The organism is Enterobacter sichuanensis, assembly GCF_009036245.1.
GTDB classification, from domain to species: domain Bacteria; phylum Pseudomonadota; class Gammaproteobacteria; order Enterobacterales; family Enterobacteriaceae; genus Enterobacter; species Enterobacter sichuanensis.
Window position 1 is genome coordinate 2,399,220 of record NZ_CP027986.1, and the last position, 115,343, is coordinate 2,514,562.

106 protein-coding genes and 4 pseudogenes (2 of these 110 cut by a window edge) are annotated in these 115,343 nt (G+C 55.1%); 38 read left to right on the forward strand and 72 right to left on the reverse strand.

The genetic code is table 11. The features are described 5' to 3' along the window. Positions 1-620, reverse strand: the 5' portion of a protein-coding gene (locus C1N69_RS11570; protein WP_095440613.1) for a LysR substrate-binding domain-containing protein. It extends 325 nt beyond the left edge of the window; 620 of the gene's 945 nt are visible here — the first part of the coding sequence; the start codon lies at positions 618-620; its stop codon lies off the left edge, out of view. A gap of 170 nt (positions 621-790) precedes the next feature. On the opposite strand from C1N69_RS11570, the gene C1N69_RS11575 reads away from it, so the two are divergent. The 7 genes from C1N69_RS11575 to C1N69_RS11605 are packed head-to-tail and all read left to right on the forward strand — an operon-like array spanning position 791 to position 7,241. Next, on the forward strand, positions 791-1,741 hold the full coding sequence (locus C1N69_RS11575; RefSeq protein ID WP_155031226.1) for a branched-chain amino acid ABC transporter permease: 951 nt from the start codon (positions 791-793) through the stop codon (positions 1,739-1,741). Between the two features lie 8 nt (positions 1,742-1,749). Then, positions 1,750-2,856, forward strand: coding sequence for a branched-chain amino acid ABC transporter permease (locus C1N69_RS11580; protein WP_059386950.1), 1,107 nt, complete (start codon positions 1,750-1,752; stop codon positions 2,854-2,856). Further along, positions 2,853-3,620, forward strand: coding sequence for an ABC transporter ATP-binding protein (locus C1N69_RS11585; protein ID WP_047958670.1), 768 nt, complete (start codon positions 2,853-2,855; stop codon positions 3,618-3,620). The genes C1N69_RS11580 and C1N69_RS11585 overlap by 4 nt, the downstream gene beginning before the upstream one ends. Then, complete coding sequence (locus C1N69_RS11590) at positions 3,613-4,332, forward strand: ABC transporter ATP-binding protein (protein WP_155031227.1); 720 nt, start codon at positions 3,613-3,615, stop codon at positions 4,330-4,332. The genes C1N69_RS11585 and C1N69_RS11590 overlap by 8 nt, the downstream gene beginning before the upstream one ends. Before the next feature lie 28 nt (positions 4,333-4,360). Beyond that, complete coding sequence (locus tag C1N69_RS11595) at positions 4,361-5,518, forward strand: branched-chain amino acid ABC transporter substrate-binding protein (protein ID WP_155031228.1); 1,158 nt, start codon at positions 4,361-4,363, stop codon at positions 5,516-5,518. A gap of 17 nt (positions 5,519-5,535) precedes the next feature. Then, positions 5,536-6,018 carry an L-2-amino-thiazoline-4-carboxylic acid hydrolase gene (locus tag C1N69_RS11600; RefSeq protein ID WP_059386947.1) on the forward strand — a complete coding sequence of 161 codons (483 nt, stop codon included), beginning with the start codon at positions 5,536-5,538 and terminating at the stop codon, positions 6,016-6,018. Further along, a complete protein-coding gene (locus tag C1N69_RS11605; protein WP_155031229.1) occupies positions 6,015-7,241 on the forward strand; it encodes a Zn-dependent hydrolase in 1,227 nt (408 codons plus the stop codon). Before C1N69_RS11600 ends, C1N69_RS11605 begins: the two co-directional genes overlap by 4 nt. 69 nt (positions 7,242-7,310) lie before the next feature. Here the strand turns inward: C1N69_RS11605 and C1N69_RS11610 are convergent, their stop codons facing one another. Next, on the reverse strand, positions 7,311-8,798 hold the full coding sequence (locus tag C1N69_RS11610; protein WP_155031230.1) for an MFS transporter: 1,488 nt from the start codon (positions 8,796-8,798) through the stop codon (positions 7,311-7,313). Positions 8,799-8,914: 116 nt separating this feature from the next. On the opposite strand from C1N69_RS11610, the gene C1N69_RS11615 reads away from it, so the two are divergent. Next, positions 8,915-9,490 (forward strand): TetR family transcriptional regulator, encoded by a 576-nt coding sequence (locus C1N69_RS11615; protein ID WP_155031231.1) that lies wholly within the window; start codon positions 8,915-8,917, stop codon positions 9,488-9,490. A gap of 136 nt (positions 9,491-9,626) precedes the next feature. On the opposite strand, the gene C1N69_RS11620 is transcribed toward C1N69_RS11615, so the two are convergent. The 13 genes from C1N69_RS11620 to C1N69_RS11680 form a co-directional block, all read right to left on the reverse strand. Beyond that, on the reverse strand, positions 9,627-10,076 hold the full coding sequence (locus C1N69_RS11620; protein ID WP_104557752.1) for a hypothetical protein: 450 nt from the start codon (positions 10,074-10,076) through the stop codon (positions 9,627-9,629). A 70-nt stretch (positions 10,077-10,146) separates the two neighbouring features. Further along, positions 10,147-11,586, reverse strand: coding sequence for an anion permease (locus tag C1N69_RS11625; RefSeq protein ID WP_025758891.1), 1,440 nt, complete (start codon positions 11,584-11,586; stop codon positions 10,147-10,149). 97 nt (positions 11,587-11,683) lie between these two features. Next, the gene (acnB, locus tag C1N69_RS11630; protein WP_155031232.1) at positions 11,684-14,278 is read right to left on the reverse strand and encodes a bifunctional aconitate hydratase 2/2-methylisocitrate dehydratase; all 2,595 of its coding nucleotides are present in this window, start codon (positions 14,276-14,278) and stop codon (positions 11,684-11,686) included. A gap of 17 nt (positions 14,279-14,295) precedes the next feature. Continuing rightward, on the reverse strand, positions 14,296-14,844 hold the full coding sequence (locus C1N69_RS11635; RefSeq protein WP_155031233.1) for an RBBP9/YdeN family alpha/beta hydrolase: 549 nt from the start codon (positions 14,842-14,844) through the stop codon (positions 14,296-14,298). 17 nt (positions 14,845-14,861) lie between these two features. Beyond that, on the reverse strand, positions 14,862-15,737 hold the full coding sequence (citG, locus tag C1N69_RS11640) for a triphosphoribosyl-dephospho-CoA synthase CitG (protein WP_155031234.1): 876 nt from the start codon (positions 15,735-15,737) through the stop codon (positions 14,862-14,864). Further along, positions 15,712-16,251: a citrate lyase holo-[acyl-carrier protein] synthase gene (citX, locus tag C1N69_RS11645; RefSeq protein ID WP_155031235.1), complete on the reverse strand. Its 540-nt coding sequence runs from the start codon at positions 16,249-16,251 to the stop codon at positions 15,712-15,714. Before citX ends, citG begins: the two co-directional genes overlap by 26 nt. A 5-nt stretch (positions 16,252-16,256) precedes the next feature. Further along, positions 16,257-17,777, reverse strand: coding sequence for a citrate lyase subunit alpha (gene citF, locus C1N69_RS11650; protein ID WP_155031236.1), 1,521 nt, complete (start codon positions 17,775-17,777; stop codon positions 16,257-16,259). A gap of 31 nt (positions 17,778-17,808) precedes the next feature. Continuing rightward, entirely contained in the window at positions 17,809-18,684 is an 876-nt protein-coding gene (gene citE / locus C1N69_RS11655; RefSeq protein WP_059386937.1) for a citrate (pro-3S)-lyase subunit beta, read from the reverse strand. Then, entirely contained in the window at positions 18,684-18,974 is a 291-nt protein-coding gene (citD, locus tag C1N69_RS11660; RefSeq protein WP_047958684.1) for a citrate lyase acyl carrier protein, read from the reverse strand. The genes citE and citD overlap by 1 nt, the downstream gene beginning before the upstream one ends. A 24-nt stretch (positions 18,975-18,998) precedes the next feature. Next, entirely contained in the window at positions 18,999-20,066 is a 1,068-nt protein-coding gene (gene citC / locus C1N69_RS11665; RefSeq protein WP_155031237.1) for a [citrate (pro-3S)-lyase] ligase, read from the reverse strand. 18 nt (positions 20,067-20,084) lie between these two features. Next, entirely contained in the window at positions 20,085-20,948 is an 864-nt protein-coding gene (locus C1N69_RS11670; RefSeq protein WP_104557741.1) for a fumarylacetoacetate hydrolase family protein, read from the reverse strand. A 71-nt stretch (positions 20,949-21,019) separates the two neighbouring features. Continuing rightward, complete coding sequence (locus tag C1N69_RS11675) at positions 21,020-22,264, reverse strand: MFS transporter (protein ID WP_155031238.1); 1,245 nt, start codon at positions 22,262-22,264, stop codon at positions 21,020-21,022. 68 nt (positions 22,265-22,332) lie between these two features. Continuing rightward, positions 22,333-23,421: a 4-oxalomesaconate tautomerase gene (locus tag C1N69_RS11680; protein ID WP_155031239.1), complete on the reverse strand. Its 1,089-nt coding sequence runs from the start codon at positions 23,419-23,421 to the stop codon at positions 22,333-22,335. A 154-nt stretch (positions 23,422-23,575) separates the two neighbouring features. Between C1N69_RS11680 and C1N69_RS11685 the strand changes: the two genes are divergently transcribed. The 3 genes from C1N69_RS11685 to C1N69_RS11695 all read left to right on the forward strand — a co-directional run bounded on the left by C1N69_RS11685 (position 23,576) and on the right by C1N69_RS11695 (position 26,344). After that, positions 23,576-24,505: a LysR family transcriptional regulator gene (locus tag C1N69_RS11685; RefSeq protein WP_059386932.1), complete on the forward strand. Its 930-nt coding sequence runs from the start codon at positions 23,576-23,578 to the stop codon at positions 24,503-24,505. Positions 24,506-24,579: 74 nt separating this feature from the next. Continuing rightward, on the forward strand, positions 24,580-25,329 hold the full coding sequence (locus C1N69_RS11690; RefSeq protein WP_155031240.1) for a cysteine hydrolase family protein: 750 nt from the start codon (positions 24,580-24,582) through the stop codon (positions 25,327-25,329). 61 nt (positions 25,330-25,390) lie between these two features. Further along, on the forward strand, positions 25,391-26,344 hold the full coding sequence (locus C1N69_RS11695) for a GlxA family transcriptional regulator (protein WP_155031241.1): 954 nt from the start codon (positions 25,391-25,393) through the stop codon (positions 26,342-26,344). Between the two features lie 9 nt (positions 26,345-26,353). On the opposite strand, the gene nhoA is transcribed toward C1N69_RS11695, so the two are convergent. Then, entirely contained in the window at positions 26,354-27,190 is an 837-nt protein-coding gene (gene nhoA / locus C1N69_RS11700; RefSeq protein ID WP_126800089.1) for an N-hydroxyarylamine O-acetyltransferase, read from the reverse strand. 108 nt (positions 27,191-27,298) lie between these two features. Between nhoA and C1N69_RS11705 the strand changes: the two genes are divergently transcribed. After that, positions 27,299-27,871, forward strand: coding sequence for a flavin reductase family protein (locus tag C1N69_RS11705; RefSeq protein WP_095440595.1), 573 nt, complete (start codon positions 27,299-27,301; stop codon positions 27,869-27,871). Positions 27,872-28,131: 260 nt separating this feature from the next. After that, the gene (locus C1N69_RS11710) at positions 28,132-28,557 is read left to right on the forward strand and encodes a DUF3828 domain-containing protein (RefSeq protein ID WP_059386926.1); all 426 of its coding nucleotides are present in this window, start codon (positions 28,132-28,134) and stop codon (positions 28,555-28,557) included. 68 nt (positions 28,558-28,625) lie between these two features. Here C1N69_RS11710 and fusA read toward each other — a convergent pair whose 3' ends face one another. Further along, positions 28,626-30,728: an elongation factor G gene (gene fusA, locus C1N69_RS11715; protein WP_155031242.1), complete on the reverse strand. Its 2,103-nt coding sequence runs from the start codon at positions 30,726-30,728 to the stop codon at positions 28,626-28,628. Between the two features lie 160 nt (positions 30,729-30,888). On the opposite strand from fusA, the gene C1N69_RS11720 reads away from it, so the two are divergent. Further along, positions 30,889-31,188 carry an ArsR/SmtB family transcription factor gene (locus C1N69_RS11720; protein ID WP_025760192.1) on the forward strand — a complete coding sequence of 100 codons (300 nt, stop codon included), beginning with the start codon at positions 30,889-30,891 and terminating at the stop codon, positions 31,186-31,188. Positions 31,189-31,229: 41 nt separating this feature from the next. Here C1N69_RS11720 and C1N69_RS11725 read toward each other — a convergent pair whose 3' ends face one another. Beyond that, positions 31,230-31,466, reverse strand: coding sequence for a tautomerase family protein (locus C1N69_RS11725; RefSeq protein WP_025760193.1), 237 nt, complete (start codon positions 31,464-31,466; stop codon positions 31,230-31,232). Between the two features lie 61 nt (positions 31,467-31,527). Between C1N69_RS11725 and C1N69_RS11730 the strand changes: the two genes are divergently transcribed. After that, entirely contained in the window at positions 31,528-31,989 is a 462-nt protein-coding gene (locus tag C1N69_RS11730) for a winged helix-turn-helix transcriptional regulator (RefSeq protein WP_155031243.1), read from the forward strand. A 34-nt stretch (positions 31,990-32,023) separates the two neighbouring features. Here C1N69_RS11730 and C1N69_RS11735 read toward each other — a convergent pair whose 3' ends face one another. Continuing rightward, on the reverse strand, positions 32,024-33,349 hold the full coding sequence (locus C1N69_RS11735) for a 2-hydroxycarboxylate transporter family protein (RefSeq protein WP_045285029.1): 1,326 nt from the start codon (positions 33,347-33,349) through the stop codon (positions 32,024-32,026). A 416-nt stretch (positions 33,350-33,765) separates the two neighbouring features. Between C1N69_RS11735 and C1N69_RS11740 the strand changes: the two genes are divergently transcribed. Then, positions 33,766-35,451 carry an NAD-dependent malic enzyme gene (locus C1N69_RS11740; protein WP_155031244.1) on the forward strand — a complete coding sequence of 562 codons (1,686 nt, stop codon included), beginning with the start codon at positions 33,766-33,768 and terminating at the stop codon, positions 35,449-35,451. A 44-nt stretch (positions 35,452-35,495) separates the two neighbouring features. Here the strand turns inward: C1N69_RS11740 and C1N69_RS11745 are convergent, their stop codons facing one another. The 11 genes and pseudogenes from C1N69_RS11745 to C1N69_RS11800 form a co-directional block, all read right to left on the reverse strand. Further along, positions 35,496-36,497, reverse strand: coding sequence for a Kdo(2)-lipid IV(A) acyltransferase (locus tag C1N69_RS11745; RefSeq protein WP_155031245.1), 1,002 nt, complete (start codon positions 36,495-36,497; stop codon positions 35,496-35,498). A gap of 178 nt (positions 36,498-36,675) precedes the next feature. Further along, entirely contained in the window at positions 36,676-36,906 is a 231-nt protein-coding gene (gene pptA / locus C1N69_RS11750; RefSeq protein ID WP_025760198.1) for a tautomerase PptA, read from the reverse strand. A 37-nt stretch (positions 36,907-36,943) separates the two neighbouring features. Next, the gene (locus C1N69_RS11755) at positions 36,944-37,561 is read right to left on the reverse strand and encodes a glutathione S-transferase family protein (protein WP_025760199.1); all 618 of its coding nucleotides are present in this window, start codon (positions 37,559-37,561) and stop codon (positions 36,944-36,946) included. 41 nt (positions 37,562-37,602) lie between these two features. Continuing rightward, positions 37,603-38,490, reverse strand: a complete 888-nt coding sequence (locus C1N69_RS11760; RefSeq protein WP_155031246.1) for an ABC transporter substrate-binding protein — start codon at positions 38,488-38,490, stop codon at positions 37,603-37,605. Between the two features lie 9 nt (positions 38,491-38,499). Next, the gene (locus tag C1N69_RS11765) at positions 38,500-39,273 is read right to left on the reverse strand and encodes an amino acid ABC transporter ATP-binding protein (protein WP_045285033.1); all 774 of its coding nucleotides are present in this window, start codon (positions 39,271-39,273) and stop codon (positions 38,500-38,502) included. After that, positions 39,257-40,183, reverse strand: coding sequence for an amino acid ABC transporter permease (locus C1N69_RS11770; RefSeq protein WP_155031247.1), 927 nt, complete (start codon positions 40,181-40,183; stop codon positions 39,257-39,259). The genes C1N69_RS11765 and C1N69_RS11770 overlap by 17 nt, the downstream gene beginning before the upstream one ends. A gap of 9 nt (positions 40,184-40,192) precedes the next feature. After that, positions 40,193-40,702: a GNAT family N-acetyltransferase gene (locus tag C1N69_RS11775; RefSeq protein WP_045285035.1), complete on the reverse strand. Its 510-nt coding sequence runs from the start codon at positions 40,700-40,702 to the stop codon at positions 40,193-40,195. A gap of 9 nt (positions 40,703-40,711) precedes the next feature. After that, positions 40,712-42,974 (reverse strand): annotated as a pseudogene (locus tag C1N69_RS22925) (NtaA/DmoA family FMN-dependent monooxygenase). A gap of 16 nt (positions 42,975-42,990) precedes the next feature. Further along, positions 42,991-44,112 carry an amidohydrolase gene (locus C1N69_RS11790; RefSeq protein WP_155031249.1) on the reverse strand — a complete coding sequence of 374 codons (1,122 nt, stop codon included), beginning with the start codon at positions 44,110-44,112 and terminating at the stop codon, positions 42,991-42,993. Next, positions 44,109-45,110, reverse strand: coding sequence for an MsnO8 family LLM class oxidoreductase (locus C1N69_RS11795; protein ID WP_155031250.1), 1,002 nt, complete (start codon positions 45,108-45,110; stop codon positions 44,109-44,111). Before C1N69_RS11795 ends, C1N69_RS11790 begins: the two co-directional genes overlap by 4 nt. 110 nt (positions 45,111-45,220) lie before the next feature. After that, the gene (locus C1N69_RS11800) at positions 45,221-45,760 is read right to left on the reverse strand and encodes an AAA family ATPase (protein WP_155031251.1); all 540 of its coding nucleotides are present in this window, start codon (positions 45,758-45,760) and stop codon (positions 45,221-45,223) included. Between the two features lie 463 nt (positions 45,761-46,223). Between C1N69_RS11800 and ansP the strand changes: the two genes are divergently transcribed. Continuing rightward, on the forward strand, positions 46,224-47,720 hold the full coding sequence (gene ansP, locus C1N69_RS11805) for an L-asparagine permease (protein ID WP_008501774.1): 1,497 nt from the start codon (positions 46,224-46,226) through the stop codon (positions 47,718-47,720). Positions 47,721-47,766: 46 nt separating this feature from the next. Here ansP and yncE read toward each other — a convergent pair whose 3' ends face one another. Continuing rightward, positions 47,767-48,828, reverse strand: coding sequence for a 7-bladed beta-propeller protein YncE (yncE, locus tag C1N69_RS11810; RefSeq protein ID WP_155031252.1), 1,062 nt, complete (start codon positions 48,826-48,828; stop codon positions 47,767-47,769). 241 nt (positions 48,829-49,069) lie between these two features. On the opposite strand from yncE, the gene pqqU reads away from it, so the two are divergent. Then, positions 49,070-51,184 (forward strand): TonB-dependent receptor PqqU, encoded by a 2,115-nt coding sequence (pqqU, locus tag C1N69_RS11815; protein WP_025759141.1) that lies wholly within the window; start codon positions 49,070-49,072, stop codon positions 51,182-51,184. A 119-nt stretch (positions 51,185-51,303) separates the two neighbouring features. Here the strand turns inward: pqqU and C1N69_RS11820 are convergent, their stop codons facing one another. From C1N69_RS11820 to C1N69_RS11830, 3 genes are all read right to left on the reverse strand, one after another. Beyond that, positions 51,304-51,972, reverse strand: coding sequence for a GntR family transcriptional regulator (locus tag C1N69_RS11820; RefSeq protein ID WP_104557376.1), 669 nt, complete (start codon positions 51,970-51,972; stop codon positions 51,304-51,306). 254 nt (positions 51,973-52,226) lie between these two features. After that, entirely contained in the window at positions 52,227-53,267 is a 1,041-nt protein-coding gene (locus C1N69_RS11825; RefSeq protein ID WP_104557375.1) for an NADP-dependent oxidoreductase, read from the reverse strand. A 65-nt stretch (positions 53,268-53,332) separates the two neighbouring features. Continuing rightward, positions 53,333-53,908 (reverse strand): helix-turn-helix domain-containing protein, encoded by a 576-nt coding sequence (locus tag C1N69_RS11830; RefSeq protein ID WP_025759136.1) that lies wholly within the window; start codon positions 53,906-53,908, stop codon positions 53,333-53,335. 148 nt (positions 53,909-54,056) lie between these two features. Between C1N69_RS11830 and C1N69_RS11835 the strand changes: the two genes are divergently transcribed. Together C1N69_RS11835 and C1N69_RS11840 are read left to right on the forward strand one after the other, a co-directional pair. Beyond that, entirely contained in the window at positions 54,057-54,575 is a 519-nt protein-coding gene (locus tag C1N69_RS11835; protein ID WP_025759134.1) for a GNAT family N-acetyltransferase, read from the forward strand. Next, positions 54,572-55,021, forward strand: a complete 450-nt coding sequence (locus C1N69_RS11840; RefSeq protein ID WP_047365031.1) for a DMT family transporter — start codon at positions 54,572-54,574, stop codon at positions 55,019-55,021. The genes C1N69_RS11835 and C1N69_RS11840 overlap by 4 nt, the downstream gene beginning before the upstream one ends. Before the next feature lie 3 nt (positions 55,022-55,024). On the opposite strand, the gene C1N69_RS11845 is transcribed toward C1N69_RS11840, so the two are convergent. Both C1N69_RS11845 and C1N69_RS11850 read right to left on the reverse strand, forming a co-directional pair. Beyond that, positions 55,025-55,258, reverse strand: a complete 234-nt coding sequence (locus tag C1N69_RS11845) for a YdcY family protein (protein ID WP_155031253.1) — start codon at positions 55,256-55,258, stop codon at positions 55,025-55,027. A 101-nt stretch (positions 55,259-55,359) separates the two neighbouring features. Continuing rightward, entirely contained in the window at positions 55,360-56,958 is a 1,599-nt protein-coding gene (locus C1N69_RS11850; protein ID WP_155031254.1) for an ABC transporter substrate-binding protein, read from the reverse strand. Between the two features lie 283 nt (positions 56,959-57,241). Between C1N69_RS11850 and C1N69_RS11855 the strand changes: the two genes are divergently transcribed. From C1N69_RS11855 to C1N69_RS11865, 3 genes are read left to right on the forward strand one after another with little or no spacing between them, the layout of a single operon-like run. Further along, positions 57,242-58,576: an SrfA family protein gene (locus C1N69_RS11855; RefSeq protein WP_155031255.1), complete on the forward strand. Its 1,335-nt coding sequence runs from the start codon at positions 57,242-57,244 to the stop codon at positions 58,574-58,576. 4 nt (positions 58,577-58,580) lie between these two features. Further along, positions 58,581-61,562 (forward strand): virulence factor SrfB, encoded by a 2,982-nt coding sequence (locus tag C1N69_RS11860; RefSeq protein WP_155031256.1) that lies wholly within the window; start codon positions 58,581-58,583, stop codon positions 61,560-61,562. Further along, positions 61,559-63,736 (forward strand): virulence factor SrfC family protein, encoded by a 2,178-nt coding sequence (locus C1N69_RS11865; RefSeq protein ID WP_155031257.1) that lies wholly within the window; start codon positions 61,559-61,561, stop codon positions 63,734-63,736. Before C1N69_RS11860 ends, C1N69_RS11865 begins: the two co-directional genes overlap by 4 nt. Positions 63,737-63,832: 96 nt before the next feature. Here C1N69_RS11865 and C1N69_RS11870 read toward each other — a convergent pair whose 3' ends face one another. The 9 genes from C1N69_RS11870 to ymcF form a co-directional block, all read right to left on the reverse strand. Continuing rightward, positions 63,833-64,588, reverse strand: coding sequence for an alpha/beta fold hydrolase (locus C1N69_RS11870; RefSeq protein ID WP_155031258.1), 756 nt, complete (start codon positions 64,586-64,588; stop codon positions 63,833-63,835). Positions 64,589-64,674: 86 nt separating this feature from the next. After that, positions 64,675-64,848 carry a GhoT/OrtT family toxin gene (locus C1N69_RS11875; RefSeq protein ID WP_013096478.1) on the reverse strand — a complete coding sequence of 58 codons (174 nt, stop codon included), beginning with the start codon at positions 64,846-64,848 and terminating at the stop codon, positions 64,675-64,677. A gap of 182 nt (positions 64,849-65,030) precedes the next feature. Further along, positions 65,031-66,455, reverse strand: a complete 1,425-nt coding sequence (patD, locus tag C1N69_RS11880) for an aminobutyraldehyde dehydrogenase (protein WP_155031259.1) — start codon at positions 66,453-66,455, stop codon at positions 65,031-65,033. A 24-nt stretch (positions 66,456-66,479) separates the two neighbouring features. Continuing rightward, complete coding sequence (locus tag C1N69_RS11885; protein ID WP_045285051.1) at positions 66,480-67,286, reverse strand: ABC transporter permease; 807 nt, start codon at positions 67,284-67,286, stop codon at positions 66,480-66,482. After that, positions 67,276-68,214: an ABC transporter permease gene (locus tag C1N69_RS11890; protein WP_402514957.1), complete on the reverse strand. Its 939-nt coding sequence runs from the start codon at positions 68,212-68,214 to the stop codon at positions 67,276-67,278. Before C1N69_RS11890 ends, C1N69_RS11885 begins: the two co-directional genes overlap by 11 nt. A gap of 7 nt (positions 68,215-68,221) precedes the next feature. Continuing rightward, entirely contained in the window at positions 68,222-69,235 is a 1,014-nt protein-coding gene (locus C1N69_RS11895; protein ID WP_059386902.1) for an ABC transporter ATP-binding protein, read from the reverse strand. 17 nt (positions 69,236-69,252) lie between these two features. Continuing rightward, complete coding sequence (gene ydcS, locus C1N69_RS11900; RefSeq protein WP_155031261.1) at positions 69,253-70,398, reverse strand: putative ABC transporter substrate-binding protein YdcS; 1,146 nt, start codon at positions 70,396-70,398, stop codon at positions 69,253-69,255. Between the two features lie 272 nt (positions 70,399-70,670). After that, complete coding sequence (locus tag C1N69_RS11905; protein WP_155031262.1) at positions 70,671-72,080, reverse strand: aminotransferase-like domain-containing protein; 1,410 nt, start codon at positions 72,078-72,080, stop codon at positions 70,671-70,673. Between the two features lie 82 nt (positions 72,081-72,162). Further along, positions 72,163-72,351, reverse strand: coding sequence for a cold shock small protein YmcF (gene ymcF, locus C1N69_RS11910; RefSeq protein ID WP_032672600.1), 189 nt, complete (start codon positions 72,349-72,351; stop codon positions 72,163-72,165). A gap of 542 nt (positions 72,352-72,893) precedes the next feature. Between ymcF and C1N69_RS11915 the strand changes: the two genes are divergently transcribed. The 5 genes from C1N69_RS11915 (at position 72,894) to hslJ (ending at position 76,550) form a co-directional block, all read left to right on the forward strand. Continuing rightward, positions 72,894-73,295 (forward strand): hypothetical protein, encoded by a 402-nt coding sequence (locus C1N69_RS11915; RefSeq protein WP_155031263.1) that lies wholly within the window; start codon positions 72,894-72,896, stop codon positions 73,293-73,295. 151 nt (positions 73,296-73,446) lie between these two features. Beyond that, complete coding sequence (locus C1N69_RS11920) at positions 73,447-74,847, forward strand: cytochrome ubiquinol oxidase subunit I (RefSeq protein ID WP_094917086.1); 1,401 nt, start codon at positions 73,447-73,449, stop codon at positions 74,845-74,847. Then, the gene (gene cydB, locus C1N69_RS11925) at positions 74,847-75,857 is read left to right on the forward strand and encodes a cytochrome d ubiquinol oxidase subunit II (protein ID WP_155031264.1); all 1,011 of its coding nucleotides are present in this window, start codon (positions 74,847-74,849) and stop codon (positions 75,855-75,857) included. Before C1N69_RS11920 ends, cydB begins: the two co-directional genes overlap by 1 nt. Beyond that, positions 75,857-75,985 (forward strand): DUF2474 domain-containing protein, encoded by a 129-nt coding sequence (locus tag C1N69_RS11930; protein ID WP_008501283.1) that lies wholly within the window; start codon positions 75,857-75,859, stop codon positions 75,983-75,985. Before cydB ends, C1N69_RS11930 begins: the two co-directional genes overlap by 1 nt. 127 nt (positions 75,986-76,112) lie before the next feature. After that, positions 76,113-76,550, forward strand: a complete 438-nt coding sequence (gene hslJ, locus C1N69_RS11935; RefSeq protein ID WP_155031265.1) for a heat shock protein HslJ — start codon at positions 76,113-76,115, stop codon at positions 76,548-76,550. Here hslJ and C1N69_RS11940 read toward each other — a convergent pair whose 3' ends face one another. Continuing rightward, positions 76,551-76,817 carry a putative hemolysin gene (locus C1N69_RS11940; protein WP_025759109.1) on the reverse strand — a complete coding sequence of 89 codons (267 nt, stop codon included), beginning with the start codon at positions 76,815-76,817 and terminating at the stop codon, positions 76,551-76,553. Positions 76,818-77,088: 271 nt separating this feature from the next. Here C1N69_RS11940 and nifJ point away from each other — a divergent pair, with 271 nt between their 5' ends. Together nifJ and ompC are read left to right on the forward strand one after the other, a co-directional pair. Next, on the forward strand, positions 77,089-80,613 hold the full coding sequence (gene nifJ, locus C1N69_RS11945; RefSeq protein WP_155031266.1) for a pyruvate:ferredoxin (flavodoxin) oxidoreductase: 3,525 nt from the start codon (positions 77,089-77,091) through the stop codon (positions 80,611-80,613). Positions 80,614-81,001: 388 nt separating this feature from the next. Continuing rightward, positions 81,002-82,111 (forward strand): porin OmpC, encoded by a 1,110-nt coding sequence (gene ompC, locus C1N69_RS11950; RefSeq protein ID WP_025759106.1) that lies wholly within the window; start codon positions 81,002-81,004, stop codon positions 82,109-82,111. Between the two features lie 336 nt (positions 82,112-82,447). Here ompC and C1N69_RS22930 read toward each other — a convergent pair whose 3' ends face one another. The 7 genes from C1N69_RS22930 to C1N69_RS11980 form a co-directional block, all read right to left on the reverse strand. Further along, entirely contained in the window at positions 82,448-82,525 is a 78-nt protein-coding gene (locus C1N69_RS22930) for a hypothetical protein (protein ID WP_223239581.1), read from the reverse strand. Positions 82,526-82,593: 68 nt separating this feature from the next. Further along, complete coding sequence (locus tag C1N69_RS11955; RefSeq protein ID WP_045285061.1) at positions 82,594-83,016, reverse strand: GFA family protein; 423 nt, start codon at positions 83,014-83,016, stop codon at positions 82,594-82,596. Between the two features lie 3 nt (positions 83,017-83,019). Next, on the reverse strand, positions 83,020-83,217 hold the full coding sequence (locus C1N69_RS11960) for a hypothetical protein (protein ID WP_025759104.1): 198 nt from the start codon (positions 83,215-83,217) through the stop codon (positions 83,020-83,022). A 40-nt stretch (positions 83,218-83,257) separates the two neighbouring features. Next, positions 83,258-83,707: a hypothetical protein gene (locus tag C1N69_RS11965; protein ID WP_025759102.1), complete on the reverse strand. Its 450-nt coding sequence runs from the start codon at positions 83,705-83,707 to the stop codon at positions 83,258-83,260. A 99-nt stretch (positions 83,708-83,806) separates the two neighbouring features. Next, entirely contained in the window at positions 83,807-84,175 is a 369-nt protein-coding gene (locus C1N69_RS11970) for a DUF1294 domain-containing protein (protein WP_047958719.1), read from the reverse strand. A gap of 474 nt (positions 84,176-84,649) precedes the next feature. Continuing rightward, positions 84,650-86,173, reverse strand: coding sequence for an EAL domain-containing protein (locus C1N69_RS11975; RefSeq protein ID WP_155031267.1), 1,524 nt, complete (start codon positions 86,171-86,173; stop codon positions 84,650-84,652). A gap of 148 nt (positions 86,174-86,321) precedes the next feature. Next, complete coding sequence (locus C1N69_RS11980; protein WP_095451214.1) at positions 86,322-87,329, reverse strand: AraC family transcriptional regulator; 1,008 nt, start codon at positions 87,327-87,329, stop codon at positions 86,322-86,324. Between the two features lie 281 nt (positions 87,330-87,610). On the opposite strand from C1N69_RS11980, the gene C1N69_RS11985 reads away from it, so the two are divergent. From C1N69_RS11985 to ttcA, 4 genes and pseudogenes are all read left to right on the forward strand, one after another. Further along, complete coding sequence (locus C1N69_RS11985) at positions 87,611-89,212, forward strand: aldehyde dehydrogenase family protein (RefSeq protein ID WP_095451213.1); 1,602 nt, start codon at positions 87,611-87,613, stop codon at positions 89,210-89,212. Positions 89,213-89,367: 155 nt separating this feature from the next. Then, complete coding sequence (ycaC, locus tag C1N69_RS11990) at positions 89,368-89,991, forward strand: isochorismate family cysteine hydrolase YcaC (protein WP_095451212.1); 624 nt, start codon at positions 89,368-89,370, stop codon at positions 89,989-89,991. 156 nt (positions 89,992-90,147) lie between these two features. Next, positions 90,148-90,231: pseudogene (locus C1N69_RS22935) on the forward strand (hypothetical protein); the annotation flags it as partial. 35 nt (positions 90,232-90,266) lie between these two features. Then, on the forward strand, positions 90,267-91,202 hold the full coding sequence (gene ttcA / locus C1N69_RS11995) for a tRNA 2-thiocytidine(32) synthetase TtcA (protein ID WP_094917068.1): 936 nt from the start codon (positions 90,267-90,269) through the stop codon (positions 91,200-91,202). 42 nt (positions 91,203-91,244) lie between these two features. Here ttcA and dbpA read toward each other — a convergent pair whose 3' ends face one another. From dbpA to C1N69_RS12015, 4 genes are all read right to left on the reverse strand, one after another. After that, complete coding sequence (gene dbpA, locus C1N69_RS12000; protein WP_095451211.1) at positions 91,245-92,618, reverse strand: ATP-dependent RNA helicase DbpA; 1,374 nt, start codon at positions 92,616-92,618, stop codon at positions 91,245-91,247. Positions 92,619-92,645: 27 nt separating this feature from the next. Beyond that, the gene (ynaL, locus tag C1N69_RS23075) at positions 92,646-92,828 is read right to left on the reverse strand and encodes a proline-rich small protein YnaL (RefSeq protein ID WP_071994076.1); all 183 of its coding nucleotides are present in this window, start codon (positions 92,826-92,828) and stop codon (positions 92,646-92,648) included. A gap of 273 nt (positions 92,829-93,101) precedes the next feature. Beyond that, on the reverse strand, positions 93,102-94,085 hold the full coding sequence (gene zntB / locus C1N69_RS12010; protein ID WP_025759495.1) for a zinc transporter ZntB: 984 nt from the start codon (positions 94,083-94,085) through the stop codon (positions 93,102-93,104). A gap of 145 nt (positions 94,086-94,230) precedes the next feature. After that, positions 94,231-95,373, reverse strand: a complete 1,143-nt coding sequence (locus tag C1N69_RS12015; protein ID WP_155031268.1) for a methyl-accepting chemotaxis protein — start codon at positions 95,371-95,373, stop codon at positions 94,231-94,233. Between the two features lie 457 nt (positions 95,374-95,830). Between C1N69_RS12015 and C1N69_RS12020 the strand changes: the two genes are divergently transcribed. The 4 genes from C1N69_RS12020 to C1N69_RS12035 all read left to right on the forward strand — a co-directional run bounded on the left by C1N69_RS12020 (position 95,831) and on the right by C1N69_RS12035 (position 100,284). Next, on the forward strand, positions 95,831-97,960 hold the full coding sequence (locus C1N69_RS12020; protein ID WP_155031269.1) for a putative bifunctional diguanylate cyclase/phosphodiesterase: 2,130 nt from the start codon (positions 95,831-95,833) through the stop codon (positions 97,958-97,960). A gap of 92 nt (positions 97,961-98,052) precedes the next feature. Next, on the forward strand, positions 98,053-99,285 hold the full coding sequence (locus C1N69_RS12025) for a sensor domain-containing diguanylate cyclase (protein WP_155031270.1): 1,233 nt from the start codon (positions 98,053-98,055) through the stop codon (positions 99,283-99,285). Positions 99,286-99,359: 74 nt separating this feature from the next. After that, positions 99,360-99,500, forward strand: coding sequence for an Ecr family regulatory small membrane protein (locus tag C1N69_RS12030; RefSeq protein WP_032672643.1), 141 nt, complete (start codon positions 99,360-99,362; stop codon positions 99,498-99,500). A gap of 217 nt (positions 99,501-99,717) precedes the next feature. Continuing rightward, the gene (locus C1N69_RS12035; protein WP_155031927.1) at positions 99,718-100,284 is read left to right on the forward strand and encodes a DJ-1/PfpI family protein; all 567 of its coding nucleotides are present in this window, start codon (positions 99,718-99,720) and stop codon (positions 100,282-100,284) included. Here C1N69_RS12035 and C1N69_RS12040 read toward each other — a convergent pair. The 15 genes and pseudogenes from C1N69_RS12040 to C1N69_RS22790 all read right to left on the reverse strand — a co-directional run. Continuing rightward, positions 100,262-101,578 (reverse strand): VasL domain-containing protein, encoded by a 1,317-nt coding sequence (locus tag C1N69_RS12040; RefSeq protein WP_095451208.1) that lies wholly within the window; start codon positions 101,576-101,578, stop codon positions 100,262-100,264. The two genes, C1N69_RS12035 and C1N69_RS12040, sit on opposite strands and share 23 nt — an antisense overlap. Before the next feature lie 44 nt (positions 101,579-101,622). Continuing rightward, complete coding sequence (locus C1N69_RS12045; protein ID WP_095451207.1) at positions 101,623-102,096, reverse strand: hypothetical protein; 474 nt, start codon at positions 102,094-102,096, stop codon at positions 101,623-101,625. Between the two features lie 21 nt (positions 102,097-102,117). Then, positions 102,118-102,570 (reverse strand): type VI secretion system baseplate subunit TssE, encoded by a 453-nt coding sequence (gene tssE, locus C1N69_RS12050; protein WP_155031271.1) that lies wholly within the window; start codon positions 102,568-102,570, stop codon positions 102,118-102,120. Further along, on the reverse strand, positions 102,563-103,099 hold the full coding sequence (gene tssJ, locus C1N69_RS12055; protein WP_176472217.1) for a type VI secretion system lipoprotein TssJ: 537 nt from the start codon (positions 103,097-103,099) through the stop codon (positions 102,563-102,565). Before tssJ ends, tssE begins: the two co-directional genes overlap by 8 nt. Beyond that, positions 103,080-104,183, reverse strand: a complete 1,104-nt coding sequence (gene tssG / locus C1N69_RS12060; protein WP_047958777.1) for a type VI secretion system baseplate subunit TssG — start codon at positions 104,181-104,183, stop codon at positions 103,080-103,082. The genes tssJ and tssG overlap by 20 nt, the downstream gene beginning before the upstream one ends. Next, positions 104,138-105,901 carry a type VI secretion system baseplate subunit TssF gene (tssF, locus tag C1N69_RS12065; RefSeq protein ID WP_047958778.1) on the reverse strand — a complete coding sequence of 588 codons (1,764 nt, stop codon included), beginning with the start codon at positions 105,899-105,901 and terminating at the stop codon, positions 104,138-104,140. The genes tssG and tssF overlap by 46 nt, the downstream gene beginning before the upstream one ends. 20 nt (positions 105,902-105,921) lie before the next feature. Further along, positions 105,922-107,505: a type VI secretion system protein TssA gene (tssA, locus tag C1N69_RS12070; RefSeq protein WP_047958779.1), complete on the reverse strand. Its 1,584-nt coding sequence runs from the start codon at positions 107,503-107,505 to the stop codon at positions 105,922-105,924. After that, a complete protein-coding gene (locus C1N69_RS12075; protein ID WP_155031272.1) occupies positions 107,505-110,915 on the reverse strand; it encodes an ImcF-related family protein in 3,411 nt (1,136 codons plus the stop codon). Before C1N69_RS12075 ends, tssA begins: the two co-directional genes overlap by 1 nt. Further along, positions 110,902-112,056, reverse strand: coding sequence for a hypothetical protein (locus C1N69_RS12080; RefSeq protein ID WP_155031273.1), 1,155 nt, complete (start codon positions 112,054-112,056; stop codon positions 110,902-110,904). The genes C1N69_RS12075 and C1N69_RS12080 overlap by 14 nt, the downstream gene beginning before the upstream one ends. A gap of 3 nt (positions 112,057-112,059) precedes the next feature. After that, entirely contained in the window at positions 112,060-112,326 is a 267-nt protein-coding gene (locus tag C1N69_RS12085) for a PAAR domain-containing protein (protein WP_095440520.1), read from the reverse strand. A 128-nt stretch (positions 112,327-112,454) separates the two neighbouring features. Continuing rightward, complete coding sequence (locus C1N69_RS12090; protein WP_155031274.1) at positions 112,455-112,985, reverse strand: hypothetical protein; 531 nt, start codon at positions 112,983-112,985, stop codon at positions 112,455-112,457. 243 nt (positions 112,986-113,228) lie between these two features. Continuing rightward, complete coding sequence (locus tag C1N69_RS12095; RefSeq protein ID WP_155031275.1) at positions 113,229-113,564, reverse strand: hypothetical protein; 336 nt, start codon at positions 113,562-113,564, stop codon at positions 113,229-113,231. Between the two features lie 157 nt (positions 113,565-113,721). After that, a pseudogene (locus tag C1N69_RS12100) lies at positions 113,722-114,551 on the reverse strand (formylglycine-generating enzyme family protein). A gap of 59 nt (positions 114,552-114,610) precedes the next feature. After that, on the reverse strand, positions 114,611-114,949 hold the full coding sequence (locus tag C1N69_RS22940; RefSeq protein WP_244956295.1) for a hypothetical protein: 339 nt from the start codon (positions 114,947-114,949) through the stop codon (positions 114,611-114,613). A 73-nt stretch (positions 114,950-115,022) separates the two neighbouring features. Next, a pseudogene (locus tag C1N69_RS22790) lies at positions 115,023-115,343 on the reverse strand (hypothetical protein) (its annotated part continues 709 nt past the right edge of the window); the annotation flags it as partial.

The window sequence follows — 115,343 nt, forward strand, 5'->3', positions numbered from 1 at the left end:
AGCAGTGGCATTTGCAGCAGCTGTTCAGGCGTGTCGATATGGCCGTGGATGCGCAAAAATGCGCGGCTGCACACCGGTACCATCTGTCCGGAAATCAGCTTTTCACTCTGATAACCCGCCCACTGACCGTTGCCAAAACGAATCGACATATCCGACGCATCGCTCAGATAGTTGCGATGGTTGGCATACACCACGTTAATTTCGGTTTGCGGATTGGCGCGCATAAAAGCGGGCAACCGCGGAATAAACCACCCCATACCAAAAAGCGGGATCAGGCTGATAGTGACCTGTCGCGTTTGCGCCTGCTCTGCCAGGTGCTCCGTCGCCTGACGCAACACGTTAAAGGCCGCCCGGATTGAACGGTAATATTCACGTCCGTGCTGACTTAACACCAGCCTGCGCCCCTGACGCTCCGTCAGCGGCATTTGCAGATACCCTTCGAGCACCCTGAGCTGATGGCTCACGGCTGATGGTGAGATCGCCAGCTCCTGCGCGGCCAGCGTGACGCTGCCCAGCCGGGCGATGGCTTCAAACGCGCGCACAGCCCGAAGCGGCGGGTCGTTCGCCAGACGACTTTCTGCATACGCCGGGAGAACGGTCAATTGTTCTGTTTTATTCATATGTTGATTTCTTTACGCTTTTCTGCCGAAAGTAGGGATTTACTATATTTTTACAAATCATATAGATAACGAAATACCGGTTTATCATAAGAAATAATATATGTGTATTTTACAATTTAATTCATTTATCGGAAGGTAGCCGCAGAAAGAGCACTTTGCGGGTACAGACGTTGGACACACTCATACAACAATTGATCAACGGTGTGATGCTGGGAAGCATTTACGCGCTGATCGCGCTGGGCTATACCATGGTGTATGGCATTTTGCGCATTATTAACTTTGCTCACGGCGATATTCTGATGGTCGGTGCGCTCACCACGCTCTCCGCCATTAACGCCCTGAATGCCACCTTCCCTCATATGCCGCTGCTGCTGCAGCTTGGCCTGGCTCTGGCGATTGCCATGGTCGTCTGCGCCCTGCTGGCCATGGCCGTGGAACGTTTTGCCTATCGCCGACTGCGCAACGCCCCGCGCCTGGCGCCGCTGATCTCCGGTATCGGCGTCTCGGTCCTGCTGCAAACCGTGGCAATGATTATCTGGACGCGCAACCCATTAATGTTCCCGCAGATCCTGCCCATGGCCCCCATTGCCGTTACCTCGGGAAGCGAACTGCATCCGCCTGCGATTGTGACCGTCACCGGCATTGTCACCGTGGCGCTGGCGCTTGCAGTGATGACCGGGCTGTGGCTGCTGGTGGAATACACTCGCCTGGGTCGTGGCATGCGCGCCGTGGCGGAAAACCCGCGCGTGGCCACGCTGATGGGGGTTAACCCAAACACCATTATCACCCTGACGTTTGCCATTGGTGGCGCGTTTGCCGCGCTGGCTGGCGTGATGATGGCCAGCAACTACGGCAACGCCAGTTTCTCGATGGGCTTTTTACCTGGAATCAAAGCCTTTACTGCCGCCGTACTGGGGGGCATTGGTAACATTCGTGGCGCCATGATTGGCGGGATCCTGCTCGGCATTATCGAAGCGCTGGGCGCGGGCTATCTGGGTGAGCTGACCCACGGCGTGTTTGGCAGCAATTACCAGGATGTCTTTGCGTTCATCGTGCTGATCCTGGTGCTGGTCTTCCGTCCGGCAGGCCTGCTGGGCGAGCGCGTGGCAAACAGAGCGTAAGGGGCACTATGACAACTCTTCAACTCCAGGCTCCGGCGACCTCGCGAAAGTTCTGGTCCGGCATGACGTTATTCTGCCTCGCGCTGCTGATTGCGCCCGTGGTGGCCACGCAGCTCGGCGGCAACTACTGGGTGCGCGTTATCGACTTCGCCCTGCTCTACATCATGCTGGCGCTGGGACTTAACATTGTGGTCGGCTACACCGGCCTGCTGGACATGGGCTTTATCGCCTTTTACGCGGTCGGGGCCTACCTCGCGGCGCTGATGGCGTCGCCACACTTGCTGGAGGTATTCCCGATCCTCGGCATCTGGTTCCCGGACGGGCTGCACACCTCTTACCTGCTCATTATTCCGCTGGCCGCACTGGTTGCGGCCGTCTGCGGCATTTTACTGGGTGCCCCCACGCTGAAGCTGCGTGGCGACTATCTGGCGATAGTGACCCTCGGCTTTGGGGAGATTATCCGCATCCTGATGCGTAACCTCGACCGTCCGGTGAACATCACTAACGGTGCAAAGGGCATTACCGGGGTGGACACGCTGAACCTGTTCGGCCTGAAGTTCAGCGGCGTATACCACTGGTTTGGCGTCAAGGTGCCCGCGCTTTGGCTGTGGTACTACCTGCTGATGCTGGTGATTGTGGCGATCATTTTCGTCTGCCTGCGTCTGCAGCATTCCCGTATCGGCCGCGCCTGGCACGCCATCCGTGAAGATGAGGATGTGGCCCGCGCGATGGGGATCAACGTGCGTAACTATAAGCTGCTGGCCTTTGCGATGGGCGCCTCTTTTGGCGGCGTGGCGGGCGCACTGTTCGGCGCGTTTCAGGGCTTTGTCTCCCCGGAGTCCTTCACGTTGCAGGAATCCATCGCCGTGCTGGCGATGGTGGTGCTGGGCGGTATGGGACACATTCCGGGGGTGATCCTCGGCGCGATACTGCTCACCGCCCTGCCGGAACTGCTGCGCAGCCAGGCGGCTCCGGTGCAGCAGGCGCTGTTCGGTACGGTGCTGATAGACCCGGAAGTATTGCGTCAGCTGTTCTACGGCCTGGCATTGGTGCTGGTGATGCTGGTGCGTCCTGCCGGCATCTGGCCGGTGCGCCACAAGGAGTTAAAGGCATGAGTCTGTTAACCGTTCGCAACATGTCAAAACGCTTCGGCGGGTTGACGGCCGTGGATGATGTTTCAATCACCGTGGACAAGGGCGAGATCTATGGTCTGATCGGCCCCAACGGGGCCGGGAAAACCACCTGCTTTAACCTGATCACCGGGCTGTATCCGGCGGACAGCGGTGAGTTTTCGATTGCCGGTAAGCCCTATTTCCCGAAGCACATTGAGAAAGTCACTGCCGCCGGAATTGCGCGCACCTTCCAGAACGTGCGCCTCTTTAACGATATGTCGGTGCTGGAAAACGTGATGGTGGGCCGCCACGTGCGCACCCGTAACGGTCTGTGGGCCGCCCTGAGCCGCCACAAGCGCGCCCGCGCGGAAGAGCGGCAGACCCGCGAGCAGGCGTGGCACTGGCTGGACTATACCGGCATTGCGCAGTTCGCCCACTATCGCGCCTGCGATCTGGCCTATGGTCACCAGCGCCGTCTTGAAATCGCCCGCGCGCTGGCAACGGATCCGCTTCTGCTGGCGTTGGATGAGCCCGCCGCCGGGATGAACGCGGCGGAAAAAGTGGCCCTCGGCGAGCTGCTCATCCGCATACGCGATGACGGCAAAACCCTTTTGATGATTGAGCATGACGTCAAGCTGGTGATGAATATCTGCGATCGTCTGACGGTGCTGGATTACGGCAAAACGCTTGCCTGCGGCACGCCGGAAAGCGTGCGCCGCGACCCTCTTGTGATCGCCGCCTGGCTTGGAGGTAGCGCCCATGTCTGAACTCCTGAAAGTCGAAGGTCTGGACGTGCATTACGGCGGTATTCAGGCCGTACGCGGCGTCTCCTTTACCCTGCACGAGGGTGAACAGGCTACGCTCATCGGCGCTAACGGCGCAGGGAAAAGTTCCACCGTGCGCGCCATTACCGGGCTGGAACACTTTGGCGGCAGCATTGAATTCAACGGTAAAGCGGTACGCAAACAGCGCCCTGACACCTTGCTGCGCGACGGGCTGGTGATGGTCCCGGAGGGCCGCGGGATCTTCTCCCGCATGACGGTTCTGGAAAATCTGCAGATGGGGGCCTGGTTCAGGCGTGACACTGTCACGATAAAGCAGGAGCTGGCGGCGATTTTCGAGCGTTTCCCCCGTCTTGGCGAACGACAGCACCAGCTCGCCGGGCTGCTTTCCGGCGGTGAACAACAGCTGCTGGCCCTGAACCGCGCCCTGCTCAGCCAGCCGCGCCTGCTGATCCTCGACGAACCGTCGATGGGCCTTGCTCCGAAGATGGTCGAGAATATTTTTGCCGTTATTGCCAGCCTGCGCGAGCGCGGGGTTGCCCTGCTGCTGATCGAACAAAACGCCCGCCTGGCGCTGGAAGTGACCGACAGCGCGTGGGTGATGGACAGCGGCAGCATCGTTCATCATGGCGAATCGAAAGCGCTGCTTGATGACGACCAGATTGCACAGATTTATCTGGGCGAAATGCCCGTTTAACAACACCAGCCAACACCAGGGAAATACAATGAAAACAGTAAAAATCAGTGCGCTAAGCGCCGCTATTCTGCTCGGTGGGTTCGCCTCAACGGCCACCAGAGCCACTGAGGGTGAAACCGTGGTTATCGGTCTGGCGGGCCCGCTCACCGGCCCGTCTGCCCGTATCGGTAAAGATCTGGAGAATGGCGCGCAGCTGGCAATCGATGACATCAACAAACAGCACCCGACCATCGGCGGCAAAGCGGTGACTTTCAGGCTGCAGTCCGAAGACGATCAGTCCGACCCGCGCACCGCGGTTGCCGTGGCGCAGCGTCTGGTGGACAGCGGCGTGGCGGGCGTGGTCGGCCACTGGAACACCGGTACCAGCATTCCGGCGGCACGCGTCTATCATGATGCCGGCATCGCACAGGTGGCACCGGTCGCGACCGGTCATGCCTATACACAACAGGGTTTTGATACCAGCTTCCGCGTGATGGGCCACGATGACGACGGCGGCCAGCTTGCCGGACAGTACGTGGTGAACACCCTGAAAGCCAAACGCATTGCGGTGATCGACGACCGTACCGCCTTTGGTCAGGGTCTGGCAGACCAGTTTATTAAATCGCTTGAAGCACAGGGCGTGAAGATTGTCGATCGTCAGTACGTGGATGACAAAACGGTCGATTTCAGCGCCGTACTGACTGCCATTCGCAGTAAAAATGCCGATCTGATCTTCTTCGGCGGTGTCGACAGCCAGGCCGCACCGCTGGCGCGCCGCATCAAACAGCTGGGCATGAAGGCCACGCTGATGGGCGCAGGCGGATTCGTCAGCCAGACGTTCCTGCAGCTGGCGCAAAAAGAGGGGGAAGGCGTGGTCGCCCTGGAGCCGGGTCTGCCCGTTGACCAGATGCCGGGTGGTAAAGCGTTCGAGCAGGCGTATCAGTCCCGCTACCACACCCATATCGAACTGCACGCCCCGTTCGCCTATGACGCTACCCGCGTGCTGGTGGCGGCGATGGAAAAAGCAAACTCCGTTGAGCCGTCCGCCTATCTGCCTGCCCTGCGCGCCATTAGCTACTCCGGTGTCACCGGTCAGATTGCGTTTGATAAAGAGGGCAACCTGAAATCGCCGTCGTTCACGGTCTACAAGGTTGTCGACGGCAAATGGCAGCCGCAGACCGTGCTGGGCGGCGCAAAAGCGAAGTAACGCAGCGAGGCAATGTGATGAGTGATAATAACGAGCTGGGCATTCTCGCCCGCCGCAAAATTGAAGCTGAAATTATTAAGCCAATTTATGAAATCCTGGTGCGCGAGATAGGGAAAACCCGCGCCCAGGCGGTGATTGGCGAGGCCATTGAGCAGGCGGCGATTGACGCGGGCAAAGCGTTTGCCAGCAAAGAGCCCAACGGCACGGATGTGAAGAGCTTTATCGCCCTGCAGTATCTGTGGGAAAAAGATAACGCCCTCGACGTGAAGGTGATCGACGCCGACGACCAGCAGTACAACTACAACGTGACCCGCTGCCGCTACGCGGAGATGTATCACGAGATGGGGCTGGGCGAAATCGGTCACCTGCTCTCCTGCGCACGCGATGAAAAATTCATCGTCGGCTATGCGCCGGACGTGAAGCTGACCCGTACCACCACCATCATGCAGGGCGGCGCATGCTGTGATTTCCGCTACCGCAGCACTAAGGACAAGCCATGATCCGCGTCAACGCCGAACGGCTCTGGTCAACGCTTGCGATGATGGCGCAGATCGGCGGGACGCCCGCCGGTGGCGTGACCCGTCTGGCGCTGAGCGAGGAAGATCGTATTGCGCGTAACCTGCTGCGCGACTGGGCGCTGGACGCCGGATTTACCTGCGACGTCGACCGCATGGGCAACATGTTTATCCGCCGTGCGGGGAAAAACCGCGAGCTTGCGCCGGTCATGACCGGATCGCACGTGGATACCCAGCCGCTCGGCGGCAACTACGACGGGGTTTACGGCGTGCTGGCCGGGCTGGAGCTGCTACGTACCCTCAATGATCATCGCGTTGAGACGGAGCGTGACATGGTGCTGGTGAACTGGACCAACGAAGAAGGTGCCCGCTTTGCGCCAGCCATGCTCGCCTCAGGCGTCTGGGCCGGCCAGCTTACCGAGGCATTTGCTTACGCCCGAATGGACAGCAAACGCGTGACCTTTCGCGAGGCGCTGGAAGAGATTGGCTATCGTGGAGACATACCGGCCTGCGCGTTTCCGGTTCACGCCTGCTATGAGCTGCATATCGAACAGGGCCCGATTCTGGAAGATGAAGGTCTGGATATCGGGCTCGTCCGCGCCGCCATGGGCCAGCGCTGGTTTACCCTGACGCTGGACGGATTTGCCGCCCACGCCGGAACGACGCCAATGCACAGCCGTCGTGACGCGCTGACCGCCTTCGCGGAGCTGGCGCTGAAGGTGGAAGAGATTGGCTATCGGCATGCGCCAGACGGACGCGCGACGATCGGTATGGCGCAGGTTACGCCGAACTCGCGAAACGTCGTGCCCTCTCGTGTGGTATGCAGCGTGGAGTTTCGCCATCCTTCGCAGGCGGCACTGGAAGCCATGGAAGCGGCGCTGCATAAAGTGGCTGAAAGCCTCACCCTGCGCGGCGTGACGGCTGCCGTTGAGCGCATTTTTGATTATGCGCCGATTGCGTTTGATGCCACATGCCTGGCGCGTACGGAGAAGGCGGTGGCCGAACTGGGCTATTCGTCGAAACCGATGGTCTCTGGCGCGGGGCATGACACCTGCTATGTCAGTAAAGTCGCGCCTGCCGGCATGATTTTCATCCCCTGTGTAAAGGGCATCAGCCATAACGAAGCAGAGAGGATCCTGCCGGAATGGTCAGAGAAAGGGGCAAACGTGCTGCTGCACAGCGTGCTGGCCGCCGCACAGGAAAAATAAGCCGGGTGCTTACCCGGCTTACGAAACCTCGCCCGCACGCCCGGTAAGCGCAGCGCCACCGGGTGTGTTTCAGGACTTCGGCACCTTCGCCAGGCTAAACCAGATCCCCACGGCCAGCAACAACAGCATACCTCCCGCACTGCCCAGCGCCACGCTGTGCGAGGTGATAAATGCGCTTTTTGCCGCCTCAATCACCGATTCTGCCAGAGGCGGCGTCAGCTCCTGCGCCACCTTCATCGCTTCACCAATAGACGACGCGGCTTTATCGACCAGAGAAGCGTGCAGCCCCTCCGGCAGCTCAATCGACGCCGAGAAGCTGCGGGTCAACAGCAGGCCAAAAATGGCGATCCCCAGCCCGGCCCCCAGCTCATAGGACATGGTTTCAATCGCCCCTGCGGCAGCGGCCTTCTCTTTCGGCGCGGCAGCCATAATGGCGGAGGTCGAGGCCAGCAGTGCGCTGGCGGCACTGAAGCCAAGCAGCACCATCAGCCCCCACGCCTGCCACTGCTGCGTGCTGAAGTCGAGCATCGACAGGCCGATAAAGCTGACGGCGCTGAGCCCCATACCGCCAGCCGCGACAATACGCAGCCCTAAACGTCCGACCAGGAAGCCTGCTATCGGTCCGCTGAATCCGCTGGCGACCATCACCGGCAGCATGAACATCCCCGCTTCAAACGGCGTGAAGCCGTGAACAAACTGCAGCTCCTGAGCCATCAATAGCTCAAACCCGACCAGGGCAATCATGGCGGTCATCGCCATCACGACGCCGCTCAGAATGATGCGGTGGCAGAACAGGCGCATGTCGATCATTGGCACGCGGGCGCGAAGCTGAATACGCACGAAGACAAACAGCAGCACCGAGCCAGCAACCAGCGCACTGACAACCAGCCACGGCGAGAGCACACCTTTAAGCGCGGTTTTGGCGCTGTAGACCAGCAGCAAAATCGCCACAATCAGCATGATTGCATGGCTAATATTGAGGGGTTGCTCCGGACGCCCCTGCTGACGGGGTACAAAACGCGCCGCCAGCGAAACCACCACCAGAACGATCGGGACGTTGATCAGGAATACCGATCCCCAGTAAAAATGCTCAAGCAGCATACCGCCGATCAGCGGACCGAACGCCGCACCACCGGACCCCACCGCCGCCCAGACGCCAAGCGCAATGTTACGATCACGCGTATCGACAAACAGCGTACGGATCCCGGCAAGCGTAGCCGGAATGATCATCGCCGCGCCGATGGCCAGCGAGGCGCGGGCCGCAATCAGCCACCCTGCCGACGGGGCAAACGCGGCCGCCAGGGACGACAGGCCAAACAGCGTACTGCCCATCATCAGCAGGCGTTTAAAACCAATCCGATCGCCCAGGGCACCCATCGGCAGCACCATTCCCGCCATCACCAGCGAGTAAATATCAATGATCCACAGCAATTCATTGCCGCTGGCGCCCAGCGTCATGCTCAATGTCGGCGCCGCCACATGCAGCACCGTCGCGTCGATCGCCACCGGGATATACACCAGCACGATAATCACTAACGCTAACCACTGACCAAACATAAATTTCCTTTTCATTGCAAATATGGACACATGTCCAGAATGCGATCCTACGGAAAGTTGAACGCGTGTCCAGCTTTTTGTTACACTCGTTTCGTTCCCATTGAGAGTGAGTCAACATGCGATATCTGAGCAAGGATGAACGGCGGGAAGCCATCTTACAGGCCGCCATGCGCGTGGCGCTGGCTGAAGGACTGACGGCCATGACGGTACGCCGCATTGCGGCTGAAGCCGGGGTCGCGACCGGACAGGTTCACCATCATTTTACCTCCGGTGGGGAGCTAAAATCGCTGGCCTTCGTTCGCCTGATCCGTGCGTTACTGGATGCCGACGTGGTGGGTGAAAACGCCAGCTGGCGGGAGCGGCTGCACGCTATGCTCGGCAGCGATGATGGCGGGTTTGAGCCCTATATTCGCCTGTGGCGGGAAGCGCAGCTCCTGGCCAGCCGCGACGCTGACATTAAAAGCGCCTATGTGATGACCATGGAGATGTGGCATCAGGAGACCGTGGCGATTATCCGCGCCGGGGCGGAGGCCAACGCGTTTACGCTTACCGATCGGCCGGAAAATATTGCCTGGAGGTTGATCGGGCTGGTGTGTGGTCTTGACGGGATGTATGTCCTGAATATGCCTGAGATGGATGACGCGGCGTTTAATCAGCATCTCGACAAGCTGATCTCCCTCGAATTGGGTTAATACGCCTGAAGGACGGGCTGGGCAACCTGGGCGCGTGATGCAGCTGATCGCCGTTGATTTTGTCGGGTGGCGGCTACGCCTTACCCGACCTACGTTCCTCCAGGCCCGGTAAGGCGTAGCCGCCACCGGGCTGAAATCAACTTATTGAACCTCCGGTTAGCAGAGAGAGAATAAATAACAGCAACAACACCGCGACGATCAGCCCGAACGCAAGCAGCACAGCATGAAAGGTAAGCGTTAGCCCTGAGAACAGAAGTGCCCCAGAGATACCCCAACGGCTCTCCTTGCACATTCCTCCGATGAACGAAAGCCCCAGTGCCACAACAGCGAGAATAATCCCGGCGTTAAGAAGAATGCTGTCAATATCAACCTTCGTTTTTTCGATTCGGGCAGCAGGACGCTCTCCCTTTAGCCCCGCAATTACCCCTTGTTTTACAGCCGACACTTTCTCAGCAACAATAACCTCAAGCGCTGGCGGCTTCGGAGAAAACGGTCCGAATGAAAACTGAACGATTGAGAGAATGAGTGCAATTCCCCCCAGAAACATTCCCAATGAACTGAATTTATTTCGTAATACGATTTCCATATCAACATGCCTTCGAGTAATGCCGCCGCGTGGACTGTAGGCCCGGTAAGGCGTAGCCGCCACCGGGCGATTAATACTGCAGCATACCGTGCTGCATCAGGAAACCCCACCACGGTATGCCGAGGAACATATGGACTAAAAACGTGCCCAGCGCCACGATTGTGCCGATTGTCCACCATGACTTAATGTCGTTATAGCCGGAGGCGAAGATAATTGGCCCTGCCGCGCCACCATAGTGGGTGATACAGCCACCATACGAGTTGGAAAACAGAATGGCAAGCGCCAGCAGTACGGGCGCCGTGCCGGTGACCAGACCCACGGTGGCGAAGACCGGCACCATGGCCGCCACGTAGGCCCCGCCGGAGGCGAAGAAATAGCGAACCAGTACGCTGAGAAACACGATAATCACGATGGTCATATTACCGGCGCTGAGGAAATCCAGATGCGCTGACAGGAAATCAGCCAGCCAGCGGAAAAAGCCCTCTTTGCTCAGGGTGGCGCTCAGACCAATGATGCCTCCGTACCACATCAGGGTATTCCAGCCACCTTTATTTTTCTGAACATCACTCCAGCCGATAATATTAAACAGCAGTGCCGCCCCCATCGCGATAATGGCGACAGCAGATTCATTCAGTCCAAGATGGCGAGAAAAGATCCAACCCAGTAACGCGGCGATAAAAATCACCACCAGCCCTTTCTCTTTGAGACTCATCGCCCCCAGGCTTTTCAGCCCATCAGTCGCAATCGCGACATTATCAATCTTTTTAATTTCCGGCGAGGCGACGCGGTAACAAATATAGGGAATAATACACAGCATCAATAATCCCAGCGGGGCACCCGCCAGCATCCAGCCGATCCAGCTAATATGAATATGAAAAATGTCGGAAATAAGCTGTAGCGCTAATGCGTTCCCGGCAAAACCGGTTAAAAACATATAGCTGGTCGTTTTAGTCACCATATAGACATTGACCATTAAATAACGTCCGGCCTTGCGCGGTGACTCTTGTGGCGTTGACCCCAGCACGGTCGCGATACTGTTAATAATAGGGAAAACCACCCCACCTGCCCGCGCGGTATTTGAGGGGGTGGCGGGTGCCAGCACCAAATCCAGCAAGGCGGTTACATAGCCCAGCCTCAGCGTCGTGCTGCCAAATTTCAGGATAAACCAGTAGGCAAGGCGTTTACCCAGACCGGTGGTGACAAACGCCGCGCTAAGGGTAAAGGCGCTGAACACAAGCCAGGTGGTGCCTGAGGCGTATCCGCTAAGAACATCCATGGATTTCACGGGAGAATCGGGGAATTTGGTCACGGTAAAACAGGTTAATGCGACCGCGACCAGCATGATGACAGGTTCAGGATAGGGTTTAATCACCAGCCCTACGATTGCGGAAAGATAAATGCCTGCCAGGATCCACGCCTCTTTGGTTAATCCATCAGGCGGAGGAATAAATATTGATAATAATATAATAATGGCAAGTAAGATTGTTTTTAAAACATTGGATTTAAGCATATCTCACCCATGAGAAAAGGGTCCCTGAATAGCAGAGACCACTCCTGCGAGAGGTCTCCGCCGGCTAAATAATATTTATCAAACAAATAACAAAGAATTACACGGTAACAATCTGGATATTATCACCTTTTGTGGTTTGATATTCAGCCAGGGTGTCAAAACTGAGATAACGATAGATATTTTCATGGGCGTCATGAAGTTTATCGGTATAGCGAAAATACTCGTCAACGGTGGGCATTTTACCCAGGATGGCCGCAACAGTACTTAATTCAGCCGATGCCAGGAAAACTTTGGCATTTGTTCCCAGTCGATGCGGGAAATTTCGGGTGGACGTTGATACCACGTGACTCCCTTCGCGCACCCTCGCCTGGTTCCCCATACAGAGTGAACAGCCCGCGGGCTCAATGCGCGCGCCCGATTGAATAAACTGATTAAAATAGCCTTCACGAGAGAGTTGTTGGGCATCCATTTTTGTCGGCGGAGCGAGCCACAAACGCGCCTGACTTTCGCTGGCCCCGGCCATGATTGTCCCGGCCGCGCGGAAATGGCCGATATTGGTCATACAGGAGCCAATAAAGACCTCTTCTATCGGCGTGTTGGCCACCTCAGAAAGCAGGCGGGCATCATCCGGATCGTCCGGCGCGCAGACCACCGGTTCGGTGATCTCATTGAGGTCAATCTCAATGACGGCCGCGTATTCCGCATCTGGATCGGCGCAGAGCAGCGACGGGTTAGCCAGCCAGGCCTCAATCTCCGCGATACGACGTTCAAGCGTGGCGGCGTTTTCGTACCCCTGCTGAACCATCCAGCGCAGCAGAGCCGCATTGGAGCGCAGGTATTGCGTCACCTTCTCTTCCGCCAGGCGCATCACGCAGGCGGCAGCGGACCGTTCAGCCGACGCGTCGGCCAGTTCAAACGCCTGCTCTGCACTTAATGCTTCCAGCCCCTCGATTTCAAGGATTCGGCCCGAGAAAACATTGCGCTTATTCTTTTTCTCGACCGTCAGCAGCCCCTGTTTTCTGGCATACAGCGGAATAGCGTGAACAAGATCGCGCAGGGTGATGCCTTTTTGCATCTCACCTTTAAAGCGAACCAGCACCGATTCCGGCATATCCAGCGGCATAATGCCCGTTGCCGCGGCGAACGCCACCAGTCCGGAGCCGCCCGGGAAGGAGATCCCCAGCGGGAAACGGGTATGGGAATCAGCACCGGTGCCTACCGTATCCGGCAGCAGCATGCGGTTTAACCAGGAGTGGATAATGCCGTCACCCGGTTTGAGCGCCACCCCGTTACGGTGGGTGATAAACTGCGGCAGCGTTTCATGCAGCCGAACATCCACCGGCTTTGGATACGCAGAGGTGTGGCAAAAAGACTGCATCACCAGATCGGCTGAAAACGTCAGGCACGCCAGATCGGTCAGCTCATCACGCGTCATCCCGCCGGTGGTATCCTGTGAACCGACTGTCGAAATTTTTGGCTCGCAATACTGTCCGGGACGGATCCCCGCGACGCCGCAGGCTTTACCCACCATCTTCTGGGCCAGCGTAAAACCGGCGGTGGAAGGCGCAGGTGCCGCAGGCTGGCGGAAGACCTCAGAAGGCGCAAGCTTCAGCGATTCCCGCGCTTTCGCCGTCAGGCTGCGTCCGATAATCAACGGGATCCGCCCGCCGGCACGCACTTCATCCAGCAGCACCTCGGTTTTAAGCGTAAAGGTCGTCACCAGACGCTGGCTTTCGGTCTCACGAATTTCGCCTTTCCAGGGATAAAGATCGATCAGCATCCCGGTCGTCAGCGTGGAGACATCCATCTCTACCGGCAAGGCACCGGAATCTTCGAGCGTATTAAAGAAAATGGGGGCGATCTTGCCGCCAAACACAAACCCGCCGTTGCGTTTATTCGGCACGAAAGGAATATCGTTCCCGATGTGCCATAAGATGGAGTTGGTGGCGGATTTACGTGACGATCCGGTTCCCACAACGTCGCCAACATAGACCAGCGGCCAGCCAGCCGCTTTTAATTCTGCCAGCTGGCGCAACGGCCCGCGCGCGCCGGGTTCATCAGGCTCAACCCCTTCCCGGGCGTTACTGAGCATGGAGAGCGCATGCAGCGGAATATCCGGCCGTGACCATGCCTCCGGTGCCGGAGACAAATCGTCAGTATTGGTCTCACCGGGCACCTTAAATACCTTCAGGGTGATTTTTTCAGCCATCGCCGGGCGGCGGGTAAACCATTCGGCATTGGCCCACGCGTGAAGCACCGCTTTCGCATGGACGTTACCGGCCATCGCTTTGGCTTCAACCTGGCTGAATTTTTCGAAAATGAGGATGGTCGTAGAGAGCTGCTGTGCGGCCAGCGGCGCCAGGTCCGGATGGTCAAGCAGCGCAATCAGCGGCTGGACATTATAACCGCCCTGCATGGTACCCAGCAGCGTGGTGGCCGCTTCGGGAGAGAGACCGTTAACACGGTAGTCCTGCAACGCCACCTTAAATAAAAACTCGGCTTTTAACTTTGCCGCAGGATCGACACCCGGTGGGACGCAGTGGGTTAATAAATCGATTAATTGCGGGTGATGTGTCGGCGCATCGTGAAGTAAACGCTGGATCAGCGCCGCTGTCTGTTCCGCTGTTAACGGTTTCGCCGGAATGCCCACCTCCTGGCGGGCTTTCAGGTGCTGAGTGTAATCATCTAACATAGGTTCTCCTGTTAAAGCTAAAGTTGTTCACAAAATTCTGTTAGTCGTTCAAGTCCGTAAGGCCATTCACCGTGGCCAGATTCGGCATTAATATGTCCGGCCTCGCCGATATCGATTAACTGCCCCTTCCAACAGGCAGCCCAGAACTGCGCGCGGGAGAAGCGCATCAGGGGATCGTTTCTGCTGGCAAACATCAGGCAGGGAACCGGTAATGGCGCAGGCTGAATGGCCTCTTCAAGGCCGAAAAACGCGGGCTCTGCCGGTGCGACCATCACCACCCCGGCGACGTTTACCGGTCGCGTTTGCAGCAGCCGACACGACGCCAGCGCACCAAAGCTATGCCCGACGAGGATGGCGGGCAGCGGGCACTGCGCCAGCTCCCGGGTAATGGCGGAGATCCAGTTTTCAATATCGGGCTCGAACCAGTTTTTCTGCTGAATTCGCTTCCAGAAAGGAAAACGTCGCCCCCAGCAGCTTTGCCAGTGATGTTCATCGCTGTCTCTCAGACCCGGCACCAGAACCACGGTATAGACGCTACTGAGCTGCTGGAGGCGTTGTTCAATCATGACGTTTTCCTTTTCGATTATTCGGAGGGAAACTGTGACAATAACCATCCGACGGCGATAAGATCTGCGCTCCCACCCGGGCTTAAATTCAGGCGAATAAACTGAGCGTCCATGCGGGTTAAGGCGTGAACTAATCTCTCCGGCGTCAGATGTTTCACCGCTAAAAGTCGTCTGGAATAGCGTCTGGCATAATTCAGCCCTTCGGGTCCCCCCCGTGAAACAAGATTGGTATCCGGATTCGCCGCCATCAGCCCGAGCAACATCCTCAGTAACGCGTCGTCCTCAGAGGCTCCCTGGCGCAGTGCCATTTCAAAGTGAGGCAGCCCAGCGTGGCGGACGGTGGCAAAACCGCTTTCAGCTTCCCCTCGGGCGCCGGTTAAACCGTAGGCCAGGAACTGTTGCTCGCCCTTCGTTTTCGCAACGTCGCGATTTTTCAGCTCCAGTTCAACGATGCCAGCGCAAATCGCCCTGCTCTCATCGCACAGGCTGCGTTGCGTGAGGCTTTCCTGCCTTTGCGTCAGACGCCCCGCCGCGGCACAGAGCAGCCCCAGGGAGAAGATGCCGCCTTTATGGGTATTCACCCCGCCGGTGGCGTTGAACATCGCCTGCTCGCAGGCCAGACCGACCGGCCTTATTGCCCGCAGCGTTTGCGGCCCGGTAAGGCGGGCCGTCTCCCTGCCGACGTTAAAGAACGCGGTGAACCACGGGGCAATGGCCGCGATACTGGTCATAAACAGCGCGTAATTCATATCGCGATGCGCTCCGCTGTTTTCGCGATCCACCAGGCCCGGTTTTGGGGTTAAGCGAATTTCCCGGTACAGAGCCTCGATCGCCAGCGCCGCGACGCTCTGCTGGGGGGCTGGCGTATTACAGCAGGCAAGCGAAGTAGTCATCGGTTAACGCCTCAATTACGCGCATAAGCTCGGGCAGGGAATGGCGTCGCATACGCGAGCAGACATGAGCAGGTTCATGGCAGATAAAACATCTGCGCATCGGCTGCTGGATGGCGCTTCTTTTCAGCAGTCCCGTTTTCGGACACAACACGTCGATATCCCACAGGCGTCCCAGAGGATGGTTATCTTCGAGATGCGCGGTGACGTGCTTGATCATCCAGGCCGGGGCGGCCACCGACCAGAGCGCTTCCGGCCCGGTGACCGGCTGCAGAGTCTGCTGGCGACAGACCGTCCACTGATGCGTGCGGAATAGCTCACCGAGCGCCTCATTCGCAACGGCCATCACCCGTCGGGCCAGACCGGTATCCTTCACCGCTCCCGGCCAGACCAGCGTGACGGATACTACGGTATGATCCGACTGAAACAGCCACGCCTGCTGTCGGCGTGAACGCTGCTCTTTTGACGTCAGAACCTGTTCCAGCGAAACAGAGGTATTCGATGCGTTATCCGTCATGGGGATCACTCCTTCACCTGGTGAACCACATCAATTACGCTGCCGTCGCGGTAGCGCACCACGCCAACGATCCGGTCGGTAAACGCCACCGGCTTAGGCTCGCCCGAGATAAGCAACGCCTTCTGATACAGCGCCTCGATGTCGACGACGGGCAGCCCGGCGTGAATCAGGCGTTCGCGGACCTCCGGGCGCGCCGGGTTAACGGCAATACCGTGATCGGTAACCAGAACGTCAATACTCTCCCCAGGTGTTACCAGGGTGGTGACCTGCCGGACAACGGTTGGAATACGGCTGCGGATCAGCGGAGCAACCACAATGGTGAGATTGGCCGCCGCAGCGACGTCGCAATGCCCGCCTGACGCGCCGCGCATCACCCCGTCGGAACCGGTGAGGACATTGACGTTGAACTGTGTGTCCACCTCCAGCGCGCTGAGGATGACCACATCGACCCTGTCGCAGCAGGCGGCTTTGGCCGCCGGGTTGGCGTAGACGTTAGTGGAGATTTCAACATGGTTGGGATTGACTGCCATGGAGGCCGCCGCCGCACCGTCAAAGCTTTGCGTATCGAGGATCTTTTCAATTAAGCCCTTTTGATGCAGATCGACAATGCTGCCGGTGATCCCGCCGAGCGCGAACCGGGCGACAATATTGTGTTTGCGCATCCGGGCTTCCATAAACCGCGTACAGGCAGTGGATGCCGCACCTGAACCGGTCTGAATGGAAAAGCCGTTGCGGAAATAACCAGAGTGTTCGATAACGTCGGCAGCAGAACGGGCAATCATCAGTTCGCGTGGATTACTGGTCACCCTGGCGGCGCCGACGCTGATTTTGGCCGGATCGCCGACGCTCTCAATCTGCACCACATAGTCAACCCTATCCTGAACGATACTGGCCGGCAGATTAGGAAATGGCTTCAGGGTTTCGGTAAGCAGGACCACCTTTTTGGCATACTGCGCATCGACCATGGCGTAACCCAGCGAGCCGCACTGCGAGGTACCGCCGTTGCCGCTGGCATTGCCATATTCATCGCAGCAGGAGACCGCCAGAAAAGCGATATCAATGGTAATTTCGCCCTTCTGAATCAGATTCACCCGTCCGCCGTGGGAGTGGATCTGTACCGGTTCGTCCATCAGTCCGTGTGAAATCGCATCCGCGAGTTCACCACGCATCCCGGAAGTGTAGATTTTGCCAATCACACCATTGCGAATGTGCCCGATAAGCGGCGTATTGCATGACATTAACGAACTGGACGCGAGCGTGAGCCCTTTAAGACCGCGCTGAGCCAGCTTATCCATCACATAGTTGATCACCTTGTCGCCTTCGCGGAACGCGTGGTGGAAGGAGACGGTCATACCGTCATGCAGATCGCAACGGTCCAGCACCTCGTCCACGCTGGCAAAAAGTTTGCGCTGATATTTTTGCTGTGTATCAGAAAGATACGGCGTCGTCGCGTTAGCGCCGCTGAAGGCGACGTATTCACGACGCGTGCCGGGAATGTGGTGCAGGGTTTCAGTGAGATTTTTCATTATTCATCCTGTCGCTTGCGAAAAAAGGTGATTACTGACGAATGCCAGAGGCATTTTTGCGTTCGATAACAACACGGGCATGGTTGATAATCGGCGCGTCGATCATTTTGCCGTTCAGCGAGATCACCCCGAGTCCGTTGCGTTCGCCCTCTTCTGCGGCGGCAAGCACGCGCTGTGCGTAATCCACTTCTTCCTGGGTGGGAGCATAGGCGTTATGAAGAATTTCAATTTGTCGCGGGTTAATCAGCGATTTTCCGTTGAAGCCCATCCGGCGGATAAGATCCACTTCTTTCAGGAACCCGGCCTCGTCATTGACGTCGGCGTACACCACGTCGAACGCATCAATACCGGCTCCGCGCGCGGCATGTAATACCGCGCACCGTGCATAAAACAGCTCTGTCCCGTCGCCCCGCTCGGTTTGCATATCCATCACATAATCAAAAGCGGCCAGCGCAATACCCATTAAACGGTCGGACGATTTCGCAATGGCGACCGCGTTAATGACCCCCACGGCAGATTCAATCGCGGCCATTAATTTCGTGGAGCCAACAGGACGGCCGCAGGTTTCTTCAATGCGGACGATTTCACGTTCGAGCTGATAAATATCTTCCGGAGAGTCGGTTTTCGGCAGACGAATAACATCCACCCCCGCCCTGACGGCAGCTTCAAGATCCTTTAAACCGAAAGGAGTATTTAGCGGGTTAATTCGAACAACGGTTTCAATATCGTTGTACATCGGGTGTTGCAGGGCATGAAATACAAGAAGGCGCGCGCTGTCTTTTTCTTTCAGCGCCACGGCATCTTCCAGATCAAACATAATGGAGTCTGGTTTATAGATAAATGCCGTCGACAACATGGCAGCACTTGAACCGGGAATAAATAACATACTGCGGCGTAACTTTTTCATTATAACGTTTCCCATGCAATGTCTTCCCGGGCTGTCCCTCTGAGCAGTGCAGCCTGCACGCGGGCGCGGATCACGCAGTCCAGCGCGCCTTTATCATCAATAATGATCTGCCCCTGTTCGATGTTGAACGCAGAGAGCGTTTCATTCACCACTTCTGCAATTCGGTCGCCGAATTGCTTATAGACTTCGCTGTGGATGACCACGTCCAGCCCGCTCTCATCGGGGCTGACCTTAACCATGAGGTCGCTGGACTCCAGCGTTCCCGCCATCGCGGCTTGTACAATTTTCATATCCATTTTCCTGTGGTAATGCGCTTAAACCGCTGCCGTCAGCGGCTCGGATAAGCAACGCTGATGCTGCACTCCGTTATTCAGAAACGCGCGCGTGGTGGCTGGCACCATGCGGCTGGCGGCAGCGATGTTGTTTTCTTTTAATAAACGACGAACAGCTGAAGCCGAGACCGGCACATTAAAGCCATCCGTTTTTCTTTCTATTTCGTGGACGCAAATATGGGGCGCCTCGCTGGTTTCGTCTTCCAGCCAGCGATGCATTGCCCGGTTATATTCAGCGGTTAACGGACAGAACGGTTCGGTACCCACGAAACGATGATGAATATTCAACGCCGGGGCGATGTAATTTCTGAACAGCAGGAGGTCAATGGCCGCATAGACTTTATCAATGACCTGCTTGTCTTTCAGGAAATAGCCCGGGAAGGTGCCACGAGAAATAATATACGCAGACCCCGGATGCACCGTGACGTTAGGAATATGCAGCGAACCGTCCCTGACCATCGCGAAGCGTTCTTTAAATGAAAACGCGGAGACATCTTCCTGAACCACGAAAACATGCAAGTGGTCGCACCGGCTTGCTGCATGCTCGATCAGATATTGATGGCCCAGGGTGAACGGATTCGCGTTCATCACAATCGCGCCAACAGTATTTCCCGGCACGAGATGATGACGGCGAAGTTCGCTGCAATAACGATGAATCCCCACCGGCGTATTCTCCATTAATGCCGCACGCTTCCCGACCGTCACCAGCGGATAAAAGCCGCATCCGCGAAATGACTTCACGTTATCCGGACAGGTAAAGAGAAAGAGTTGATGTTCACCGTTCTGTGCCGCCTGCAGTTCGGCCTCATGGATTAACGTCAGGATTAACGACGTGCCCCGCCACCCGGCATCCACTGCGATGCACTTCAACGTGTTACCCGCAATGCCGGTGCAGGCGACAAGATGGCGCTGATAGCGGGCAACAATAAATTGCGCAATATCGTCATCAATACCTAAACCGTTGCGGGCCAGGAAAGCGGCAACCTCCTCTCTGGCCTGAGCGTTACCGGCGTTAATAACCTCAAACTCGGGTGTTCTGGCGCTGAACATCTTCTCTCTCCTGGGCGTTTAGACAGCGAGCTCTTCCGGCTGCGGTTGAGCTTCCACAATGGTGTTCATCAGGCGACCAAGGTTTTCGATCTCAACTTCAACGCGATCGCCATGGTGCATAAACAGCGGCGGATTACGCTTTTTGCCGACGCCGCCTGGCGAACCGGTAATAATGACGTCGCCAGCGCTGAGAGAGGTGAACGTACTGATGTAGGCGATAAGATCCGCCACTTTGTGGATCATGCTGCCGGTGGAGTCATTCTGAACCAGCATGCCGTTCAGCCAGGTATGAATGGTCAATGCATGTGGATCGGGGATCTCATCCGCCGTGGTCATGTAGGGGCCGAAGGCGCCGGTTTGCGTCCAGTTTTTACCGGCAGTGAACCAGGCGTGCTGCCAGTCGCGAACGGAACCATCCATATAGCAGCTGTATCCCGCGACATGACTGAGCGCGTTATTCACGTCAATCCGGCTGCCAGGTTTACCGATAATAACGGCCAGCTCGCCTTCATAATCGAATTCGCTGGAGAGAACCGGTTTTATCACCGGCTGCGCATGCCCGGTTTGTGAATCAGGAAAGCGAATAAACAGCGTGGGCGCATTATTGGTCTCGGCAAACTCTTTTCTTTTTTCAGCGTAATTCATACCAACGCAGAAAATCTTTCCAGGCTCTTCAATAACGGGTAAAAAGGTAATCTCTTCAGGCATCATATCCACAGGGCAATCGAGATATTGCCTGGCAACGTCAACCGCATCCCACTGAAGGAGATCTTTCAACGTCGCGTAGTGATGGCCGATTTTATTACCCAAATCGATAATGCCGGATGGTGTATAAATCCCGTAGCTTTTACGGCCCTGATGAATATAACTTGCTAATTTCATGATGATACCCGATTGATATACATATTCGTTCTGTGTTCACGCCCTGAGGCGTGAACACCTTGCCTGATGTTTTATTCTGCTGACTGCGCCGTTACCAGCACCGGTTTATTACCAGATGCCAGATACGTTGCCACCACAACGCCAACCCCGAGTAAGGCCAGAATAAATCCTGTCATTCCCAGCCAGTCCATTGAATGGAAAACAAAACCGTTGATAAAACCAATAACCGAACCGCCCATGTAGTAGAAGAATAAATAGAGCGCGACGGCCTGGCCTCTTGCATGGGTTGCATTTTTACTGACCCAGCTTAAGCCAATAGAGTGGCAGCCGAAGAAACAGCCGGTAAAAATGACCGCGCCCACAATAAAGGTGACAACATTCGACGTCAGCGTCAGCAGCATGCCAAAGGCCATGATCAGGAACAGCACGCGCAAGACTTTCATCGCGCCATATTTCGCGGATAAGCGACCGGCCTGCGGAGCCGTAAAGAAGCTCAGGGCAAAGCTAAAGGAGAGCAGACCTGCATTAGCCGGTGAAATATGGAACGGTTCCCCCTTCAGGAAGAAAGCCAGATAGTTATAAAGAGAGGTAAATGCGCCGAAGATAATAAAGCTGATGACAAACGCCAGCGCCAGATTTTTGTTTTTGAAATGCGATGCCGCCCCTTTCACCATTCGCATCACGTTCAGGTTCTGCGTAGGGGTAAAGTTTTTGGATTCAGGCAGCAGGAATTTCACCAGAATGGCAACCGCAATCAGGCTGACGGCAAAGCCGTAAAAGATGACATTAATGGAAACGTGATCGATAAGCTGGCTGGCAACAATACGGCCGGACATGCCGCCCATCGAGTTACCGAAGACAAAATACCCCGTGACGATCCCTGCCGCTACCGGTGCGACTTCCTCACTGATGTAGGCGGTTGCCGCTGCCGCGATACCGCTCAGCGCCAGACCAATCACCGCACGCAGCGCCACCAGCACCGCCCAGGACTCCACCAGCGGGCAGAGCAGCGTCAGGATCCCGCCCAGCAGAAGGGAGACAATAATTAACCGCTTCCTGCCATAGTGATCGGATAACGTTCCGGTAAACAGCAAGCCAATTGCCAGCAGCGCCGTTTCTGCTGACAGGATAATACTCACCTGACTGACTGGCACATTATATTCCACAGCCAGCGTCGGCAGCAGAGGTTGAATAAAAAACAGAGAAGCAAGTTCAGCAAGCCCGGATAATGCCAGCGCCAGAATTACGCGAATATGCGCGCTGGCTTTTACCGGCTCAGATGCTTTCTGGGTATTGTTAGCATGCGTTAACGCCATAATAACCTCAGTATTATAGTTAAGGTACAGAAATTCGTTGTGTAAGACAGATATTTTTTGGACTTTATTTAATCCACTTCAGAGAGCATTTTCTCAGGTACGCAAACAACGCCTTCAAATAATTTACGTGAAGTGCGAATAACCGCCGCACGGGTATTTTCGATATTGTTATCTTCCCTCAATAGTGACACCGATATTTTTCCACTTGGATGCTCGATATCAATAATATTGGTAAAGCGTTCCTTTGGTCGGTCGGCGATGATTTTCGCGGCGACGGAGCCTTCAATGAGCGTCGCGGTCGAAATACCAATTGATCCGGTAATCGCCAGTGATTTATGACAGGTGTGTGGCATGAAATAGCGCACCTGAAGCGTTCCGCCGTTACGCGCCTTGCTGAGCAGAACCGGTTTAGGGATCACTTTGTTGGACACGTCCCCTAAGCCCATCGCGGCGCCAGCCTGACGACGCAAATGTTCCAGTCGTTCTTTAAAGGCCTTATCAGCGTCCAACTCTGCGGGTGACTCCCCTCCTGTTTTTCCCAGGGCTGAGGCGTCAATCAATACCATGGGCATTGCCATATCGATACAGGTGACTTCAATTCCGTCGAATTCGTTTGTCACGCTGTCCGTTGGCAGTAATTTTCCTGTTTTAGAACCCGCAGAATTCAGGAACGTTAAGCCAATGGGCGCAGCGGTACCCGGCACACCGTCAATCTGGGTATCGCCTTCATACACGACCCGGAAATCTGGCGTTTGCACTTCCGCATCAACCAGAGTCCCGGTATTAAGATTACGGATCCGCACCGTCGTTACCGGGCTTTGCGCCTTCACCAGCCCTTTTTCTATCGCAAAGGGCCCCACGGCACAGAGCATATTGCCGCAGTTGGGTGTGGTATCGACGCGACGTTCGTTGACCATCACCTGCGCAAAGAGATAATCCACATCAGCGTCCGGGCTGTCGGAAGGACTGACGATGGCCACCTTACTGGTTTGCGGGCTTCCTCCGCCAATACCGTCAATTTCAAGTTCATGGCCCGCGCCCATCAGGCTGAGTAAAACCGCATCACGCGCGTCGGTTTCCGCTGGCAGGTCGCTGGCCAGAATGACGGGACCTTTTGATGTCCCGCCACGCATTAATACACATGGGATCTTTAGCATGTCTTTTTCTCATTTCACTTTTATCAGGAGCGCAATAAGGTTTTCACACTCCAGTTGATAACTCTAATGTCAAAAAAAGCGGGATTAATACGTTTTGCACATTAATAACCCTTGCGTTATCGTGGTTTAAGAAAAGCGAAAATGGGATGCAGACATGCAACATGAATTACAGGGAATACAAGCGTTTGTAAAAATTGCAGAAATCGGATGTTTTACAAAAGCGTCGCAATTTCTTCATATTTCACAACCGGCGTTAACACGAAGAATTCAAAAACTGGAAGAAAGTCTGGGTACCACGCTGTTTGAGCGTTCAACGCGCAGCGTCAAGCTCACGACGGTGGGAAGAGAATTTTTGCCTAAGGCAAAGAATTTAATCGATTTTTATGAAAGCTCAGTCCTGAGTATTAAAGAGATGGCGACACATCAGGCAGGGGTTATTACGGTTTCCTGTATCCCTACTGCCGCCTTCTATTTCCTGCCTTCAGTGATACGAGATTATAACAATGACTACCCAAACATCCGGATCCGCATCCTTGAGCACAGTGCCAGCGATTGTCTCGAAGCGGTTTTAAATGGCGACGCAGATTTCGGTATAAATATGATAAACATCACACATCCGAATATCGATTTTTCCCCGCTGGTGAACGAACCTTTTGTTCTGGCATGCCGCCGCGACAATGAACTGGCGAAAAAACCGCTGGTGACCTGGGACGATCTGGCAGGCATGAAGCTGATTGGGGTCAGGCGTTCCAGCGGGAACCGTTCGCTTATCGATCAGGCGTTCGAGAAAATGGCCTGGAAACCGAACTGGTTTTATGAAGTGCGTCATCTGTCAACGTCACTGGGGATGGTGGAAGCGGGTCTTGGCGTCTCTGTCGTTCCCAGCCTGGCGATGCCGACCGATGAACATCATATTCTGGTCAGCCGTCCGCTGATTGAACCCGTCATACGCCGCACCCTGGGGCTGGTACAGCGCCGGGAAACAACCCTGAGCCCGGCGGCGGAGAAGTTCCGGGAGATGGTTTTACATCTGTGGTCCGGTGAAAACCGCAGCCCCTGGATTGGCAAATTTACGCAGTTGTAACCGTCTCATATTGGCCCAAAAGTACCGGTATTGGTGTTCCAGGTGACTCCTGTCGTTGATGACTGTGCGAAATAATGGCTCCCGAACAGAACACAGAGGGAATTCACGTGAAGATATCCATTTTTCGTACGGCATTGCTGATTGGCATGATAATTACGTTTTCCACTTACGCTACCGAACAGGAGACACCCCGGATGAATAGCAAAACAATTCGCGCGATGACGGGCGCAACGGCAACGCAATCTTTATCTGCTTCTGACACTGCGTTAATCGTCGTGGATATTCAAAACGAATTTTACGCATCAAACGATTTTCGCGGTCAGATGGTTATCCCGGATGGCGAGAAAGTCCTTAAGAATAGCCAAAAACTGGTCAGCTATGCCCATCATATCGGGCTGCCGGTATACTTCGTGCGTCATCTGGGGCCGGTGGATAGCCCGCTGTTCGCCGAAGGGTCTGTCTATGCGCAATTCCATAAAGATCTGCAACCTTCTGAGCAAGACACTATTATCACCAAAACGACCCCCAGTTCTTTTGTTGGTACCGATCTGGATGCGCAATTAAAGAAAAAAAGGATTAAAACCGTGATTGTGATTGGTCTGATGACGCATATGTGCATTTCGTCTACTGCGCGTGACGCCGTACCGCTGGGTTACAGCGTGATTATTCCAGAAGATGCAACAGCAACACGCGATCTGGATGACGGTCAGGGTGGCGTGGTGGATCACAAAACACTGCAACGTGCGGCATTAGCCGGTGTTGCCGATGTATTCGCTGAGATAATGACCACTGAAGACGTTATAGCACTGCCAGTCACAAAATAAGACCGGACTTAAACCCTGTCGCCAGCCAGACTTCTATACTGGCTGGCACATGGAGACTGATATGACGTTGAAAATTGGTATTGTGGTATTTAATGGCATCATCCCTTTTCACCTGTCGGTGCCGTATGCCGTGTTTGAGAAAGCGCTGACGACGAAAGGTGAGCCACTTTGTCAGCTGGTTGTTTGCGCCACGACGCCTGGTGTGCTTAAAACCAATGCGGGTTTTTCTATCGTCGTTGAGCGCGGGCTGGATGCGTTGGCCGGAATGGATATGGTCATCGTCCCAAGCTGGGATGTCCCTGAGCATGTTCCTGAACCAGAACTTTTGCAGGCCTTGCAAAATGCCCATGCCGCAGGAGCACGTATTGTCGGTTTGTGTATGGGCGCGTTTGTTGTCGCGGCCGCCGGGCTATTGAAAAACCGGCCTGTGACAACGCACTGGCGATGGGCAGCTGACTTTCAGCGCCTTTACCCCTGTGCGCAAATGAATAATGACGTACTTTATATCGATGATGGTGACGTTGTCACTTCTGCAGGAACAGCGGCCAGTATCGACTGCTGTCTGCATCTGGTGCGTCAGGCATGGGGAGCAGAAGTGGCAAACAGCGTCGCGCGTTTGTTGGTTGTACCGCCCCATCGTCAGGGTGGACAGCGACAATATGTCGAATTACCGGTTCAGAATACGCGTCGCGGGGATAATTTCACCAACGCGCTGGCCTGGGCAACGGAGAACCTTGCGCTCGCCCTCACGCTGGACTGCGTGGCGGAAAAGGCCTGTATGAGCCGCCGCAGCTTTACCCGACGTATTCAGCAAACAACCGGGGAGAGTTTTTCGCGCTGGCTGCTGAACCAACGCATTAGCGTCGCGCAACGCTATCTCGAAAAAACTGACCAGCCGGTGGATGACATTGCCGAGCGCGTCGGGTTTCCCTCGACAACCTCTTTGCGTCGTCACTTTAACAATCGGCTGAATACGTCGCCTTCCCGCTATCGACGCGAATTTCGCGGCCGATAGCGGTCCAGGTTATTTCCCGTGCGTATCAAAACCCGCCATCACGGCCGTCAGCTCTGCCAGTGAAAAACCGTGTTTCGCATCATCAACGCCCAGCCCAAAGCGCGTCTGCATCAGTTGATACAGCGCCGCGGCATCGGGGAGATGGATCTGCTCCTCCACATGACCGTTCTGCCAGTGGGTAAAGTTGAAGTTGGTTAGCGTCAGCTTGCCGCCATCCGGCAGATGGCGACACATCAGCAGATGGTGACGGAAATGCGACTGCGGCCAGTGCGCCGACCAGAAATTCCCCATCACATAATCACTGAAATACTGCGTTGTCAGGTCAAAATGGTACATCGACTGCCAGTGGTCGTGATGGCGGAACTGCAGCACCCAGTCGTTGCCTTCGCTCAGCAGACGATACAGCCCGTGCGGCGTCTCCTGTTCTTCGTTAGCGAGCAGACGAATCGGCGCCGTCAGCGTCTGGCCGCCAAACCCAACGTCGGCAATCCAGCGCTCTCCGTTAAGCTCAACCAACAGCAGGCGGTGCGTACGCGGCGGCATTTGCGACGGATTAGCTAATACCACGCGCCCGAGCACGCTACGCACCGTAAACCCGACTTCACGCAAGACGCGCTCGAACAGGCCGTTTTGCTCAAAGCAGTATCCCCCACGTCGCCCTGTCACCAGTTTGTCGACCAGGCACCCATCGTCAAGCTGGATTTCGCGCGGCAGGACGACATCGATATTCTCAAAAGGGATCGCACAGTTGTGATGCAAATGCAGCGCGCGCAGGGTGTCGATATCCACAGAGGCCGGCTGCTTCCAGCCGATGCGAGCGTAATAGGCAGTCAGAAAGGGGGACATATATCAGTTTCCTTTGATAGTGATGCTGTGTTTATAAACTAATTCTACGCGTCCACTTTGATTTCCGTGCTTTTTCTGCATACTCATCTTTGTAGATGAGGAGATCCTATGAGTCACTTTCGCCCTGTTGAATTACGGCATGCCAGCCGTCTGCTGAACCACGGCCCCACCGTACTTATCACCAGTCGGGATGAAACCCTGGACAGACGCAACGTGATGGCCGCCGCTTGGTCCATGCCTGTGGAATTTGAACCGCCGCGCATCGCTATTGTGGTGGATAAAAGCACCTGGTCGCGCGAACTGATTGAACGCAGCGGGAAGTTTGGCATCGTCATTCCCGGCGTGGCTGCAGCCAACTGGACCTGGGCGGTGGGTAGCGTCAGTGGACGTGATGAAGACAAATTCAACTGTTACGGGATCCCGGTGGTAAACGGTCCCGCCCTCGGCCTGCCCGTCATAGAAGAAAAATGTCTGGCGTGGATGGAGTGTCGGTTATTACCCGTCACATCCGCAGCAGAAAAGTACGATACGTTGTTTGGCGAAGTGGTTTCAGCGGCAGCGGATGAGCGCGCGTTTGTCGAAGGACGCTGGCAGTTTGACGGTGATAAGCTGAATACACTGCATCATCTTGGGGCCGGAACGTTTGTGGCAAGTGGGAAGATGGTGAAGGCGCTGGATTGATTGCCTAAGTCATATCTTACTGAATTATAGTAAATTTCTATGGCATTTTATGTTTACTATTGCGTTGTAAAACGGAGGATATTTCTGGAGTTGATGCATTAGCACCCTCACATTAAGGAAATATCAATGACATGGAATAAAGATGGCGCAATCTCGTATGCCAAATCACACGCCCAACCGAAAAGCACGGGGTATTGTGCTCGCTACGTCACCGAAGCAATCAGAACCGGTGGAAAATACGCACTGTTCAGGCACGACTAATGAAAATACTCTACTTTTTTCTCTTTGCCCTGTCTCCGTTCGCGGTTGCTGGAAGTGTCTATGCCCCAGAGCAGGCAGCGCTCAAATTCAACCAATGGTATATCGCGCAGCTGAATCAGGACAAACCGCCGGTTCTCAATCCAGACATCATGCATGAATACGTTGCCTCAGGGACAATTGCTGCAATTAAGGAAATGTACTCAGGGGATAGTAACGAGAAAGACATGCCTGATGCGGATATGTTCATTAAAGCGCAGGATTGGGATGAGGACTGGAATCAGATAACCGTCCTGCATTCTGATTTTGATGCCGTTTGCACAAACGTTTATATCGCGTTTGGTAAGAAACAAGATCACGTTGTAGCAGATTGTCTCGTTCAGGAAAAAGGGAAATGGAAAGTTCGATCGGCCACGCTGATCAAGTAATTAACCGATAGCCCCCGGCTAGAGCAGTAAAAGCACATGGTAGCCCAAGGACTACCATGTGCAATTAATCAACTCTTCGCACGCCGCGCAATAATCTCATCCGCCACATTTCGCGGAGCTTCCGCAAAATGATGGAACTCCATCGTATACGTCGCGCGCCCCTGGGACATTGAGCGCAGTGTCGTGGCGTAACCAAACATCTCCGCCAGCGGTACATCCGCGCGAATGATCTGGCTTCCGTACTGCTCTTCCATGCCCTGAACCATGCCACGACGGGAAGAGAGATCGCCCATAATATTGCCAGCGTACTCTTCGGGTGTTTCTACCTCCACGTGCATGATCGGCTCAAGGATCACCGGATCCGCCCTGCGCGCCCCCTCTTTAAAGCCGAGGATGGCCGCCATGCGGAAGGCCATCTCCGAGGAGTCGACATCGTGATACGAACCAAACGTCAGCGTCGCTTTGACATCGACAACCGGATATCCGGCCAGCACACCGCTGTTCATGGCTTCACGCAGCCCTTTCTCAACGGACGGAATATACTCGCGAGGCACCACGCCGCCCTTGGTGGCATCTTCAAACGTAAAGCCACTGCCGGGCTCGGTCGGCTCCAGGCTCAGCACCACATGACCGTACTGCCCTTTCCCACCGGACTGACGGACAAATTTGCCTTCGATATCCTTCACCGCTTTACGCAAGGTTTCCCGGTAGGTGACCTGCGGACGACCGATGTTTGCCTCGACGCCAAACTCACGCTTCATGCGGTCGACGATAATCTCCAGGTGCAACTCTCCCATCCCGGAAATAATGGTCTGACCGGACTCTTCGTCAGTATGCAGGCGGAAAGAGGGATCTTCCGCTGCCAGACGCTGCAGGGCGATCCCCATTTTCTCCTGATCGCCTTTCGTTTTCGGCTCGATAGCCAGCGAGATAACCGGATCGGGGAACTCCATGCGTTCTAGGGTGATCACCGCATTCGGGTCTGTTAAGGTGTCACCCGTGGTGACATCTTTCAGCCCAACACAGGCCGCGATATCCCCGGCGCGCAGTTCGTCCACCTCATGGCGATCGTTGGCATGCATCAGCACGATACGCCCGATCCGCTCTTTCTTCCCTTTCACCGGGTTATACACCGCGTCGCCTTTGCGCAGCACGCCAGAGTACACGCGGATGAAGGTCAGCTGGCCGACGTACGGGTCACTCATCAGCTTAAACGCCAGTGCGGAGAATGGCTCATCATCGCTGGGATGACGCTCAGCATGTTGCCCTTTTTCATCTACACCATCGATAGCGGGCACGTCCAGCGGCGACGGCATCAGTTCAATCACCGCATCGAGCATGCGCTGCACGCCCTTGTTTTTAAACGCGCTGCCGCACAGCATCGGCTGGATTTCACCCGAGATGGTGCGAATACGCAGCCCTCTGATGATTTCCGCTTCGTCCAGATCGCCCGTTTCCAGGTATTTATCCATCAGTTCGTCGCTGGCTTCCGCCGCCGCCGAGACCATTTTTTCCCGCCACTCCCGGGCGGTATTCACTAAATCATCCGGCACGGGCGCGTAGGTGAACACCATCCCCTGCGTGGCATCGTCCCACAGAATGGTGCGCATCTTGATGAGATCCACCACCCCGGTGAAGTGCTCTTCCGCGCCTACCGGGATCACAATCGGTACCGGATTCGCCTTCAGGCGCTCCTGCATCATCCGCACGACGCGGAAGAAATCGGCACCCGGACGGTCCATTTTGTTGACGAAGGCCAGACGCGGTACGTGGTATTTATTCGCCTGACGCCAGACGGTTTCGGACTGGGGCTGAACGCCCCCGACGGAGTCATACACCATCACGGCGCCGTCGAGGACGCGCATGGAACGTTCAACCTCAATGGTGAAATCCACGTGCCCCGGGGTGTCGATAATGTTGATCCGGTGCGGTTCAAAGCCTCTGTCCATACCCGGCCAGAAGCAGCTGACGGCCGCGGAGGTAATAGTGATCCCGCGCTCTTGCTCCTGCGCCATCCAGTCGGTTGTTGCCGCGCCATCGTGTACTTCGCCCAGCTTGTGGCTCATCCCGGTATAAAACAGGATGCGCTCGGTGGTGGTCGTTTTACCGGCATCGATATGCGCGGAGATACCGATGTTACGATAACGTTCGAGAGGAATGGGTCGGGGCATGATATTTCCTTAGTCAGTATGACGTCTCTGTGACGACCGGGATGGTCGCTTACTCATTCGTTTGCTATAATAGTCCTATTGTACGAGTATTATCGAACTATTTTTTAAAGGTTGACCTATTGTTGATATAGCTCAATCTGACACCCTGCGCAGGAAAACGATGATCCCTAACCATCCCGAAACTGAACAAATATTGCTGGAAAATGTGCTGTTTGCCCTTGGCAACCCGCTCCGGCTGTCGATTATTCGCCGCCTGTCCGATGGCAGCGAACTCAGCTGTAATGCGCTGCGCCCGGATGAAGTGGTGAAATCCACAATGACCCATCACTGGCGCGTGTTGCGCGACAGCGGGGTGATCTGGCAACGTCCACAGGGACGAGAAAATATGATCTCCCTGCGCAGAGAAGATCTGGATGCCCGCTTTCCGGGGCTAATGGAGATTTTGCTACGTACGCCGTAACCCGGTCGTGCCGGGAGGCGATTACACCTCCCGGCTTTGCATCAGGACGGCTGTGTTGTCGCGAATGTCTTCGCAATCATTTCAGCGGTTGGCTGTAATCCTCCGAGGCTCCACTGCTCAGGGTCGTGCTCATCAATACGGATCCAGACCGAGCGACGGAACTCGGGATCCCCTCTTCCCTCGATTTCCACCATCAAGTCCGTCATCCGGCGCAGCAGCTCGCTCTTCTGCTCGTCGTTCATGATCCCTTTAATCGTTTGTACATTCACAAAAGGCATTGTATTCTCCCTAATAACCAAGGTCTAAAAATCATACTCAGATTAGAAAGGAAACCCGCAGGTGTCAAAAGAAAAATCGTTGCCTTACCTCTCGCCCGAACTGTGCGGTCTGGCTGAAGGGGCAAAAATCGTGGGCGATCAATGGATTTTGCTGATCCTGAGGGAGGCGTTTTACGGCGTGACGCGCTTCGAAACCATGCGTAGCCATACCGGGATCACGAAACAAACCTTAGCGACGCGTTTAAAACTGATGACGGAGCTGGGGCTGCTCTCCCGAATACCTTACCGGGAAGAAGGAGCACGGGAACGCTATGAGTACCAGCTTACCGAAAAAAGCCGCACCCTTGCCCCGGTACTTCTGGCGCTGATGGAATGGGGACACAGACAGGTGTTACACACCGCACCGCATTTAACGCTGGTGGATAAAGCGACAGGCGATCCGTTGCATATTGGCTATGTGAATACGCAGGGTCATGAGGTGAAACCCCACCAGGTGCAGATTGTGCCGGCACCAAAGGGGTAAGCCCGGCAACGTCACCCGGCTTACCCGCAGCACGTTACATTATCCACCCCATCAGCAGCGTGGCGATGATCACCGTCGACGCGCCACCGATGCGGGTCGCAATTTGTGCAAACGGCATGAGGGACATCCGGTTAGAGGCGGACAAAATGGCCACGTCCCCTGTCCCGCCCAGACCGCTATGGCAGCAGGTGACGATGGCCGCTTCCACAGGATACATGTTCAGACGCGACGCAATAAAGTAGCCGCTCAGCGCCATCGCAATCACCACCGAACCGCACACCACCACGTACCCCACCGAGAAGACTGAGACCACGCTCTCAAGCGGCACGTATAACATCCCGAGGCCAATCATCAGCGGCCAGACCAGCGCAGCGGAGACAAATTTATAACAGCTGTGCGCCCCCTGCTCCATGGAGGCCGGGATCACGCTGAAGTATTTGCACAGCACGGCAATCAAAATCATCAGCACCGGGCCGGGAATGTGGACCAGTTTTTCAAACAATCCGCCGACGATGAAAAACGCGCACACCATCAGTAATCCGCCCCCCATCAGATGAAAATCCGTCTGTTGAGCACTTTGCGCCCCGGCAAACAGGCTGGTGTCTTCTTTACTGCGCGTGAGCATGCCATTTCCTGAAAGCGCCGGACGTTTGGTCCCGAGACGCGCCAGCGAGCCTGCACACACAATGGCGAAAATATTCCCCACAACCGCAGCAGGTGCCAGTTGCGCAACAAAAACATCCGGCGTTTGTCCCAGTATGGCCGAATAGGCCAGGGAGAGGGGCAAAATTCCCTCGCCAATCCCGCCGCCAATGATAGGCACAATGATAAAGAAGAAGGTGTGGTAAGGCGTATAACCAAACAGTGATCCCACAATGAGCCCGGTCAGCACGGCCATGAATGTCCCCGCCACCAGCGGAACAAACATGCGCATCATCCCCTGAATGAGCAGTACCCGGTTCATCCCCAGAATACTGCCGACCACCAGGCAGGCGATGACGAAATAGAGCAGATTCGCCTCTTTCATCAGCAGATGCACCGTATCAAGGGTCTGTTTCCCGAAGACCCCAAAATAGACCAGTACAGAGGGGACCATCAGGCAGAGGATCGCCGGACCGCCGATATCTTTCAGCAAGGGGATCTGACGCCCTACTTTGGCAAACGCGAAACCGAGCGTCATGATGACCGCGAGACCACCGATCATATTTTTCGGCAGCAGCCCTGCCCAGGCAGACGTCGCCACAATGGCGGCGATCCCGACAAACAGCATCAGCGGAACCGCGCCCACCTCGGTATTGTTGAGGCCAAAGGCGAAACGCGAGGACGACAGTTCAGAAGTCGGTACAGGATTATCTTTCATATAATCACCTGAAAATTGTGTTCGGATAAACAGAGAAAGGAATAAACTGGAATCTATTCCTGATAGCAATAAATGTTCTTTAATATAAAAATAATGACTTACCTGGCCTTTTCTTAAAACAGGCTCAGCGCGAAATTAACATGGAGAAACGCAGGGAAATGTGAACAGCACAGCTCTTTTATTTTAAATAACTTAATTCATTATTATGTAACTAAAGTTAATGACAGCCATCCAGGTAATCTTTTTGAAATTAATAAAACCAGAGAGATTGTGACCCTTATCACTCCTGCCCTGTAGGCGAACCGTTAGATTAGCGCTGCAACAAAACAGATAAAATACCGACATGAAAACCTCAAACTTCATGCCTGCCCGCTTGTTTTCTCAATCTGTTTTATTAATAAATTCAGGAGTTAACTATGTCCCGCAAAGAAGTTCTGTACACGCCCTATAATGGAGCCGTACTGCTGGAAAATCCGTTATTAAATAAAGGTCTCGCTTTTATTAAAGAAGAGCGCGATCATTTTAATCTGCATGGTTTATTACCACACAACGTGGAAACCATTGAGGAACAAACCGAACGTGCGTGGATGCAGTTCTGCCATTTTAAAAGCGATATTTCCCGCCATGTTTATCTGCGCAATATTCAGGACACCAATGAAACCCTCTTTTACAACCTTCTGCGTTCGCATCTGAAAGAGACGTTACCGATAATCTATACCCCGACCGTAGGGGAAGCCTGCGAGCATTTCTCTACCATTTATCGTCGTGCGCGCGGTTTATTTATTTCATGGCCAAACCGCCACCGTATCGATGAGATGCTGCAAAGTTTCTCGCGCAACGACATTCGGGTGATTGTCGTCACGGACGGGGAGCGTATTTTAGGACTCGGCGATCAGGGTATTGGCGGCATGGGTATTCCGATTGGTAAGCTGTCGCTGTATACCGCCTGCGGAGGGATCCATCCGGCCTCCACTCTCCCGATTATGCTGGATGTCGGCACCAACAATCAGCAGCACCTGGAAGACCCGATGTACATGGGCTGGCGCCATCCGCGCATCACCGACGATCAGTACGCGGAATTTATGGATATGTTTATCAGTACCGTCAAGGCGCGCTGGCCGGATGTGCTGCTGCAATTTGAAGACTTTGCCCAGAAAAACGCCACCAGACTGCTGCAGCGCTACCGCGACCAGCTGTGCTGCTTCAATGATGATATCCAGGGCACTGCAGCCGTCACCGCCGGTACGCTGATTGCGGCGGCGCATGCCGCGGGCACGCGCATACGCGATCAGCGGGTGGTGTTCCTCGGCAGCGGTTCCGCAGGGTGCGGGATCGCCGAAAAAATTGTCGCGCTGATGGTGGATGACGGTCTGACCGAATCCGAAGCCCGCAGCCGGATCTTTATGGTCGATCGCTTCGGCCTGCTGACCGGTGACATGACCAACCTGCTCGATTTCCAGAAAAACCTGCTTACCGCCCGCGAAACCGTTTGTCACTGGCCGGTAGAGGCGAAAAATATCTCGCTGCTGGACGTGGTGAAGAACGCGCATCCGACGGTGATGATTGGCGTTTCCGGCCAGCCTGGACTGTTCAGCGAAGAGATTGTCAAAGAGATGCATCGCCACTGTCCGCGCCCCATTATCATGCCGCTCTCTAACCCGACGTCACGGGCAGAGGCACAGCCGCAGGATCTTATCGCCTGGACCCAGGGTGCCGCGCTGGTCGCCACCGGCAGCCCGTTCGCACCGGTATTCTGGGAGAATGCGCACTACGAGATCGCCCAGTGTAATAACGCCTATATCTTCCCGGGCCTGGGACTGGGTGTGCTGGCCTGTCATGCTCGCCGGGTGACGGAAGAGATGTTGATGGCGGCAAGCCGCAGCCTGGCCGCGCAGTCTCCGCTGGTGACGACAGAAAGAGGGGGATTGCTGCCACCGGTAGATCAGATTGAAACGGTCTCACGTCAGATTGCCGTTGCCGTCGCCCGCGCCGCAATTGCACAGGGCGTCGCCCCGGCAATAGATGATGAGGAGCTGATGGCGCGTATCGAGAAGACCTGGTGGCAGGCGGACTATGCGCCTTACCGCCGCTCCGCGCTGTAGCGCCGGTCACGCCCTCACCGCAGGGTGAGGGCGTCGCTGAGGTTTCAGTGCTGTACGCCTGAGCGGTCAGAAAAATCGCCGGCGGAGAGAATATCATGCCGTGTCGCCGTCTGTTTCTGGCGGGCATAGCGGTCCGCTACCCCTTCAGGACGCGTTTTGAAGCGACGGTGCAGCCACATATACTGCTCTGGCGCCATCCGTACCGCGTGCTCAATCGCCCTGTTCATCTGCGTCGCCACGGCTTCTTTATCGCCGCCCTGCAGCGCCTCGCTGATATCCTCAAGAATAATCAGTTCGTAACCTGAGCCGTTCGCCTTGCGCCGCGGCACGAAGGGGACGACGGCAGGCCGTGCGCTTTTGACCAGCATATAGCTGCCCGCCGTCGTGGCGGCATCCGGCACCGCAAAAAACGGCACAAAGACGCTATTGGTCTTCCCATAGTCATGGTCCGGGGCGTACCACAAGATTTCATTCTGCTTCAGCGAGCGGATCATGCCTTTTAAATCATGGCGATCGAGCATGGTTTTATTGGAACGCAGACGCCCGCGGGTCTGCAGCCAGTCCAGCAACGCATTATTGTTGGGACGGTAGACCCCAATGCCCGGGTTAAGCATGCCAAAGATCCGCGCGCCCAGCTCAAGGGTAAGAAAGTGCATACCAACGAGCACCACCCCATTGCCTTTCTCACGCGCCTTTTCCATATGTTCATACCCGGTCACGGTATAGCATTTCCGCACCCGCCACGCAGGCCAGAACCAGGCCATACCGGTTTCGATGACGCCCATGCCTACCGATTCGAAATTACGCTGCAGCAAGGTTTCGCGCTCGTCCGCGCTCATCTCAGGAAAGCAGAGTTCAAGGTTACGGCGGGCAATCGCGACGCGGCGAGGGAGTAAACGCATCGCCAGTCGGCCAAGGCCATGACCGATCCGGAACAACAGCGGATAAGGCAGCAGCATGATGAGCCACAGTGCGGCAATGCCTGTCCAGCTTAGCCAGTACCGGGGATGAAGAAAGGCGAGTGAAAACCGGGGTAATTTTGTCATCAGAAAATTATCCTTTAACGTGTCTGTCCTTAACTGATTCGGTTGAAGATCTTTCCTAAGGATTTATGAAATGTCAGTCAGAAACGTGAAGTGTAGCGGATAAGACAAAACGCATTTTTACGATTTTTGCGAAAAGCGGAAAGCCGGGAAGGACAAAGCCGCTCCCCGGCAGACGATCTTACATTGAATAGCCGGGCTTTTTGATCAGCTCGTCCAGCTTGGGTCCTATTTCGGTATCCCAGACCTGCGCTTTCCAGTCCTCGGGATTCACCTGGTTCAACGCCACCGACACTGAACTGTCTTTACTGTTGAAATGGCGAATAATCACCTCGGCAATATCCGCCGCCAGGGCGTTTTTTTGTTCGTCGTTCAAATCACGGGGAAAACATTTGATATCTACGTGTGGCATGTGCAGGCTTCCGGTTGTGAATGAGGGTTCCACGTTATCAGATAATATTGTTTGCCTTTAACACCTTGTGCAGTTCCGGCAGCTGGCATACGGTGTCCGCAATGGCCGTCAGCTTCGGCGTATTTTCCGCAAACCAGGCGTGACGAGGCCCCCAGGTACGCGCCACGGTAATATACACATCCAGCAGCGTCAGCCGTTCACCCAGCGCAAACGGGGCCGCCCTGAGCTGGTTTTCGAACCACAAATAGAGAGATTTCCGGTACTCAATGCAGTTTTTCTGCAGCTGTTCCGGTGCGTCCGGCACCCAGCGTTCGGGATAATCTGCATACGTGAAGGTGGGATAGACGTTCGCCACAAACCAGATGAGCAGACGCTGAAACTGCTGACGTTCAGCCTGACCCACGGGCGGAGCCAGATCGGGACAACGGTCGAGCACCATCAGGGCTATTGCCGCCGTTTCGGTCATGATCGCGCCATTTTCCAGCTCCAGCGTCGGCACCTGACACAGCGGGTTCAGTTTTTGCAGTAACTCACGCTGCGGACCAGGTTGGTCAAACCCGTCCACGTTGATAAAGTGATAGGGAATATCTGCCAGGGTCAGCATCACTTCACTGATTGCCGAGCCCCAGCCGGGTACGCCATAAAGTTTAATCATTTTGCCCCCTCAGGAGTGAAAATCCTAAGTGTAGAGCACCATTAGTAGGTTATCCCAGGCGGGTTGACCTCCGATTGTTCCACCGCCTCGCCCTGCTCCCCCCAGCGCGCCAGCACTTTCTGGTACTCTCCGCGCTCAATCGCACCGTTGAGCGCGGCCTGCAGGGCATAAACCAGTTGATTGCCTTTTTTGGTCGTGGTGGCGACATAAGCTTTCTTCGGCCCCAAACCGACCACGCGGGTATTGCCGGTCAGCGCCGCTTTATACGCCGAGACCGACTGCGGCCCGAAGAACACATCCGCCCTGCCGGACTGGATGTAAAGATTGCCTGAGGCATCGTCGTGGAGATAAACCGGCAACGCAGGCTCGCGTCCGGCCTTTTTGTTCTCCTCGTTCCAGCCCAGCAGAATACGTTCCTGATTGGTGCCCGAGCCGACAATCACTTTTTTACCCGCCAGGTCTTCCGCACGTTTAATCGACTGGATATCACTGGTCGACTTCACCGAAAACGCCAGCGAGTCGACGCGGTAGGTGGCGAAATCAAACTTCTCTTTACGCTGTTCGGTCACCGCAATGTTCACCAGCGCCACGTCGTAACGCCCGGAGGCGATCCCCAGCGGCCAGTCTTCCCACGCCGTCGGCACCAGCTTCAGCTTCAGCCCCAGACTGCCCGCCAGCAGGCGGGCGATATCCGGGTCGCTGCCAATCCGTGTGCGGTTATCGCTGGCCAGCAGCGCCAGCGGCGGGGAGTTCAGCATCGAGATGGCAACCGTCAGCGTTCCCGGCTCAACAAATTTATAACTGGCGGGGATCTTCGCCACAGCCTGCCGATCCACCGTCACCGGCAGCGGCTGCTCGTTGGCTTTTAAATCAATGCTGGCGTGGCTGGCGGCTGAAAAGATCAGCCCCGCCAGAAGTCCATATTTCATTGTCGCTCCTTACAGCACTTTAGAGAGGAACTGGCGCGTTCGCGGGTGCGACGGACGGTTTAACACCTCGTCGCTGCTGCCCTGCTCGACAATTTTTCCGTCGACCATAAACACCACCTGATCCGCCACCTCCCGGGCAAAGCCGATCTCGTGGGTGACCACCACCAGCGTGGTGCCGGATCGGGCCAGCTTCTTGATCACATCCAGCACTTCACCCACCAGCTCCGGATCGAGGGCCGAGGTGGGTTCATCAAACAGCATCACCCGAGGCCGCAGCGCCAGCGCGCGGGCAATGGCAATGCGCTGCTGCTGGCCGCCGGAAAGATGGCGGGACCAGGCGTCCGCTTTATCCCGCAGCCCCACCACATCCAGCAGGCTGTAGGCCCTTTCCACCGCCTCTTTCTTGCTGAGTTTTTTATGCGCGACCGGCGCTTCTATCAGGTTTTCCAGCACCGTGAGGTGCGGAAAGAGATTGAAGTTCTGAAACACATAGCCCACGTTGACCCGCTGCTTAAGGATCTCCTTCTCTTTCAGTTCAAAGAGTTTGTCGCCCTGACGGCGATAGCCAATGTAGTCGCCGTCAATCTGGATAAAACCTTCGTCGACGCGCTCCAGATGGTTAATGGTGCGCAGCAGCGTCGATTTGCCCGACCCGGATGGCCCGAGGATCACCGTCACGGACCCTGGCGGGATCTCAAGCGTGACGTTGTCGAGGGCTTTATGGCGACCGAAATATTTACTGACGCCGGTAATCGAGATATGTCCTTCAGGAGAGGCTGGCATGGACGGGCTCCTGTGCTGGCGTGGCGGTGACAGAACGGCTACGCCGGGTGGCGCGGTTCTGGTTAACGGCAGAACGGCGTTCGCTACGGGCAAGAGCGCGTTCGACACCGTACTGGATAGCGGACAAGACGGTGGTAATCACCAGGTACCAGGCGGCCCCAACCATCAACAGCGGGATCACCTCCTGGGTGCGGTTGTAGATCATCTGAATGGTATAAAACAGCTCCGGCATCGCCAGGACGTACACCATCGCCGTGCCCTTGGCGAGGCTGATGATCTCATTGAATCCCGACGGCAGAATGGTGCGCAGCGCCTGGGGTAAAATGATGCGCACCGTACGACGCCAGGCCGGCAGGCCGAGCGCGGCAGCCGCCTCATACTGCCCGTGATCAACGCCGAGGAAGCCGCCGCGAATAATTTCGGCGGTATAGGCGCTCTGTACCAGCGTCAGCCCCACCACCGCGGTGGAGAACTGCCCCAGCACGTTGATGGTTTCAAAGCTGCCCCAGGTGATGCCGGTGAACGGCACGCCGAGCGAGAGCGTGTCGTAGAGATAGGAAAAGTTGTACAGGATGATCAGCACCACGATCAGCGGCAGCGACCGGAAAAGCCAGATGTAGGCCCACGCCAGGCTGCTCAACAGCCAGGACGACGAGAGTCGCGCCAGGGCCAGCATGCCGCCAAACACGACGCTCAGCGCGGTGCCGATCAGCGTCAGCAGCAGGGTCTGGCCGACACCGTCGAGGATCACCGGGTCGAAGAACCAGCGGGCGAACACGCCCCATTCCCAGCGCGGGTTAAAGGCCACGGACTGAATCACGACCGCCAGGACAAACAGCGCCACCGCGGCGCCAACGGTCCGCAGCGGATAACGCGCCGGGACCACCTTTATGGTTTCAACGTTTCTCATCGTCGTTCCTCATGCGGTTTTACTGAACGCTTCGCGTACCAGCGTTTTGGTGAAACGCAACCGACCATCAAACGGCGGCTGGCTATACTCTTCCGGATCCCGGTTCAGATCGAACTGCGGCTGATAGCCCTGGCTGAGATAGAGCCGGACCGCTTCCGGCTGGCGAAAACCGGTGGTCAGGTAGATCTGGCTATACCCCGCCAGCACCGCCCTGCGCTCCAGCTCCTGCACCACTCGCCCGGCAAGTCCCTGCTGACGCAGGGATTTATTGGTCCAGATACGCTTAATCTCTGCGGTCCGTTCGTCATAGGGCTTGTAAGCGCCGGTGGCGATAATTTCCCCGTCACGTTCCAGGACGATAAACAGTCCCTGCGGCGCTAAATACCATTCCGTCAGCTCCACTTCCGCATCTTTAGAGAAGTAGTCCCCGTAACGGGCGGCATATTCCCCGAACAGCCCCTCGATGATGGGCTGGAGTTCGGCATCTTCGGGCGAGACATCACGAAATTGTTCGCGCATAGCGCCTCCTTAATCACCCAGGCCAGCCGGGTTCACTTCTGACTGAGGAATGCGCTCAACCCCTTCCCCCCAGCGGTTCAGCACTTTGTCGTAATCGCCGTTTTTGATCACGCCGTTCAGCGCGATTTGTACCGGCTCAACCAGCCCGCTGCCTTTTTTCAGCGTCACCGCGATATGCGCCGCCTTCGGCCAGCCGCCGTCGACGCTACCCACCAGTTTGGTTTTGCCGTTCAGCGCCGCTTTCCATGCGCCAATCACGTTCGGACCAAAGTAGGCATCCGCACGCCCGGACTGCAGCGCCAGGGTTTGAGCCGCATCATCTTTGGTGTAGATCGGGGTAAAGGGTTTCAGCCCCTTCTTCAGGTTTTCCGCGTTCCATGCCAGCAGGATGGACTCCTGGTTGGTGCCGGAGCCCACGATAATCCGCAGCCCGGCGATGTCTTCCGCCTTCTGCAGCGAGGTAATAGGACTGGTGGACTTCACGTAGAAACCGAGGGAGTCTTTCCGGTAGGTGGCAAAATCAAATTTCTGTTTGCGTTCTTTGGTGACGGTGATATTGCTGATGGCCGCATCGTATTTGCCGGAGGCGACCCCCAGCGGCCAGTCTTCCCACGAGGTGGGCACCACGTTCAGCTCAAGCCCGAGGCTATCCGCCACCAGACGAGCAACGTCGACCTCGCTGCCCAACAGCGTTTTGTTGTCATCGGAAAACACCGTCAGCGGCGGCTGGTTGAGCCCCGCCACCGCCACGGTAAATTTTCCCGGTACGGCAAAGCGATAGTCTTTCGGCAACCGGGCTATGGCATCGCCGTTTTTGGCGGTGTTGATCGGCGTTTTATTGGCCTCGATGCTCACGCCGGTGCCGTTAATGTTCACATTCTCTGCCCAGACGGCAGGGGTAAAGGCTAGCGCGAGCGCCAGAATAAGCGATGTTTTCTGCATAGCGGTGTTCTCTTTATTGTTGTGTGAAGTGATTTTTCGGTTGGTCAAGACCCAGGCTTTCGCGCAGCGTGGTGCCCGGATAGTCGGTGCGGAACAGGCCGCGCGCCTGCAGAACCGGCACGACCTGATCCACAAAGCGCGGGAAGGTGTCCGGCGTGCCGCCCTGAATGATGAAGCCGTCGGCGGCATAGCCTTCAAACCAGGCCTGCAGTCCGTCGGCCACCTCTTCCGGCGTACCGGAAAAGCGTGGACGCGGCGAAGCGGCTTCCAGCGCCACCTGACGCAGGGTTAAGTTGCGCTCGCGGGCGTTACGCTTGATCTCATCGGTGGTGCTGCGGAAGCTGTTTTTGCCTAAGTCGCCGATATCCGGGAACGGTTCGTCGAGCGGATACTGGCTGAAATCATGATGTTCGAAATAACGCCCGAGGTAATTAAGGGCATCATTAATCGACACCAGCGCCGCCGTGGTTTGATACTGGTTTTCCACGTCATCGGCATCTTTTCCCACAATCACGCTGACGCCCTGGAATATATGCAAATCCGACGGGCGGCGGCCGTGAGTTTCCAGCTGCTGTTTCACGTCGCGGTAAAAGGCTTTTGCCTCGTCGAGGGTTTCATGGTGGGTGAAAATGGCGTCGGCATGTTTCGCCGCCAGTTTTTTCCCGTCGTCCGACGCGCCGGCCTGAAAGACAATCGGACGTCCCTGCGGGGTACGGCCAATATTCAGCGGTCCGGCGACCTGGAAGAAATCACCACGGTGATCCAGGGTGTGCAGTTTTGCCGGGTCAAAGAACTGACCGCTCTCTTTGTTGCGCACAAAGGCATCTCCTTCCCAGGAGTCCCACAGCCCTTTCACCACGTCGAGATACTCGTCGGCAATCCGGTAGCGCAGCGCATGTTCAGGGTGTTTTTCGCGGGAGAAGTTCTTCGCCGAACCTTCCAGCGGCGAGGTCACCACGTTCCAGCCCGCGCGGCCATTGCTCAGATGGTCGAGGCTGGCGAACTGGCGGGCCGTGGTAAAGGGCTCGCTGTAGGAGGTGGATAAGGTTCCCACCAGCCCCAGGCGCGAGGTGATGCTTGCCAGCGCAGATAACACCGTTAACGGTTCAAAGCGGTTTAAAAAATGCGGGATCGATTTTTCGTTAATATAAAGACCGTCGGCAACGAATAAGAAATCGAGTTTGCCCTCTTCCGCCTTTAATGCCGTCGCTTTGACGAAATCAAAATTGATACTGGCATCGGCGATGGCCTCAGGGTGGCGCCAGGCGGACATATTCCCGGATGCACCATGCAAAATGGTCCCGAGCCGCAGTTGACGATGTGCAGACATATTCACCTCTTCAGAATTAAACGTGTTGCAGGGCTTTTTCCGCAAGCTGTGCAAAATAGCGGGCAGCGGGCTCGATTAATGCTTCGTCCGGATTAAACGCCGGGTGATGTAAACCGTGCGCACTGTTGCTGCCAATGCTGACAAACGCGCCGGGTATGGACTGCAGATAGACCGCGAAATCTTCCCCGCCCATGTGTAACTCGGCGTGCCGGGTTTCATAGCCCGCCTCCCGGGCAACTGAGGTGGCAAATGCCGCCCAGCGTTCGTCATTGACCAGTGCGGTGGGTCCAGCATACCAGGTAATATCAATCTGCGCGCTGAAGGCGCTGGCAAACCCGGCGGCAATCTCGCCCACGCGGGCTTTCACGTTCTGCTGTACTTCCGTGCGATGGGTACGCAGCGTGCCTTCCAGCTCGACGCTTTCCGGCAGCACGTTCCAGGTGTTGCCGCCCGCAATGCGCGTCACGCTCAGCACCACGGAATCCAGCGTGTTGACGTTGCGGCTGGCGACGCTTTGCAGCGCCGTTACCAGCTGGCTCGCCAGCACGATGGCATCGTTACCTTCATGCGGACGTGCGGCATGCGCGCCTTTACCGGTAATGCGAATCACAAAGCGGTCGACGTTGGCATAGAACGGCCCGCCGCGGGTGGCGAATTCACCGACCGGCAGGCCGGGCTCGTTATGCATACCGAAAATCGCGCTGACATCCCGCAGGGCACCGGCCCGCACCATGCTCTTCGCGCCGCCAAAGTTCTCTTCGGCAGGCTGAAACAGGATCCGCACCCGGCCGTTAAGCGAAGCTTCCCGCTCTTTCAGTTTTAACGCCGCACCGAGGATCACGCTGGTGTGGATGTCATGTCCGCAGGCGTGCATTACCCCTGCCTGCTGCGAGCTAAACGGCACGCCGCTACGCTCTTCAATCGGCAGGGCATCGATATCTGCGCGCAGCGCAATCAGCTTGTTGCCGGAACCAATTTCCGCCACCAGCCCGGTCGGCAGATCGTAAGGCAACGGCGTAATGCCCGCCGTTGTCAGCCACTGGCGCAGGCGTGCGGTGGTTTCGACTTCCTGGCCGGACAGTTCCGGGTTCTGGTGCAGCTCGCGACGCCAGGCAATCAGTTGTTCGCCAAAGCTCATAAGGTAACCTCCCTGTTAAGACGGGTCTCGGCCAGCAAACGCAGCGACGCCACGCGCGTGGCGCCCTCTGCTACCGGGGTATCAATAATAAATTCGTCAATGCCCCACGTTTCATGGAGGGCGTTAAGGTGTTCAAGCACGGATTCCGCCGTGCCCGCCAGCAGAGATTGCGCCCGACGCGCAATGCGTACCGGCTCACTCCCTGCCTGACGCGCAAAGGCGTAAGCCTGCTCTTCGCTGGCCACGGTGACGCGCTGGCCGTTGGCCAGCTCAACGCCCCACACTTCCACCTTCTGCGCCAGCGCGTCAGCTTCGGCCTGCGTCGGTGCCACAATCACCTGCACCGCTACAATCACATCGCGGACGCTGTTTTCACGCCAGGTAGCGATCACCTCACGCAGCAGATCCGGATCGCCATTCAGGTGCGCGGCAAAAACAAAGTGCCAGTCGAGGCTGGCGGCCAGCAGCGCGCTTTCGCGACTCGCGCCGAGCAGAAAACCCTGCGCAGGCGACGGCGGCAGCGGCGTGGCCAGAACGGCTTCCGCCGTTGACTGATGCTCAGGACGGATCCAGCGGTCGAGCTGGGCCAGCTGTTCGGCAAAACTGCCCTTTTCCGGTTGATTCAGACCCTGTTGCAGCGCGCGGGTCGAGAGCGGCAGACCGCCCGGTGCTTTTCCGACGCCAAGATCCACGCGGCCTGGCGCCAGCGCGGCCAGAACGTTGAAGTTCTCGGCAACTTTATACGGGCTGTAGTGCTGAAGCATCACGCCGCCGGAACCGACGCGAATGCGCGAGGTTTGCCCGAGGATCCAGGCAATCAGCAGCTCCGGTGAGGGGCTGGCAAGTTGGGGAGTGTTGTGGTGTTCGGCAATCCAGAAGCGGTGATAGCCCAGATTTTCTGCCTGCTGCGCCAGCGCCAGGGTACGCGCCAGTGCATCGGCAGCCGTTTCGTGTTCAGCGATGGGGCTTTTATCCAGAATGCTGATTCGCCATGACATGTTGCGTTCTCGTTTGACTTAACATGTCGACATTATTAAAGGCGTATTTCACCACTGAGAAACAATTAATTTACATTTAGTTTGCCGGAAAACAGATATATAAAACCACGCTAAGAATATGTCTTCAGAGAGGCAATCAACGCATCCACCTGACTGCGGCGGGTAATACGGACAAAGCGAATGTGCGCGTAGCGCGGATTTTGCAGATCGGCTTCATAACGCCTGCGGTTGTTGCGCCAGGTTTTTATCGTCCAGATGATAATGGATTCTCTGCTCAGGAACGCGCGGCGAAAACTCTCCTTATTCCCCGTGCCGGGCCAAAGTTCCCGTTTATGCCTGGCCCGTTTGATGGCCCTGGTAACGGCCTGATACAGCGTGCGGGTAAACCCATAATCGACCCACACCACAACATCGACATGGCGCCATTTAACCGGTCGCGTGCGGTTATAGTTACCGTCAAGCACCCAGTCTGGCGACGCCTGCAGCGCCTGCTCCAGCGTTTCCTGAAACACGTCGTCCGGGGTTCCCTGCCAGTCAGGGCGCCAGTAGAGTCGGTCCATCTCGATACAGGGAATGTCCAGCTCAGCCGCAATCTGCTTCGCCAGCGTGCTTTTTCCACTTCCGCTGGTTCCGATGACATTAATTTTCACACTCCCTCCATTCTGTTTACGAAAGCTGCCCAAAGCATAGCGTTTTCATCCTGTTAACTGAACGTTATTTCAGCATGGCGTCGGCCATGTAAAAACCTGAGCCTGAACACGTTCATGGTTCTACGGTGGCCAAAATCTATACCACCTGGTAACTATTAAGCGGTACTGATGATTAAAGCAGCATATCGCTGACGGTTTTGACTAAAAACTCACCACGATTCAGCGTGTTGTGATCCCCGTCTGCTCTGACCACACGATTTCCTTCGACGTGCATCACTTTCGGCACGGTTATATTTTGCGTCGCTTATGAATTGCAGGTAGGATGCCTCGCCATGTTTCGCCTTATCCATACGCAGAATGACTGGGAAGGCGACATGTGTTTGCGCAGAAGCAATCGTTTGTATTGCATTCTGCCAGGCAGGACTATCACGATAATGGTTCAGACAGGCAAACAGGTAACTCAATGAAAACAAGCAATAAAAGCGCAGCCGATCATCATGCTGCTAAACGTCGCTGGTTGAACTCCCACGAAGAGGGCTACCACAAAGCGATGGGCAACCGTCAGGTTCAAATGATCGCCATCGGCGGCGCTATCGGAACGGGTCTGTTTTTAGGTGCGGGTGCACGTCTGCAGATGGCTGGCCCGGCTCTCGCCCTGGTCTATCTGGTGTGCGGGATCTTCTCTTTCTTCATTCTTCGCGCGCTGGGCGAACTGGTACTGCATCGCCCTTCCAGCGGAAGCTTCGTCTCCTACGCCCGTGAATTCCTCGGTGAAAAAGCGGCCTACGTGGCGGGCTGGATGTATTTCGTCAACTGGGCGATGACCGGTATCGTCGACATCACTGCGGTTGCGCTGTATATGCACTACTGGGGCGCGTTCGGCGATGTGCCGCAGTGGGTCTTTGCGCTTGGCGCGCTGGCCATTGTCGGCACCATGAACATGATCGGCGTGAAGTGGTTCGCGGAGATGGAGTTCTGGTTTGCGCTGGTCAAAGTGCTGGCCATCGTGGTGTTCCTGGTGGTGGGTACCGTCTTCCTCGGCAGCGGTAAACCGCTGGATGGCAATGCCACCGGCTTCCACCTGATAACCGATAACGGCGGTTTCTTCCCGCACGGTCTGCTGCCTGCGCTGGTGCTGGTTCAGGGCGTGGTGTTCGCCTTTGCCTCCATCGAGCTGGTGGGTACCGCAGCAGGTGAATGTAAAGATCCGCAGACGATGGTGCCAAAGGCCATCAACAGTGTGATCTGGCGTATCGGTCTGTTTTACGTCGGTTCCGTGGTCCTGCTGGTTCTGCTGCTGCCGTGGAACGCCTATCAGGCGGGTCAGAGTCCGTTCGTGACCTTCTTCTCTAAGCTGGGCGTGCCTTACGTTGGCAGTATCATGAACATTGTGGTGCTGACGGCGGCGCTCTCGAGCCTGAACTCCGGTCTGTACTCTACCGGCCGTATCCTGCGCTCCATGTCGATGGGCGGTTCTGCACCGAAGTTCATGTCGAAGATGAGCAAGCAGCACGTGCCGTACGCCGGTATTCTGGCCACGCTGGTGGTCTACGTCTTCGGCGTGTTCCTGAACTACCTGGTCCCGTCTCAGGTCTTCGAAATCGTGCTGAACGTGGCCGCACTCGGGATCATCGCCTCCTGGGGCTTTATCGTGGTCTGCCAGATGCGTCTGCGTAAAGCGATCAAAGAAGGGAAAGCCGCTGACGTTAGCTTTAAGCTGCCTGGCGCACCGGTGACCTCCTGGCTCACCCTGCTCTTCCTGTTCAGCGTGCTGGTGCTGATGGCGTTCGACTACCCGAACGGCACCTACACCATCGCGACCATTCCGCTGCTGGCCGTGCTGCTGATTGCTGGCTGGTTTGGCGTGCGTAAACGCGTTCACGAGATCCACAGCACCGCGCCGGTTCATCCTGATGATGAAAAACACGACGCGCCGCTGGTAGAAGAGACCTCGCGTTAATACGCAGTCAACAAAAAGGGAAGGCATTTAGCCTTCCCTTTTTTTATTACAACGCGATACGAATCACATCGTCAGGCTGGGTGGCTTCCTGCTGACGGGTGGATTTCTGTTTCACCGTCACGTACAGGGCTTTGCCATCCGCTGAGAGCGCCAGGCTGTTCGGGTAGACCGGCGTGTCGATGGTTTTGGTGACCTTATACGATTTGGCGTCAATCACGCTCACCTTACCGGCTTCACGGTGCGTCACATAAACTTCATTGCGGGCCGGGTTAAACAGGACGGCCAGCGATTCCGGCGCGGCGATTTTGTCGATCACGCTGCCCTCTTTCAGGCTCACCACCAGCACTTCCGGCTGTTTTGAATCGGTCAGGAATGCGCGCTGACCGGCAGTGTCGAGGCTCAGATTCAGGTAGAAGTGCTCTTTGCCGTCATCCTGCACCTTTTTACGGCTGATAATTTTATTGCTGGCCGTATCAATCGTCACCAGCTCGCCGTCCGCATTGGTGGTATAGAGACGTTTCGCCTGCGCGTCCAGCGCCAGGCCGGTGCTGTAGGTCCCGGTATTGGCAATGGTCGCTTTCAGCTTCAGCGTGGCGCCATCCACCACCCAGACGACGCTCTCTTTCCCCACGCCCGTGATGTACACGGTGTTCGTGCTGTCATCGGCCACCAGCTGGCGCGGCTGCAGTGGCTTAACGGTGTCACTACGCTGACGCCCATCCAGCACCAGCCGCCCTTTTACATCGCCCGTTTTCGCATCGATGGCCGTTACCGCACCGTTGATAGTGTTGCCCAACCACAGCGTCTGGGTCGCCTTATCAAGAGTGGCACCAAAAGGTTTGAGATCGCTGTGAATCGCCTGCGTCACGTCCAGCGTAACCGGATCGAGGCGATAGACAACGCCGCCCTTGTCGGTTTTACGGCTTTGCGACGTCGCGACCCACAGGGCATTTTCCTGCTGGCTCACCGCCATTTCATACGCCCCTTTGCCCACGGCTTTACGCAGCACCTCTTCGGCGGCATGAACCTGGAACGTTCCGGCAAGCAGTAACGTGGCTGAAAGCAGTGACAGGCTCAGGCGCGGTGAGCACAGATGACGTAAAGACATAACAATTCCTTTTCTGAAATGAGGGGTTCAGCTGACATCGCTTCCGGCAGGCAACGTCATGGCATTGCCTTTTGATAATGAGAATAGTAATCATTAATGAATCAAATGTGGAGATTTTCTTTCCCGCTTCGCCTTCCATTAACGCAATGTGCGGTTATAGTTTTCAAAACTTTTACAAAACCTTTAACATATATGGACATGTTCCATTTGGTTCGTTTATACACCACAACCGGTTTTATTCATGAAAATCATTTCTGCCCATAAGGCTTCTCTTCCGCTGCTGCTGGTTCCTGTTATCTTTGCGCCTCTTACCGCCATGAGCGCGGAAGAACAGACCATGATCGTCAGCGCCACGCCGCAAACCGTATCGGAACTCGATACTCCAGCCGCGGTCAGCGTCGTCAATGGCGACGATATGCGCCATGCCGCTCCCCGTATCAACCTGTCTGAATCTCTCGGCAGCGTCCCGGGCCTGCAAATTCAGAACCGCCAGAACTATGCGCAGGATCTCCAGCTTTCGATGCGTGGGTTTGGTGCCCGCTCAACCTTCGGCGTGCGCGGCATCCGTATGTACGTAGACGGTATTCCGGCCACCATGCCGGACGGACAGGGTCAGACCTCGAACATCGATCTCTCAAGCGTGGAGAGTGTTGAAGTGCTGCGCGGCCCCTTCTCTGCCCTGTACGGCAACGCCTCTGGCGGCGTGATTAACATCAATACCCAGACCGGGCAGCAGCCGCCGACCATTGAAGCCAGCAGCTACTACGGCAGTTACGGGACCTGGCGCTACGGCATGAAAGCCACTGGCGCGATGGGTGATGGCACCCACGCGGGCGATGTGGATTACACCGTGTCCACCACCCGTTTCACCACCAAAGGTTATCGCGACCACAGCGGCGCGCGTAAGAATCTTGCCAACGCCAAACTGGGCGTGCGTATTGATGACGTCAGCAAGCTGACGCTGGTCTTTAACAGCGTGGACATGAAGGCCAACGATCCGGGCGGACTGAACTATCAGGAGTGGCGGGATAACCCGCGCCAGTCCCCGCGCGGCGATCAGTACAACACGCGTAAAACCATCAAACAGACCCAGGCCGGTTTGCGTTACGATCGTCAGCTCAGCACCCAGGACGACCTCAGCGTGATGATGTACGCCGGTGAGCGTGAAATGACGCAGTACCAGTCGATTCCGTATCAGCCGCAGCTGAAACCTTCCCACTCCGGTGGGGTTATCGATATGCAGCGCCACTACCAGGGGATTGATACCCGCTGGACGCACCGTGGCGAGCTGCTGGTGCCGGTGACCTTCACCACCGGTCTTAACTACGAAAACATGAGCGAAGATCGTCGCGGATACGAGAACTTCGTCATGGATAACGGCGTGCCGGATTACGGTGTCAAAGGTGATAAGCGTCGCAATGAACGCAATCTGATGTGGAACGTCGATCCGTATCTGCAAACGAGTTGGCAGCTGACGCAGAAACTGTCAGTGGATGCCGGGGTACGCTACAGCTCGGTCTGGTTTGATTCCAATGACCACTACGTGACGCCGGGCAATGGCGATGACAGCGGCGACGCGAGCTACCACAAATGGCTCCCTGCCGGTTCCGTGAAGTATGCCGTGACGGACGCGTGGAACCTTTACGCCGCCGCCGGGCGTGGCTTTGAAACGCCAACCATCAACGAGCTTTCCTACCGTTCAGATAACCAGGGTGGGCTGAATATTGGTCTGAAACCGTCCACCAACAACACCTATGAAGTGGGCAGCAAAACCCGCATCGGCAATGGCCTGCTGACCGCCGCCCTGTTCCGCACCGATACGGATGACGAGATCGTGGTGGATGCCAGTTCTGGCGGCCGTACCAGCTATAAAAATGCCGGCAAAACCCGTCGTCAGGGTGTCGAAGTGTCCCTCGATCAGCAGTTCGCTGAAAACTGGAAGCTGAAGATGGCGTGGACCTATCTGGACGCCACTTATCGCACCAACGTATGCGGCGATACGAACTGTAACGGTAACCGGATGCCGGGCATCGCCCGTAATATGGGTTACGCCTCGTTTGGCTGGCAGCCGGAGGAAGGCTGGTACGCGGGTTCAGATGTGCGTTACATGAGCGATATCATGGCCGACGATGAGAACACAGCGAAAGCGCCATCGTATACCGTGGTCGGACTGAATACCGGGTATAAATTTAACTATGGTAACTGGGGCATGGACGTCTTTGGTCGCGTCGATAATCTCTTCGATAAAGAGTACGTTGGCTCAGTCATTGTCAACGAGTCCAACGGCCGTTATTACGAGCCTGCACCTGGACGTAACTACGGTGTAGGACTCTCGGTCTCTTATCGCTTCGAGTAAGTAATAAGAAAAGTTTATTTTATCCCTAAAATAACGCTCCTGATGGCAATAAACCATCAGGAGTTATTCATCAGATAAATAATCAGGTGCGGTATATAGTCGCTCTGTTAAATAATCTCTCAGTTAAAATATTGTCGCTGTAAAAGAGTATTGGCTTCATCAATCAACTTATCAATTGCCTTCTGACTGGCTTCAACATCTCTTCGCTCAAGGGCGGTAAGGAGTTCGTCATAGTGATATGTCGAGGCTTTGATGTCGTTGAGTTCCTGATGCAGATAGTTCATGCAGGGCCCGATACGCACCCATAACTGTTCAATTAGCGCGTTAAGCGTTGGCATTTCCGCATACTGATACAGCGTAAACCGCAAGACGCGATTTGCATGCAGTGCCTGCTGAACGTGCCCGTTGCGCATGGCCTCATGGAAGGCGTCTGACATTTTGCGCAACGTCTCAAGCTTAGTGTCAGACATATTCTGACAGGCGGCGGCAACGGCCATCGGCTCAAGCTGTTTTCTGATGGCGTTAATCTCGTTATAACGCTCCAGCGTCACCTCTGGCACCAGAAATGCCTGCGCGGGGGTGGCATGTAACGCGCCAGAAGAGACCAGCCGCAAAAGCGCCTCGCGAACCGGAGTAATACTGGTACCTAATTTATCGGCGATCTCTTTCGTTATCAGTCGTGCCCCAGGTTTGAGTGAGCCTGTAATTAACGCCCCTTTCAAACTGAGTTCAACTTGCATAGTAAGGCTGACCCTTTGGGCTTTTTCTAAGTGATCCAAATCAAGCATGTTCAATTCCTGTAGCTAAAACTTAATGCTATTTTTAAACGCCAGTTTTAATAAAACGACGCTGGTCCGATATATCCTGTATCGTCATGCCTGGTGGTGGGAGTACGTAAAAACTGCAAAAAAAAGCAAACGTCATTTTTTATCGATTTCGGGCTCATCCGGGATGATGGCGCGAAATGCCATGTCCAGTAATTAAAGACAATATATCGTATCTTCACAAATAAATATGGCGGGAAACCCCGCCATAGTACTCTTTATTTATTGTCGTCCGCGACGCGAATCACGACTTTACCGAAGTTCCGCCCTTCAAGAAGGCCAATCAGCGCCTCCGGTGCGTTCTCCAGCCCGTCCGTGACCTGTTCACGATAGTGAATTTTACCTTCCTGTACCCAGCGCCCCATCTCCTGCTGGAACTCCTGAATGCGGTGCCCGTAGTCCTGGCCGATGATAAAGCCCTGCATACGAATGCGTTTCTTGAGTAGGGTCGCCATCAGAAGCGGCAAGCGATCCGGCCCCTCTGGCAGGCCCGTCGCATTATAACCGCTGACCAGACCACACACCGGCACGCGTGCGGCGGTATTCAGCAGCGGCAGCACCGCATCAAAGACTTTGCCGCCGACGTTCTCATAATAGACATCAATGCCGTTCGGGCAGGCGTGTTTCAGTTGTTCAGCGAAATCCGCCGCGTGGTGATCCAGACACTGGTCAAACCCGAGGACCTCGACGGCATGGCGGCATTTTTCAGCACCACCGGCGACGCCGACCACCCGGCAACCTTTGATTTTGCCAATCTGCCCCACGGTCGCCCCCACCGGGCCTGTTGCCGCCGCAACCACCAGCGTCTCACCCGCTTTGGGTTGCCCGATATCCAGCAGCCCCATATAGGCAGTAAAGCCCGGCATACCCAGAACACCCAGCGCCCAGGAAGGATGAGAGGGATTTTCACCGAGCTTCACCAGACCGCTGCCGTCTGAAAGTTCATACTCCTGCCAGCCGCTGTAGCCCAGCACCCACTCACCCGTTTTGAAATCGGGATGTCGGGAGTGTTCAACACGGCTGACCGTTCCCCCTACCATCACCGCACCAATCTCAACCGGAGGTGAATAGGATGGCGCATCGCTCATGCGCCCGCGCATGTATGGGTCCAGCGACAGCCAGACGGTGCGAAGCAAAAGCTGCCCCGCCTCAGGTTCCGGAACGGGTTGCGTTTCCAGACGAAAATTTTCTGCGACTGGCGCACCATGAGGGCGCGAAGCCAGGACCCAGCGGCGATTTTGCGAAACAGGTTGATTCATCGGGATCTCCTTCTGGTACAAATGTCATTACAGCCTGGCGCACGAATGGCGTTCTCGCCTTAGCATTACGAGCCAGACTGGTTCAGCCGTACAACCAGATAGATGCAGGGTTCATTCGTTTCATTGATGAACCGGCAGTCATTGGGCGGCCCCAGTTCGAGACAGTCTCCGGCGCGCATCTCGTGGCGCGTATCGCCCTCCTGAAACACCAGCTCGCCGGACTGCAGCCAGATAAGCTGACGTGCCAGTGCGTAAGAAGATGCCGGCATCGGAACATCGCTGCCCGCAGGCAGTTCAACCTGAACAAGATCGATGGGCAGATCGGTGCGGGGAGAAACATGGCGGCGGAGGTAGTGCGTTTGCGGGTCGCGCCAGACGGGCTGGTTTGCCAGGCGCAGCAGCTTTCCTTCCTGCATTTCGGCACGGGCAATCAGCGTGGACATGCTAATGCCAAACGCGCCAGACAGGCGGGCAAGCAAGGTGGCTGTCGGGCTGCTGTCCCCACGCTCTATCTTATGGATCATGGCGCGGGAGACGCCTGCCCGGTCAGCAAGCTCGCTCAGGGACCAGCCGCGAGACTCACGTTCGAGGCGAATTCTTGCGCTAATCCGTTGATTCATTGTGTCTGTTATGGTGTTCATGACGTCATACTATAGTGTATGAACGGCATTTCAATGGGCTTTTGATAACAAAAAAATATGGCTTATGCCGTAGCGATCGGGCGATACAGTTGTGTAATATCTTAGCCATAACGTAACACTATAGTGAACAACACACAGAGGTTTAATCATGATCGTTCGTCATGCCTGCAAAGAAGACTGCGCTGCGATAGGAGAGATCTACAACCACGCGGTGCTGCACACCGCCGCGATTTGGAACGATAAAACCGTCGATACCGAGAACCGCATCGCCTGGTTTGAGGCGCGCACGCTCGCGGGTTACCCGGTACTGGTCAGTGAGGAAGACGGCGCGATCACCGGTTACGCCTCCTTTGGCGACTGGCGCGCTTTTGATGGTTTTCGTCACACGGTTGAGCACTCGGTTTACGTCCACCCGGATCATCAGGGCAAAGGCATTGGCCGCACGCTGATGAAAGCGTTGATTGACGAGGCCCGCGCCATCGGTAAACACGTGATGGTTGCCGGGATTGAAGCGCAGAATCAGGCTTCGATCCATCTTCATGAAACGCTCGGTTTTGTCACGACGGGGCAAATGCCACAGGTGGGAACCAAGTTTGGCCGTTGGCTGGATTTAACCTTTATGCAGCTGCAGCTGGATGAGCGCAGCGATCCGGACGCTATCCCATGAATCAGTCGCTAACGCTGGCATTTCTGGTGGCGGCGGGAATAGGCCTGGTGGTGCAAAACACCCTGATGGTGCGTATCACCCAGTCCTCCTCCACCATACTTATCGCGATGTTGCTGAATTCCCTGGTCGGCATTGTGCTGTTTGTCAGCATTCTGCTGCTGAAACAGGGCGTCGCCGGATTTAGCGAGCTGGCGGCAACGGTACGCTGGTGGACGCTCATTCCCGGGCTGCTGGGCTCCTTTTTTGTGTTTGCCAGCATCAGCGGGTATCAGAATGTTGGCGCGGCGACGACGATTGCCGTGCTGGTGGCAAGCCAGCTTATCGGCGGGCTGGTACTGGACGTGCTGAGAAGCAACGGCATTCCGCTACGCGCCCTGATCGGCCCGGTGTGCGGCGCGGTGATGCTGGTCGTCGGCGCCTGGCTGGTGGCGCGACGTCAGTTTTAATCGCTAGAGGATCGTGCCACCTTTGGTCAGCTGTTCGTGGCGCGCCTCCATCTCTTCTCTGTGCTCCTTGCCGTGGTGCGAAATGGAGGTACGCAGGCGTTGTTGCTGGGTGTAGCGGTCTTCACGGCTCAGCTCAGCATCATCGCTCAGTTCAATCAGCAGTTCATTCATATGGGTGATGACGCCTTCGTTAATCGCGCCATCGACACGGGCGATCACGTCGTTTAAATGTGACATTGTCACTCCTTGTTATGTGCCCGGTAGCGCTACGCTTACCGGGCCTACGGGTGCCAACTGTAGGCCGGGTAAGGCGTAGCCGCCACCCGGCGATGACATACTTAATTCAGCTTCGCTTTTGAGAAATCGCTGCCCATCAGGCTCACGCTGTACCCGGTTACGTTGCTCCGGGTTGCATAGAACGTTTTGCCGTTCGCCAGCGCGATCCACGGCGCCTGCTGGTAGAAGATTTCCTGCGCCTGGCCGTAGAGTTTCGCACGCTCCGCCGGGTTGCTGGTCAGCTTCGCTTTTTGTACCAGGGCATCATACCCCTTGTCACACCAGCGCGCGGCGTTTGAGCCGGTTTTAATGCTGTTGCAGCCCAGCAGCACATCGGCAAAGTTGTCCGGATCGCCGTTATCGGACATCCAGCCAAACAGCGCAGAGTCATGTTCGCCTTTACGCATGCCGGAGAGGTATTCGCCCCACTCGTAAGAGACAATTTTGGCCTTCACGCCGACTTTTGCCCAGTCGCTCTGGATCATCTCCGCGATACGACGGGAGTTAGGGTTATACGGACGCTGAACCGGCATTGACCACAGCGTGACCTCCGCGCCCTTCTCCAGCCCGGCCTGCTTCAGCAGCGCTTTCGCTTTTTCAGGATCGTAGCTGTAGTCCTTCAACTCTTTGTTAAAGCCCAGCATGTTTGGCGGGATCGGCGATTTTGCCACCGTGCCCGACCCCATAAACACCGCATTAACGATGGCCTTCTTGTCGGTCGCGTAGTTCAACGCCTGACGCACCAGCACGTTATCAAACGGTTTTTTCTCGGTGTTAAACGCCAGATAGCCGACGTTCAGCGCATCGACCGCGTGCAGCGTCAGGTCTTTGTTGTTCTTGATAACATCAAACTGCACCGGGGACGGCGCAGGAATGATCTGGCACTCGTTGGTCTGCAATTTCGCCAGTCGGGTTTCCACATTCGGCGTGATGGAGAAGATGAGATGCTTCGTCGGCACTTCGCCTTCCCAGTAGTTCGGGTTCGCGACGTAGCGGATCAACGAATCCACTTTGTACTGCTGGAGAACGTAAGGCCCGGTACCAATCGGCCAGGTGTCCACGTTCTCCGGGGTGCCTTTTTTCAGCATCGCGTCGGCGTATTCAGCGGAGAGAATGGAGGCGAAATCCATCCCCCAGTCGGCCAGGAATGCGGCGTTGGGTTCACTGAGGGTGAACTGAACGTGGTAATCATCGACCTTTTTCACGTCCTGGATCAGTTTATCGAGGCCCACATCGTTAAAGTATTCGTAATTGCCCTGCGACACATTGTGGTACGGGTGTTTAGGGTCTTTCTGACGCATGACCGAGAAAATAACGTCATCGGCGTTAAAGTCACGCGTCGGTTTGAAGTATTTATTGCTGTTGAACTTCACCCCTTTGCGCAGGGTAAAGGTATAGGTCTTGCCATCAGGTGAAATCGTCCAGGACTCGGCAAGTGACGGCACCGGGGTATTTTTCACCGGGTCGAAATTGATCAGGCGGTTATAGAGCACCTGAGAGCTGGCCACAAAAGACGGTCCAGAGCTGGCAATTTGCGGGTTGAAGGACTCGGGGGACGCTTCAGAACAGTAAATAAGGGTGTCGTTGTTTGCCGCCCATGCGGCACCGGCTGGTAAAAGTGCGCTCAGCGCAAGGGCGAGCAGTGTTTTCCCTGTAGACATGGTTATAACCCTGACAATTTTATTATATAGAACAGTAATAACAGCACAGCCGTAATCACCTGGCAAATAACGAAACACTATCAGGTTATTCTAAAGTTACGTTTTTCGCTGGTTTTGCAGCCAGCGTCAGAAAAAGCGATTTGTCTTAAGTGCCATTATTCGTCAAGCACAACCGTCACTTTCTATGCCGCAAGAAATCGGCGCTTTTAGCGTCTCTTCCTCCGTTTGTTTGCTTCCTCGTTTCGTTAAAGTAACGGTGTGAAGAAGTATATGGGATCAAATCGTGGCAAAAACTCTTTTACGCAGCGGTAATCTGGATGATTTTCAGGCCGTTGGCGGCGGCGGACAAGCCGTTTTCGAATCAGCGTTACAAATCCGGGAAGCGCTCCGGTTGCGCAAACAGCAGGCTATCGTCGACTGTCTGGCTATTCCTCAGGTCAACGACAGCGGTGACCGCGTGGACTGGTATTCTCCTGTTGAAGGGAGCGTAACCAGCTGGAAAGCGGCCGGTGAAGATGACCGTTATCGCGCCCTGCGCTATCTGGAAAACACGCTCGCCAGCGTCGAGTCGTTAAGCAAGAAATGCCTCCAGTCGCCCAAAACTGCGCAACAGCTTTTTGGCTCTCTGTTGTCAAAGGCGTTTCAGTTCCCGGGTGAAAATTTCCTTTTCCTTGTGAACGGAAAACCGGTGATCAGCTTCTGGGGATTTGTAAACCTCAACGAAAATGCGCGCGACGATGTCCTCGACTGCCTGCGTGAATCCCTGATCCCAGAGCCTGACCCCGTTGTGATTGACGATCCTGAGCCCGAACCGGAACCCGAACCGGTGGTGACCTTTGAGCACGCTGACGAGCCGCTGGTCGCCCCTTCTACAGTGGTGCGCATTACGCCGGAAGAGCTGTACGAACCTGAGCCAGCCCCGGTTGTTGCGCAACCCGTAGAGGAACCGGCCCCGGCGGTTGTCGCGAAAAAACGTCGTATCCCCCTGTGGACGCTGCCGGTTGCTGCCGTGATCGTTGCCGCCATCGCCGCGCCGCTGCTGTGGCCAAAACAGGCGCCTTCCGCCGAGCCCGCACCGACACCCGCCCCTCAGCCCGTGGAGATTGCGCCAAAGCCGATTAAAGCGGTTGAGCCGCTGGCGATGACGTTACCGCTGCATCAGGCAGAGGTGGTGGCCAGCAAAGAGAAAGAGCCTGCGCCACAGCCCGCTCCGGTGGTGATTGCCGCCATCCCGAAAGATGCCATGGTAATGGAAGCGAATCAGGTAAAAGCGGGATCCACGCGTTTCCTGAACGGCACCTGGCGCGCCATCCTCGACGTAAAAGATCCGGTGACCGGCAAGCCGCCGTCAATGCGCTATCAAATCCAGAACAATAAAGGTTTCGCCCGTGTTGTTCATGGCGACAACATTGTCTGTCGCGCGGAAGTCTTCTCCGGGCTGCACAGCAATGGCGAACTGATGATCAAGAGTCGCGGTACTGCCCGCTGCACCGACGGTTCCCGCTACCCGATGCCGGAAGTTGCCTGTAAAGCAGGCACCAGCGATATAGCAGAATGTCGCGCACGTTATGATGCAAACACCGTCGTTCCACTGACGTTCAAGAAAGCAGGTGCCTGATCCTATGCTGGTAAATCTTTGCGACTATAAACAAAGCGTCACGCTTATTGCTAACAGCGGCGTGCAGTTCCTGGATTTCGGCCTGACGCCGCAGGACACCGCCAGTCACGGGCGCTTCGTACGTAAAACCGCGAATGGCCCGCTTTTACGACTCGATTTCGACATGGTTAACGGGCGCTATACCCTGCCGGGCATTAACGGTGGGCAGCCTGAAGTGGTCAAACCGGAAACCACCATCCCGCTGCATCAGTCGCTGGCGGTTCTGGACGGCGTCTGGCTCCCCGTGCCTTTCCTGCGCTTCAACCCGCCGCGGACTTTTGTGGAAGGGCCGGATAACTGGGCCCGCGTACAGGTGCGCAAGCTTGACACCCCCGACACGGCAGGCAATACCCACCGTGTGACCCTGGCGCTTGACAGCCAGATTGCCGGACATGCCACGTCCGCCCTCTCCCCGGTTGAGAACGATATCCTGAACGGGACCCGCTTTGCCCTGGCATGGCGCGATGCAGAAGTTGAAAATTTCCTCGATCAAACCTGGATTGACGGCTGGCTGCGCGAGGCGTTTACCCAGTATGCCGATGGCGTAGAAAACCGTTCCGAGCGCGATCTGCAGCAGGCGATGCGCAGTTTTGAATATCAGGCGCACTGGCTTAACCTGTTGACCATGCTCGGTGAACAGCTCACCGTGCCGGAAGTCAAATTTGTTACCCATACGCTCAGCACCCCGGCCATTCCGGTCGACCTGATCCTCGACGTGGGGAATACCCACACCTGCGGCGTGATTATTGAAGACCACGGCGATGCGAACGATGGTCTACGCCAGACCGCCGAACTGCAGGTACGCTCATTAAGCGAGCCGCAATTCCTTAATGAGCCGCTGTTTACCAGCCGTCTTGAGTTTTCGGAGGCGCGTTTTGGCAAGCAGCACTTCTCGGTTGAAAGCGGTCGCGAAGATGCCTTTGTCTGGCCGTCGATTGTCCGCGTCGGTGATGAAGCCCGCAAGCTGGCGATGCAGCGTCTGGGAACCGAAGGTAACAGCGGCATCTCCAGCCCGCGTCGCTACCTGTGGGATGAAACACCGGTGGTACAGGACTGGCGCTTTAGCCAGATGAACAGCAAAACCCAGCGTGAACCGCTTGCCACCGCGTTCCCGCTGATGAACCTGATGAACGATGACGGCGAGCCGCTCTTCACGCTGCCGCAGGATGAGCGACTGCCGGTCTTCTCGCCGCAGTACAGCCGCAGCACGCTGATGACGCACATGCTGTGCGAACTGCTGGCGCAGGCGCTGGGGCAGATCAACAGCGTCGCCACGCGCCTGCGTCTGGGCTTCCCGGCGTCGCCGCGCCAGCTGCGTACCCTGATCCTGACGCTGCCCTCGGCCATGCCTAAGCAGGAGCGCGAAATTTTCCGTCGCCGCATGTTCGAAGCCATCGCAATTGTCTGGAAAGCGATGGGATGGCACCCGCAGGATGAGGATTTTATCACCCGCAAACAGCAGGAAAAAAGCGTGGTGCCGGTGCCAGAAATCCAGATGGAGTGGGACGAAGCCAGCTGCGGTCAACTGGTCTGGCTGTATAACGAAGCGATCTCCCGCTTTGGCGGTCAGACGGAAGCCTTCTTCGCCTCCCTTGCACGTCCGGACCGTGAGCCTGAGCCCGGTGCGCAGCCGGGCCGGGCGTTGCGCATCGCCTCCATCGACATTGGCGGGGGCACCACGGATATGGCGATCACCCATTACCAGCTGGATGACGGCTCCGGCAATAACGTCAAAATCACTCCGCAGCTCCTGTTCCGCGAAGGGTTTAAGGTGGCGGGCGACGATACGTTACTGGACGTGATTCAGCGCTACGTACTGCCCGCCCTGCAAACGCAGCTGCAGAAATCGGGCATCGCTGATGCCTCCTTGCTGATGGCGTCACTGTTCGGCGACTCCGGGCGCATTGATACCCAGGCCGTACTTCGCCAGCAAACGGCCCTTCAGCTCTTTATGCCGATTGGCCATGCCATTCTTGCCGCGTGGGAATCCAGCGACGTTGACGATCCACTGGCCGGACTGCATGCCACCTTTGGCGATCTTCTGCCGCAGAAACCGACCCGCAACGTGATGAATTATCTGCAGCAGGCCATCGATCATGCCCTGCCGGCCGGTTCCGACGCTTTTGATCTGTTCGCCGTGCCGCTGCACGTAAATTTCCGCGAAATGCAGGACGCGATGCTGGGCGGACAGTTTACGCTGGCCTCGCCGTTGCACGCGGTGTGTGAGGCGATTTCACATTACAGCTGCGATATTCTGCTCATCACCGGGCGTCCTGGCTGCCTGCCCGGCGTTCAGGCGCTGATTCGCCATCTGCAGCCGGTGCCGGTTAACCGCATCGTCTGGCTGGATAAATACCAGGTGCACGAATGGTATCCGTTCAGCCAGCAGGGGCGGATTGGCAACCCGAAATCGACGGCTGCCGTGGGGGCCATGCTCTGCAGCCTGGCCCTTGATCTGCGCCTGCCGCGCTTCAACTTTAAAGCCGCGGACATTGGGGCGTATTCCACCGTGCGTTATCTCGGCGTGCTGGATAACACCGTGAATACCCTGCGCGAGGAAAACGTCTGGTACCAGGACATCGATCTCGATAAACCCGGTGCGAAGCTCGACGCGCGCCTGCACTTCCCGCTGCGCGGTAACGTCACCCTCGGCTTCCGTCAGCTGGCGAACGCGCGCTGGCCCGCCACACCGCTCTACACGCTCAGCATTAACTCACCTGAACTGGCAAAAGCGATTGCCGGCGACGGCGTGCTGAACGTGCGGCTCAAACTCTGCGGCGGCAGCAAGCAGGAGGGCCCGGAGGCCTTTGAACTAAGCGATGCCTGGCTGCAGGACGGCACGCCGGTGGCAGCTGACGCATTAACCTTCAAACTGAATACTCTGGCCGATCGCCGACACAGCGGCAGCCATTACTGGATCGACAGCGGGAGCGTATACCTGAAATGACAGCGACGACCACCACCACTCAGGCCTTAATCGGGTGGATTACTGAGACGCGCCTGAACGCCCCTGTACTGGATAACGATGCCGACGCCCTGCTTGCCCGAATCAACGCGGTGCAGGCGCGGGAGCAGGCCATTGAACGCGCCATGACCCGCCAGAGCAGCATCGGGCTTTACGGTCATTCCCAGAGCGCGAAAGCACACCTGCTGTTGTCCCTGTGCGGCAGCGGGAATGGCCGCCTGAACGTGACGCCGGGCCAGCGCAGCTTTGACTATTTTTCGCATATCAACCCGGGACATGCCCTGACCAATATGGCCGTTCGCTTCACCCGCGAAACCCCTGACGTGGTGGATGAGGCATTCCCGCTGCGTCTGAGTCTGGTTACCGAGGCCGAGCTGGTACAGCTGTTCATTACCCGCACGATGCTGCATCCGCAGATACGCGCGGTGGATAAGGCGGTTATTGAGACACGCCTGGAGAAATGGCGCGGCCTGCGCCAGCCGCAGGGCGTGCCCGGCATCACGGCGCAGGAAGTGGGGGCGATTGCCCGCTTCTGGCAAAGCACGGTGCCTGCCGCTAAACAGCAAATTGATGACGCCCTGTGGCATGAGTTTGCCCAGCTGGTGCCGTCGCTGGATCTCAGCACACGCGCCAGCGTCTGGTCGTTGCTGTGGGGCGAGCAGCAGGAGCTGACCCAGCAGTGGTTAAACCTGGCCCATGTGCTGCATCAGACCAGCCATGCCAGCGCCCTCGCCGCCCCGCTGAGCCTGCTGGTGGATAGCTTTGGGCTGCCGGGTGAAGGGTTCCTGACGCACGACGGTACGCCAGCCCTGCAGGACGCCCAGGAGACGCTGCTTCATCCGCTGAATGACGGTGAAATGCTTAACGCGATCAGCATCCCCGTCGACGTACTTGCCTTCCTGACCCGCGAGCTGGTGTTGCCGGTTGAGACCGCGGCCCTGGATAACGTCGATATCATTGATATCCCACTTGTTGAAGATACCGGTGCTGACCCGCTGCGTCAGGCGAAATCCCAGTGGCTGCTGGAGCATTACCGTCAACAGCTCGAGCCGGATGTGCTGGTCATTTGCAACGCCACGGCGCAGCACGAGCAGACGGCCAAAAAAGCAAAAGTGTTAATGCACTGGGTGAAGGAAACGCAGCCTGCGGAAGACTCTGCTCTGCCGGGCCTGGTCTGGGCGATTACTCCCCATGACGCCCGCTTCACCACCCGGCAGAATCTTGATGAAGCCGTTCAACACCTGCTCGGCAAGCCGGGTTTGCGCTGGGGTACGCTGCAGGCGCTGGACAGTCACAGCATGCAGCGCGTCATCGAGTGGCTGTCTCAGGCCACGCTGCCTGCGCTGCGACACAAGCGTCTCAGCACCCTGAAAAATGGGTTGCGCCAGGCGCTTTCATCGCTGATGCAAAGTTATCTGGTACCGCTGGTTGAAGAGCCGGGCACCCGACGTGCTCAGGCGGAAAATATGGTACGTACGCTGCAAAGCAGCGCCGCCCGCCACGGTGAGCTGCTGGATGGTCTGCTGCCGCCGCTCAAAGCCTTTGAAACGCTGCTGGCCGTTCAGCAACCGCGTGAGGAGCAGGTTAACGGGCTGTTCACGGACACCATTGACCTGTTTGCCGACAGCGCCCAGGAGAATACCGCGCAGTTCCAGACAAAAGACAAAGCGCGTCTTGCGCACCGGGTCTGGATAAACCATCTGCGTCAGTGGAGCCGCAATGAAGCCACCGCCGCCCGTCTGGGGCTGGAACCCGCCGTGTTGCAGCAAATCGCGGATGTGCTGGTGGTCACCAGCTACCGGCTGGATCTGCCTCAGCAGCTACAGCGTATTGTCGAAGCAGATAAGAGTAGCGCGGCGCAACTGCATGCCGTGATGGGCAATTTCATTGGCTGGCTGGGTTATGACCAGACGCCCGTGGCGACACGTCCGGCCAGCCGCATCCGCAAGGGTCAGGCTATCTTCGTCACGCCGGTCGTCAGCAGCGCCGGTCCCCGCCTGACGCGCCTGGGGGAACAGCCTGTGCATGCGGCCACTGCGTACGTTTACGACTGGCTGGTTGCGCTCTATAGTCGCGCAATAGAGAACATTGATTACCAGCACCCGCATGATGTTCAGCCGGGGGCGCGCAAGGCTCTGCAGGCGTTATTACGCTGAGGGCGGATTAACACTGTAGCCGCCTTTCTTGCCGGGTGGCGCTGCGCTTACCCGGCCTGGATTCTTCACCGCTGCAGATCCGTCACCGCCGGGCGATCACTCCGTCATACACCCGGCTAGCGTCTGCGCCAGCGCGGAGGGGTTTTCCCAGGACATTGAGTGGCCCGCTGCAGGGATGATTTTTACCGCAACGCCCTTCTGCTTCAGATTATCCACATCGTCATCAGGCAGCGACCGCTCGCCGAAAATCAGCGTTACCGGGCACGGGAGTGACAGGAACTGCGCCTCCCATTCCGGCTCAACGCCCGCCACCAGACTCGAGGCTCCGCGCCAGACGGCGTAAGGGGCATTGCTCTGCAGGCACCCTGCCCACGCCGTGGTTTCTGCGCGCAGCATGGCGTCATAGCCCTGTTCCAGAAACTGTTGCTCGGTTTGTGCTGCGATAGACCGGCTGAACATGCCCCCACCCGCATGAAAATTGGGTTCCGACACTATCAGCCCTTTTACGCGCGCGGGCAGCATCCCCGCCGTTTCGATAGCAATACTGCCGCCCATGCTGTGTCCGTACAGCCAGAAGGTGTCCAGTTTGAGATGGTTAATCAGCTCCACGACGACACGGGCCTGATCGGTGGTTCGGTAGCGGTAGTGCGCAGGTTTATCGCTGTAGCCGCTACCCGGCAGATCGATGAGAATGGCCCGGCGCGCCCCGAACTGAGGGTCATGCACGACACGGGGATATTCATAGGAAGCGGCACAGCCCAACCCGTGAATGAACACCACGGGATCGCCAGTGCCGGGCAAATCATGCCAGCGCACGGTGCAACCGGCCTGCTGCGAGTAAAAACTGTTCATAAGCACTCCTTTTACGATGCACTGTGTATTTATACAGTTACCGTATCTGGAATGCCATATTCATCTTTTAAAAATGGAAGCGTGCTTCAGAAAAGCGAGACCAGCAGCGCAACGGGAAAGCTCATTGGCCAGGTTGACCCCACCAGAAAAGCACTGAGCAGTCGGATACGTTTGCGGTCTTTAGAGAGGAACCAGGTGATTAATGCGCAGATGGAAGCCATGATTGCGTAAAAAACCAACATCTTTTGATACAACGTCATTCTGTATACCAGAGCCGAAAAAATAACCGCACGCAATATGCGTCATATGTTGACACAGATCAAGTTTTTTCGTTACAGAATAACCACTTAAAAATTACGGCTAATAACAATTGAGTATCTTGCTTAACACTCATCACGGACAAAGTGAACGCCCGACCGCGCAAGCGGCCAGGCGCGTAAGCTTAGTGCTTAATCATGACGTGCCGGACGACCGTATAATCCTCCAGTCCGTAGACCGACATATCCTTGCCGTAGCCGGATAATTTCATGCCGCCATGCGGCATTTCGCTCACCAGCATAAAATGGGTATTCACCCAGGTGCAGCCATACTGCAGGCGCGCACTCAGGCGATGGGCGCGGCCCACGTCTTTGGTCCAGACCGATGACGCCAGGCCGTACTGTGAATCGTTCGCCCAGGCCAGCACCTGCGCCTCGTCTTCAAACTCGGTGACGCTCACCACCGGGCCAAACACCTCGCGCTGGACGATGGCGTCGTCCTGTTTTGCCCCCGCCAGCAGGGTTGGCTGGAAGTAGTAGCCCGCCCCCTCTTTTTTGCTCCCGCCCGTAACCACGCGGATATGGCCGAGCGCTTTCGCCTCATCGACAGCCTGACAGACGCGTGAAAGATGGGCGGCAGAGCTGAGGGGGCCCAGTTCGGTATCTCCATCATCCGGGGCGCCCATTTTGAGGCTGGCTACCGCGGCGCCCAGTTTTTCCACGAGCGCAGCATAGATCCCTTTCTGGGCATAAATACGGCAGGCGGCCGTACAGTCCTGCCCGGCATTGTAGAAACCAAACGTCCGTACCCCTTCGACTACCGCATCCAGGTCGGCGTCATCAAATACGATAACCGGCGCTTTGCCGCCCAGCTCCATGTGGGTGCGTTTAATGGAGGAAGCCGTATGGCCGATGATATGTTCCCCGGTCGCAATCGAACCGGTCAGCGAGACCATGCGGACTTTTTCATGCCCGGTCAGCGGATCGCCGACCGTCTTACCGCGGCCAAACAGCACGTTCAGGACTCCCGCCGGGAAGATGTCCTTTGCCAGCTCCGCCAGCTTCAGTGCCGTCAGCGGCGTAATTTCAGAGGGTTTGATCACCACGCAGTTACCGGCGGCGAGTGCGGGCGCGAGCTTCCAGGCCGCCATCATCAGCGGATAGTTCCACGGCGCGATAGAGGCCACCACGCCTACCGGATCGCGGCGGATCATCGACGTGTGGCCATCAAGATACTCTCCGGCGGCGAGGCCATTCAGGCAGCGGGCCGCCCCGGCAAAGAAACGGAAAACATCGACCACCGCCGGGATCTCATCCCCCAGAACGCAGTGCAGCGGCTTGCCACAGTTGAGAGATTCGAGCTGGGCAAATTCTTCACCATTCGCCTCGATGGCGTCAGCCAGTTTCAGCAGGCACTCCGCACGCGCTTTGGGCGTGGTCTGCCCCCAGTCGATGAACGCCCGATCAGCGGCCTCTACCGCCGCATTGACCTGGGCCGGTGACGCTTCAGCAATGTCCAGCAGTACCTCTCCGGTGGCCGGATTATAAACCGGCTGCACCTCTCCTTCCCCGGCAACCAGTTCACCCTTAATCAGCAGATGTGTTTGCATAGCATTGTCCTGTTGAAATGAATGTTATTTCCCGCTGCCGGCAATGCTCTCGCCGTCGCGGGTTAGCCACCAGGCTCCCAGAATGGGGACGGTTGTAACCAGCATCACCAGCAGTGCAACCACGTTGGTGACCGGCACGTCGCGGGGACGCCCGAGCTGGTTAAGCAACCACAGCGGTAACGTGCGCTCGTGTCCCGCCGTAAAGGTTGTGACGATTATCTCGTCAAACGACAGGGCAAACGCCAGCATTCCCCCGGCCAGCAGCGCTGAACCCAGATTGGGCAGCACGACATAGCGGAAGGTTTGCCAGCCGTCGGCCCCAAGATCCATCGACGCTTCCACCAGGCTCCAGGAGGTGCGTCGGAACCGGGCAATCACGTTGTTAAACACCACCACCACGCAAAAGGTGGCGTGTCCCACCACGATAGTGAAAAAGCCCGGCTCAAGGTTGATGGTTTTGAACGCGGTCAGCAGCGCCAGTCCGGTGATGATCCCCGGTAATGCAATCGGCAATAGCAGCAACAGGGAGATCGCATTCTTGCCAAAAAACGCACTTCGCCACAGGGCCGCTGCAGCAAGCGTGCCAAGGACAAGGGCAATCGCGGTGGATAACGCCGCAATTTGAAGTGACAACGTCACGGACTCAATAATGTCTCCTCGCCCCGCTGCCACGCTAAACCACTTCAGCGTCAGCCCCTGCGGCGGAAAGCTGAAGGCGGCGTCTTCGGTGTTAAAGGCGTAGGTGGCGATGATCAGCAGCGGGAAGTGCAGGAAGATAACGCCTCCCCAGGCTGCCACTTTCAGGAACAGTGGTGCGCGTTCAGAGTGCATCGAATGCTCCCAGGCGTTTCACTAACGCCAGATAAAGCGAAATCAGCACGATGGGCACCAGCGTGAACGCGGCGGCCATCGGCATATTGCCAATGGCGCCCTGCTGGGAATAGACCATATTGCCGATGAAATAGCCCGGCGGCCCCACCAGTTGGGGAACAATGAAATCCCCCAGCGTCAGGGAAAAGGTAAATATCGAACCCGCCGCAATACCCGGAATGGCCAGCGGCAGAACGACGTAGCGAAAGGTCTGGCGGGGTCGCGCCCCGAGATCGGCCGAGGCCTGCAATAAAGACGCAGGCAGGCGTTCCAGCGCCGCCTGGACCGGCAGGATCATAAACGGCAGCCAGATATAGACGAAGACCAGAAACCGTCCCAGCCCGGAGGTTGAAAGCGTGTTGCCGCCAATACCCGGAAGCGTCAGGAGTGAGGTCAGGATCGGCTCCAGCCCCAGATGGCTGAGAAACCACTGCGCCACACCATCTTTCGCCAGCAGCAATGTCCAGGCATAGGCTTTGACGATGTAGCTCGCCCACATCGGCAGCATCACCGCAATGTAGAAAAACGCCTTCCACTTGCCATGAGTGTATCGCGCCATGTACCACGCCATCGGAAATGCCAGAATAGCGCTGGCAATGGTCACCGCAATCGCCATGGTTAACGTACGCAGGATAATGTCGTAGTTTGCCGGGTTGAAGAGCGCCAGGATGTTCGCCAGAGTCAGATCCGGCGTGACGGCCATGGTGAAGTCATCAAAGGTGTAAAACCCTTGCCACAGCAGGGTCAGCAACGACCCTAAATAGACAATGCCAAACCACATCAGCGGCGCAAGCAGCAGCAGGAACAGCCCAAGCGACGGCTTACGCCAGAACAGTGCGGTTATGCGGCTCAGACGGCTACGAGAGGGACCAGGATGCGCAACGCTCATCTCCATTTCACCTCTCCTCGTGAAGGCGGATCATCGCCTCGCGTGACCACGACGCCATCACGACCTGCCCCGGCGCAACGCCGTTCAGCGACGAGACGTCACTGACGTTGGCCTGGCTCACCAGCAGTTTTGCGCCATTATCCAGTTTCAGTTCCAGACGCGTGGCGGCCCCCTGGTACTGAACGGCCTGCACGCATCCCTGAACCTGAACGTCACCGCTCTGGTTAAGGCGAATATGTTCCGGACGCAGTGAATAAGCGCCTTCCATACCGCATATCTTCTGCGCAAGGACCGTATCGAAGACGTTGGACGTGCCAACAAAACCGGCAACAAACGGCGTACGCGGACGCATGTAAAGATCGCGTGGGGTATCCACCTGCTCGATGCGTCCATTATTGAATACCGCCACCCGATCTGACATGGACAGCGCTTCGCCCTGATCGTGGGTGACGAAAATAAAGGTGATGCCGAGTTCCTGCTGAAGTTTCTTCAGCTCGAACTGCATCTGTTCACGCAGTTTGAGATCGAGTGCACCTAACGGCTCGTCCAGCAGCAACACGCGCGGCTCATTGACCAGCGCCCGGGCGATGGCGACACGCTGACGCTGGCCACCGGAAAGTTGCGAAGGTTTGCGGGCAACGGCAAAGCTCAGACCCACTTTTTCCAGCGCATCACGAGCCTGCGCATGGCGTTTTTTCTTATCGACGCCTTTTACCATCAACCCGTAGGCGACATTATCGAGGATCGACATATGCGGGAACAGCGCATAGTCCTGGAACACGGTGTTCACGTCCCGCTCCCAGGGCGGCAGCTCGCTCGCCTCTTTGCCAAAGATAGAAATCGTGCCGCCTGACAGCTGCTCAAAACCGGCGATCAGCCGCAGGCAGGTGGTTTTGCCGGAGCCCGAAGGCCCCAGCATGGAGAAAAACTCTCCGTCACGGATTGCAATGGTCACCCCATCCACCGCCCGCACGTCGCCGTACAGGCGGGAAACATCGTTAAACTCTACCGCGTACGTCATGTTCTGCTCCCGGGCGATTAACGGCCACCCATGATGGCGATGTAATCCTGCGTCCAGCGGCTGTAAGGCACATATTTGCCGCCTTCTGCGACCGGCGTTTTCCAGAACATGATTTTGTCGAACTCGTTATACCCGTTTGTTTCACAGCCCTTTTCGCCCAGCAGCGTGCTGGCCTTACACCCTTGCGGGACGACAGGAAGCGAGCCAAACCAGGCGGCCAGATCGCCCTGCACTTTCGGCGTGAGCGACCAGTTCATCCATTTATAGGCGCACATCGGGTGTTTTGCCTGTGCGTGCAGCATGGTGGTATCTGCCCAGCCGGTCACCCCCTCTTTCGGGAAGACGGTGGCGATGGGCTGGTTCTCGGCCTTCAGGGCATTCGCCTGATACGGCCACGCGCTGGAGGCCACGACGCCTTCATTTTTAAAATCACTCATCTGGACGGTGGTGTCGTGCCAGTAGCGGTGGATCAGCGCATGCTGGTCGCGAAGCACCTTAAGCACGGCGGTATATTGTTCCTCCGTGAGCTGGTACGGGTCTTTGATGCCCAACTGCGGCTGCGTGGCTTTGACAAACAGCGCCGCATCGGCGATGTAAATCGGACCGTCGTAGGCCTGAACGCGTCCCTGATTGGTTTTACCGTCCGGCAGATCCTGTCTGGTAAAGACCACGCTCCAGCTGTCCGGCGGCGTCGGGAAGGTTTTGGTGTTGTACATCAGCAGGTTGGGCCCCCACTGATAGGGCGTGCCGTAGACTTTCCCGCTGACGTTAAACCATTCCCCTTTTACTATCCGTGCGTCAAGGGTTTTCCAGTTGGGAATAAGATCGGGGTTAATCGGCTGAACGCGTTTGCCCATGATCAGGCGGAGCGATGCATCGCCCGACGCGGTGACCAGATCGTATCCCCCTTTCGCCATCAGGCTGACCATTTCATCCGAGGTTGCCGCGGTTTTGACGTTTACCGCACAGCCGGTCTCTTTTTCAAACTGGGTGACCCAGTCATAATTTTTATCCGTCTGCCCCCGTTCGATGTATCCCGGCCAGGCAATAATATCCAGCCGGCCTTCCCCGTCGCCAATGGCTTTTGGCGGTTCTGCGGCTTGCGCGATCATGATCGTCATGCCGAGCGCACACAGGCTGCTGCGGGCAAATTTTTTGCTCATAAGAGTTACTCCTGTCGCAATGAAATTTAGCGGCAGCCGTGCCGTAAAAATATCTCCCTTAATAAACGTAGACCGCGCAAATGCGCCGCACCGTGCGGCTTAAGGAAATTTCATCAAGGTGTGACCGGGGGCGCATTCCCCGTTAACTGGATTATAGACAAGGGGTTAGCCGTGAGAGGCAGTATGCACATTTCGTATGACGCAGCGCGGCGAAATAGTCGCCGCGCCGGTAAAAAGATAAGGAATGATTATTGAGTAAAAGGCGGGAATATTTATTTCAGCATACTGCTAATTAATTTACCTAACTGTATCACCGCCTGCTCTTCCCGTTCCCCCCAGGCCCAGGAGGTATTAAAACGGAAGAACGGAGTCCACGCATCAGAGGTGGAAAACATCTTTCCCGGAGCAATGCTGATGTGATGACTCAACGCCTGTTCGCTCAACAGCCCGGCATCCAGCTGGGCCGGAAGTTCGAGCCATAAAAAATAGCCGCTGTCGTTATGGTGAATTTTGACCCCGGCAGGCATATGACGCAATAGCGACTGCCAGGCCTGCTGTTTTCGCTCGGCCAGCGTGCGCCGCAGGCGGCGCAGATGGGCGTCGTAACGTTTGGTCGCCAGGTAATCCACCAGCGCCAGCTGCATCGGAGAGCTGGTGGACAGCGTGCTCATCAGCTGGAGCTGCTGAATGCGCCGCGCGTGCTTTCCTGCCGCCACCCAGCCAATGCGAAAGCCGGCCACCAGACATTTCGAAAATGACGAGCAATGCAGCGTCATGTCCTGGCGATCCCAGGCTTTCGCCGGAAGCGGCTTTTCACGCCCAAAATAGAGCTCGCTGTAAACGTCATCTTCAATCAGCGGCACGTTATGACGGGTCAGCAGCGCGACAAGCTGTGCTTTTTTCTCCGCGCTCAGGGTGAAGCCGAGCGGATTCTGGCTGTTGGTCATGATCCAGCAGGCTTTGACCGGGTAATCATTCAGCGCCTGCTCAAGCGCATTGAGATCGATCCCCTCGCGGACGTCCGTAGCAATCGCCAGGGCTTTCAATTTAAGGCGTTCCAGCGCCTGCAGCGCACCGTAGAAACAGGGGTTTTCGACAATCACCCAGTCGCCGGGCTCGGTGACCGCCTGCAGGCTGAGATTCAGCGCTTCAAGCGCGCCTGCGGTGATCACGATCTCTTCCGGGGAGATGTTCATCCCCTGCTGCGCGTAGCGGCGGGCAATGGCGTGGCGAAGATCGACGTTACCCGGCGGCAGATTCTCAATCACGCTCATCGCCGTCGCCGTTTTGCTGACGTTCGCCAGCGAGCGGTTAAGCTGCTGAAGCGGGAAAAGACGGGGGTCGGGAAACGCGGAAGCAAAAGGCACAACGGAGGGGTCGCGGCTGGCCTGTAAGACCTCGAAGATGTAGGTGTTGATATCCACCGCTTCGTCACGCATGACCTGAGCGGGTGGCGCAGGCTGTTGCGCGGTCGGGCGCGAGGCAACGTAATAGCCCGACTGCGGTCTGGCGACAATGCGCCCCTGACTTTCCAGCATCTGATACGCGTGGCCAACGGTCATAAAACTCATGCCGCTGCTCGCCACCTGCTCTCGCAGGGAAGGCAGCTTATCGCCCGGCAGCCAAACGCCAAGTTCGATCTGCGAGATAATTTGTTGCGCCAGATGCTGGTATTTTTTCATCAGATTCTCCTTATGACCGACAGTGTATATCAGCAGGAGAAAAAGAGAAGTTTTAGGTAACTGTTATAGTTTGCTAAATGAATTACTTACGGTAACCGGTAACGTGGTTCTGCGCCTGACGTGCCGCGGCCAGATGGTCCAGCGTAATCATTGGCGATTTGCAAAAGATGCATTTCGCGCCGTAAGGGTTTTTCTCAGACACATCAAAGGCTGAGGTACGGTACTGCGAGCCATGACAGCAAGGGCAGCGAAAATGGATATAAGAAGTCATAGGATTCTCCTGTAAACGTAAAAACGTAAAATTACTCATGAGCCGATCAGGCGACAGTGGTTTGAAACAAAACTAATCGGAATGTAGATAAAGACCCAAGAGAGGCTGCGGAGAGGCACAACGTGATGAGAACTGCTTTATAAAACTACGTCAGATATTTATTTGGACTCAAAACCAGAAGATCATTAACGCACGATGCTGACGACAAAGCAAGCGGTTTTATGCGGAAAATTCATAAAAATACTGATTAAAAAAGCGTTGCTCGTATTACTGTCGAATATTGATTAAACATATAACCACAGCACAAGCATAACCCTATGGAATATAAATATTTTACATGGCATCTTTTGCCTAAAAGTCTTGTCCGCTCTCAAGTACTAAGTTACGCAAAAATACCAATGACTTACTTGAGAGGAGTAATAGTCGCGAATACGAGAATTTTGGCAATTTTCATTATGGTGCGGTGGGTACTGCGGCTGGTATGGTTCCCCCCTTTTGGGATGATCCGACTGATCAACACTGGATAAAATGCGGAATGGACTATGCAACAAGAACGGGGTTTTAAAAAACGCTATATTCTCATACCTGTATTATTTGCACTTGCCTACGCCGGATGGGTTTTCTGTTTTATGAACTTCCCTGTCGAACACGAGTTACGTTCTAAAGTGAAAGTCAATAACTGGGCTGTATTGTATGTCACTCAAGCTAATGCCGGAGCCATGACATCATACACCTATCACTACTATTTACTGGATGCAAAAACAAAAGAGGCAGAATTTTTATCGCAGATTGACCAGGCCACGCCATTCATGGTGACTAACGATCCTGAAGTGAAAATCGATGTTAAAGACGACGGTGTATATCTGCATGTTCGTGGGGACGTATACACTTTCCATAATACGTCTAAACTCGCCAATATTCTTCTGGATGCCTCCCCCTACTGATGGCGATAGTGGTTCATTGATATTCAATTCATGAGGGAATGTACACAATAGACTGGAAACTGTTATAGCAAAATAGGCCGGGTCTGTTTCTGCAACCCAGAGCAGACGCGGCTTACAATGGCATCGACATAAATACATCGCGGAGTTTTGCATGTTTGGTTTAGATGCTTTTCACCTTGCACGGATACAGTTTGCCTTTACCGTATCCTTTCACATTATTTTCCCGGCAATCACCATCGGTCTCGCCAGCTATCTTGCCGTGCTCGAAGGCCTGTGGTTAAAAACAAAAAATCCGGTCTGGCGCTCGCTGTACCATTTCTGGTCGAAGATTTTTGCGGTTAACTTTGGCATGGGCGTGGTCTCCGGGCTGGTGATGGCCTACCAGTTTGGTACCAACTGGAGCGGGTTTTCACAATTTGCGGGCAGCATTACCGGTCCGCTGCTGACCTATGAAGTGCTCACTGCTTTCTTCCTCGAAGCCGGGTTCCTCGGGGTGATGCTGTTCGGCTGGAACAAAGTCGGGCCGGGGCTGCACTTTTTCTCTACCTGTATGGTGGCGCTGGGGACCATTATCTCCACCTTCTGGATCCTCTCCTCAAACAGCTGGATGCAGACCCCGCAGGGCTATGAGATCGTCAACGGTCAGGTGGTACCGGTGGACTGGTTCGCCGTGGTATTTAACCCCTCCTTCCCTTATCGCCTGCTGCATATGTCGATAGCCGCGTTTCTGAGTAGCGCCCTGTTTGTTGGCGCATCCGCGGCATGGCATCTGCTGCGCGGGAATAATACTCCCGCTATTCGCGCGATGTTTTCGATGGCGCTGTGGATGACGCTGATTGTCGCCCCCATCCAGGCCATGGTTGGCGATATGCACGGGCTGAACACCTTAAAGCACCAGCCGGCGAAAATTGCCGCCATTGAAGGCCACTGGGAAAACCCACCCGGTGAACCTACCCCGCTGCTGCTGTTCGGCTGGCCGGATATGGAACAGGAGCGCACCCGCTTTGGGCTGGAGATCCCCGCACTCGGCAGCCTTATCCTGACGCACAGCCTGGATAAACAGGTTCCGGCACTCAAAGAGTTTCCCAGGGAAGACAGGCCTAACTCCACCATTGTCTTCTGGTCTTTCCGCATCATGGCGGGCCTGGGCATGCTGATGCTGCTGCTTGGCGTGACGGCACTCTGGCTGCGCTACAAAAAACGCGTTTATTCTTCCCGTCCTTTCCTGTGGTTTGCCCTGCTGATGGGGCCATCCGGGTTGATTGCTATTCTGGCGGGATGGGTAACCACCGAAGTGGGCCGCCAGCCGTGGGTGGTCTACGGCCTTCAGCGCACGAAGGACGCGGTCTCCGCCCATGGCGATCTGCATATGAGCGTGAGTTTGCTGGCTTTCTTCATCGTTTACACCTCGGTGTTTGGCGTGGGTTACAGCTATATGGTGCGTCTCATCCGCAAAGGCCCGCAGCCGCATGAATCTTTCGCCACCGAGTCCGATGGACGTCCGGCGCGCCCGCTTTCTGCCGTCACAACTGAACATAAGGAGCAGCCATAATGGGTATCGATCTTTCCATTATCTGGTTTGTCATCATCGTCTTCGCCACGCTGATGTATATCGTCATGGACGGCTTTGATCTGGGGATTGGTATTTTATTCCCGGCCACGCAAAACGCCGACGATCGCGATATGATGGTCAACAGCGTCGCGCCGGTCTGGGACGGGAATGAAACCTGGCTGGTCCTTGGCGGGGCCGCCCTGTTCGGCGCGTTTCCGCTAGCCTACGCCGTGATTATTGATGCCCTCACCATTCCGCTGACATTAATGCTGATCGGTCTTATTTTTCGTGGCGTAGCGTTTGAGTTTCGTTTTAAAGCCACGCCAGCGCACCGTCCGTTCTGGGACAAGGCGTTTATTGGCGGTTCCATTCTGGCGACGTTTACCCAGGGTGTAACGGTCGGCGCGGTCATTAACGGCTTTACCGTCACCGGCCGGGCCTATACCGGCGGGCCATTTGACTGGTTTACCGCGTTTAATCTGTTCTGCGGTGCGGGGCTGGTCGTCGCGTATGCGCTGTTAGGCGCGACCTGGCTGGTGATGAAAAGCGAAAATCCCCTGCAACAGCGGATGCGTGAGGTGTCGAAAATGCTGTTACTCGTGCTGCTGGCGTTTATTGCGGCGATCAGCCTCTGGACGCCACTGGCGCAGCCGGCCATCGCCGCGCGCTGGTTTACGCTGCCGAATCTGTTTTATCTGCTGCCCGTCCCGGCGCTGGTAGTGATGTTGAGCCTGTATCAATGGCGCTGTCTGAGTAATCCCGACAGCCATAATCGTCCGTTCGTCCTGACGCTGGGGCTGATATTCCTCGGCTTTAGCGGGCTGGGGATCAGCATCTGGCCACACATCATTCCTCCGTCAATCACCCTGTGGCAGGCCGCCGCACCGACGCAGAGTCAGGGCTTTATGCTGGTGGGCGCGCTGTTGATCATTCCCGTTATCCTGGTCTACACCTTCTGGAGTTACTACGTATTTCGCGGCAAAGTTCAGCATGGGGAGGGTTATCACTGATGCAACAACCGGTCTGGAAAAGATTACTGTGGCTGGCCATTATCTGGGGCGGCAGCGTACTCGCGCTGGCTGCTGTCAGTATGCTCTTTCGCATGTTGATGACAGCGGCAGGGTTTAAATCGCACTAACGTTATTCCGGGCAGCCGTCGCGTTGCCCGACTTCTCCCCCGCACTTTCAGATAAACCCCATTAACCCACGCTGGCGTATCGTTACACTGGAAACAGATCCACGGTATTTATAGTTTGAGAAGAAAAATGAAAAAGCTCATGGCGTTAAGTGTTATCAGTCTTGTCCTCACCGGCTGCGTTAATCCGGGTAAAGCTTCCGTTCAGCCGGAACAGCTCACCAGCCACCGCTTTGTGCTGGAAAATGTGAACGGTAAGGCCGTGAAGAACACGACGACGCCACCTGAGATCAGTTTTCACGCACTGTCAGATATCAGCCTGGTTAATAACATCAGCGTTTCAGGCGCAATGTGTAACCGCTTCAGCGGACAGGGGAAATTGTCCGAAGGCGAGCTGAAGGTGAAAACGCTGGCCATGACGCGCAAGCTCTGTACTGAACCACAGCTTAACGAACTGGATCAGGCCATCGGCGACATGCTGCGCAAAGGGGCGCAGGTCGACCTGACTGAAGACCAGTTAACGCTGGCGACAGCCGATAAAACGCTGATGTTTAAGCGTGCAGAGTAATCAGTAATTACCGCAGGTTCCAACGGCAAGCGACTGTTCACTACAGCGTTTGCCATTTGGCAAGGCGCACATCCCAATAGCCGAACCATCGAGCTGGCGGGCCACCGACAGCGAACCGCCAATCATCGCGCAGTTAGCCTGACCGGAGCTGGACATCGCGGCTTTCATTCCCGGCGCCACGTGGGCGGCCGTTGCCTGCTGGACAGGTTCACTGCTGCATGCCGACAACAATAATGCGGCACACCCTACCAAAAACGCTGAGCGCATGCTCTCTCCCCCATGAATAATGCGAAACCTATGCATAATAGGCATCCCATCCCGTGTCGTCGAGATCGGAAGTGCGTATTTATGCGCTTCTGAAACAAATTCTCGCAATTTTTCTGCCAAAAGTTTGATCTACTCATTGATGGCAAGAATAACGAGGACACAAAAGCGAAAATCGAAAAATCCCCTGTTTGCTAGAATACACAGATAATATTCAGGGTTTGTTGCCGTAATACAGACCCCTATTTTTTGCGCAATGTAAGGGTGTTGTCCTATGCAAACTATTGACGGTAATGGTGCAGTTGCCTCAGTCGCGTTTCGCACCAGTGAAGTTATCGCCATCTACCCGATTACGCCAAGCTCCACCATGGCTGAGCAGGCAGATGCCTGGGCCGGTAACGGGTTAAAAAACGTCTGGGGCGATGTCCCAAGAGTGGTTGAAATGCAGTCCGAGGCCGGTGCGATTGCGACGGTACATGGCGCACTGCAGACCGGCGCACTTTCCACGTCCTTTACCTCTTCTCAGGGATTGTTGTTAATGATCCCGACGCTGTACAAACTCGCGGGTCAACTGACCCCCTTCGTTCTGCATGTTGCTGCACGTACCGTTGCCACCCACGCGCTCTCTATTTTTGGCGATCACTCTGACGTGATGGCCGTGCGCCAGACCGGTTGCGCCATGCTGTGCGCCAGCAGTGTTCAGGAAGCTCAGGACTTTGCCCTCATTTCGCATATCGCCACACTCAAAAGCCGGGTTCCGTTTATTCATTTCTTTGATGGGTTCCGCACCTCGCATGAAATCAACAAAATCGTTCCGCTGGCTGACGATACTATCCTGAATCTGCTGCCGCAGGCGGAGATCGACGCCCATCGCGCCCGAGCCCTTAACCCGGAACACCCTGTTATTCGCGGAACATCGGCAAACCCGGATACTTATTTCCAGTCTCGTGAGGCCACTAACCCGTGGTACAACGCGGTGTACGACCATGTTGAACAGGCGATGAATGACTTTGCCGCTGCCACCGGCCGGGAATATAAGCCGTTTGAGTACTACGGCCATCCGCAGGCAGAGCGCGTTATTGTGCTGATGGGTTCAGCGATTGGTACCTGCGAGGAAGTCGTGGATGAACTGCTGACGCGCGGTGAAAAAGTTGGCGTGCTGAAAGTGCGTCTCTATCGCCCGTTCTCGGCGAAACATCTGCTCTCTGCGCTGCCGGAAAGTGCGCGTGCCATTGCGGTGCTCGATCGCACCAAAGAGCCGGGCGCGCAGGCGGAACCGCTGTATCTGGATGTGATGACGGCCCTGGCAGAAGCCTTTAATCAGGGCGAGCGAGAAACGCTACCGCGCGTGATCGGGGGTCGCTATGGTTTGTCCTCCAAAGAGTTCGGACCAGACTGCGTGCTGGCGGTGTTCAACGAACTCAGCGAAGCGAAGCCGAGGCCGCGCTTTACCGTCGGCATCTATGACGATGTGACGAATCTGTCCCTGAGCTTACCGGAAAACACCCTGCCCTCGACGGCCAAACTTGAGGCGCTGTTCTACGGTCTGGGCAGCGACGGGAGCGTCTCCGCGACCAAAAACAACATCAAAATCATCGGTAATTCGACGCCATGGTATGCCCAGGGGTACTTTGTCTATGACTCCAAAAAAGCCGGTGGTCTGACCGTTTCCCACCTGCGGGTGAGTGAACAGCCTATCCGTTCTGCCTATCTTATTTCTCAGGCTGACTTTGTTGGCTGCCACCAGCTGCAGTTTATCGATAAATACCAGATGGCTGAGCGCCTGAAACCCGGCGGTATTTTTCTCCTGAATACCCCATACAGCGCAGAAGAGGTCTGGGCGCGCCTGCCGCAGGAGGTTCAGGCGGTGCTTAATCAGAAAAAAGCCCGCTTCTACGTGGTTAACGCGGCAAAAATAGCCCGCGAATGTGGCCTGGCCGCGCGTATCAATACCGTTATGCAAATGGCCTTCTTCCATCTGACCAACATTCTGCCGGGTGACAGCGCGTTAATGGAACTGCAGGGGGCGATTGCCAAAAGCTACAGCAGTAAAGGTCAGGAACTGGTAGAACGCAACTGGCAGGCGCTGGCGCTGGCCCGCGAGTCGCTGTTTGAGGTCCCGCTACAGCCGGTCAATGCCGCAAGCCCGAACCGTCCTCCGGTAGTGTCCGATGTGGCGCCTGATTTTGTTAAGACCGTAACGGCGGCGATGCTGGCCGGGCTGGGCGATGCCCTGCCCGTCTCGGCGCTACCGCCGGATGGCACCTGGCCGATGGGCACCACCCGCTGGGAAAAACGCAACATCGCCGAAGCGATCCCTATCTGGAAAGAAGAGCTGTGTACGCAATGCAACCACTGCGTGGCGGCCTGCCCGCACTCTGCCATTCGCGCCAAAGTGGTTTCCCCGGAAGAGATGGAGTCCGCCCCGGCCAGCCTCCACTCGCTGGACGTGAAATCCCGCGATATGCGTGGACAGAAATACGTACTGCAGGTCGCACCGGAAGATTGCACCGGCTGTAACCTGTGCGTTGAGGTCTGCCCGGCGAAGGATCGGCAGAACCCGGACATCAAAGCCATCAATATGATGTCGCGTCTGGAGCACGTCGAAGAAGAGAAAGTGAATTATGACTTCTTCCTGAGTCTGCCGGAAATCGATCGCAGCAAACTGGAACGTATTGATATCCGGACTTCACAGCTGATCACCCCACTGTTCGAATACTCCGGTGCCTGCTCCGGCTGTGGGGAAACGCCGTATATCAAGCTGCTTACCCAACTGTACGGTGACCGGATGCTGATTGCCAACGCGACCGGCTGTTCGTCTATCTATGGCGGTAACCTGCCCTCCACGCCGTACACCACCGACGCCAACGGCCGCGGACCGGCCTGGGCGAACTCACTGTTTGAGGATAACGCCGAGTTTGGTCTGGGCTTCCGCTTAACCGTCGATCAGCATCGCGCCCGCGTGATGCGCCTGCTGGACCAGTTTACCGATAACATCCCTGCTGAGCTGAACGCGGCGCTGCACGCTGAAGCCACACCGGAGGTTCGTCGCGAGCAGGTCGCAGCACTGCGCAACGCCCTGAAGGGTGTAGACGGTGCACAGCAACTGCTGACTGACGCCGACGCCCTGGTCGAAAAATCGATCTGGCTGATTGGCGGCGACGGCTGGGCCTACGACATCGGCTTCGGCGGGTTGGATCACGTGCTGAGCCTGACCGAAAACGTCAACATCCTGGTGCTGGATACACAGTGTTATTCCAATACCGGCGGCCAGGCATCAAAAGCCACGCCGTTAGGCGCGGTCACGAAATTTGGTGAACACGGTAAACGCAAAGCACGTAAAGATCTTGGTGTGAGCATGATGATGTATGGTCACGTTTACGTCGCGCAAATCTCGCTGGGTGCGCAGCTTAACCAGACGGTAAAAGCGATTCAGGAAGCGGAAGCGTACCCTGGCCCGTCGCTGATCATTGCCTACAGCCCTTGCGAAGAGCATGGATATGACCTGGCGCTTAGTCACGATCAGATGCGACAGCTGACGGCGACCGGTTTCTGGCCGCTCTACCGGTTCGACCCACGCCGTGCGGACGAAGGGAAATCACCACTGGCGCTTGATTCGCGTCCGCCGTCAGACGCCCTGGCCGAGACGTTAATGCAGGAACAACGCTTCCGTCGCCTTAACGCCCAGCAGCCGGAGGTGGCTGAACAGCTCTGGAAAGACGCCGCAGCCGACCTGCAAAAACGGTATGATTTCCTCGCGCAAATGGCGGGTAAAGCCGAAAAATCGACCAGCGACTAGTTTCTCTGCCCGGCTTGTCCGGGCATTTTTTTGCCATAAAAAAGCCCGGTATTTTCACACCGGGCGCATCCAGATAATTAATGAATATCTATTTAGTTTCCTGAATAACATTCATGGCAATTATGGATAAATAATCTTAAAGGCATATAACGCCGCTAAGATTAACGTAATTTAGTTCAGTTTAATAATTTTAATTTAATATACTTAACCTTAAAACATTCATCAACCCAATGATCATTACTGCTGATTTATTCGGTTTAGATTTTACTTAATTAGTAACAATTATAATTTATTACTCTTACTCAGGAGTGATTTAGCATGAGACAACTTTCTGATTCGGGAAGTTCAACAGGTTATTAAATAAAAACAACCGCAAAGGAATATCATAATGCAAAGAAAAGTACTGGCCCTGATGATTCCGGCTCTGTTAATGGCTGGCGCAACGCATGCAGCAGAGATTTATAATAAAGACGGCAATAAATTAGATCTGTACGGAAAAGTAGATGGTCTGCACTACTTCTCCGACGATAAAGGCGCTGACGGGGATCAAACCTACATGCGTCTGGGCTTCAAAGGTGAAACCCAGATCAACGACATGATGACCGGTTATGCACAGTGGGAATACAACATTCAGGCCAACAACACAGAAGGTTCAGATAATCAGTCCTGGACGCGTCTGGCCTTTGCCGGCGTAAAAGTGGGTGATTATGGCTCCTTCGATTACGGTCGTAACTATGGTGTTCTGTACGACGTGGAAGGCTGGACCGATATGCTGCCGGAATTTGGTGGCGATTCCTACACCAAAGCCGACAACTTTATGACTGGCCGTGCCAACGGTGTTGCAACTTACCGTAATACCGACTTCTATGGCCTGGTACAGGGCCTGAACTTTGCGCTGCAGTATCAGGGCAAAAATGAAGACGCCAGCAACAATCAGGAAGGGACCAACAACGGTCGTGACACGCGTCACGAGAACGGCGACGGTTTCGGTATCTCCACCACCTATGACTTTGGCATGGGCATCACCGCGGGCGCAGCCTACACCTCTTCTGACCGTACCAACGAGCAGGTGATGAACACGACCGCCGGTGGCGACAAAGCGGATGCATGGACAGCGGGTCTGAAATATGATGCCAATAACATCTATCTGGCGGCAATGTACTCTGAAACCCGCAATATGACGCCGTATGGTGATAACACCGACGCCGTGGCGAATAAAACCCAGAACTTCGAAGTGACCGCGCAGTACCAGTTCGATTTCGGCCTGCGTCCGACCCTTTCCTACCTGCAGTCTAAAGGTAAAGACCTCGGCAACGGCCAGGGTGACCAGGATCTGGTTAAATACGCTGACATCGGCGCGACTTACTACTTCAACAAAAACATGTCCACCTACGTTGATTACAAAATCAACCTGCTGGATGAAGATGACAGCTTCTACAAAAACAACGGCATCGGCACGGATGATGTCGTCGCGTTAGGTCTGGTCTACCAGTTCTGATTGCCTGAGCCCGCATCACGGTGCGGGCTCGCCAGTTTTGTACGTGTGTCACAAAAAAGGCATTCCTGAATGCCGTGGTTGACTGTAGGTTGAGATAAAAGTGATTAAACTAAGCTGAAAGCCTTTACCCACTAAGGATAATAGCGTTGTTTAATCGAGTATCCCTTACCGTCCTTGCCCTTTTAGCGCTGCTATGGATGGCATTAATTTTTGATTTTGCTGATATTGTCGGGCATCTTGGCGCGCTGTTAAATCACCTGGATGGCAGCTAGCCTTATTACCTGGCAAATAAAAAGCCACCAGCAGTGCCGGTGGCGGATAAACGCATCTGTTGCGTTATTTTTTCACGGGTTGTGGCTTTTTATCCCCTGATTCCGGGGCCTCACGCGGATCGTCTTTTTCAACACAGAGCATAATGTCTCCTGTTTCAGTTAACCACTCTCCACTATAGCCAGGCTCTTTAAAGAGTGGCCAGGCGGCAATTACGCCTGACCCGTCCCTTTCTCACGAAAAGAGAGATAGCCAAACACCCCGCTTTCCCCATCCATGGGATGGTTAACACCGTCCATCACCGTGACCTCCGGGAAATCAAAGGGAGAAACGTTTTCTAAACAGGCGACATTCACGCCGTATTCATTGGGATTCGACCGCCGCTGATGAAACGTGTAAATCCCGCACACCGAGCAGAAGAAGTGCCGCGCCGTTCCCGTATTAAAGCGATACTCGGTGAGCTTATCCTGACCTTTCGTCACCGTAATCCCCGACAGCGGCGCGGAGACAACGACCGCGCCCCGCATTCGACAGAAGGAACAGCTGCAGCGCCGCGCGGTGTTCAGGCCATCAGAGAGCTCAACGGTGAATGCCACCGCACCGCAATGGCACTTTGCATGACGTTTTTCAGCCATTGGCTATACCCCTTTTCTTACCAGTTCGGCAGCTTTAAGGAAAACCTCATCTTCAACACCGTCGCCTTTTTGCCTGCCGAGCCTGACGAGTTCATCAACAATGCTATCGCGATGGATCGGTGTTTGTGCTGAAACCAGCCCAATAACCGCGGCCCCAATCGCCAGCCCCACTAGCCCTGTTTGTTCATCGTTATTCATCATGCGCATGCTCCTGGTACAATCCACAAGCTTAGCAGGATTTTTAAAAACGCGGCGTCAGCCCGTATTTGGGCGTTTTAATATTGGCGGCCCAAATTTTGATATCGTTTTGCAGGAGGATAGTGAAATCAGATTTCAGATGCGTCACCATCTCATTGACGCTCTGTGCATCGATCACAGAAAAATGCTCAATTTTGTTTCGCCCGACCTGAACACAAAAATATTTTGCCGGCAGCACTTTACCGTTAACGTTGAGCAGTGGTTTATTCTCGCTGCATTGCCCTTCAGTGATATAGGACACCAGCAAATTGGCAGAACGCCGCTCGGGTTGGGATATGCTGACCATGACGGGGAAACCCTCTGAGGTTTGCGTCATGTCATAAAGCACCGCATTCTTCAGATACCAGGTATTATATTCCCGCTCCTGAAAAGCAGACCAGCAAGGTGCAGAAAAGGCCACCAGTACTGCCAGTGTAATAGAGGCTATTTTCATGGGATGTTGTCGTCCGTGTTGTTGCACGTATTATTCAGATTGTGCAAAAAACAGCAACCCCTCAAAAATAACCCTACCACTATTGGCAGTGACGGAGAGTTAATTAGCCAGGAGCGATGCGCTCATTGAGAAGAAAAAGGGAAAAAAATGATACGCTGCCGCCATCACCGCGATGCTGATAACGACGCTGATAAAAAAACAGGTTTTAAAGGGCTGCTTTTGGGTTTTATGGCGAAAGAGTTGTTGGCCCACAATGGCGCCAGGCCAGCCGCCCGTCACGCCGAATACCAGCAACGTGGTTTCCGGGACCCTGCGCATCCCTTTGCGCGCCGCCATTTTATCCGCGCCATATATGGCCATCGTCAGCACATTGATCAGCAGAAACCAGATAACCAACGAATTCGGGGTCAGCAGACTGCCGATAGCAGCGAAAATCAGGAGTAGATAGCAAAAGCGATTGAGCGTCATTGTTCAAACCAGAGGCTGTTAAATGTTTTCGACGACACAGTATACCCAAAAATGAGGAAGTTTAATTCTGTAAAACAGACTGAACGCCTGATGTTGCCTGATTAACATTTAAACAGCATTAATCAGTGAAGCCTCCTTTCATTATAATTGGGAAGTGAACATTTTTTTCTTAAAAAATTATCCTGAAACGTCTCACCCTAAAAAGACATTGCCCGCGCATCCCTTTAACAAGATAAAAACGAATGCACCGATTGTTTAAACAGAGAGAACAGGAATATTGATGAAGATCAATTTAAAAAACAGGCAGTGAATTTTCAGGCGTGTCGCGTAATGCCCAGCGTTTAAAATTACTGTTGCACACAATTAATTTGACCAGATGGTCAAGGAATAACAAAATATCACCGTAGTTAAAAGAATAATGTCTGCATAACTTTAGGGGGGTGATGTCCCCCCATTTTTACGATGTGACAAACCTTATTCCACCATTACCTTCACTTTCGGCTTCGACAACAGGACTTTTACCAGTTCCTTAAACGGCGTGGGTTTGTAGAAGTAAAAACCCTGTAAAAACTTAATGTGATTTCGGCTGAGATAATCAAGTTGCTCTTGTGTTTCAACCCCTTCCGCCACAATACTGATTGACAGTTTTTTTGCCAGCTCCAGTACCGAATCCAGTATCACGGTTGAGTCCTCACTGGCATTCACCCTCGCCACAAAGCTTTGGTCGATTTTGATGTAATCAATGTGCAGATCCTGCAGGTAGGACAAACCTGAATATCCCGTTCCAAAATCATCCAGGGCAATGGCAAACCCTATCTCATGCAGCGCATTCAGGGTCTTCACGAGATGTTCATCAACATGAAGCGGTTCACGCTCGGTCACCTCAACGACAAGGTTAAGATCCTGTCGAACAAAGCTGCGTTTGTAATGCAGACACTCGTCAAAAAAAGTGGAGGAGACGATGTGAGGCGCACTGAAGTTAATACCGACATGAAACCCTTCGGGCAGCAACGTTGAGATTGAATTCATATGCGCGGCAACCTGGCGCATTAAGCTCTGGGTTAAGGGAATGATTAAGCCAGATTTCTCCGCAAGAGGAATAAATGAAGCGGGAGAGATAAACCCTGACTGTGGATGCTTCCATCTGGCCAGTACTTCTACCCCGCGCAACGATCCCTCTTTACCGCTCACCACAGGCTGGTAATAGGGAATGATTTCATCTCTGTCTATGGCGGTGCGCAGCGACTCTGCCGGAGAAACGTCCTTAGAACGATATCGCTGAAGAAGATACGCAGAAAAAGCGGAAATAAGCAGCAGGAATAACAGCACCCCGCCCGCCCGATTGAATAATCTCGTCAGGCTAAAAAATGGCGGAGAGTTAAATTCAATTGAGAAAGGATAATCAGATGCTTTTACCGCTAAAATCTCGTTATTTGACGGCGCTGCTGTCGCCACATCCCCTGACAAACCTAAAAGACGATTGCCGACGCGTAATGAATATTTCACACCATTTAATGGCATGTCCAGGGCATCCCGAATATGGCTGTCGCTGATGCTCACCATCACACGGCTTCCGGCATGGTGTGTTTGATAGACGAGAACAGGCAGGCCGTTGACGGTACTGCCTGAAGGAACCAGTAGCAACGTTGTTTCGGGTAGCGCGGAGCTGTTGACCAGCAGAACACGGTTTCCTGGCAGCGAGGAGCACCAGACCGCATCCTTTTTCAAAATCATAATCGTTCTGAGATGGGGCTGTAACGCTGCCTCAGTACCTAGCCGGTACTGCCCTTCCACATCACACTCATGCTCAGCAAGCTGCATCGCCATCTGGCTGGCATGATGGGCCTCTTTAAGAATGACATTGACATTCCTGACGACATAATTAGCCCCGGCAAGGCTGTCAGCCCGTGCAGAATACCAGACCTGTAAATTGATAATAAAAACGCCCAGGATAAAAATTGTCGTGGCTGCAGCTAAGGGAATAGATGCATGGCGCATTTAAGGTTCTCGACCAGAGTTGAATTGTTGTCGTCTTAAGCATGGTTGATAAAGAAAGAAATACCATGTGAAGGATCAGAAATTTTCTCTCAAATCAGGTTGCATCTGTGCGCACTCTCAAACAAAAAGGGTACCGCTATGTTTTTCCTCAATTCAAGCGCATGGCATTGCGGGCACTGTCAGGTGTTTGCCCGGTCCAGAGCTGAAATGCGCGATAAAAGGAGTTGGGATCTTCGAAGCCGAGGAGGAACGCGATCTCTGCGCCGGACATCGTGGTATTTGCCAGGTAGTGGCGGGCGAGGCTCTCACGCACCCTATTGACCAGGGTTCGAAAGTTTTCCCCCTCCTCTTCGAGGCGACGTTGAAGCGTACGCTTGCTCAAGCCCAGTCGCTCTGCAGCTTTCTCGATGGTAGCCGCATTACCAGGTAACAGTTCCAGTAAGACAGCACGCACGCGATCCGCAGTAGACGCCGTCGCATCGAGTTCACTGAGCCGACGGCGAAGATCAGGTTCGAACGCGCGAAACATGCTTTCGTTGACCGTCAGAAATGGACGCAAAGCATCCACAGCGGCGAAAGCGATACCTGGGCACTCCCCGTTTTGCACGGGCACACCGAAGAAATTCTCGTAACGTCGGGGATAATGAGCGGACGGAAGCGGCGGAAGGATGACGCGATGCGCCTTAATGGGCTCACGGGTAGCGAGTCTGGCCAGTCGCACGAAAAACGCAATCTCGGCCACTTGCAGCGAATAGGGCACAACGGTTTGCATCAACAACCAGCGAGGCGTTACTACCAGCTCGCCTGCGTCGCCCGTGTTTACTTCCAGGCTCATGGGAGCCACAAGTTGCTTGTATTTGGCGAGGCGCTGCATGGCCTGTACCAGATTAGCGCTGCACAGGGCAGCGAACAGTGGCGGGTTGAAAGAATCAGCCGAGAGGGTCTCGACGATGCGTAAGGGAAACATGACATCACTTGCCTCAGCTTCCAAAGCGCGCCAGAAACGAAAATAGTCTTCGGTAGACAGTCCTTGTCTCGCACGGGAGAGTAAATCGTCCGGAAGACCGGCCCGACGCAATACATGACCAGGCTCAACACCTAAGTCCTTCAGTATGGCCAGCCAGCCGATATCCATTGGAAACGTTTTGTTTTGCACCCTCAGAACTCCGTCATTATTGCTCATTCAACCGACGCTCAGAGTATAGAGCAGTCATGCGTTAATACTCCTTCAAACTGCGCCACAATGACAGCGCATTGCGCCATCCTGCAGCATTCCGGGGCTCTGGTCCCTGTACTGGCATCTCTCGCATTAAACGTGGCGCGGATTGCCAGAGCGTTGTCGCGGCTTGCGTCCTATAGTGAGCTGTAAACATCGCACCAGGTCGGACACGCTCCATCTGTCCTGAACTGTCCAATCTGAACAATGGAGAAATTCCAATGAATGCTACCAACGCTATCGACCAACTGGCCCCCCAAAAATGGACCGAAACATCTCCCGCAGAACGTTTGCGTCTTCTGGAGGAAATCCGTGCAAACATGAAGAAGTACGGTGATGAGCTTGCCCTCGCTGACAGCAAGATGAAGAATGGCATCCTCGGTGCGCCTCTTTTTTCACACCCCATGTCTAAGGTTGCGACCGTCGTTCCTATGGCGAGTACAGTCTCGGCCGCCATCCTCCTTTACGAATCCATTCTCGACGGCAAGATGCCTCAGCCGCTGAGCGTGGAAAAAGTTAGCGAGGATCTCTACGACATTTATGTCTTTCCGCAGGAGCGGAAGGACAAGTTGATGTACGCGGATCAGAAGAGTCGCATCCGTGTGAAAGGCGAACCGAAACAAATCAATCCGATGGAAAAACCTGCCGGTATTATTGCCGTGCTGGGGGCCGGCAACTACAGTTCGGCGCTCGAGGTGTTGAAAGCGATCTTCTTCGAGAACTGTGCGGTCGTGCACAAGCCGCATCACCTGAACGAAGAAACCGACAGGATCTGGGCGAAGATCATGCAGCCACTGATTGATCAGCACGTTCTGAGCTTCTGCGATGCCGATCAGGGACAAGACCTGACCGTCGACCCCCGCCTCTCTAGGATCTACTTTACCGGTGGAACCGGAACGGCCGAAGCCATCATGTCAGCCACTGAGACGCCTCTGATCTCCGAATGTGGCGGCAACAACCCGTGCATCATCGTGCCGGGCGACCGGCCCTGGACAAAGAAGGAAATTGAGCACCAGGCAGTGCAGATCGCCACCATGGCAAAGTTCAATGGTGGTGCGAACTGTGGTCGTCCTCAGACCCTGGTGACAAGTAAACACTGGCCTCAGCGCAAAGAATTCCTTGATGCACTGCGGGTCGCACTCGCGGAGACGACCCCGGCGATGGGTATGTACTACCCAGGAGCTGACAAGGTGGTGGCGAGTTTTCGACAGGCCTATCCCGAGGCGGAAGTACTGCGCCCAGAAGGCGGCAAGTATCCGCATTCCGATGTCATATTGATCACCGGAGTTGAGCCCGGCGGCTACGCCACTTCACATGAAGCGTTCAGCCTGGTACTCGCTGAGGTGCCACTTGACCTGCCAGCCAATGCCACGGGCTTCCTCCCTGGTGCCGTCAAGTTCGCCAACATCCAGCTACTGGGCACGCTCGCCAGTGCGATCCTGATCGATGAGGACACCAGAAAAGCCCATCAGAAAGTACTCGAACAGGCTGTGTCTGACCTGGAATATGGTGCGGTCGCCATCAATGCCATGCCATCTTTCATTTTTCTTAACCCTTATCTTACCTGGGGCGGAAATGAGGCCGGCAAAAAGTTCGTTTCTGGTCGCGGCAACTTCGGCAATTTGCTCAATTACGAAAACGTCGAGAAAGCGATCATGGAAGCCAGGTTTATGTCACCAGGGCACATGCTGTACACGAACAAGCGTGCTTTCGACAACATGGCCGCGAACATGGCGTCTTTCGCAGTCGAGCCAACCTGGATGAACCTGACCTGCCTGATGGGGGATGCCATCCGCGATAGCTTCCGCAAAAAAGATTTCTGAGCCGGAAACTATAGCAGAGCGCATTGTTCCAGTAACTGAACAATGTGTCCTGATAACATTACTTTCTAAGTGGATTTAACAAACTATAATAAATTCACCCTTCGCGGCAACACACTTCCACCAACACACTGTAACTAAAGGGAAAAGGTGACATTATGAGTAAGCCATATGTTCGTCTAGATAAAAACGACGCTGCCGTTCTGATGGTAGACCATCAAACCGGACTCCTGTCCTTAGTACGCGACATTGACCCGGACAAGTTCAAAAATAACGTTCTTGCACTGGGTGATCTGGCAAAGTATTTTGGTCTTCCAACTATTCTGACGACCAGTTTTGAAAACGGTCCTAATGGCCCATTAGTCCCTGAACTTAAAGAACAATTCCCTGATGCTCCCTATATTGCCAGACCTGGCAATATTAACGCATGGGATAACGAAGATTTCGTTAAATCTGTTAAAGCAACGGGCAAGAAACAATTAATCATCGCGGGTGTAGTCACAGAAGTATGCGTTGCCTTCCCTGCCCTTTCTGCCATTGAAGAAGGATTCGATGTGTTTGTTGTTACCGATGCGTCGGGTACTTTCAATCCAATAACTCGGGATGCGGCATGGGATCGAATGTCTAACGCTGGCGTGCAGTTAATGTCATGGTTTGGCGTTGCATGTGAATTGCACCGTGACTGGCGCAATGATATTGAAGGTCTGGGTAACCTGTTCTCTAATCATATCCCCGATTATCGCAACCTTATGACGAGCTTTAATTTACTGAACGCTAAGTAAATTGATCCTTCGCAGTCCTCCTGTTAGACAGGAAGGACTGCGATTTTATTCAGTTTTCTCGTTCCATTTCAGCTGTGGGAATATGAAAGGTTGGATTAACACCCCGGCGAACATCACCAGTGCCGGTAATCTTCGGGCTGTGATTGTTAGCGACCTTTATCAGTTATCGGCACCAGATTTAACGCAGCTGTAAAACGTGCTGGTATTCGTCGCTGGAATCCGTACCATACGCGGCAGACAAATATTGCCCCTGCTGGCTCCGAAGGTAGTACTCAATGCAACAGAATCAAGAAATTAACAAAAAAGAGCAATACAACCTGAATAAACTGCAAAAGCGACTGCGCCGTAACGTGGGCGAAGCCATTGCAGACTTCAACATGATTGAAGAAGGCGACCGCATCATGGTTTGCCTGTCAGGCGGTAAAGACAGCTACACCATGCTAGAGATCCTGCGTAATCTTCAGCAAAGTGCCCCGGTGAATTTCTCCCTGGTGGCGGTCAACCTTGACCAGAAACAACCGGGCTTCCCGGAGCATATTCTGCCGGAATATCTCGAGAACCTGGGCGTTGAGTACAAAATCGTCGAAGAAAATACCTACGGTATTGTGAAAGAGAAAATCCCGGAAGGAAAAACCACCTGCTCGCTTTGCTCTCGTCTGCGCCGTGGCATTCTGTATCGTACCGCGACGGAACTGGGTGCGACCAAAATTGCGCTGGGCCACCACCGCGACGATATTCTGCAAACGCTGTTCCTCAATATGTTCTACGGCGGCAAGATGAAAGGTATGCCCCCTAAACTGATGAGCGATGACGGCAAACACATTGTGATCCGCCCGCTTGCCTACTGCCGCGAAAAAGACATCGAGCGTTTTTCTCAGGCTAAAGGGTTCCCGATTATTCCATGTAATCTCTGCGGCTCTCAGCCGAACCTGCAGCGTCAGGTCATTGGCGACATGCTGCGCGACTGGGACAAGCGTTATCCGGGGCGGCTCGAAACCATGTTCAGCGCGATGCAGAACGTCGTGCCTTCGCATCTCGCGGATGTTGAACTGTTCGACTTCAAAGGCATCAACCACGAATCTGACGTGGTGAACGGCGGTGACCTGGCGTTTGACCGGGAAGATATCCCGATGCAGCCAGCTGGCTGGCAGCCAGAAGACGATGACAACGCGTTTGAAGAGCTGCGTCTGAACGTCGTTGAAGTGAAGTAAGCGATTAGCGTCTCAGAAAGACCTTCTGAGACGCTTCATTCTTTATTTCAGCAAACGTACGCGACAGGTTTTACCTTTAATTTTCCCGTTTTGCAGCTGCTTCCAGGCTTTATGGGCAACGCCCTGGCGAACCGCCACATAGACATGCGCCGGGTGAACCGCAATCTTACCGATATCCGCCCCGTCCAGCCCCACCTCTCCGGTCAACGCACCTAATACATCCCCCGGGCGCATTTTGGCTTTTTTACCACCATCGATACACAGCGTCGTCATTTCGGCTTCCAGCGGCACCAGGCTGACGCCGGCAGGGGCATTCATCCAGTTCAGTTTAATCTGCAGCATCTCAGAGAGAATGTTGGCGCGCTGCGCCTCTTCCGGCGCGCAGAAGCTGATGGCCAGACCGCTGTTCCCGGCGCGTGCGGTACGACCGATACGGTGGACATGGACTTCCGGATCCCACGCCAGTTCATAGTTCACGACCAGCTCAAGGGATTTGATATCCAGACCGCGTGCAGCGACATCGGTCGCGACCAGCACGCGGGCGCTGCCGTTGGCGAAACGGACCAGCGTCTGATCGCGATCGCGCTGTTCCAGATCGCCATGCAGCGACAATGCGCTCTGCCCGGCAGCATTCAGGGCATCACAGACCGACTGGCAATCTTTTTTGGTATTGCAGAACACCACGCAGGAGGCCGGCTGATGCTGGCTCAGCAATTTCTGCAGGAGCGGGATTTTCCCCTGCTGCGAGGTTTCAAAGAACTGCTGCTCTATGGCGGGCAGCGCATCTACGCTGTCGATTTCAATGGTCAGGGGATTTTTCTGCACGCGCCCGCTGATAGCGGCGATGGCTTCCGGCCAGGTTGCAGAGAACAACAGCGTCTGACGCTCGGCCGGTGCGAAACGGATCACCTCGTCAATCGCATCGCTGAAGCCCATATCCAGCATCCGATCCGCCTCATCCATCACCAGCGTGTGTAACGCATCCAGCGAAACGGTGCCTTTTTGCAGGTGATCCAGCAGGCGGCCTGGCGTCGCGACGATAATGTGCGGCGCATGCTGAAGTGAATCACGCTGCGCGCCGAACGGCTGTCCGCCACAGAGGGTTAAAATTTTGGTGTTTGGCAGGAATCGCGCCAGGCGACGCAGCTCGCCAGCGACCTGATCGGCCAGTTCACGGGTTGGGCACAGCACCAGCGACTGGGTCTGAAAAAGCGCCGCATCGATATGCTGCAACAGGCCAAGACCAAATGCCGCGGTTTTCCCACTGCCCGTTTTCGCCTGTACGCGCACGTCGCGGCCCTCAAGAATAGCGGGCAACGCGGCCGCCTGAACAGGCGTCATCGTGAGGTATCCCAACTCGTTAAGGTTATCGAGTTGGGCGGCGGGCAGAATATTCAGGGTAGAAAAAGCGGTCACAATTGTCTCTCGTGGTGATCTTTGCGGTCAGATGGCGCGTATCCTCGCAGATCTCGCGGTCCGATGCGACAATTTAATCGGTTCTTCATCGGGCGGCGGGTCGGGCATCGGCTGAGGACGCGGGATGGGATCGGGCATTGGCACCGGATCGGTCGGGGTGGGATCGGACTGACGTGATTGTTGCAATAGCAGAGCGTTGAGGATGCTCATCATTCCCTCCAGAATTGACTGTCATCCCTTTTAGGGTAGACGCTGAGATTCAGGAGGCAAAAAAAAGCCGACTATGAAGTCGGCGTCGTACGAATCAATTGTGCTATGCAGTAATTCAAAAAAGGAAGTAAGACAATATGGAGCGCAACGCCCATCGCTTGACGTTGCATTCACCTGCGGGAGTAATAGTGCACCTTACGGGGTAAACGTTTATTGACTTCGCTCAATTAAAAGAGCGTTTTGACCCCGTCGAAAGGAGAAAAAAGCGTAAATTTACAGCCATTTACTACGATGCAACCACCATGCAACACCACCAATCAAAACAACTAACATGACGCAAAACGCGGTAAAACCATAGCGATACGCACCACCCGGAATGCCGCCCAGGTTGACGCCAAACAGCCCGGTAAGAAACGTGCTGGGTAAAAATACCATTGCCATCAGGGACATCGTATAGGTTCTTCTCGCCAGCGACTCCTGCATCACCTGCGCAATTTCGTCCGCCATCACCGCCGTTCTGGCAATACAGGAATCAATTTCATCCAGTCCGCGGCCCAGTCTGTCGGCGATATCCTGCATTCTGCGACGGTGATCGTCATTCATCCAGGCGAGTCTTTCACTGGCCAGACGCGCATACACATCCCGCTGGGGCGTCATATAGCGGCGCATCACGATCAGCTGCTTACGCAACAGGGCCAGAAAACCGCGCGGCGGGATCTGCTGATCGAGCAGGTTATCTTCCAGGTCGATGATTTTGTCGTGCAGCTCCTCGATAAACTCACTTGCGTGATCGGTCAGCGCATCACACACGTCCACCAGCCAGCTGCCGCAGTCGACGGGCCCGGTACCCTCTTTCAGATCGTTAACGATGTCATCCAGCGCCAGCACTTTACGCTGGCGGGTGGAGACAATCAGCCCGTCGTCCATATAGACACGCATCGCAACCAGCTGATCCGGACGTTCATCCGTGCTGCCGTTAATGCATCGCAGGGTGATTAGCGTACCGTCACCCATGCGGCTCACGCGGGGCCGCAGGCTTTCCCCCGCCAGCGCATCGCGCACATTGTTAGGCAAAAGCGGCGTTGAGGCCAGCCAGTCAGCACTGTCCGGGTGGGTGTAGTTCAAATGTAACCAGCAGGGATGCGCATTATCGATCACATCATTGTCTTCCAGCGGTCGGGCACCGCCACGACCATCCAGCACCCACGCAAATACTGCGTCAGGAACGTTAAGTTCAGATCCTTTAATGCTTTCCACAGCGCCTCCACCATTTAACTCTTTCGGTGTCAGTCTAGCTTTCATGAAGGGTTAAGCAACAAAAATGCGTTGTGCAATGTATTGATATCGTGGCGGAGTGTCGGCCGGGTAAGCACGAGTCACCCGGCAAGAAAGGCAGGTGTTGTCAGAGAGAGTGCTCTGGCCGCTGAAGGAAGGAGGGTGAGCCGGACGATAAGGAGGAAGGTGTGCCCTGGTCAAGCCGGAAATTACGCGTACGGGCCTGCAGTTCAATCACCTGGTTACGCAGCACATCAGAGGAGCCGTTAAGTTCCTCCGCCATTGCCACGTTACTTTGCGTGACCCGCTCCAGCTCTGACAACGCCAGCGTAATCTGAGATATCCCTTTCTCCTGCTCTGAGGTCGAGGCGGAAATTTCGTCCATCAACCGGCTGACATTCCCTGACCCCGCCACGATCTCCTGCATATTCTTCTCCGCCTCCGATACAACGGTGGCACCCTGACTGACGTTACTGCTGGTGACTTCAATCAGCGCTTTGATATTCTTCGCGGCCTCTGCACTGCGGTGCGCCAGGTTTCTGACCTCTTCTGCGACGACAGAAAATCCCTTTCCATGATCTCCCGCCCTCGCCGCCTCAACGGCCGCGTTGAGTGCCAGAATATTCGTCTGGAAGGCAATGCCGTCGATCAGCGAGATAATCTCTGTCATCTGCTGAGCGCATTCGGTGATGGACTCCATATTGGTGGCGACCTGCCCCATCAGCTCCCCGCCCTTGCGCGCCTGTCGCGTCGCCATGTTGGCCTGCTCGCTCGCCAGGCGGGTGTTATCGGCATTGTTTTTGGTACTTGCCGCCATTTGCTCCATGCTGGCTGCGGTTTGCACCAGAGACGCCGACTGCTGCTCGGTTTTCACCGAAAGCTGCGCGCTACGCGACGAGAGTTGTTCCGATAAGGTCATGGCGGTTTGCGATGACGCCCTGATCTCGCGCACCAGCGTAGCGATGTTGCCCGAAAGGCTATTAATGCCGGGAATGAGTCGCCCCGCGCAGTTGTTGCCAAACTCGGGAATAGACACCCCCAGATTGCCCGCTGTCACCTCTTCAATACTTTTCTTCACCGTATTGATCGGCGTCACAAGATACTTCGTCATATAGACCCAGAGCAAAAATAGCGCAACAAAGTTGATTACGTTAAGGGAAATAAAGAGAGAGGGATTGCTGGAAAATAGAACAACGACACCTGCAGTTATCAAAAAAAGAGATAAAAGGAACCCGATAATAAAGGTCCTGACGCTCATATTTTTTAGCATGATGATACCCACAATTTATATTTTGGTCGGCATCTCGTTTTATAGCATTCCCTCAACCGTTTTTCATGGCAATCGTCACTGGTTTTTCTTTTCGCCGTTAGCAACCTGAGATTTTGCTTAAGTCAGATAAAAAACGTGTATTAGTGAAAATGTTCTGCGCGGCATGCTGCAATACTGGTCTCCGGCCACGTTAAGCGATACCATCGCCTGCCGTGAGACGAGACAATCGCCCTCATATTTAAGGCGCTTTGCTACTATTATTCATTTATGTTTAGCAATGCTTAACAGGTTAATGAAAGAAATATATTTTATATTCTTAACACGCTTCAGGGTATTACTATGACTGGTTATTTTTCACGATAAATAACTAACCTTGTTTGAATGCGCATGTTCGTTGCCAGATAAAGATGGACCCGGCAGGCGAAATTGGTGACCCTCTCAGGTGTGGGATTGCATAATGCTCAATATATCGTGGGACCCTGTGTTAATCGCTATTTCTTATCTGGTCGCTTTCATCGCCTCTTTTGTGGCGCTGGACAGCGCCGGGAAAATCCCCCTTTCCAGCCGAAAGGCGGCCATGTTCTGGCGCATGGCCGGAGGGTGCTCGCTGGGCATCGGGATTGGGTCGATGCACTTCATTGGCATGCTGTCGATGCAAATGCCAATGATGATGAGTTACGACCTCTGGTTAACCCTTGCCTCTCTCGGCGTCGCGGTGGTGGCATCGACCACGGCCATTAATATTGCCGTTACCGGCAAAAAACTCTCTCCTGTTCGGCTGATCCTTGCCACGACGATCCTGAGCGCGGGCGTGGTATCCATGCACTACATCGGTATGGCGGCCCTGATGCTCAATGACAGCATCCTCTGGGACTGGCGCCTTGTGGCATTGTCCGTCGTAATTGCCGTCGTCGCCTCCGGGGCGGCACTGTGGCTGGCATTCCGCCTGCGTGATAAACACAAAGGGGTCTTTATCGATCGCCTTCTCGCGGCCCTGGTCATGGGTGCCGCAATCAGTGCAATGCACTATACCGGCATGAGTGCCGCCCATTTTCAGGAAATGGCGCACACTCTGCCCGGTGGGATCGGCGAACTGGGGTTGTCCATCTGGGTTTCGGTTACCACGCTTTGCCTGCTCGGGGTGATGTTAATCATTTCGCTTATCGATTCTCACTGGCGTACCAACCGGCTGACGGATAATCTGCGGCAGCTCAATCGCCAGCTTGAGCTACAGGCGCGCTTCGATGCGCTCACCGGGCTGGCTAACCGTCAACAGATGGATATCCGCATGCAGGATTGTCTGCGCAGTGCGTTGCTGAGTAACAGGCAATTTGCCGTGATTTTCCTGAACGTCGATCACTTCAAGCGGGTTAATGATACCTGGGGACACAACGTCGGGGATGAGTTACTGATCACTGTTGCGCAGCGCATTACGGCCCGGCTCACACGGGAGATGACCCTGGCCAGGTTGGGTGGGGATGCCTTTATCCTGCTGGTACCGGAATGTGACGACGACAAACTCAACGCCCTGCTCAAAGCCTTGCTTGGGGATATGCGACGTCCGCTTTCGCTCTGTGGACATACGCTGAGCACGACAATCAGCGCGGGCGTCAGCCGCTACCCTCAGGATGGCGAAACGCTACATGAGCTAAAGCTCAAGGCCGATGCTGCCTTACACCATGTTAAAGAAGAGGGCCGCAATGACTGGGCCATTTACAGAACCGAGATGTCAACCGCAATCCCGGCAAAACCCGGTTTTCTGCAGGAGCTGTCTCAGGCGCTTGAGCGTGACCAGTTTGAACTGTGGTACCAGCCCACCTGGCATGCGGAAGATAAAACGATACATGGTTTTGAAGCCCTTCTTCGCTGGCGACATCCTGAGCAGGGTGTGTTACTGCCTAATCTGTTTATCCCCACGCTGGAACAAACCGGCTTAATCATTCCGGTGGGTAACTGGGCCATTGAAGCGGCGTGTCGGCAGCTTCATTTCTGGACGGAACAAGGTTTCAGCCAGTGGACGCTGTCGCTCAACTTATCCCCCGTCCAGTTCGAACAGCAGGACATTTTCCCTGTCGTGTCGTCGATGCTGGAAAAATACAACCTGTCGCCGTCCAGGTTAATTCTTGAGGTGACAGAAAGCACCGCGCTCAAAAATCTCGACCGCAGCATCGAGTTACTGGAAGCGTTTAATCGTGCGGGGATCACCGTCTCGATCGATGATTTTGGTACCGGCTATTCCAACCTGCTGATGCTGAGCGTACTCCCGGCAAAAGAACTGAAGATTGACAGAAGCTTTGTCACTTCAATGCTGGAAAATGAAAAAAGCTACAAGCTGGTCGAAACCATTATGAGTATTGCCCGCACCATGGAGATGAATGTGGTGGCAGAAGGGATAGAAACGGAAGCACAGCAGGCGGAGCTCACCCGTCTTGGCTGCGACTATCTGCAGGGATACCTTTTCTCTCGCCCGTTACCTGCCGAACAGGTCCCGTGGCTGCTGTTACAGAAAAACTCAGACAAACAAATTATCCCCATTAATAAAACCCAAACCGACAGCGCCTATATTTCACAAAAAAATCATGCCTGACGGGGTTAAGTAGAGTATGTTTCAAATGAGTACACGCGAGTTAATTCGGTCATGATGGTCAGGCACAGTGTGCCGATGAGCAGGAAACGCCTATGTCGCAACCTTGTTTTGATGCGCTGAATGTTATTAAAACTCCCGTGTGGCTCATTTCACCCGTGTCGGAACAGATTATTTTTGCCAATGTGGCCGCTCTGCAGGCCATGAGTGATAAAACTCTCGATGCGCTGCGTAAAGGCACCTATTCCGCAACGGCGCAAAGCCTCCTGTCGATGTATGTCTCTGAACTGAAAACAGAGCAGGAGATCGTCGAAATCTGGACAATAAGCCGGGATGGGCAGGATACACCGTTAAGTTGCCGTCTCTCGCTGGCCCGTTACGCCCCCTGGGGAGATGTGATTGTTTTCGAGGGGTTCACCCCGCAACTCCTCACAGGATTGAAGGCCAGCCGCTCGGCAACCTACCGGCGGAAAAAACAGGGGTTTTACGCCCGTTTTTTCCAGACCAACAGCGCACCGATGCTGTTAATCGATCCTGCGCGTGACGGCCAGATCGTCGATGCTAACCTGGCCGCGCTGAATTTTTATGGTTATTCGCATGATGATATGTGCAGTAAGCATACCTGGGAGATAAATACCCTGGGGCGAGATGTGATACCCATTATGACGGCGATCGCCGCGCTGCCCGGTGGCCATAAACCGCTTAACTTTGTTCACCGTCTTGCCGACGGTACTACCCGTCATGTTCAGACGTATGCCGGCCCCATTGAGATCTACGGTGACAAGCTGATGTTGTGCATCATCCACGATATCACCGAGCAAAAAAGGCTGGAGCAGGAGCTGGAACATGCTGCGTTACGTGACTCCATGACGGGATTACTCAACCGGCGCCAGTTCTACGCGATTACCGATCAAAGCGACCTGAATCATCTTCCCGCGCAGCAGCAGTTTAGCCTGCTGCTGGTGGATACCGATCATTTTAAGAACATCAACGATCTGTTCGGTCATCTGAAGGGCGATGAGGTGCTTATCGCTCTCTCCCGAACGCTGGAATCCTGCAGCCGAAATGAGGATTTGGTCTTTCGTTGGGGTGGAGAAGAGTTCGTCCTTCTGCTGCCGCGTACCTCTCTCGATACTGCGCTGCAGATTGCCGAGTCGATCCGTGCGGCCGTTGCCCGTTTAACGCTTCCAGGGTTGCCCCGCTTTACCGTCAGCATTGGCGTGGCGCGACATAATCAGGGGGAGAGTATTGATGAGCTGTTTAAGCGTGTCGACGATGCGCTGTATCGCGCTAAAAATGACGGACGTAATAAAGTCCTTGCGGCATGAAACTGGAGTATCCGACAAAGCCCCGCTACAATGCCTGCCTCGGATAAAATAATTTCAGGTGGGTAGAATCTGCAATGGGAAAAACAGAAATAATACTCACCATAATTATTTTACTCCTTATTATATTTGGCTTCTGGTTTATCTTTAGCGGTGAAATCTGGTATTTCGTCGCGTTTCTGGAAAATACCCTTTACCCGACCTTCGATGCCCCATAACGCATGTTTAATCTCTTGTTTCACCTACCGAATTTGTCAGGTACCTGCATGCCGGACTGCCGCGTAAGATACGCGTCGTTATCCTCCAACAACGTTGATAACGAATCACTTATTCACTTGCTTATGTTGCCCGTTCTCTGACGGGCTTTTTTATTTCCGGCAATTCAGCCACGCCAGGCTATATCTTAATCATCTTTGTTAATAAAGGTGAGGAATGATGAGCAAGAAAATCCTGATGCTGGTGGGTGATTACGCCGAAGATTACGAAACCATGGTGCCCTTTCAGGCGTTAAAGATGTTGGGCCACCAGGTCGATGCTGTCTGCCCCGACAAACCGAAGGGCGACTACATCATGACGGCGATCCATGACTTTGACGGCGCACAGACCTACAGCGAAAAACCCGGCCACCGTTTTATCCTTAACGCCGACTTTTCCAGCGTCAAAGAGCAGGATTATGATGCCCTGCTGATCCCCGGCGGCAGAGCGCCCGAATATCTACGCTTAAATGAGGACGTGTTAAAGCTGGTTCAGGCATTTGACGCCGCGCGCAAACCGATAGCTGCGGTATGTCACGGCCCGCAACTGCTCGCTGCCGCTGGCATACTGAAGGGACGGACCTGCAGCGCCTACCCGGCCTGTGCGCCTGAGGTCCGTCTCAGCGGCGGACATTACGCCAGTATCGGCATCGATCAGGCCCATGTTGACGGCAACCTGGTGACCGCTCCCGCCTGGCCCGCGCATCCGCAGTGGCTGGCGAAGTTCACTGCGCTGTTAGAAGGATAAAGCTCAAAGAATCCAGATGACGTGAGGCTTCCTCAATACTGACTCCGGGGGTGTTACCCTCCCCCGGTGCGTTAACCAGTTGCCGCAGTTGCTCTTCAGCCGGCACTGCACTGGCAAACGAACGGGTGATCTGCCAGACCATCGTCTTCAGTTCACTTCCCGTCAGGTATTTTCCCTTCTGGTGATCCAGCGCATCCAGTTTTGCCGACAGCGCCTCAAGTTGCGTCATTCCCTCATTCCAGCCCTGGAGCTTGCTTGCGGGCAGCGTCCGGGCCATCTGATATTGCTCCCAGCGTTTTACCAGCTCACGGGTTGCCGGGTCGTCTGGCCACAGGGCTTTTGCCTGCGAAACCAGCCCCTGCCCATAGCGAAGCCGCCATCCTGGTGACTGGTTCATGATCCCGTTGACCTGGTGCGTTATTCGCTCAAGCCACATGGCAGACTCTGTCCGGCTGTTATCCGTCTTCCTGAACGCCTCGATTTGCGGGGCCGTCATGGGTTCAGGCAGCGGGGCAACGGAGGCAGCCAGGGTAGTTGTGGCGTCATCCGGCTGATGCAGGACCTGCCACCCAAAAGCCGTTGCTGCGCCCAGCACCAGCGAGGTTGCCATGCCGGCCACAAAGACGGGCCATCGTCTGGGTTTGACTCGTGGCACTTCCTCCACCCGCACCCTGACCTCAGGCTCCTTATGGATGACATAGACCAGCTGGCTGGCTGGTCGCACCGCTTCCTCAGGCAAAGCAGTGCCCTGGGAGATTTCCTCATGCAGAGCACCGTTTTCCAGGCGACTTAAAGCACTACGTATCTGCTGCAGCAGGGATGCCGGGTTACAGGCGTGTCTGAGTTCCTGACGCTTCAGAATGTCGTCCAGCGCCTGCAGTTGCTTTTCAGCCAGCTCAAGTGCCGTGAAATCAGCAGGTTGGAGTGACCATGTACGGAAAAGTTTTTGCAGGCGCTGAAAAAGTCCATTGAGAATTTCAGCCCGGGCCTGCACCGGCTGCGGCCAGAACTGAGCCCACTGGTAGCTCAGCATCGCTGTCAGGATGGCCAGCCCCTCCTTAAGACCACTGACCTGTGCCAGCTGGCTGCGGGCAAGGGTATACCAGGCACCGGTCTGCAGCTCAACACCGTTGATTTCAAACAGGGAAAGCGACAGTTTTTCCACCTGCATCCAGTCGACGTCCGGACGTGCCGGGTGTGTCAGTTTGCTCATCTCATCGCGCAGCGCCGTAAACTGAGGCAGTGAACGCGGATCGCCGCCGGTTCTCACCGGGTGGGGTTGTTCGTCATGCATGTTTCATTTTCCGGGGAAAAGCGAGCCAGAGTCAGGCTCAGGGTTTACTCAGGAAGCAAAGGGGCAATCATCATAAAGAATGCCTCTTCATCAAGCCGGGCAGGATCACCGCCCTGCACGCCAGCCGGACACCAGGTCCAGTCATTCTGCCTGCCGCTGCGCATAAACAACCGGTACAGGGTCCGGATAGCGTCCGGCGCATGCAGACAAGCCTCAATACAGCCGGTCACGCCCGGCCCGTACAGGAAAATGGGGGTAAACCGGATGCTTCGCTTTCCGTAGTGCAGGGTGATACCCGGCACCGAAAACGCGCTCACGCCGATGAGAAATTCAACCAGCACAGTGGCAGTGGCGTCCGTGCGGATTTCTGTTCCGGCAAGCCACGTGTCCATTGACGCCTGGAGCTGGCTAATTCGCAGGCGAAACGCCGCAATATCCGCTTCCGCCTTCGTGTCAAAGGCTTCACAGCGGGGATGCTGGTCCTGCAGTTTTCTTAAAAATCGTGCTTTTGCCGACATGGTTTACTGTCCGTCAGAAGATTAGAGGCGGGTCCGGGCATCAAGATACTGCTGCTGTTTGAGGTGACGGATCAGCACACGGCCGTCGGGCATAAACGCCGTGCCATAACGCACCAGACCAATCCCCCTGAGTTCAGCATCAATCGCATAACGCAGCTCACCCGGAATAGTCTGCTCAAGCAGAACCACATCAATTTTCTTAAGCCGCGGTTCGTACTTAAGCAATACAGCCGATAACGTTCCCATCAGTTCATGCGCGGTACCCGACATGCCCTGCAGAATTTTGGTCATATCCGGCAGACCGTAGTCCGGCAGGTGCGCCAGCGTGCCGGCGCGGCAGTTCAGAATGCGCTGCATGTTGTCGAGTACCGAAAGGATGACCTGATTCTCTTCGCTGACCTGATGCAGATCGAGGCCGCCGGTAAAGTTGCCGTAAAGCGTTTCATACAGCGATGGACGGGAGGGCTCACTCATCTTTCAGTGCCTTCAGCGTCAGCCGGTTGTCACCCGCTTCAATCACCCGAGCCTTGTCCGGATCAAGCTCATCGCGGCTCAGTACTACACGCCAGGTGTTGTTCTCCTGGTCCGGCGACATAAACATTCCGGCTACCGCCACATACTGTGCCTTTTCGTCCATCGGCATATCGACCATTACCGCCCCGCCCGGCTGCAGACGGATATCTTTCTCCGCCACCAGGTCTGCTCTGATAGCCTGACTGTCGGCATTAAAGAGTGACGGGTAATCCGTACTATCAAACGTCTTACGTTCCTTAAGTTGATAAATACGCACCACCGTCGACAGCGCCACCCCACCGGCGTTGTGGTTCACTGCCTCACGGGCGCGAATGTCGAGATGCAGGGTTTTCACCTGTTTATAAAATATGGATTTGGTCACAGCGACAGTACCGTCCGTGACTTTCTGGGTCAGGCCACAGCCTGCCAGTAACAGTGAAATCCCCGCGGCCAGCGCGGCCAGGGGAAATTTACCAGCGGTAATCGCCATCTTCATCGGTCTCCCTGCGGTGAATATGTTCTTGTATCCGCTCATAGCGGCCAAGATTGATGGTTATTATTTTGGTGTGTGTGGCGGTGTTTGCTGCATTCAGCGGTCGCATCACGGCGGTGCGGCCCAGCTGTACCGCGCCTGTTCCGGGTTGAGTGTTTATCGTCGCGTCAGGCAACAGGTTGCGGTCGACACACAACTGCAGGCGGACATCGAGGCGTGAACCAAGATAAACGTGCAGCAGCGCCAGCAAATCCGTGTGAAGCTCGCCGCCGGGTAACCAGCCCGTCACTTCCGCCGGGTCCGTGGTGGTCAGGCGCATCAGCACCTGGCTATTCACGTCGGTGGCATAGCTGCCCATCACCGGGTGGTTTGCCAGGGTAACCGGCTGGCGAACATGCATCGCCAGCGGATTCTTCAGCGGTACACGGCGTTTGTCATGGTGCCAGATTTTTACCTGAGAGTTGGGCGCCAGCAGACGCACCAGAGAGGCCATGCCTTCCGCCGTGCGTCCCGGTAGCAGCATCACCGGCAGCAGCGCCAGAAAGCGTGAAGCCGGCGCGGCGATGCTGTCCGTACAGCCATCAATCCCGAGCCCAGCCAGCCCCAGCAGGTACTGCGAGGTTTTGTCCCTGCCGCCTTCTTCAAAGGTTGCCGGATACGAGTACTTACGCCAGATACGGTAGTACTGGGCAATCAGCCGGTGGTTGAAGATATCGAGGAAACCGGCAGTGGCCTCATACCCTTCCCGTCGCCGGGTGATATCGTCGGTATAGTGCGTCGGCAGTGGCGATTCCACGCCGTAGAGCCCCATGAAGGTGATGCGCACCGTCGGCGGCAGATGGGGATGCTCGGGTAATTCCACCCCTTTGATTTCAGAAGCCGGGAACCCCATCCCGGGATGGGGCTGGAAGCGCACCGGCTCACGCTTAACCTGCCAGGTGCTGCCGGTAACCGGTTGACCCGGCTGGCTCTGCTCCAGTAGCTGGCAAAAGCGATAAAAGTTCATGTACGGCAGGTACTGCCGTAGCTGCGCTGTCAGCCGGGCAGCCGCGGACTGTGGTTCTCTTTCCACCGGATACATTTTCCTTCTGGCTGAACGATGAGGGTGAGCTGGTTGAACTGGTTCATGTCTGCATAGAGCGCGAAGAAACGGTTGAGCATTTCGCCAAACAGGTGAATGTCCCCTTCCCCCGTAAAACCGTTGCTGTCGAGCGTGACTTCGATATCCAGCCCGCGCAGCAGGTAACCCTGCTCGAACCGCTGCAGGCGGTGATGCGTCACCTGCTGTATCGCCTCCAGACGGCGGGTGTTCAGTTCATCCTCCTGCCAGTTGTACAGCGCAAGCGTCCCGCGCAGCACTTCAGCAGTACTCATCATGTTCAGGAACCCGGAACCCAGGTGACTCAGCACCCGCCAGTGAAAACGGTCTTCCGCAGGCGGGTAGACGGGCAGCGTCGGCCTGCAGAGGTTGCGTACCGAAAGCGGTGTACTGACCACCTGTTCACAGCGGTCAAGCAGTGTGCTCTGCAGAGCCCGGCGCGGTAACTGACCGTTGGTACCGGTGATTTGCAGCGACACGGCTTCGCGCTCAAACAGGCGGTCTTCTTCCCACTGGTGTCCGCCGAGGATAAGCCAGGTGTCATACAGCCCTGTCACGCTGCGCTTCACGCGTGTGTGGTAGTAGCGTGGCGGCGCGTGGCGACGCATCATCCCGCCCTTGTGGCGGAAACTACTGAACGGGACGTACTCCGCGTCATGGGTCCGGTTTGAGCCGGTGACTGAATCGACAGAATAAATCTCGGTATGTCCGTCCTGCAGACGTTTCGGGCGCAGCAGGTACTCGCTTTCAAGCCCGGTGATGGTGAGCGGGTCCGCTTCCAGGGTGAACAGATTAATGACAGGTACGCAGTGCAGGCGAACGGCCTCATCAGTAACCGGCAGGTCAGACGGCCATGGCGTACTGAATACGACTTCAATGTCGAAATACTCGGCCCCAGCAGGCGGCGTGATACCGTCAAGGCCATTGAGGTGGACAAACATAAACTTGTCCCGGAAGGTGAAGTATTCCAGCAGCAACTGGTAGCCGCTGAAGGCGGTATCCCCTTTCGGCCAGAGTCCGTCTTCCTCCGCAAAGCCACCCGGTGAGAAATATCCGTCAAGACGAATACGGTCAGGCTGCCCGGGCAGGCGCAGGTACAGTGCCGCCAGCCGTTTGGTCAGCATCAGGTGCAGCTGGCTGCTGACCGGGGCACCCGCCCCGAGATACAAGCTCAGGCGGCTGAGGTCTGCACCGGACCAGTCCGCCTGACGGCTGCAGGCAAAGCGCATCCGCAACAGGGAGCGACCGTCAGGCTCCGTCGTCATGGTAACACCCGATATACTCAGGGGATTGAGCATCACTTCCTGGGTGGTGCGATAACGGCAGACGGTATTCTTCGGCCCCACCGGTCGGGAGTACACCTCAAGGCCTGCGGGCACCACTTCCGCCATTTTCATGGCATGCAGCGCCGGGGTCAGTGCCACCACCGAAAGCGACGGAATGGTGCGCAGGTAGTGTGGCCAGAGCATGCTGACCAGCCCCTCAGTAAGTTCCGGCAGGTCGTCGTCTATCTTTTCACGCAGCCGCCCCACCGAGAAGGCAAACCCTTCGAACAGGCGTTCAACATACGGGTCGGGGGGCCCGGCCTTATCCAGGTCCAGCATCGCGGCTCGGTCCGGGTGAGTCTGTGCGAACTCTTTCGCGGCTTCACGCAGGTAGCGCATTTCTGCGTCGAAATAGCGCAGGGTCAAATCTTCCATTTATTCTTTTTCCTGTGGATCTAACCGCAAAGAACGGCGGCGCGGGCAGGGTCAACGGCAATAAGCCCGGCCAGTAACTTATCCATCACCGGTGTAAGACGGGCCCTGTCAGCTTCACTGCGACCCGCTTTCAGTCGCAGAAGTTTCAGATGCCGGGCCTGTACTTCAAACAGCAGCTCAGGCTCCCAGACACTAAGGGTGATCTCACCGGCTCGCTCCCCCAGCTCTGCAAACAGGTGTACAGCCAGGTCATTTTTGCCGTACTGCTCAGCAATACGCCCCATCAGCAGGCGCAGCAGCCACTTCTGGCGTTCGGTGGTTATGCCCGGGCGGGTCTGTAGCCATCCCAGCGCCGCATCCGGGCCCTCGCTGTCCGCCAGCGCCACGGCTTCCGGCTCCAGCGTCAGAATGTCATCGTTTCCACTGGACACGTGCGCGGAGGGCATGTCATTACCCCACCCGTCCGCCGTGTCCAGCACGCTCTGCCGGATCCAGTTCAGCGTCACCTCATCCGCAAACGGCGTGCCGTCGCTGAAGGCCAGCGTTTCGAGCCCGGAAAGGCGGGTCAGCAGCCCTTTGAGGTCAGCGGCGATGATGTCGGCCAGTGTCTCCTGCCCGGTTTTCGTCAGCGCCTGATGGATATACCACTGCAAATCCAGCCACAGGTGATTAGCACCACGGGAAAAGGCGCTGTCGGCCGTTTCCAGCATCTCAGCCCAGTTCTGCTGCAGGTAGAGGCGTTTGAGCAGCGCGCGCTGGTCCGCCCGTGGCGGTTCGATGCGCGTACGGCCCTGTGCATCCGGGGCCGGAATGGCCCACAGGGTGTCATGCCGTAGGCTTTTCATCAGATGGTGCGCTGACAGCCAGCCGTCAGTCTGTTCGCGCAGGTATTCACTGAGCGTCCGGGCCTGCGCCAGCAAATCCTGGCCGGAGGTGATCCGCCCGATAGCCGGGGCATCGCTATGGCTCGCCATGGAAGGTATGTCACTGATACCCGCATTCTGCGGGACCACCGCATCCACCCCGCCTGCCTTCTGCAGACGACTTTCCAGCGCACCATACAGTGCATTAAGTTCAGGCGGCTCGTTTTCGGTAAGCTGCGCTATCAGCAGCAGCGCCCCGGTGGTACGCACGGCCTCTTCCCGGACCACTTCCGGGTACAGGGAAAGGGAGTCGGTCATACGCGAACCGGCCAGCCACTCCAGCGCTGCCGTGCGGCTGCGTTCCCGCCGGGGATGCAACTGCGCACCGAAGCGGTCTATCAGCCCGGCCAGCAGTTCGAGTCCTTCAGCCAGCCCCTTTTCACCTTCCCGGTGAAGTTTCGCCCAGCAGTACCAGGTTACCACACGGATATCTTTCGCAACGGTGGTTAAAATCTTTTCTGCATGCTGGCAGATAAGCGCAGTGTCTGCGCCAGAGAGCTTATTGATTTCCTCGCGAATTTGCTGGAAGTCATCATCATAGCCCGGGTCTTCACCAGCGGGCGATGAACCGGACAGCGGCTGCAGCCAGCGCTCCCAATGCGCCACGCGTTCCCGGGTGGCGGCAAGCAGTGGGACCTGTTCGGCCTGGCAGACGCTGAGTAAGGCGTTCAGCATGTTCATCAGTAATTCTCCCCCTCATCAGCGGTAACAGGGTCTGACACGGCCATGCCGGTTGTGCTGAAGATGGTCTCCGGCAGGCGGAAGTTGCGCAGCTTCAGCAGTACCAGCGGTCCCTCTCCCGCTTCGGTACGCAGGGTGTAATTGAGCGCGCGACCATCCGGGGCTTTCCAGCTCAGGCTGTAGCTGCTGTCGGCCCCCTGGTAAGCGCTGACCACAGCCTTATCGAGCAGGCGTATCCAGCCCCAGCCGCCGGGGATATCAGCATACTGGCGGGTCCCGGCATGGGTGCTTATCCAGCTTAAGACCGCGCCGGGCGCCTCCGTATCCGCAGGCCAGCAAAAACGCTTCCACGTCGGCATCTGGTTCACGTAGGTGAGTTTCTGGCTATCGATAATCAGGTCTGTCTGCATCACACCATCGGCAGTGCCAGGACGCAGCTCGAAGTTCATCCCGGCGTTGCCTTCGGTGAAGGCCACATCCGAGATATGGCTCAGGGTGTTGACGGCATTAATGAATGCCGGGTTAAACACCAGCCCCTGGGAGTTGATACTGTCCGGCATCCAGTGGTTACCCTCTTTATGCAGCACACCCCTGAGGCGCGTCTGCAGGAACTGGGCAATCCGCCCGGAATCCGCATTGAGGTATTTCGCCAGCAACGGCAGAGAAACATCACTGGTGGCGTTGTTGAACGGATAACGACCGCCAAAGGCACTGTTCCACTCAGCCACCACCGCCTGTTGCCACTGGGCATTAAGACTCTCCGCCGCCGGGGTCAGCACCTGCTGCCAGGCCTGCTCCATCGGAGTCACAAATACCGAGCGGCCAAAACCGCTCCACTCCTGCCCCAGACCGGCGGCAATCAGGCTGCCGTAGTCGCGGGTTTCGGTCAGGTCGACAGCTTTGCCCTGGAAAACCGTCTGAGCAATGGTCTGGGTCATTGCCTGCGGGTCAGCAGCATTGGTGACCTGCTGCAGGCGCAGACGCACCTGGGTCACCCGGGTCAGGTATGACTGCAGACTCTGCACCTGTTCGCCGGTGCGGCTTTTATCCATCAGCGCCAGTACCGGGCCAAAGGTCGCATCCAGCGGACCATGGACGCCGGCGCTCTGGTCAATCGCGTCCTTATCGTCACCACCCAGCAGGTTTTTGGCTGATTTCACCAGTGAATCGGAAATCGCCTCGCCGGTCTGTCCGGTACGTCCCTGCACGTTCAGGGTGTTCATCAGCGCCACCAGAGGCGACTGACGCACGTCGGCCATCAGGGTCAGCTGGTCAATGGAGTCCGACAGTGTGGCTGCCGGGTTCCAGCGCAAGCTGTTGAGAAATTCCAGCCATGCACCACCAAAATCGGCAAAATAACGCGCCGTCAGGCGATTTTTAAGTGCTTCCGGAGAGATTTCATCCTGCTGACTGACCGGACGTTTACTGTCAGTCAGCACCCAGTCGAGCTCGTCTCGACGCGCCTTCACCACTTTTTCAATAGCAGGTTGCACCGCCTGCTCCCAGGCTTGGCGGGTAAACATCCCGGGTACAATTTCCGTGGTGCTAAACAGGCGGGCAGCATCGGTATCGCCGGTCATGTCTTCGAGACGCATATCCACATAGAGATGCGCCACCTGAGAGAGCATTTTCTGGTACAGCGTCGATTCACTGTTACGCACGCCCATCAGGCGAACCAACAGCGACCGCGCCTGACTGACCATGTTCTCATCGGCACGGAGCTTCCACTCCGGATGCGTGACCAGCTGCGAGCCAAAGAACGACAGCAGCGACGGAGCCATGCCCTGCCAGATACCGTCTTTCACGCCGTCACGTTTCGGCCAGGACTGAAGCAGTGCTTTGCTGAACCAGGCCACATCCATATGCTCAGGACGCGCCAGCATCAGATAAAGTTTCAGCTGGTCATAGGCCATTTTTGCCCTCTGCTCGCGCAGCGGGCTATCCGGCGGCAGCGCATTAAAGGCATTAAGCCGGGTCTGCAGGTGAACCGCGGCGGCATCACGCAGCAGCGGAAAGGCACTGTCCTGGTAACGTGGCCAGAGTGCCGCCAGCAGTGCATTGTTCTGGCTCAGCCCGGCCTGCTCATACCACGGCACGCCGTGCTCTGAACGGTACTGCAGGCGGGCCAGTGTTTTCTGAAGTTCAGACAGCGCGTGCAGGCGCTGCTCCGGCGGCTGATTTTGTCGGAAAGCCAGCGCAGCCTGGGCATTCGCGGCCTTAATCTGGCTGCGGTTGGCCACATACGCGATACCCATCCACACCGCCCAGCCCGCCATCGTCAGCGCAGCAACAGACGCCATCACCGTGCGCCACGGAATGCCAGGCTTAACGGGACGCAACGCGGCAGGGAGCATCCGGACCGATTCAGGCAGCACATCCCAGCGCCTGTCCATGCCCCAGTGATGTTGCACGTCACGCTCTGCACCGGCAGAAGGCTGGCTGAACACCACACCGGCCAGCGGCAGCGGACGGTACGGACTGAGCATCACCGACAGCGGCGCAGTCACACTCTCCGGCTCGCGGATAAGCTGGTCGGCAAGCGCCAGCAGGAAGTTGTGTTTCACATCATTACAGGTCTGCTGCAGGCCTTGCGAAATCAACTCCGGCGTCAGGGCAGCAAGCTGTTCTGTTAACCCCTCTGTACGGCGCCCGACGGGCAGCAGGCAGCCTGTCGCCTGCACGATGCGTCCTTCCGGTTTACCGGCGCGCGGATGCAGGGACCAGACGTACAGAGGGAGTTTCCAGCCCAGCGCATCCATGCGACTGTTGATGGCATGAGACAGGGAATCCATGGTGCTTTCCGAGGGAACCGGTAGTGGTTGCTCCAGTCCCGGCGCTGAAAGCTGGTCAAAGGCTGAGGTGACCCATACCAGACCATCCACCGGACGGCGTCGCAGTTTGCGCAGCGCGGTCAGCCAGGCGCTGTCGACTGGGGTATTGAGGTCACCGCCCCACAGCAGCAATGTCCCGCGATCTTCCTGCCAGAGCTGGGTGGTGAGGCTGGGGGTGAGTTTTTCAACGTCTGTGGTGGTGCCGGTTATCAGCAGAATGCGCGTTTTGCGTCCCCAGCGACGACCATAGAGGTTACGCATGGCTGTACGGATGGTGTCGACGGTGACGTTGCGTGGTGCGGTCTGTTTGAGGCGACCTTCATCAGCAGGCAGCACATTTTTACGCTGTGCCTGAAAGCGATGCCAGCCCTGCTTGATGGCAAGGCCAATTGTTTTACCATGACGAAGCATCATTAACAAAAACAAAGCACCGGCAAATGCCAGACTCTTCAGAAGCGTAGTGAGCAGCCCAACCTGATCGCCAAAGTTCCAGATTAACCAGGCAATTCCCCCTGCAATGAGGGAAGAGAACCCCAATCTGCCCCAGCCTCCCCGCCATGAAGAATTACCTGTTGTCATTATTTCGGTTCCCTGTTTGCACTGTATTAATAAATTTCTGATCGCCATCTGTAGAAAGCATCAGACAATCTGCTTTCTGGATATTCACAATATCGCTAACTATTGCAGCCATGATCCATGGAGAAAAGGGGCCGCTAAGCCCGGCATATTTTTCCAGCCAGTGGGTTTGTTCAGGTTTCCAGCGTCCTGCGTGTTTAATTGCCGCTTCAAGCAGGTCCGGAAATAAATCTCCCCAGGCGGCCTGATCGCCGATGATATTTTCTGTGGTGCAGGCCTGAGTTTGTGTTGACAAAAACGTTTCCAGTGATTTCTCAATATCACCTATATTTAATGACATTGGCCGTAGCAGGCAGGCATCATGTGTAAGATGATATTTAGTGGCAACATCGTCTGATGTCAGCAGCAGCGCGACCAGAACATCGCTATATTGTCTTTCCCCCTGAATCTGATGTACCAGAATAAGATCTACATCCAGCGTTAGCGATTTGATCCGTTCTTCCAGCCAGATAAAGGTCTTTCCGGTCTGTATATTCAAAACAGGGACAGGGCGCAAAGGAACTGAGCCCTGCCAGACCTTTGCAAATTCGTTCTGAAGTGTCAGGACATCAGTCTGCGAATCTGTCAACAACGTGACGCTAAGGGGTAAATCCGATGGAACCTTAGCCAGGGCATCACCAGCACATTCAAGTAGTTGCGAGAAGCAGCTTTCGGCAGTTGGGTAATGTAAATGCCGCGTCAATGTTGTGTGCTGCATCTGCTCAGCAGATGCCTGCAAAAAACGATATGGCGTCAAAGCATCCGGAAAAATGACACTGCTATGCAGCACAGCAATGTTGCGCCCGGCCCATTCAGTCCATTGTTGCTGGGCATAATTAGCTTCATTAGCCTCGAATTCGTACTTTTCATACGCACTGTTATAGAGCCAACCCCGCAGGCAAAGGAAGAAAAACCAGATAACTATTGGACTTGCGGTTACGGCCCAAAGATTGAATTCCTGTAAAGGTCCCGAAAGCTTGTTAGCATGCAGGACGAACAGCATCACACTCCCTACAACCGCAGTAAGCCCCAATATAAGCCACAGAACAAAAGAAGGTTCTTCAGGCTTCCCGGATACCGTTGATTTCTCACGCTCCCAGCTCATTAATTATCCTATTACACAATCCGGTGCGCTGGATATCAGCTGACAACCACATTCACAGCGGCAACCATCCACAGCAATCGCTTTACCGTCTGAGGACCATTCAGGCGAACCTTCAATAATTGAGTTGATGCCATGACCAATTATTGGGCAGCTAACTTTATCCCCAATCAGTGCAACCTTTTTACCATTAACTATCATGGTGGATGAAGCAGATATAACCTGACCACCATGGGTAGTTTTATCACCGAGTAATACGAAGCCTTTGGACATAACAATTTTCCTTTTGCTATAAAAAAATAATCTATTGACTGGCTGTACGTTTTCAATAATCGTCCAGAAAACCAGATTCGGATCTTTCTCTGGCGATATTTTCACAAATTGCTGAGATTCAATAGTTCTTATTTCCTGTAAACGGCATCAACGCCACTTCTTGCCGAGCCACAGTTCTTTTCGTCAGGAGAGTTATTCAAATCCTTACAAATCATAAAATCACCCAACACTTTTAAGGCACTGCCTTTCTTCGGGCTGGATAGTTTCGGTTCTACAAACGGATATGAAGCATCGCCATGCGATACGGTAACAGCACGATTCATTTCACCTTTAACATCGAAGGAGGTGATATTAAAATCACCAGAGAGATTTATTTTTATTAAATCCCCCTTATCAGTAGTCACTGAATAAAAGTAGTCATCTCCGGCAGGATATTGTACAACTTCCAACCCTGCATCGTATTTGTTAAAAAGTAGTTTGTTGTTCTCACTGCCATTGTCAATATTATTCTCCGATACAGCATTCGTAGTAAAAACATACCAAGCAGGCTTTGATCGTCCCTCAAGTAACATTGCTATTTCACGTTCATCTTCAAAAACATAAAATTGTTTTACTTTATATTTAACACCACTTATATACGGCAACAAAATTTTATTCACAATTCCACTTCGTGCATTAAATGATAATATCGCAGAGACCCCATACCCATCACTATCTTCGATAGATGCACTGGTATATAAAGCATCTCCCTTATCAGAAAGGGAAGCAAAATCGCCAAGTGATTTAAGTGAATATTTAATGCTTTGGGGAAGTGAACACCTTTTAACTCATTTTTATTCACGACCTTTGATAAAAGAGAGAAATGCTTATCAAAAAGGGCAATGGTTATATTGTTTTTATCGTTAAAAAACTCGCCGAGGTTTTTCTGATGCATCGAGTTTTGCACCGGAAAAATTAACCTTGGACACAGAATTATTCATGCTATAAGAGTAAATATTTACCCCGTCGGTAAAGACACAATGACCATCATTTGAAGAAACAATAACATTGTTTATGGGAGCAACACTGGAGTACACATCTCTCGATGGAAATAGCATCTTCTTAACACCAGACTTAACATTTGCAACCCATAAATAACTACTTGCCCCACCCACCCCGCCACAGATAATCCCGGTAGTAGCATTGAAGTCCATGCCGCCTGACAAATTGTATCCAATTAGCATTCGTTCTTTTAACATCTGAACCGTTCCACAAGTACAGATTGAGGTTCTTAATGTCTTCAACTAGATAATGCTGACTACTCGCAAGAGCACTTAATGAAGATAGCAACGAACAAAAAACAAGAATAATTTTAGAAATAGTTAAGCGCATAGATAAATCCTTACTAATTTTAAGCTAATTGTTAACTACGCAGCGAAACACACCAACATCATAATTATATACATCATCTTCTGGTTTCGGATTAGGTGGTGAAGATTGTCTGAAAATCGTTAACGCATATTGGTCATCCCCACCTACAGCTCCGCGCTGAACTTTCCTCTCACCTTTAGTTGGTCCCTGTGGATCTTTAACCGGAGAATGCGAATAATAATCTGATGCATACCAGTCATTCGTCCATTCTTTTCCACTTAAACCCATATCATAAAGGCCTAACGGATTGGGTGGGTATTTACCAATTGGGTATATAGGAAGATATAACCCGCCTGTATATTGCTGCAATTCATCATATGTTGGATGATTCCTACCCCGTTCTATTTTTCCATTATCAGTTGCAAAGGGTAAGTACTTCCCTTCTGAGCGCGCGGCATACTCCCAATGAGCTTCTGTCGGTAAATCGAATTTTTTTCCTGACAGCTCCCCTAGCCATAGGCAATAATCCTTTGCTCGCTGCCAAGTAACACTTGCAGAATAATTGTCACTTAGAAGCAACGGAGAGCCTTTAGCAAGAATATCAACAGGGGGGGAGGGTTACCTGTCACATCCAGATATGTTTTATAGTCAGCATTTGTGACCTTATATTTCGAGATCATAAAACTGCTAAGAACAACCTTATGAAGTACTTTATCATCTTGTTGAATACTAAAAGGTAATTTTTCCCCGATCAGCGGACCAAAGTCTCCCATTAGAAAATCACCACCTTTAACACTCACCATGCTTGCAATTGATTTATCAACAAGTTTATTAGCTAATTCTACATTCCTTGATGAGCTATCACAGGCAACCATTGTAAAAATAAGTAAGAACAATATTTTTTTTGCATTTCTGTTTTTCATTACAGCCTGCCTTATGCCATTTGTGTATTGGAGTTGTGATTGTCATTTATCAAGGCGATATATTGTTTCATTTCGTCGTGAGGAATTGGTTTAAAGGGCTCATCAGGATCAACTGTGTCAGGAAGTCTTTCATAAAGTGTATGTAAGTTTCGTTCATATTGGGTGGAAAAATTCCCCATAAATTCAAACTCAGTCGTCCCTAAGAAGTGAAACAATGCCTTTTTATTAACTTCTGCACTACCCTTTCCTTCTGCCGGTATAGCTGTCATATGTTGCATCACATTATTATAATCCGCTTTACTCTGCACCCATTTGAAGCAATACATTATTGCTGTTTTCCTTAACTGCATCACCCCCCATTTTCTTGTATCTTTTTTTTTGATTTCTGTGGTCTATCATATCCAATGCATTGACATCCATTCACTGCGATATTATAGAGCCTTTTGTTTCTGGTGGTGTATATTTCAACTGGTCTGGATTAGCAATAATGCTTTTCATTAGAGCCACGCGTTTATCTTCGTTATCAAGAGCCTGGGTGAATTGTCTTAAAATCCCACGAATGTCACTATTCAGATGATTAAACATTTCAGCACCAATTTGAATCTTCTCCGCAGCTAATATTATTGGTATAGCGCACAGTGACTGAAATGAGCCTGGTTGCATCATGTCCTCAAGCTTCTGGTAGTCAACATTTCTGAGCATATACATAAAACTTTTCATAAATGCCGCAAATGAATTACCGTC

Coding starts and splice junctions, on each gene's coding strand:
- C1N69_RS11580 (WP_059386950.1), top strand. CDS start 1,750: ATGACAACTCTTCAACTCCAGGCTCCGGCGACCTCGCGAAAGTTCTGG.
- C1N69_RS11585 (WP_047958670.1), top strand. CDS start 2,853: ATGAGTCTGTTAACCGTTCGCAACATGTCAAAACGCTTCGGCGGGTTG.
- C1N69_RS11590 (WP_155031227.1), top strand. CDS start 3,613: ATGTCTGAACTCCTGAAAGTCGAAGGTCTGGACGTGCATTACGGCGGT.
- C1N69_RS11595 (WP_155031228.1), top strand. CDS start 4,361: ATGAAAACAGTAAAAATCAGTGCGCTAAGCGCCGCTATTCTGCTCGGT.
- C1N69_RS11600 (WP_059386947.1), top strand. CDS start 5,536: ATGAGTGATAATAACGAGCTGGGCATTCTCGCCCGCCGCAAAATTGAA.
- C1N69_RS11605 (WP_155031229.1), top strand. CDS start 6,015: ATGATCCGCGTCAACGCCGAACGGCTCTGGTCAACGCTTGCGATGATG.
- C1N69_RS11610 (WP_155031230.1), bottom strand. CDS start 8,798: ATGTTTGGTCAGTGGTTAGCGTTAGTGATTATCGTGCTGGTGTATATC.
- C1N69_RS11615 (WP_155031231.1), top strand. CDS start 8,915: ATGCGATATCTGAGCAAGGATGAACGGCGGGAAGCCATCTTACAGGCC.
- C1N69_RS11620 (WP_104557752.1), bottom strand. CDS start 10,076: ATGGAAATCGTATTACGAAATAAATTCAGTTCATTGGGAATGTTTCTG.
- C1N69_RS11625 (WP_025758891.1), bottom strand. CDS start 11,586: ATGCTTAAATCCAATGTTTTAAAAACAATCTTACTTGCCATTATTATA.
- acnB (WP_155031232.1), bottom strand. CDS start 14,278: ATGTTAGATGATTACACTCAGCACCTGAAAGCCCGCCAGGAGGTGGGC.
- C1N69_RS11635 (WP_155031233.1), bottom strand. CDS start 14,844: ATGATTGAACAACGCCTCCAGCAGCTCAGTAGCGTCTATACCGTGGTT.
- citG (WP_155031234.1), bottom strand. CDS start 15,737: ATGACTACTTCGCTTGCCTGCTGTAATACGCCAGCCCCCCAGCAGAGC.
- citX (WP_155031235.1), bottom strand. CDS start 16,251: ATGACGGATAACGCATCGAATACCTCTGTTTCGCTGGAACAGGTTCTG.
- citF (WP_155031236.1), bottom strand. CDS start 17,777: ATGAAAAATCTCACTGAAACCCTGCACCACATTCCCGGCACGCGTCGT.
- citE (WP_059386937.1), bottom strand. CDS start 18,684: ATGAAAAAGTTACGCCGCAGTATGTTATTTATTCCCGGTTCAAGTGCT.
- citD (WP_047958684.1), bottom strand. CDS start 18,974: ATGAAAATTGTACAAGCCGCGATGGCGGGAACGCTGGAGTCCAGCGAC.
- citC (WP_155031237.1), bottom strand. CDS start 20,066: ATGTTCAGCGCCAGAACACCCGAGTTTGAGGTTATTAACGCCGGTAAC.
- C1N69_RS11670 (WP_104557741.1), bottom strand. CDS start 20,948: ATGAAATTAGCAAGTTATATTCATCAGGGCCGTAAAAGCTACGGGATT.
- C1N69_RS11675 (WP_155031238.1), bottom strand. CDS start 22,264: ATGGCGTTAACGCATGCTAACAATACCCAGAAAGCATCTGAGCCGGTA.
- C1N69_RS11680 (WP_155031239.1), bottom strand. CDS start 23,421: ATGCTAAAGATCCCATGTGTATTAATGCGTGGCGGGACATCAAAAGGT.
- C1N69_RS11685 (WP_059386932.1), top strand. CDS start 23,576: ATGCAACATGAATTACAGGGAATACAAGCGTTTGTAAAAATTGCAGAA.
- C1N69_RS11690 (WP_155031240.1), top strand. CDS start 24,580: ATGGCTCCCGAACAGAACACAGAGGGAATTCACGTGAAGATATCCATT.
- C1N69_RS11695 (WP_155031241.1), top strand. CDS start 25,391: ATGACGTTGAAAATTGGTATTGTGGTATTTAATGGCATCATCCCTTTT.
- nhoA (WP_126800089.1), bottom strand. CDS start 27,190: ATGTCCCCCTTTCTGACTGCCTATTACGCTCGCATCGGCTGGAAGCAG.
- C1N69_RS11705 (WP_095440595.1), top strand. CDS start 27,299: ATGAGTCACTTTCGCCCTGTTGAATTACGGCATGCCAGCCGTCTGCTG.
- C1N69_RS11710 (WP_059386926.1), top strand. CDS start 28,132: ATGAAAATACTCTACTTTTTTCTCTTTGCCCTGTCTCCGTTCGCGGTT.
- fusA (WP_155031242.1), bottom strand. CDS start 30,728: ATGCCCCGACCCATTCCTCTCGAACGTTATCGTAACATCGGTATCTCC.
- C1N69_RS11720 (WP_025760192.1), top strand. CDS start 30,889: ATGATCCCTAACCATCCCGAAACTGAACAAATATTGCTGGAAAATGTG.
- C1N69_RS11725 (WP_025760193.1), bottom strand. CDS start 31,466: ATGCCTTTTGTGAATGTACAAACGATTAAAGGGATCATGAACGACGAG.
- C1N69_RS11735 (WP_045285029.1), bottom strand. CDS start 33,349: ATGAAAGATAATCCTGTACCGACTTCTGAACTGTCGTCCTCGCGTTTC.
- C1N69_RS11740 (WP_155031244.1), top strand. CDS start 33,766: ATGTCCCGCAAAGAAGTTCTGTACACGCCCTATAATGGAGCCGTACTG.
- C1N69_RS11745 (WP_155031245.1), bottom strand. CDS start 36,497: ATGACAAAATTACCCCGGTTTTCACTCGCCTTTCTTCATCCCCGGTAC.
- pptA (WP_025760198.1), bottom strand. CDS start 36,906: ATGCCACACGTAGATATCAAATGTTTTCCCCGTGATTTGAACGACGAA.
- C1N69_RS11755 (WP_025760199.1), bottom strand. CDS start 37,561: ATGATTAAACTTTATGGCGTACCCGGCTGGGGCTCGGCAATCAGTGAA.
- C1N69_RS11760 (WP_155031246.1), bottom strand. CDS start 38,490: ATGAAATATGGACTTCTGGCGGGGCTGATCTTTTCAGCCGCCAGCCAC.
- C1N69_RS11765 (WP_045285033.1), bottom strand. CDS start 39,273: ATGCCAGCCTCTCCTGAAGGACATATCTCGATTACCGGCGTCAGTAAA.
- C1N69_RS11770 (WP_155031247.1), bottom strand. CDS start 40,183: ATGAGAAACGTTGAAACCATAAAGGTGGTCCCGGCGCGTTATCCGCTG.
- C1N69_RS11775 (WP_045285035.1), bottom strand. CDS start 40,702: ATGCGCGAACAATTTCGTGATGTCTCGCCCGAAGATGCCGAACTCCAG.
- C1N69_RS11790 (WP_155031249.1), bottom strand. CDS start 44,112: ATGAGCTTTGGCGAACAACTGATTGCCTGGCGTCGCGAGCTGCACCAG.
- C1N69_RS11795 (WP_155031250.1), bottom strand. CDS start 45,110: ATGTCATGGCGAATCAGCATTCTGGATAAAAGCCCCATCGCTGAACAC.
- ansP (WP_008501774.1), top strand. CDS start 46,224: ATGAAAACAAGCAATAAAAGCGCAGCCGATCATCATGCTGCTAAACGT.
- yncE (WP_155031252.1), bottom strand. CDS start 48,828: ATGTCTTTACGTCATCTGTGCTCACCGCGCCTGAGCCTGTCACTGCTT.
- pqqU (WP_025759141.1), top strand. CDS start 49,070: ATGAAAATCATTTCTGCCCATAAGGCTTCTCTTCCGCTGCTGCTGGTT.
- C1N69_RS11820 (WP_104557376.1), bottom strand. CDS start 51,972: ATGCTTGATTTGGATCACTTAGAAAAAGCCCAAAGGGTCAGCCTTACT.
- C1N69_RS11825 (WP_104557375.1), bottom strand. CDS start 53,267: ATGAATCAACCTGTTTCGCAAAATCGCCGCTGGGTCCTGGCTTCGCGC.
- C1N69_RS11830 (WP_025759136.1), bottom strand. CDS start 53,908: ATGAACACCATAACAGACACAATGAATCAACGGATTAGCGCAAGAATT.
- C1N69_RS11835 (WP_025759134.1), top strand. CDS start 54,057: ATGATCGTTCGTCATGCCTGCAAAGAAGACTGCGCTGCGATAGGAGAG.
- C1N69_RS11840 (WP_047365031.1), top strand. CDS start 54,572: ATGAATCAGTCGCTAACGCTGGCATTTCTGGTGGCGGCGGGAATAGGC.
- C1N69_RS11845 (WP_155031253.1), bottom strand. CDS start 55,258: ATGTCACATTTAAACGACGTGATCGCCCGTGTCGATGGCGCGATTAAC.
- C1N69_RS11850 (WP_155031254.1), bottom strand. CDS start 56,958: ATGTCTACAGGGAAAACACTGCTCGCCCTTGCGCTGAGCGCACTTTTA.
- C1N69_RS11860 (WP_155031256.1), top strand. CDS start 58,581: ATGCTGGTAAATCTTTGCGACTATAAACAAAGCGTCACGCTTATTGCT.
- C1N69_RS11865 (WP_155031257.1), top strand. CDS start 61,559: ATGACAGCGACGACCACCACCACTCAGGCCTTAATCGGGTGGATTACT.
- C1N69_RS11870 (WP_155031258.1), bottom strand. CDS start 64,588: ATGAACAGTTTTTACTCGCAGCAGGCCGGTTGCACCGTGCGCTGGCAT.
- C1N69_RS11875 (WP_013096478.1), bottom strand. CDS start 64,848: ATGACGTTGTATCAAAAGATGTTGGTTTTTTACGCAATCATGGCTTCC.
- patD (WP_155031259.1), bottom strand. CDS start 66,455: ATGCAAACACATCTGCTGATTAAGGGTGAACTGGTTGCCGGGGAAGGA.
- C1N69_RS11885 (WP_045285051.1), bottom strand. CDS start 67,286: ATGCACTCTGAACGCGCACCACTGTTCCTGAAAGTGGCAGCCTGGGGA.
- C1N69_RS11890 (WP_402514957.1), bottom strand. CDS start 68,214: ATGAGCGTTGCGCATCCTGGTCCCTCTCGTAGCCGTCTGAGCCGCATA.
- C1N69_RS11895 (WP_059386902.1), bottom strand. CDS start 69,235: ATGACGTACGCGGTAGAGTTTAACGATGTTTCCCGCCTGTACGGCGAC.
- ydcS (WP_155031261.1), bottom strand. CDS start 70,398: ATGAGCAAAAAATTTGCCCGCAGCAGCCTGTGTGCGCTCGGCATGACG.
- C1N69_RS11905 (WP_155031262.1), bottom strand. CDS start 72,080: ATGAAAAAATACCAGCATCTGGCGCAACAAATTATCTCGCAGATCGAA.
- ymcF (WP_032672600.1), bottom strand. CDS start 72,351: ATGACTTCTTATATCCATTTTCGCTGCCCTTGCTGTCATGGCTCGCAG.
- C1N69_RS11915 (WP_155031263.1), top strand. CDS start 72,894: ATGCAACAAGAACGGGGTTTTAAAAAACGCTATATTCTCATACCTGTA.
- C1N69_RS11920 (WP_094917086.1), top strand. CDS start 73,447: ATGTTTGGTTTAGATGCTTTTCACCTTGCACGGATACAGTTTGCCTTT.
- cydB (WP_155031264.1), top strand. CDS start 74,847: ATGGGTATCGATCTTTCCATTATCTGGTTTGTCATCATCGTCTTCGCC.
- C1N69_RS11930 (WP_008501283.1), top strand. CDS start 75,857: ATGCAACAACCGGTCTGGAAAAGATTACTGTGGCTGGCCATTATCTGG.
- hslJ (WP_155031265.1), top strand. CDS start 76,113: ATGAAAAAGCTCATGGCGTTAAGTGTTATCAGTCTTGTCCTCACCGGC.
- C1N69_RS11940 (WP_025759109.1), bottom strand. CDS start 76,817: ATGCGCTCAGCGTTTTTGGTAGGGTGTGCCGCATTATTGTTGTCGGCA.
- nifJ (WP_155031266.1), top strand. CDS start 77,089: ATGCAAACTATTGACGGTAATGGTGCAGTTGCCTCAGTCGCGTTTCGC.
- ompC (WP_025759106.1), top strand. CDS start 81,002: ATGCAAAGAAAAGTACTGGCCCTGATGATTCCGGCTCTGTTAATGGCT.
- C1N69_RS22930 (WP_223239581.1), bottom strand. CDS start 82,525: ATGCTCTGTGTTGAAAAAGACGATCCGCGTGAGGCCCCGGAATCAGGG.
- C1N69_RS11955 (WP_045285061.1), bottom strand. CDS start 83,016: ATGGCTGAAAAACGTCATGCAAAGTGCCATTGCGGTGCGGTGGCATTC.
- C1N69_RS11960 (WP_025759104.1), bottom strand. CDS start 83,217: ATGATGAATAACGATGAACAAACAGGGCTAGTGGGGCTGGCGATTGGG.
- C1N69_RS11965 (WP_025759102.1), bottom strand. CDS start 83,707: ATGAAAATAGCCTCTATTACACTGGCAGTACTGGTGGCCTTTTCTGCA.
- C1N69_RS11970 (WP_047958719.1), bottom strand. CDS start 84,175: ATGACGCTCAATCGCTTTTGCTATCTACTCCTGATTTTCGCTGCTATC.
- C1N69_RS11975 (WP_155031267.1), bottom strand. CDS start 86,173: ATGCGCCATGCATCTATTCCCTTAGCTGCAGCCACGACAATTTTTATC.
- C1N69_RS11985 (WP_095451213.1), top strand. CDS start 87,611: ATGAATGCTACCAACGCTATCGACCAACTGGCCCCCCAAAAATGGACC.
- ycaC (WP_095451212.1), top strand. CDS start 89,368: ATGAGTAAGCCATATGTTCGTCTAGATAAAAACGACGCTGCCGTTCTG.
- ttcA (WP_094917068.1), top strand. CDS start 90,267: ATGCAACAGAATCAAGAAATTAACAAAAAAGAGCAATACAACCTGAAT.
- ynaL (WP_071994076.1), bottom strand. CDS start 92,828: ATGAGCATCCTCAACGCTCTGCTATTGCAACAATCACGTCAGTCCGAT.
- C1N69_RS12015 (WP_155031268.1), bottom strand. CDS start 95,373: ATGCTAAAAAATATGAGCGTCAGGACCTTTATTATCGGGTTCCTTTTA.
- C1N69_RS12020 (WP_155031269.1), top strand. CDS start 95,831: ATGCTCAATATATCGTGGGACCCTGTGTTAATCGCTATTTCTTATCTG.
- C1N69_RS12025 (WP_155031270.1), top strand. CDS start 98,053: ATGTCGCAACCTTGTTTTGATGCGCTGAATGTTATTAAAACTCCCGTG.
- C1N69_RS12030 (WP_032672643.1), top strand. CDS start 99,360: ATGGGAAAAACAGAAATAATACTCACCATAATTATTTTACTCCTTATT.
- C1N69_RS12035 (WP_155031927.1), top strand. CDS start 99,718: ATGAGCAAGAAAATCCTGATGCTGGTGGGTGATTACGCCGAAGATTAC.
- C1N69_RS12040 (WP_095451208.1), bottom strand. CDS start 101,578: ATGCATGACGAACAACCCCACCCGGTGAGAACCGGCGGCGATCCGCGT.
- C1N69_RS12045 (WP_095451207.1), bottom strand. CDS start 102,096: ATGTCGGCAAAAGCACGATTTTTAAGAAAACTGCAGGACCAGCATCCC.
- tssE (WP_155031271.1), bottom strand. CDS start 102,570: ATGAGTGAGCCCTCCCGTCCATCGCTGTATGAAACGCTTTACGGCAAC.
- tssJ (WP_176472217.1), bottom strand. CDS start 103,099: ATGGCGATTACCGCTGGTAAATTTCCCCTGGCCGCGCTGGCCGCGGGG.
- tssG (WP_047958777.1), bottom strand. CDS start 104,183: ATGTATCCGGTGGAAAGAGAACCACAGTCCGCGGCTGCCCGGCTGACA.
- tssF (WP_047958778.1), bottom strand. CDS start 105,901: ATGGAAGATTTGACCCTGCGCTATTTCGACGCAGAAATGCGCTACCTG.
- tssA (WP_047958779.1), bottom strand. CDS start 107,505: ATGAACATGCTGAACGCCTTACTCAGCGTCTGCCAGGCCGAACAGGTC.
- C1N69_RS12075 (WP_155031272.1), bottom strand. CDS start 110,915: ATGACAACAGGTAATTCTTCATGGCGGGGAGGCTGGGGCAGATTGGGG.
- C1N69_RS12080 (WP_155031273.1), bottom strand. CDS start 112,056: ATGAGCTGGGAGCGTGAGAAATCAACGGTATCCGGGAAGCCTGAAGAA.
- C1N69_RS12085 (WP_095440520.1), bottom strand. CDS start 112,326: ATGTCCAAAGGCTTCGTATTACTCGGTGATAAAACTACCCATGGTGGT.
- C1N69_RS12095 (WP_155031275.1), bottom strand. CDS start 113,564: ATGTTAAAAGAACGAATGCTAATTGGATACAATTTGTCAGGCGGCATG.
- C1N69_RS22940 (WP_244956295.1), bottom strand. CDS start 114,949: ATGCAGTTAAGGAAAACAGCAATAATGTATTGCTTCAAATGGGTGCAG.